Origin of the sequence: Acetobacter sp. P1H12_c (assembly GCF_018811975.1) — a bacterium.
Lineage (GTDB): Bacteria > Pseudomonadota > Alphaproteobacteria > Acetobacterales > Acetobacteraceae > Acetobacter > Acetobacter persici.
The window spans coordinates 1-113,670 of the sequence record NZ_JACRVR010000002.1 but is presented as its reverse complement, the minus strand read 5'-3'; the positions used below and the strand labels follow the sequence as shown (position 1 = coordinate 113,670).

Here is a 113,670-nt window from a genome sequence, read left to right as displayed (position 1 = left end):
ATGCCGATGACGCTGCTTTATCAGCATCGCAGGCATTTCTCTCATCGGTTACAGGTCTTTGCGGACTGGTTGTGCGCATTACTGGAACCTTGCCTTCAGCAAACGAGGGCAGGGAAGCCTGCATAAAAAATACGGGAAAGGCCAGTCTGTGCTGGCTCGGGGCGTGACAAATCCAGCTCCGTATTGAAGAATATCCCGCATAATCAAACAGGAACCAGTCTTATGGCCTTTCAATTTTCCCGTCTGACTCAAGCCGCTCTGGCAGTCTGTACCATTGGCCTGCTGGCAGGCTGTGAGCATCAGACGCAGGACCAGAGCCGCAACAGCGTTCGTCCGCTGCGTATTCCTAATCCGGCAGCGCTCTACTGCACCAAAAAAGGTGGCACACTGAGCATGCAGCATGACGCCGCTAAAGGGCAGGTTGGCTACTGCCATCTGCCGGATGGCACGGTGATGGATGAATGGGATCTGTTCCGCCGGGATAATCCGCGTCCGGCAAAATAAGCACGAGAGCCGCGAGGGGAAGACCGCCGCGCGGTTCTGAATGGTCTGCTGTAAAGGCGGATAATGAAGAGCGGGCGGCGGCTTCTGGGCGAGTGTCTGACAGAAGATGTCTCGGCAGGGTGCGCTTGTATATTTCTGGCTACTGGTGGCTTTCACGGTCTTGCCAATGTGGTTTGGTCGGGTGGAGCTTCAGATCTCGGGTTGAACAGAACTGACCAGAAAGCTTGTTTGGATGAAGGAGGAGTTTTTAGAGACTGGCACGGCGATATTTGAGGGTGGTGAAGGTTCTGATTAGAGGCACGGAGCCAGTGAGGTTTCAGCCGTGTGACTTGCAGATATAAAGATTGCATAAGATATATTATGCCAACTAAATGAGATTGGCGGCTGAATTGGGAGGCTGTTCGGTTTTGGGAGCTGTGCGCTACGTGAATCGTGTTGCTCCACTGGTTATGACCTGTCTCTGACTACGCTTCACATGCTCATTTGGGCGATGTGACTGACATAATGATTTGTTTTGGAAAGATTTTCACAAGGCGAGCCTCAAATGCATCTCAGATGCTCCCAGAGGTCCGGAGAGTGCTTTCTGGCGTTTTTTGCGATGAATAGTCTGAGAGACGCCGAGGCCCTCTCTCCGGGCCTGTGACGAAAATTTACGTCTGGCACTTTTTTGTGTTTTTCACGCACCTTCTGGCCTGACGTGCCTCTCCCGATGTGGTGCGCATAAATTACCGGACAATATTTAAGTTACAGCGCCGTTCCGTCGCATCTGATGGCCATTTCTGTTTCAAAAATGACAAATAACGCCGGGCTGAAAGACATACGTCTGCTTTCCGGCTACAAAGCCCATGTGTGTGTGTGGAATAGCTTCCCTGCAAAATACGAAATTCTTCTGTGGAGAATGACCTTGAATGGTTATGGGTTTAGGTGCAATATCTGATAAATACTATTTCATGTAGTTGTTATTGGAATTCCAGAATGTCAGTCGGCCGGTCAGTTCTGGCACTGTTGCACTCTCAGGCTCAGGACCCTGTCAAACTTCTCAGAGCGGCATCTGCCCAGCTTGGCAACAAGGTGGGCGTTATGTCGTCTTTCGGTGCGGAATCCGCTCTTCTGCTGGCGTTTGTGGCGGAAGCTGATCCGGAGATGCCGGTGCTGTTTCTGGAAACCGGGAAACATTTCCCCGAAACGCTGGCGTACCGGGCTGAACTGGCACGCTTTCTTGGGTTGCGGAACGTGATTGATATCCATCCGGAGGCGCATGAGGTGCAGGAGCGTGATCCGACAGGCGAGTTATGGGCGTTTGATCCGGACGCGTGTTGCCGTCTGCGCAAAGTCGAGCCGCTGGATGCAGCAACTCTGCCCTATGAGGCTCTGGTGACCGGGCGCAAACGCTCTCAGGCTTCTACACGTGCGGCTTTGCCGGTTGTGGAGGAAAAACCCGACGGCCAGCTTCGCCTGAACCCTCTGGCGCTGTGGCAGGCAGAAGACATTACGCGGGAAATGGCGCGCCGTGGCCTGCCCCCGCACCCGCTTGTGGCAGAAGGCTACCTCTCTATTGGCTGTGCTCCCTGCACGCGCCCGGCTGGCCAGACTGCGGACCCGCGCGCCGGACGCTGGGCCGGGCTGGCCAAGACAGAATGCGGCATACACACGGCCTCCTGATGTTCAGGGCCTTTTCCTTCTTTTTCTCAGAACAGGTTTGACCAGACAAATGGACCATCTTGACCAACTCGAGGCACAGAGTGTCTTCATCCTCCGGGAAGCCTATCGCAAGCTTAAGCCCCTCGCCATGCTGTGGTCTCTGGGGAAAGATTCGAACGTCATGGTCTGGCTGGCCAAGAAGGCTTTTCTGGGCCGCGTTCCCTTCCCTGTTATGCATGTTGATACCGGCAAGAAATTCCCGGAAATGTATAAATTCCGCGATGAATACGCCAAAAAATGGGATCTGGACCTGCTTCTTGGCACCTGCCCGCCTGTCGAGGAAATGGACCCTTCTCTGCCGCCCGCAGCGCGTTCAGCCGCCCGTAAAACGGCAGGCCTCGCGGCCATGATTGAGAAACATAAATTACAGGGCGTGATTGCCGGTATCCGGCGGGATGAACAGGGTACCCGCGCCAAGGAACGTGTGTTCAGCCCGCGTGGGGCCAGCCATAAATGGGATATCCGCAACCAGCCTCCGGAATTCTGGGACCAGTATGCCACCCCACATGAAGAAGGCATGCATATCCGTGTGCATCCTCTGCTGTCATGGCGGGAGATTGATATCTGGCGCTATATTGAGCGCGAGGGGATCGCGCTGGTGGACCTGTATTTTGCCAAAAATGGCAAGCGCTATCGTTCTCTGGGCGATCAGGACATTACCAACCCGGTGGACAGCAATGCCAGCACGCTGGCCGAAGTCATTGCTGAGCTGGAAACCACCCGGACGTCCGAACGATCTGGCCGGGCCATGGATCATGAATCCGAAGATGCCTTCGAGCGGCTGCGTGTCGCCGGTTATCTCTGAGCCTTAGCGGACTGGAACCAGAATTATGACGACTTCTCTTCCCTCTTCTCTGGCTCTGTCTCAGGAGCCAGCAACGCCGATCGTGATTGTCGGGCATGTTGACCACGGTAAGTCCACACTGATTGGCCGCCTGTTGCATGACACGGATAATCTGCAGGACGGTAAGGTCGCGCAGATTATTGAATCGTCCAAAAAGCGCGGTCTGAAGATCGAGTGGAGCTTTCTGCTCGACTCTCTCCAGATCGAGCGTGATCAGGGTGTTACGGTTGACTCCACCCGTATCCCGTTCCTGCTGGGTAAGCGGGAATATGTGATTGTGGATGCTCCCGGCCATCGCCAGTTTCTGCGCAACATGATTACCGGTGCAGCGGATGCGGAAGCTGCTGTGCTGGTGGTGGATGCGGCGGAAGGTGCGCGTGAGCAGACCCGCCGCCATGCCATGCTGCTGCATCTGATTGGTATCCGGCATGTGCTTGTTCTGCTGAACAAGGTTGATCTGCTGGATTTCGATCAGGCTAAAGTTGAAGCCGTAGAAAAATCCGTCTCTGAACTGCTGAAAAAGCTGGATCTGGAAGCTGCACTCTTTATTCCGGCCTCCGCGCGGGATGGCGATAACATTGCCAGCCGGTCTGACCGCATGCCCTGGTATAAAGGGCCGACGCTGACGGAAGCGCTGGCACAGGTCCCCTCGCCTGCCTCCCGCGCGGAACTGCCTCTGCGCCTGCCCGTGCAGGATGTTTATCGCTTTGATGATAAACGCTACGTGGCGGGCCGCATTGAACGTGGCCGGGTGCGTGTGGGCGATACGGTGATTATCGGCACCCAGAAGACGCCCGCAAAAATCGCCTCCATTGCAAGCTGGCATACGGCTCCGCAGATTTCTGCGGCGGCAGGTCAGTCAGTTGCTGTGACGCTGGAGCCGGATGTGATCCCGGATCGTGGTGACCTGCTCCATTTGCAGGAGACACCGCCGGTTGCGGCATCGCGTATCCGCACCCGCCTGTTCTGGCTGCGTCAGGAGCCGTTGCGCGTGGGTGAGAGCTTCCATCTGCGTCTGGCGACGGCAGAACATGCTGTGACGGTGACCTCCATTGAATCCGTCGTGAATCTCGATGATCTGACGGAATATGCTGGTGAGGAAGTTCCGGCAGAAGGCTTTGCGGAAATTACGCTTTCAGCCGCTGAAACAATCCTGTTTGACCCCTTCACGCCCGGCACGGCCGACGGCCGTGGCGTTCTGGTGGACCGGCAGCAGCGGATTGTGGGCGGCGCACCCCTGCTGGGCCCGGCGGACATCGCGCAGGGTGAAAAGCTTATTCACCCGACGGGAAGTGACGTCACGGTGCAGGACCGTACCCGGGCCAAGGGGCATCGTGGGGGCGTGTTCTGGCTGACCGGCCTTTCGGGTTCAGGCAAAAGCACTCTGGCCCGCGCGACGGAATCTGCTCTGTTTGCGGATGGTGTGGACGTGACCGTGCTGGATGGAGACACACTGCGCGCCGGCCTGTGCAAGGACCTCGGCTTCTCTGAGGCTGACCGGACTGAAAACGTGCGCCGCGCTGCGGAAGTCGCCCGTATTCTGCGGGACGCCGGGCAGGTTGTGCTGGTGGCACTTATCTCCCCCCTCCTCTCTGACCGTGCCCTTGCGCGGCAGATTCTGGGTGAAGATTTTGCGGAAGTTTTTGTGGATGCGGACCTTGCGACGTGTGAGCAGCGGGACCCTAAAGGGCTGTATGCTGCGGCACGCTCAGGTAAAATCAGTGGCTTTACAGGCATTGATGCACCCTATGAGGCTCCGGTCAGCCCGGCCCTGCATCTGAAAACCAGCGCCGGAAGTGTTGAGTCCGAAACAAAAACACTTGCATCCTTCATCAAAGAAACCGTCAGATTATCAGGCGCGTTAAAAGCCCGCTCTTAAAAGCAGGGTAAATTACGGGTCAGAATGGAGTGCTGCATACGCAGCCTGTGTTCTGGCCCGTGGTGTTTCAGGATGATCAGATGAACATGGCGGCAGGAGAAGGACGGCTATGAGTTTCAGTCAGGCTTTGCGTGCAGCATGAAGCAGGCTGTTCTGTCCTTTTTGCGCGGTGGAGGCTCTGCCCTGCCCGGTTATCGGCTTGCGCTGGGGGCGACCCTTCTCTGGACCGGGTTTTTTATCCTCCTGCCCCTCTGCGCGCTGATGATTCGCCCCTGGCAGGATGGCGTGGGGGCCATGGTGGCGGCGCTGCATGATGCGCGGATGTTTGCGGCTCTGTGGACCAGCTTTTCCTGTGCGTTCCTTGCGGCTCTGCTGAATCTTCCTCTGGGTCTGCTGCTGGCATGGGCGCTGGTGCGAGGGGATCTGCCGGGCCGCCGTATTGCGGACGCGCTGATTGACCTGCCTCTGGCCCTGCCAACAGCCGTATCCGGGATTACTCTGGCGACATTATATGGCCCGCAGGGCTGGCTTGGGGCGCCGCTGGCAAAGCTGGGAGTAGTGCTGGCGTATAGCCGCACAGGCATTGTTGTTGCGCTCATGTTTGTCGGCCTGCCGTTTGTGGTGCGCACGGTCGAGCCAGTTCTGAAAAATCTGCCTCGCGATATGGAAGACGCAGCGGTTCTGCTTGGCGCAAAGCCCTGGCAGGTAGTGACGCGCGTTGTGATTGCTCCGTTGCTGCCCGCTCTGGTGACGGGCTTCGGGCTGGCTCTGGCACGGGGTGTTGGAGAATACGGGTCCGTTATTTTCATAGCAGGCAATCAGCCCTTCCGGAGTGAGATTGCTCCCTTGCTGATCGTTGTGCGGCTTCAGGAGTTTGACTATGGCGGGGCAACAGCCATCGCACTGGTTCTGCTGCTGATCTCGCTGCTCGCTCTGGTGCTGGTCAGCCTCGTGCGCAGGCGGCTTTCTGTGTGGGGTGAACAGGGATGATGCGTTATGCTCTCTGGATCGTCACCTGGGCGCTGATTGTGCTGGTGCTGCTGATGCCTCCTGCCGTGGTCGTCGTCGAGGCGCTGAAAACGGGGCTGGCCCCGGCTCTTGCCTCCCTGTCCGACCCGGATGCGCAGGCGGCTATCTGGCTGACGCTGGAAGTCACGGTAGTTTCCGTGCTGGTCAATACGGTCTTTGGTATTCTTGCCGCGTGGGTGCTGACAAAATACCGCTTTCCCGGCCGCTCTGCCTTGCTGGTGCTGGTGGAGCTGCCGCTGAGCATTTCTCCTGTTGTTTCCGGTCTGGTCTGGCTCTTGCTGTTTGGGGCTCAGGGCTGGTGGGGGCCTGCGCTGGAACAGGCCAGTATTCACATTGCCTTTGCGGTGCCCGGCATCATGCTGGCCACCATTTTCGTGACGCTGCCTTATGTGGTGCGGACCCTCGTCCCGCTGATGGAACAACAGGGGCGGGACGCGGAGGAAGCCGCCATGCTGGCAGGGGCTGGATTCTGGAATATTCTCTGGCGCGTTACGCTGCCCGGTGCACGGGTTGCCTTGTTTTCCGGTGTGTTGCTGACGACAGCGCGCGCGATGGGGGAGTTCGGGGCGGTTTCCGTCGTGTCCGGCCATATCCCCGGCATGACCGAGACAATGCCGCTGCATATTGAAAGTCTTTATAATGGATATCAGACGGTTGCGGCCTTCAGTATGGCCACGTTGCTGGCCGGGATGGCGATGATGGCTGTCCTGCTGCGCTCCGCGCCGGACTGGCTGGCCCGCAGGAAGGAGACGCAGGCATGAGTGTGCAGGTTGAGCATCTGGTGCGCTATGCGCCGGGCAGCACGCGGCGTCTGTTGAATGATGTGTCTCTGGATGTGCCTGCGGGTGCCTTCGTGGCGCTCGTCGGGCCGTCCGGCGCGGGCAAGACAACGCTGCTCCGGGCCATTGCCGGGCTGGATACGTTTGATCAGGGCACCCTTCTGCTGGATGGGCAGGCTGTGGGCTCCATGAGGGACCGTGCCCGCAAAATTGGGTTTGTCTTCCAGAACTACGCGCTGTTTCCGCATATGACGGTAGCAAAAAATATAGCCTTCGGGCTTGATGTTCTCCCCCGGTCAGAGCGGCCGTCCCGCTCCGCCATTACGGCACGGGTGCAGGATTTGCTGGACCTGATGCAGATTCCAGAGGCAGGAGCATCTTATCCGGGGCGTCTGTCTGGTGGTCAGCGGCAGCGTGTGGCTCTGGCGCGTGCGCTGGCGACCGGCCCTAAACTTCTGCTGCTGGACGAGCCGTTTGGAGCGCTTGACCCGATTGTGCGGCGTTCAATCCGCACATGGCTGAAAGGCCTGCATGAACGGCTTGGGCTGACGACCATTCTGGTCACGCATGATCAGGATGAGGCTGTGGAAATAGCCGACCGTATTGTGGTCATGCAGCACGGGCAGATTGTGCAGGATGCAACTCCGGAGGAACTGAACCGGAACCCGCAGACGACGTTTGTCATGGAGTTTCTGGGGGAAGCCCCGTCTTTTAACGGCGTTGTGCGGGAGGGGCTGGTGGTCCCTGATGAAGCCGGGGTTCTGCCTTTCCCCGCGCCTGAAACGGTTTCTCCCGGCCCGGTAACAGCCATCTTACGGCCGTATGAAATTCAGGTGCGCAGAGGGGATGAAAGTCCGGAGGCTGTTTCCCTTGTGGCGGAGGGAGCGCGCAATGGATATCGGCATTACCGGGCCCATCTTGCCGAGCGTTTTGTGCCGCTTTGGACGCCTGATCATACGCAAAATGACGTGGAATTGCAGGGAGGTGCGCTGCTGGATATCAGCCGGGCCAGATTGTTCCGTGACGGACAGCGCTGCGGATAGTTTTTCTGAGCCTGATGAGTAAGAGTATTTATCGGGCCCCTTCGTGCTTCTTTCACGATCACTCAAAATCAGGCGTGGTATATTGATAATATATCACGCCTGATGTAATTTTCCTCAGGGATTGTTCCGGAAAGGGATATGCTGTGGACCGCAGAAACAGTCGTCGGGATGCTGAAGGCAACAGTGTCATCACGGCCAATCGTCTTCTTGATGGCCGCATTGTCTGGCTGGCCGCCAATGGGCAGTGGAAGACTTTGATTCAGGACGCAAAGCTCTATCCTAACAGCACGGTGGAAGAGGCTTTAAAGGCCCGGACCGCGCACGCGCAGGAAGACGGTCTGGTTGGTATTTATGGCGTGCAGGTGACGCAGACGGTATCAGGCCCGCTGCCTGTTACCAGCCGTGAGAGAATCCGTGCCGCCGGGCCCACTGTGCATCCTGATTTCACGCCGGACTGGCACGCCCCCCACCCCGCGCCGCACGCCTGAACAGACGATCAAGATTGGCTTTACCAATGTCTCACGCTCCCTCTGCCGCGCTGCCTGTCGGGCATTATGCTTATGATGCTGTTGACCGCACGTTCCTGAAGCAACGCGTTGCCCAGTTTCAGGATCAGGTAGAACGCCGCCTGTCCGGTGCCCTGACAGAAGAAGAATTCAAGCCGCTCCGCCTGATGAATGGGCTGTATCTCCAGCTTCACGCCTATATGCTGCGGGTTGCCATTCCGTATGGCGTGCTTGATGCGGCGCAGATGCGCACACTGGCGCACATTGCCCGGACGTATGACCGGGATTACGGACATTTCACCACCCGGCAGAATATCCAGTTCAACTGGATCCGGCTGGAAGACACTCCGGAAATCCTGAATGTTCTGGCTGATGCGGACATGCATGCCATTCAGACCAGCGGAAACTGCATCCGGAATGTTACGGCGGATCAGTTTGCCGGTGCCGCGAAGGATGAGGTGCTGGACCCGCGTGTCTATGCGGAAATTCTGCGGCAGTGGTCCACACTGCATCCGGAATTCACGTTCCTGCCCCGTAAATTCAAGATTGCGATTTCTGGTAGCCAACAGGACCGTGTGGCCGCCCGCTTCCATGATATCGGGCTGATTGCGCGTGAGGGCGCTAATGGCCGCCCGGTGTTTGAGGTTTTTGTCGGCGGAGGACTGGGGAGAACCCCTATTGTCGGCATCAGGCTGCGCGATGATCTGCCGGAAGAAGATCTGATTGCTTATCTGGAAGCCATTCTGCGCGTTTATAACGCACACGGGCGGCGCGATAATATCTACAAGGCCCGGATCAAAATTCTGGTGCAGGCCTTGGGGGCGGAAGAATTCCTCAGTCAGGTCGATGCGGAATTTTCTGCGATGGACCGGTCTCGCTATCGCTTGCCGGAGGCTACGGTTGAAGCCATTCGTGCACGCTTCGGCGCTCCCAATTTTGCTCCGGCGGGAGATGCTGCTGAAAAACTGGTGGCCCAGCGTAAAAGTGATCGTGCGTTTGATGCGTGGGTCAGAACTAATACGCATGCTCACAAACAGCCTGGTTATGCGTCCGTCACCGTGTCGTGCAAACCGGCCGGTGGGATTCCGGGGGATGTGACCTCAGCGCAGATGGATCTGCTGGCGGATCTCGCTGACCGCTACAGTTTTGGGGAATTGCGGATCACGCATCTGCAAAACGTGGTGCTGGGGCATGTGCGGCAGGATGCCCTGTATGACGTCTGGCAGGCTCTGGAGAAAAACGGGCTTGGGGAAGCCAATATCGGCTTTATTACCGATATCGTTGCCTGCCCAGGGTTGGATTATTGCGCGCTTGCCAACGCACGGTCCATCCCGATTGCGCAAAAGCTGAGCTCCCGCTTTGCCAATGCGGATCTCCAGCGGGAAATCGGGCCGTTAAGGCTGAATATTTCCGGCTGTATCAATGCCTGCGGGCATCACCATGCCGGGCATATTGGTATTCTGGGCGTTGATAAACGGGGGGAAGAAGCGTTCCAGATTACGCTTGGCGGGTCTGCCGGAGGGGAGGATGCCTCGGTCGGACAAATTCTGGGGTCGGCTATGTCGGAAGATGAAACGGTTGATGCAATCGCCCGGATCATTGATACGTATCTTTCCAGACGGACGGCGGGTGAACGGTTTATTGAAACATGCCGCCGTCTCGGCACAGCACCATTCAAGGACGCCGCATATGCCCCTGCTTGAAAACGGCCAGATTATTCAGGACACTTGGAAGACTGCCGTTGAGGGTGAGCCTCTCCCGGCAGGCAATGTTCTGGTGCCGCTGGCCCGTCTTTCTGAAGGGCTTGGCCGTAATGATGATGCGCGGCTGGGTGTGGTGCTGAGTTCCGCCGATGAGGTTGAGACTCTGCGCGATGCCCTGCCCCGGCTGGATGTTGTTGTGCTGACCTTTCCGGTTTTTCGGGATGGTCGGCCTTTCACGCAGGCGCGCGTATTGCGGGAGCATCTTGGTTTTAAAGGTGAAATCCGCGCTGCCGGGCATATTCTGCCGGACCAGTATGAATTTCTGCTCCGTTGTGGGGTAACGACGGTTGTCCTGCCGGATGAGGCTGATCCTGCTGTCTGGCGGAAGGCGCATGAGGCATTTACGGTGGCGTATCAGCCATCTGTTCTGGATGAGCAGCCAGAAGGCTTTGCTCTCAGGCGGAGGCTGGCATAGCGCGGGAGAACGGGTGCTGTGCCGCGTCTTTCGTTCTCCGCCGGACCGTTTTTTCGAAAATTCCTTATCAGCACAATCCGGGGTTATCTGGGTTTCACCCTGCGCACAACGCGCTGGACCTTCAGTATCGACCCGGAGGCGCGCAAGTTTCTCACGTGTGAGGATGGCCGCACAGCTGTTGTGGCTTTTTGGCATGAGGTCCTGCCTCTCACACCTGCTCTGTGGTGGTGGGCGGAGCCACAAAACCCGTCCATGCGCCTGCATGTGCTGATCAGCCGGAACCGGGATGGGCGGCTGATTGCGGATATCGTCGGGAAATGGCGGATCTGGTCTATCGCCGGATCATCGGACACACGCGGTAAAAACAAAGGTGGAGCAGCGGCTTTACGGGGCTTGCGGTCCAGATTGCGGCATGGTGGCATTGTCGCCATTACGCCAGATGGCCCCAGAGGCCCGCGCAGAGAGGCCCAGCAAGGTGCTACGGCACTGGCTGCCCTTGTTAAAAAACCGATTATACCCGTCGGGGCGACGTGCCGGGGGCTCCGTCTGAACTCATGGGACAAGATGATTTTACCGTTGCCCTTCGGGCGCGGGCATTTTGTCTGCGGTGCCCCTCTTACCCTTTCGCGGGATAAAGAGCTTCAGGCAGAGCATAGTGCGGATCGTCTTCTTGCCCAGGCTATCACGCGGGTCATGGCTGAAGCTGAGCAGCCATGGGTGGATCGTCCCGGACGCCAGAAAGAGAAAATCTGGCTTGCGCCTCTGTCTCTCCAGCCATCCCGGGTCTGGCACTGGGTTGCGACGGGTCTGGCCCCTGCCCTGCCTTTTCTGCTGCGCTGGCGGCAGGTGCGCGGGAAGGAACTGCCAGACAGGGTGCGGGAAAAAATGGGCTTTGCCTCACACGCTCGCCCAACAGGTCCGCTCATCTGGTTCCATGCGGCCAGTGTGGGGGAACTTGTTTCTATTCTGCCTCTGGTGCAGCGGTGTCTGGAGAAAAAAATAAACGTCACGGCGTTGCTGACAACCGGAACGGTGACAGCCGCCCGCCTGTTGCAGCACCGTCTGACGCATCCTCGGCTTGTGCATCAGTTTGTGCCGCTTGACGTGCCGCGCTGGGCGCGACGGTTTCTGGCGAACTGGCAACCGCAGGCCGTGGTTTTCACGGAAAGTGAACTCTGGCCGAATCTGATTGGCCTGTGTCACCAGCAGAATATTCCTGTGGCGCTTGTTAATGGACGGATGTCAGAGCGCTCTTTTAAAAACTGGCGCAGGTTCCGTCCTGTCGCGCGGCGGATGCTGGAGCGGTTTGCGTGGATTGCCGCGCGATCTGACGCGGATGCTCAGCATTTCCAGCAGCTTGGAGCAAGATCTCTGGCCATAACTGGCGACCTTAAAACAGCAGCCCCGCCCTTGCCTGTGGATCAGGTGGCGCTGCAATCCGTGCAGCAGCAGCTTGCTGGACGCCCCGTTTTTCTGGCGGCGTCCACCCATGAGGGTGAAGAGGATGCGCTGCGGCCCGTCCTCCAGATTTTACAGGCACGTTTTCCATCCCTTCTGACCATTATTGTCCCGCGCCATCCGGAGCGGGGTGCGGCAATCAGTGCGCTTTTTGGAGGCGCTCCGCGCAGGGCACAGGGGCAGGTTCCGGCCCGAACGGACTCAGTCTGGGTGTGTGATACGCTCGGTGAACTTGGGCTGTTTTACCGGCTGGCGGATTTTGCTTTCATCGGGAACAGTCTGCCGGATGTCAGGACAGGCGGCGGCGGACATAATCCTTTTGAACCCGCCCGGCTGGGCTGTGCGCTGGCAACCGGCCCCCGTATTCAGAATTTTCAGGAGGCATTTGCCATTCTGGGTGAGAGCGTTGTGACCGTTTCTACGGCAGCAGACCTTGTGAACTGGGTGAGCGCTATGCTGGAAAATCCGGCCCGCCGGAAGGCCTGTGCAGAGCAGGCACAGGCTGTTGCGACTGCTAATATGGCTCTGCCAGAGCAACTGGCGGATAAAATTCTGGCACTTCTGCCCGCATGATACGTCCTCCCCGCTTCTGGTCAGACCCTCAGGCGAGACTATTGCCCTTTCTGCTTGCGCCCTGTGCTGCGCTAGTGGCCGCCTGTGCGGCAAACCGGCATAAAAAAACAGGGTGGAAAGCCGCTGTCCCTGTTCTGTGTTGCGGGAACCTTACGACGGGTGGCACTGGCAAGACAACTGTAGTGCTGGACCTCGTCGCCCGGTTAAAGGCGCGGCAGGTGGCCGTTCATGCGCTCACCCGGGGGTATGGCGGCTGCATTAAAACAACGACGCAGGTTGATCTTGCGCGCCATTCTGCGCGGGATGTGGGGGATGAAGCACTGCTTCTCGCCCAGCAATGTCCGACATGGGTTGGCGGGGACCGTGCGACGTCTGCCCGTGCGGCTGTTGCCGCAGGAGCGTCCTGCCTGATTATGGATGATGGTTTCCAGAATCCGTGCCTGTACAAAGATCTCTCATTACTGATTGTGGATGGCGCGGTGGGGCTGGGCAATGGGCATGTTCTGCCTGCCGGGCCTTTGAGGGAGGCTCCTGCTGCGGCTCTGGCACGAGCATCTGCTGCTCTGCTGATCGGCACAGATCAGACTGGTTTTCTCACGCAGTATGCGGAGCAGTTACCGGACGTTTTGCGGGCTGACCTGCAAACCGGGCAGGATGTGCTGAGCCTTAAAGACAAGCGCTGTCTGGCATTTGCCGGGCTTGGGCGGCCCTCCAAATTTTTTGAAGGCTTGCGGCGGGCTGGAGTTGAGCCCGTGCAGTGCCTCGCTTTTCCTGATCATTATTTTTATAAAGAGCGAGATATGACGCATCTCGCTACACTTGCCCGGCAGGCTGACGCACAGCTTGTCACGACGCCCAAGGACACTGTCCGGTTCCCGCTGGCCTTCAGAAAAGAACTCATGACAGTGGGTGTCGGGCTGAACTGGTCAGACCCGCAAGCCCCTGAAGCGTTGCTGGATCAGCTTTTGGGTCAGAGGGCGCTATGAGTGCGGCTCCTATAACGCGGCTGATGCGTCTGGAAGCATGGGCGGCACAGACGTTGCTTGATCTGTTTTTACGGATGGGGCCTGCGCGGGCATCCAGTTTTGCCGGGGGGCTTTGCCGGGTTCTGGGGCCTCTTCTGCCGGTTTCAAAAATAGCCGATAAAAATCTGCAACTGGCCATGCCTGAGCTTGATGCGGTGCAGCGGGCGCGTATCGTAAAAGGCGTGTGGGAAAATCTGGGGCGCACGGTCGGGGAGCTTCCGCATTTATCCAGCCTGAAGGAAAACACGCCAAGCGGACCGGGGTTTGAAGTTCAGGGGGCCGACTATCTGGAAGAACAGGCAAAGCGTGGCGGCGCTGTCCTGTTTGTCTCTGGCCATATTGGCAACTGGGAGATGCTGCCACCGGGTGTTGCCCGGCATGGCACGCCCTTTGCCTCCTTTTACCGCGCCGCCGGAAACCCTCTGATTGACGATATGATCCGTGACTTGCGGGACGCGGCTATGGCCCCTACCCCTATGCCTCTTTTTGCCAAGGGCGCCCGTGGCGCACGGGAGGCGCTGGCTTACGTCTCCAAAGGGGGGCGTCTAGGGATGCTGGTAGACCAGAAAATGAATGACGGCGTTGAAGCCACATTTTTCGGACGCCCTGCCATGACGGCCCCGGCTCTCGCGGCGATGGCGCTGCGCTACCGGTGCGCAGTCATTCCCGGCTATGTGGAACGGCTTGGACCGGCGCGTTTACGGATTGTGGTGGAGCCACCGATGGCGTTGCCGGATACCGGCGATAAAAAAGAGGATCTGCGCCTGCTGGTGCAGCAGGTAAATGACCGGCTTGAAAGCTGGATCCGGCGTAAACCGGAAAGCTGGCTGTGGCTGCATCGGCGCTGGCCGAAAGAGCTTTATAAAAAACACACCTGAGCCGATATGGGCGGCGGCCCAGTGCTGTTTTGAGGAGAAAGATGGTCGCCTCCACCCGGACTTCAGGATATGCTCCTGTTTTATAAAATGATCTGAAACTGGAGCCGTTTCCGTATGCCTTCACCCAGCCCCGCCCTTGCCTGCCGTCTGGAAGCCGCCCGTGCTGTGGTGCAGGATGCCGCGCGTCTTGCCATGTCCATGCGGCCTGCTCCGGGTGGCCCGGAGGGAAAGCAGAAATCCGCGCAGGACTGGCTGACGGAAGCTGATGGCGCTGTTGAAAACTTTATTGCCCAGAGGATGCAGGCACTCTTTCCGGATGATGGCTTTCAGGGGGAAGAAGGAGGCGTTGCCCGTGCGGGGAGCCTGCGGTGGGTTGTTGACCCGATTGATGGAACCTCCAACTATGCCCGGGGCCGGAACCGCTGGTGTGTCTCTCTGGGCCTGCTGGACGGGGATGAGCCGGTAGCAGGTGTGATTGAGGCCCCCGCGCTTGGCGAGGTTTACACGGCTCTGCGTGGCCACGGTGCGTTTCTTAACGGGAAGCGGATCAGGGCTTCACCGGTGACGGACCCTGCCAGTGCCATGATTGAGATGGGCTGGAGCAACCGGGTTCCAAAACCTGTTTTTATGGAAAAAATTGACGCCATTATGGATCTGGGCGCCATGCCGCGGTCTGGTGGTTCCGGTGCGCTGGCGCTGGCTGACGTCGCATGTGGGCGTCTTGATGGCTATATCGAAATTGTCATTAATCTCTGGGATGTTGCGGCAGCACTCCCCCTGCTGGCGGAAGCCGGGGCGTGTGTTTCCCCGTTTCTGCGGGACGGTGGGCTGACAGGCCCGGCAACAATTCTTGCGGCAAACCCGCATATTGCGCAGGCTCTGTCCTCTGCCGTAGGAATTTCTCTCGATTAAGCTGTGGAGAGGGATGGTATTCGGGCCATTCTGCCGCCACAAACGAGACGTAAGGCTTGGCCACTCATTCAGGCCCATAATGGAGACGACCAGAATGCGGTCATTTCACCGTTTTTCCTCCTTTTCTCTTGCTTTGGGGATGGCGACTGCCCTGAGTTGCGCACCCGTTCTGGCTCATGCAGCCGATAGCGGACAAACGCTGGTCGATAAGGCTGCGCTGACGGTGCAGGACATTTTTGTGGGGGCGACGGCGCAAAGCAATGTCGCCATCAATCTGGGCAAAGCCCGTGCCGTGATGGTGTGTCCTTCCATTTTCCGGATGTCTATCGCTTTTGGCGGGGCTGGTGGTGGCTGCCTGCTGCTGGCGCGTGATGCGCGTGGGTCATGGTCTGATCCGGCATTTTATACGCTCAGCACGGCATCCTTTGGTATTCAGCTCGGCGTGCAGAATTCTCAGGCCATGTTTTTTGTCATGACGGACCGTGGGTTGCAGGCGTTGCTGGATAGCCAGTTTCAGTTTGGTGCCAATGCGGGCGTTTCCTTCGCGACCCTCAGCAGTAATGTTGAGCGGGGTAATGCAGGGGCCAGCAATACGGATATTCTCGTTGCGCAGAAATCTCAGGGGCTTTTTGCTGGCGCGGCGTTGGGTGGCACAAAGCTGACAGTTAACAGTGATGCCAACCGGTCTTATTACAGCCAGAGCGTGGGGCCGGAAGATATCGTCGTGTCCATGCGCGTCAACAATCCGGGAGCTGACCCGCTGCGCAGTGTGCTGACCCGTTATGGCAAAATGGCTCCTTCTACAGGGACCACGGGGAAAACGGCCACTTCAGCACGGCGGAGTGCTGCAACCGACACGGACACAATCGGCAGCGATTCCGTCAGCACAACTGGCTCGGGCAGTATGGGCAGCGTAAAGCATGAAAATCTGGCTCCGATAAAATGAGCCTGAGGGCGCGAAGCTATCGCGCCTTCTATAACGTTACCTCGTGCCCCTATTGCCGGGGCGTGAGGACGTGATCCGCCTGTTTTTTTGCCGAAAAATCTGCACATTTTTATTATGTTCAGCGAGGCTGGCCGCAAAATTATGGCCTCCCTGCCCGTTCGCCACAAAATACAACATGGTTCCGCTTGCCGGGTGCGCCACGGCCTCCAGCGAGGAGAGGCCGGGTGAGCAGATTGGCCCCGGTGGGAGGCCTGCGTTGGCGTAGGTGTTGTACGGACTGGTGATCTGAAGGTCCGAATGTGTCAGCGGCCTGCCCAGGGGAGAGGCCCCGTTCGTCAGGGCATAAATCACTGTCGGGTCCGTTTGCAGCTTCATCCCCTGTTGCAGGCGGTTGATGAAGACCCGTGCCACAAGTGACCGCTCAGCAGGAAGAGCGGTTTCTTTTTCCACCAGAGAAGCCAGCGTCACAAATGCCTGTTCATCAGGAATTTCCGGCACCGGAGTGCGTTTCTCCCACAGTGTCTGAACTGCTTTTGTCATGGCGGTCTGCATGCGTCCCAGCATCTTCTGCCTGCTGGTATTCCGCAAATAACTATAGGTTTCTGGCATGATGCTGCCTTCAGGCGGCAACGGGGCATCGTCTGTCAGAAAAGGGGCGGATTGAAGCAAGGCCTGAATCTGATGCGCTGTCAGCCCTTCCGGAATGGTCAGCCTGTGCAGAACCGGACGGCCGTGGCGCAGAATACGCAAAGCCTCTTGCATGGAGACAAAGGCCGGGAAATGCAGTTCCGCGGCATGCAACTGGCCGTCTTTGCGGGTCAGCAGCACAGCGGCTAGAGAAAGGCGTTCTGTCCAGAACCCGGAGTGAAGAACTCCAGCCTGCTGTAAGGTATGAATTGTGCTGAGATAGTCGCCATGCGGAATGACAACATCGGTTTCCTGAGCGAGTGGCCCCGGATTTTTATAATCAAACCATGCTTTAAGGGTGGTTCCCCCTGCTCCCAGAAGGAGCAGAAGGAACACGACCGATAAGAACCTGCGCATATCGTCCTGTATCAGACGCCGCGCACAACCAGACTGGCATTTGTGCCGCCAAAGCCGAAGCTGTTGGACAGAGCAACATTAATCTGCCGCTGCTGCGCTGTATGCGCGACCCGGTCAATCACGCTTTCGCGTGACGGGTTATCAAGGTTAAGCGTGGGAGGTGCCACGTTGTCACGGATGGCAAGCATGCAGAAAATGGCTTCAATCGCCCCCGCAGCACCCAGCAGATGTCCGGTGGCGGATTTGGTAGAAGACATTGCCAGCGTGCGGGCATCATCCCCAAACAGACGCTCGACAGCTTCAAGCTCAAGGTCGTCCGCCATTGTGGAAGTGCCGTGGGCGTTGACGTAGCCGATATCTGCCGGTGTAACGCCAGCGCTTTTCAAAGCTGAGCGCATGGCGCGAAATGCCCCGTAATGCCCTTCTGCCGGTGCCGTAATGTGGTAGGCATCCCCGGACATGCCATACCCTACGATTTCCGCGTAGATCTTGGCGCCACGGGCCTTGGCATGTTCGTACTCTTCGAGCACGACCACACCGGAGCCTTCCCCCATGACAAAACCGTCACGGTCTTTGTCCCACGGGCGAGAGGCTTTTTCCGGTGTTGCATTAAACCCGGTTGAAAGCGCTCTGGCGGAGCAGAACCCGGCAATTCCCAGCGGGCAGACAGTAGCTTCTGCGCCACCTGCCACCATTACATCGGCATCCCCGAACATGATGAGCCGTGCGGCGTCACCAATGGCATGCACACCGGTTGCACAGGCTGTCACCACAGAATGGTTAGGCCCCTGAAAACCGTATTTGATGGACACATGCCCGGAGACAAGATTGATGAGGGCTGATGGAATGAAGAAGGGGGAGAGACGTTTTGCACGCCCTTCATGCACCGTGATGGAGGCGTCATAAATGGTCTGGAGACCACCAATGCCCGAGCCAATCATCACACCTGTGGCGCATTTTTCTTCTTCAGTCTGAGGTTTCCAGCCGGAATCCTCCACAGCTTCAGTCGCTGCGACCAGTCCCATATGAATGAAACGGTCCATCTTGCGCTGGTCTTTGACCGAGACCCAGTCAGAAAGCGTCAGCTTTCCTTCAGAAGTCGGTCCTTCCGGCACCTGTCCGGCAACCTGCGCAGGCAGATCGCTGGGGTCAAAATGCGTGATTCGACCAATCCCGCTTTCCCCTGCGATCAGACGTGACCATACGTTTTCGACACCGAGGCCCAGAGGACCCACCATGCCCATACCGGTGACGACGACGCGTCTCCGGCCCGAATTTGCTCCGGCCGACTGCAACAAACCAGCCCGCTCCCCGCTTGAATCTGTATGGCCCCTCAAGGAGTGAGGGACCTTCTGTTAGTCCGCAAAAATAACGGCCTGAATCAGGCGGTTTTCTGCTTCTCGATGTAGTCAATCGCGTCTTTAACCGTGGCGATCTTCTCAGCAGCGTCTTCCGGAATCTCGACGTTGAAAGCTTCTTCAAAAGCCATCACGAGTTCAACGGTATCAAGGCTGTCTGCGCCCAGATCGTCGATGAACGACGCTTCCGGCGTAACCTTGCTTTCTTCAACGCCGAGATGCTCGACCACAATTTTCTTAACCTTGTCAGCGATTTCGCTCATCTGTCTCTGCTTCCTATGTGCCCTGTAAAGCGGGCAAGTTATCTAGGCGCTTAAGTCTGCCAGTTTGCCTGTTGCGGGTCAGGTTGAGCATGTCGCTCTCTCCTCTCCTGTGCAACAGGGTTGCGGGCGCTTAGCACGTTTTTCCGGCTCACGCCAACATGAACCGTTCTGGTGTGTTCCGGATACCTGCATCCGGCTCATTTGCCGAGCCTGTCTGCCACATCCGGAAACAATTTGCACGACCTGTTGAAGCAATAGCGTCCCGGCCGTGTTTATACCATAGCCATGCCGCCATTAACATGCAGCGTTGAGCCTGTAACCCACCCGGCCTCTTCCGAACACAGATACAGAACGGCCGAGGCGACATCTTCCGGTTTGCCAAGGCGGCCAAGCGGAATGGCGCTGGTCAGTTTATCTTTCTGTGCGTCCGGCAGAACATCCGTCATGGGTGTCACAATAAAGCCGGGGGCGACGACGTTGACTGTCACGCCGCGGGAACCGGCTTCCTGCGCCAGAGATTTGCTCATGCCGACCATTCCGGCCTTGGCTGCGGAATAGTTGGCCTGTCCGGCGTTGCCAGTCGTGCCGACAACGGATGCAATGTTCACAATGCGGCCAGCACGCCGGCGGAGCATGCCTTTCAGGGCGGCGCGGCACAGACGGAAGGGGGAAGACAGGTCGACATTCAGAACCTGATCCCAGTCCTGATCCTTCATGCGCAGCGCCAGTGTGTCCCGCGTCAGGCCTGCGTTGTTGATCAGAATATCCAGTGGTGCGCCTGCTGCTTCTTCTGCCTTGCCAACAAGAGCATCGGCTTCCGCGGCGTCGGAGAGGTTGGCGGTGACGTAAAACGCCCGCTCTCCGCCGAGTTCTACAACCTGCTCCTGCAGCACGGCTTCCCGCGTGCCGGACAGAACGACTGTCGCACCCTGAGCATGCAGGGCAGCGGCAATTGCACGCCCAATACCGCCGGACGCACCCGTCACAAGGGCGGTTTTTCCATCAAGCCTGAACATAATTTCTTATTCCGTTGTTTTAAAAGGATTTCAGAAGAGTTTCGATCTCTGCGGGCGTTCCGACAGAGCTGGTGGAAACTTCCGGATCAATGCGGCGCACAAGGCCTGAAAGCACTTTTCCTGCACCAATTTCAATAAACGTATCGACACCCATGCCTGTCATGGCTTCCACGCTTTCGCGCCAGCGGACACGGCCTGTCACCTGTTTTGTCAGGGCCTGACGAATCGCATCCGGATCGCTCACCTTGTCGGCAGTAACATTGGCAATCACGGGGATGATCGGGGCTGCGATATCTGCTTTTGCTAGAGCTTCAGCCATAACGTCTTCTGCCGGACGCATCAGGGAGCAATGGAACGGCGCTGAGACGGGCAGTTTCACGGCGCGTTTGATCTTCATCTCTTTAGCGAGCGTGATTGCGTTATCAATCGCGGCCATCGTGCCGGAAATAACAATCTGGCCACCGCCGTTATCATTGGCGATTTCCAGCACACCGCCCTGCCCGGCTTTTTCACAGATTTCCTGTGTCTGGGCCAGAGTGGCACCGATCAGAGCCGCCATACCGCCCTCACCTGCCGGCACGGCTTTCTGCATGGCAAGGCCACGGGTGCGCAGCAAACGCGCGGCGTCAGCAACGCCAAATGCACGACCGGCAGCAAGAGCTGCATACTCACCCAGTGAGTGCCCGGCCAGCAGCGTGACTTTTCCAGCCAGATCCAGACCGCCCTGTTCTTCAAGAACGCGGAGAACGGCCATGGACACAGCCATCAGAGCCGGTTGCGCGTTTTCCGTAATGGTCAGAGCCTCCATCGGCCCTTCAAAAATAGTTTGGGAGAGTTTTTCACCCAGCGCATCATCCACTTCTTCAAACACGGCGCGTGCTGAAGGAAAGGCGGCGGCAAGCTCTGCCCCCATACCGACGGACTGGCTTCCCTGCCCCGGAAAGATAAAAGCGTAAACAGCCATAATACCTACTGTTTCAAGAGGTTCTTCAAGCCTGTCAGGCTGAAATCAGATCAAACGCAGTTCATCGAGTGCTGTTTGAAAGGAGAGGCCGTCAGGATACGCCGCCCGTGCTCAGCGCACAATACGCCAGCATATGACCAGAAAAGCATCCCACATGGAGGCTATCAGTTCATGCCCGATGCGCAGGAGTGTGCGGAGTTTTGTGTTCCGGCCGGTTACGGGGAATGGGAAAGGCACAGCCTGTACCGTCCAGCCCGCCAGACGCATGAGTAAAAGGCAGCGCGGCCGGTGATAGGTGCTGGTGCTGAGGGCGATAGTAGCACCGGAAAATCCCTGTTTTTCCAGAATTTTTGTGCAGTTGATAGCTGAATCGAACGTATCCGTTGCGGCAGGGTCTTCAATAATGTTTTCTGAGGAAACGCCGGCCGCCAGAAGCAGATCTCGCATGACTGCGGCTTCCGTCACGCCGTTACGCGGAACGCCACCTGTTACAAGGTAAAGCGGTCTGTGCTGCCTTGCTCCAAATCGCACAGCGGCCTGCACCCTGTGCCGCAAGGCGGGAGACGGCGTTCCGTCTGCACGAAGAGCCGCTCCGAAAATAATAATTGGAAGAGTTGGCTGTTCCTCTCTCCTGCCTGAAGGCGCGCCCCGCCTCATGCAGGCGGCAGAAGCAGCACGCGGTTCAGGGGTTCCAGTGTCTGAAAAGTCTCCTGCCAGACGGTGCGGAACTTGTTTTCCGGAACGCCGCGCGTTGCGAGGACGGCCGCCAGATCGCCCACCGTGCGTTCCCCGTCAATAAGAGGCAGAAGCCCCCGAGCCTGTGGTGGTAACGGGATAGGCACAACCAGCGTCCCGAATGCGAAAGGCAGTGTGTGGTCGGCACGCATTTGTTTTGCCAGTTCAATGCCGGGGATTTCACGCATGACCGGAACGGCATCAAATGAGGAGGCATCTGGGGGCGTAATGCGCGCGCCTTTGCGGACAACATAGGCAACGTGCGTCGCCATGTTTCCTGTTAGAGATTCCGCAATCGTGGCCTGTTGCCGAGCCGGGAGTTGTGCAATGCGGGCCCGGATTCTGGGATCAGGAAGGAAAAGAGCCGGATCATACCGGGCGGGTTCCATCAGGCTGGAGGCTTCCAGCCCTGCCCCGTCCAGCAGGTCCAGAAACGCGCCAACGGTATAAGCGCGGTCTCTTGGGTTCAGGAGCAGATCATACAGCCCGGCATCTCCGCCGCTCAGATGGTCTCCAAAATTCCCATTTTGCCTGAGCCATGCTGTGGCAGGCAGATGGCGCATCACGCGTCTGGCCATGTCGAGCCGTGTTGCGGGTGCTTCCTCATAGGGAGCCAGTTCCCCCAGAGCGTCTTGCAGCATATAGACGCCGGTGCGGCCATACGGCGCATAGACCATCAGCCCCATGCCGCCGCCGGGAGCAAGAGCGGTTTCCAGCCCCGCCAGCGCGGTGTCAGGGTCCGGAAGGTGGTGCAGCACGCCGCAGCAATCGATGTAATCAAACAGACCGAGATCAAGGTTCGGCAGGTCTGTCAGCGACCCTTCCACAAACCGGATATTGCTGAGATCCCGAACTTTGGCGCGCTCCTGCGCGATGGACAGCGCATGGCGGGAGCGATCCACACAGACGACTTCCCCCGGCCTGCCCGCGCGCGCCATCTGGGTCGCCAGCATGATTGCACCATCCCCGGTGCCGCACCCGGCAATCAGGGCACGGAGCGGCTGATTGCGGGGGCGACGTGCGCCAAAAACCCAATAGTCAATTTCACGCAGATGGCTGGGGCTGCCAATCAGCAACCGTGTGGCTTCATCCTGCGGATTACGCTCTGGGTAGGGATAGGCTTCATACTGTGCCGCCAGTTCAGTATCCCGTGCGTCGGAGCCGTTCTGGTTTGTCATGCGCAGTGTCTCCTTTAGCGAGGCAGCAGTTTGCCCCGCTGCCAGGATTCTGCGGCTTCATCCGCCGTCAGACCTTCTGTGCGCATGGCAAAGTCCATGGCGCTGATCACTTTGGTGCTCAGCATCAGTTCATCCAGTTCGTCCTGTAAGTCCTGATCCATGTCATCTGTCAGGCCGGGGCGCATCAGCATACAGGCTTCCTGCTCTTTGCCCATGCTGCCCTTGGGGTCAGACAGAATACGAAAGCCTCCCTGATGGAACAGGAAGCAGGGCTGAACAAGCGGCATAAGGATGCAGTCTTTACTGTTCAGGGCTGCCGTTATGGACGCAAGAGCTTCTTCATCCGGCAGGACCTTAAGGGTAAAGCCTGCGTCTGCCAGTGCGTAATCCGTGAGCATCTGTTCAACATGCTTGCGGAGTGACGCCGGGGTGATGATGGTCCGGGACAGTTCCGGCCCTGCCTGTGCAACGTCTGTCAGAGAGACAACCGCGCCGTCCTCGCGTGAAATGCAGCAGCATGCGCTGGGCTGAAACAGCTTGCCGAGGGGGGTGACGCCGGGGGCGAGCAGATCGGAATCATCATCAGGCAACCATGCGGAAACATAGAGATCAATCTCACCGTTTTTAAGCATGTCGGCCAGAGCCGATTTCGGCCCAATGACAATCTCCGGCTCTACATCATTGGCTTCAAGAACCCGGATGATAGCCGCCGCTGTCGCCTCATGCACTGTTGAGTCGGGGTGGGCGAGAGTTATCGTCGTCATATCATCATCCTTAACGTCAGGCTTACAGGTCTTATTGAGACCTTGCAGCAGGAGAAGCGCAGATGTGCAATCCCTGAAATCGCTTTACTGCTCTTCTTGTGGCACGCGGCGTCTTTCTCACGGACGGGCGGAACCGGAAAAACGCCAATAAAAAACACTCTGACGCCGCGCATCAGAGTGTTGCAGAAGAAGACCGTGTCTGAAGAGAAAATGCGGCGCGGTAACGCCACAATGCATCTTATGCGGCGACTATTTTCTCGGGGCGCGGCAGGACCGGACGCACCATGTGCAGTGCGTCTGCAAAAGAGCGGAACTGGCCCAGAACATTTTCCCGGATAGCGTCCATCACAACCCAGCTATTGCCGCGGGAATAGACTTTGTAGGCCGGGTCTGGTGTTTCCCGAACCCAGATCAGAACGTAGCCCGAAGAAACCCCTGCCTGCCGCTGCTCAACGGAAAAAATGTCGGCATCACAGACGCCCATGGGCTGTCCGGCATGCAGCCAGCGGGAGAGATATTCCCGGTGGCCAGACAGAATTTCCATCTGGAACGGGACGACATTGCTGACAGACGGGGCATCATTCTTACGCGGCATCAGAAGTTCCATTTCCATCGAACACCAGAGGTCTTTCTGAGGTCAAATGTAAAATGGCGATTTCCTTAACGCCAAGACAAAACGTGGTTCTGCGCCTCAGAATGAGGCAGAAACTTCATAAAGTTGCGCAAAAACCACAAAAAAAGAACAATTACGGAAAGTTAACGCCTATTTATTGGGCATATGCCTGTTTTTATGTCGGCGGGATCAGAACTTGGCTGAAACCATGAGCGACCCGTAATTGAACAGGCCTGATTTGGCACCATCAAACTGCTGAGTCTGCCAGACCTGGCTGTAAGAGACGCGAAGCCCGTAGAACATCACGGCAAGACCTGCGTGAATTTCACCCACGTCCCACTTCTTGTTCACATGCAGGGAGTTGCTGCGCATGGTGTTGCCTTCAAGAGAGGCATCATACGCCACGGCCTCACCCGTCACGCCGCCAAAAAAGTACCATGCGACGGGTCGGGTTGCTTTATAGGCGTCCGTTCCGTCCGTTCCCGCAGCCTGAATGGTGGGTGTGCCAAAGTCACTGTCCAGCCCCTGCCCGAAGCGGATCATATCGCTGATTTTGCCGTAAATCTGGTAGTCGCCAATGGCGGCAGCGGCTGAGGGCAGCGTATCAAACTGAATGGGGCCAAGATCCACAATCGGCAAACGCCATGTCCGCCCACCCTGCACCTGAAAAATAGGCTGATTCTGCAACTGGTGTTGCCAACCCTGATTTTTGGTATCCCCGATCGCACCATGGAAGCCGTTCTGAAGCTGGCGGCCAAGGCCCGCAGGCCCCATGACGCCTGCCTGAATACCAAACACGCTTCGCGTTGTGTCTGTATCATTAATCAGGTTGATGGTGCCCAGCAGAAGGCTGGAATAAGGCCGGTCACGCAGCAGGCTTGACTGCTGCTGGCCAGCCCCCCACGGGCTGGAAGACTGGGTGTCACGCGGGGTGAAGATCATCTGCTGGAGACCCATGCTGATGCGCTGCACCCCATTGCCCCAGATGGCCTTGTTAATGGCAGCTATGGGGGTGGGAAGCGTATCGGTGCCAGAGGTCCAGTTCAGCCGCAGGCCACTGGTATAGTACTGGTCAGATGTGCCTTTCAGAGTCGAAACGGCATCGTTCTCACCTTGCAGAGTCCATGTGCCCTGCTTGTCCTGCAAAGGCGTTGCATGCGCAACGGAGCGAGGGGCCAGAGCAGTGCCAGCCAGCATAAGGGTTGCGGCAGCAATATACCTCACGTGGGGTAATTTCATGACGGCGGACATAGCTTTCCTCTCGTTCTGCCAATGCAGAGTCAGTTTTATTTTCTTTAGTTGATTGCGCGGCAACAAGAAACCCTGATTTCCGGCCATCCGCCCTGCGGGAGAGGGGGTGAGGTCCGTATTTCCGGTCTGGGTGTCACAAAAATGTTATAGTCCGGAAAAGAGATGAAACCCGGATCAGTTCCATGCTTTTCTATAGCGACGACAATGCCGGTATGGTAAGTCATCACTGGGTGTGGTTGCAGACCACCTTACCCGTTTTTCAATATCTGGAGAAGCAAATGCCTTCTCCATGCTCCAGGATCAAGACCGTTGAGAAGTAACAGGACCGACCGCAGCTCTCGTTCTCCGCGCCGCGGCGGATTTGACGATGATTTTATGTCAACGCCTTCCTATGGCGAACGTCCCGCTTTTGGCGGCGGCGGTGGTGACCGTGGCGGATATGCTCCGCGCAGACCCGCAGGAGGTGGTGGCCCGCAGGTTATCGCTTCCGGTCCGGAAATCGGAGCGACTGTCAAATGGTTCAACAGCGAAAAAGGCTTCGGCTTTGTTGAACTGTCCGATGGTTCTGGCGATGTATTCCTGCATGCCAATGCCCTGTCTCAGGCTGGCCACGATGGCGTAAGCCCCGGTGCTACCCTGTCCGTGCGCATCGGTCAGGGTCCGAAGGGCCGTCAGGTTGCTGAAGTCATTTCCGTTGATGAAAGCACGGCTCAGCCGGAACGTCCCCGCTCTGGTGGTTTTGGTGGCGCACCGCGCGCTGCTGGTGGCTTTGGTGGCCGCGCCCCCCGTCCGGCTCCGGATCTGTCCTCTGCTGAAGAAGTTCGTGGTACCGTAAAATGGTACAACGCGACCAAAGGCTTTGGCTTCATCACGCCTGATGGCGGCGGCAAAGACATCTTTGTTCACGCTTCTGCTCTTGAGCGGTCTGGTCTTGCCAGCCTCAACGAAGGTCAGGTGACGAATGTGCGCGTTGTTCAGGGCCAGAAAGGTCCGGAAGCCGCTGCAATCGACGCAGACTAAGTTTTATACTCACCGTATAAAACAGGAAAACCCCGCCTTGTGCGGGGTTTTTTTATGCCTGCAATCTTGCTTGGCAAATACTGAAATAATCGGAACATGGCGGGCTGAGAAAGGCTGGAGGTTAGTAGTCTCCGCGGCCTTTGTTGCGAAGCAGCCTCGCCTTGTCGCGCTGCCAGTCACGGTCGGCTATGGCATGACGTTTATCAACGCTTTTTTTGCCCTCACCCAACCCCAGTGTGACTTTTGCGCAGCCACGGGCGTTGAAATGAATATCGAGAGGCACCAGAGTCGCCCCTTCCCGCGCCACCGCGCCAAGAAATTTCTCAATCTGCTTCTTGTGGAGCAGGAGTTTACGCGGGGCGCGTGTATCAAAACGGGACAGAACGCCCCCCTGATATTCAGGGATATAGCTGTTGAGCAGCCAAAGTTCTCCGTCGCGCTCTGCGGCGAAGGCTTCCGCAATTGTCGCCCTTCCCAGACGCAGGCTTTTGACTTCAGCCCCTTTCAGGACAATCCCCGCCTCAATGGTTTCCGTAATCGTGTAGTTAAAGCGTGCCTTGCGGTTTTGTGCGGCAATACCATGAGAAATCATGGTCGCCTTTGCGGGTTTCTTCGCCATGACTTAGTTCAGCAGTCCGGCATCAACCAGCGCGGCCTTAACAAGCTGGCGTGAAGACTCCGTAAGGGGCGCGAGCGGAAGGCGGCATGTTTCTCCGGCCAAGCCCAGAAGGCTTGCAGCGTATTTGACCGGCGCCGGATTGCTTTCACAAAACAGTGCATCATGCAGCGGCAGGAGTTTGTCCTGCACGGCAATGGCGTCAGCCACACGGCCTGTCTGCCAGTCAGCCTGCACGCGCGCACACAGCGCAGGGGCGATGTTGGAGGTGACGCTGATGCAGCCATCTCCACCGGCAGCGAGGAATGCGACCGCCGTACCATCTTCACCAGACAACTGATTGAATGGCTTGCTGACGGCCCGACGCACCTGGAGCGGACGCAGGAGATTGGCTGTGGCATCCTTCACGCCAATAATATTGGCGTGGCGGGCCAGACGTGCGGTCGTTTCTACGCTGATTTCAACAACCGACCGGCCCGGAATATTATAGAGCACGACCGGAATGGAAATGGCATCCGCAACCGCCATAAAGTGCCGGTAGAGGCCTTCCTGCGTTGGCTTGTTGTAATAGGGTGTCACGACTAGAACCGCAGAGGCTCCGGCTTTTTCAGCGTGGCGGGCCAGATCAACAGCTTCTGCGGTGCTGTTGGAGCCCGCGCCTGCGATTACGGGTGCGCGGCCAGCAGAGACCTTGATGGCGCGTTCAATAACCTCGTGATGTTCCTGATGTGACAGGGTCGGGCTTTCCCCCGTTGTTCCCATGGCGCAGAGGGCGGACGTTCCTTCTTCAATCTGCCAGTTCACCAGATGTTCAAAAGATGTGAAGTCCAGACTGCCATCCCGGTTCATGGGGGTAATCAGAGCGGTGATGGAGCCTGTAAAGCGTGTGTCTGACATGAGCTGTCGTCTATCCCGAAATGGCGTCTGCAATCCCTGAAGTCTGGTCTTCAGAGGATGTGCTGGTCATGTGCCGCCGGAACGGCGACTGCGTGTATACGCCCAGAATTTCGGCGTTCTCGGCAAAAAATTCAAGTTCTGACAACGCTTTGCCAAGCCGGTCTTCTTCCGGATGGCCTTCTACGTCCATCAGAAAGCGGGTTGCAGCAAAACTTCCGCCTGTCATGTAGCTTTCCAGCCGGGTCATGTTCAGACCGTTGGTCGCAAAGCCTCCCAGCACTTTATAAAGTGCACCGGGAATGTTTTTGACGTTGAAAATCAGCGTCGTCATCACATGCGGGGTACCGCAGGGTGGCCGCTCAGCCGTCCGGGATGCAATATAGAAGCGCGTTGTGTTGTGTTTCGCATCTTCCACATTTTTCAGCAGAACTTCCAGCCCGTTGAGCTCCGCTGCCAGTTCGGACGCGACGGCGGCTTCTTCTTTTTTCCCCCACAGCGCGACCAGTTCCGCAGCGCCTGCGGTGTCAAACTCCGTCACAGGTGTCAGACCGCGATCACGCAGCAGGTTGCAGATCTGCCCCATGGCTACGGGGTGCGTGTGGACCCGCTTTATGTCTGCAAGCGTTGCTCCGGGGACACCCAGCAGGCAATGCTCAATCCGCTGGAAATGCTCCCCGACAATGTGGAGGCCGGACGCTGGCAATAGCGTATGAATGTCCGGCACACGCCCCGCTAGACTGTTTTCACACGCCAGCATGGCGAGGTCTGCGCGCCCCGTATGGACGGCCTCTATAGCTCCGGCAAAGGTCTTGCAGGGCAGTGTGCGCCAGCCGGGTTTGACGGTGCGGCACGCAAGGTCGGAATAAGCTCCCAGAGAGCCCTGAAAGGCGATGATCTTGTCGGTCATTGCGTGTGTCATGCCTTAAAATACTGCCGGGCCCGGTCCAGATCCGCCGGGGTGTCCACGCCGAAGGGGGCGGTCTCAATACGGGTGCAGCCAATGCGCATTCCGGCTTCCAGAGCGCGAAGCTGTTCCAGTTTTTCCCGTCGCTCAAGGCCGGATTCCGGCAGGGAGACAAACTGTTTCAGAGCGCCCCGTCGCCAGCCGTAGACCCCTACATGATGCCATAAAGCTCCCTCACCCCAGGGAAACGCGGATCGGGAAAAATACAGAGCCGGCGCGCAGATGGTGTCAGTTTCAAAATGGCAGGCAACCTTCACGACGGAAGAGGCGTCTTTTTCCTCGTCAGACAGCACAGGCGCGACCAGCGTGCCAATATCATAGGTCGGGTCAGGCATAATCCGCATCACGGCACGCAGATCATCCGGTGCAAAGGTAGGCAGATCACCCTGCATGTTGATAATCACGTCGTGCACGCCGTCAGGGTCCAGAGCTTGTGCTGCCTGCCAGACTCTGTCGGACCCAGACGGAAGGTCCGGGTCTGTCAGCACCGCACGGCCACCTGCCTGTGTGACGACATCACAAATTTCCTGATCCGCCGCAGCAACCGCAACAGGCCCCACATCCGCAGCAATTGCCGCATCCAGCACGCGCAGAATCATGGCGCGCCCCGCGATATCGGCCAGCGGTTTGCCGGGCAGGCGTGTGGAGGCAAGCCGGGCGGGAATGATGACAAGCGGGGAAATCATCAGCTTGCTCTGGAATACGGCACGGAATATAGCCTTGGAAACAGTGTGAAAACGCTGCCGAAACCGGCACGGTGCCCTTTGTTATCAGGAAGCGGCGCGCAGTGTAGGAAAGGCGTGAGCCAAACGCAACCGGAGGACCCGGCTTCTCGTATGGACAGCATGTTTCTTAATCGGCTCGGGGTGGCCTTTCTGCTTTCCGGAGTTGGCGTCTGGGTCTGTTATGCTGCGGGCGCAGCCTTTGTGCCGCACACCGCTCCCGCAAAACCTGCATTTTCTCTTCCCGGTCTGGAGAATAAACCGATCGCCCCCTTCATGGCGCATGCGGATGTAGAGAGAGGGGATGCTCTTGTGCATCAGGTCTGCACCAGTTGCCATGCGGTGAATGACGGAGCCTCTGACGGTGTGGGGCCTAATCTGGCGGGTGTTGCCGGGCGACAGATTGCCGGGCTCTCAGGCTATTCGTATTCTCAGTCCCTTAAAGGGCAGCATGGGCATGTCTGGTCAGATCAGGCGCTGTCAGACTGGCTGACCTCCCCTTCCCGCTTTGCGCCCGGCACCCGGATGTCTCTGGTTGGTTTGCAGGACCCGGCCCAGCGGGCGGATATTATCGCGTATCTGCACACACTGGGGGATGCTGACGCCCCCGCTCCTGCCCCTGAGCCAAAGGTAACGCCATGAGTGATGATGATCTGACACCGTTTCTGGAAGTCGCCACCATGATGGCTGAGGCAGCCCGCTGCGTGGTGCGGCCGTGGTTCCGGCGTGGCATCAGTGTGTCAGACAAGGCGGATGAAAGCCCGGTTACGATTGCGGATCGGACGGCTGAGCGCGTCATGCGCGCTATTCTGGCTGAACGCGTGCCTGAGCATGGCGTATTTGGGGAAGAATTCGGGCTTGCGAATGACGCAGCCCGGTATCGGTGGTTGCTGGACCCGGTAGATGGTACACGCGCCTTTGTGACAGGACGCCCCCTGTTTGGCACGCTGATTGCGTTGTTGCGGGACGGCCAGCCTGTGCTGGGCGTGATTGACCAGCCTGTTCTGCAGGAACGCTGGATTGGTGTGGCCGGACAGCCCACCCGTTTTATCTCGCCTCTTGGTGGGGCACCTGTCACGCGCTCCTGCCCACGTTTGGCAGATGCGGAACTCTCCTGCACATCGCCTGAAATACTGGAGAGTGCTCCGCATGAGCGGTGGAAAACCCTGAAAGCCCGTGCCAGACGCATGACATGGGGCGGAGACTGCTATGCCTATGGGTTGCTGGCGCTGGGTCAGGTCGATCTGATTGCAGAATGCGATATGAACCCGTGGGACTGGGCGGCTCTGGTGCCGGTTATTGAAGGCGCTGGCGGGAAAATCACAGCGTGGGACGGCAGCCCCCTGAGGCTGGATGGAGACCGGACGGTGCTGGCTGCGGGCGATGCAGCACTCCATGCCGAAGCCGTGCGTACGCTTGCCGGGCATGACTGACAGGCACACTGATTTTAACGATTCACTGCGTCAGACCTATGAATTTACCGCATTTTGCGATAGGCCTGCGCTTCGGCACAACAGGTATGGTCATTCCTCATGAGCACGCAACTGTCCCTCCCCAAGGATAAGATCCGCATTCTCCTGCTTGAAGGCGTTCACGACAGTGCTGTCGCGCTGCTGAAAGCCAGCGGCTATGAGAACGTGGTGCGCCACAAGGGAGCGCTGGAAGGCGATGCCCTGAAAAAAGCTCTGGAAGGCGTGCATGTTGTGGGGATCCGCTCCCGCACGCAGCTTACAAAAGAGGTTCTTGAAGGTGCAGACCGCCTGATTGCCATCGGCTGCTTCTGCATCGGCACCAATCAGGTTGATCTGGAAGCTGCCCGGATGAACGGTATTCCGGTGTTCAACGCTCCCTACAGCAACACGCGCTCCGTGGCGGAACTGGTCATGGGCGAGATTGTGATGCTCATGCGCCGTATTTTCCCCGGCTCCATTGGCTGCCATCAGGGGCTGTGGAACAAATCTGCCGCTAATAGCTGGGAAGTGCGCGGCAAGACGCTGGGAATTGTGGGGTACGGCTCCATTGGCTCGCAGCTTTCCGTTCTGGCGGAAGCCTTTGGGATGCGCGTGATTTATTATGATGTTGTCGATAAACTCGGCCACGGCAATGCGACACCAGTGGATACGCTGGAAGATCTGCTGAGCCAGAGTGACGTTGTCAGCCTCCATGTGCCGCAACTCGCCAGCACCGCTAATCTGATGGGCGCAGAACAGATCCGGGCCATGAAAAAAGGCTCATTCCTGATCAATAACGCACGCGGCAATGTGGTTGATCTGGAGGCTCTGGCGGAAGCCCTGAAAGACAAGCACCTTCTGGGGGCGGCAGTGGATGTGTTCCCCAAGGAGCCCAAAGGCCCGAATGATCGGCTGGCAACGCCGCTGATGGAACTGGATAACGTGATCCTGACCCCGCATATCGGTGGTTCTACCGCGGAAGCGCAGGAACGTATTGGTGTGGAAGTGGCGCGCAAGCTGGTTGAATATTCCGATGTGGGCTCAACCTTCGGGGCGGTCAATTTCCCCGGCGTGCAGCTCCCGCAGAGCCCGCGCGGCACACGCTTCATGCACGTTCACCACAACGTGCCGGGCATGATGATGCGCCTGAACGAGATTTTTCTGAAGCAGACCTGCAACGTCACCGCACAGTTTCTCCAGACGGATGGTGAAATCGGGTATGTGGTTGTGGAAGCGGATACGGGCGGAAACAAGGACACAGACGATACCATTCTGCATGCTCTGCGTGATCTTGAAGGCACCATTCGTGCGCGCCTGATTTATCAGGGGCACTGATTTTTATGACCATCGGGGGTGGGAATGATTAATTCCCGCATCCGGAGTTTTGCTTTTGCCGGGATAGAGGCGCGGTCAGTCTGGGTTGAAGTCCAGATTTCATCCGGCCTCCCGGCATTTCTGATTGTCGGCCTGCCCGACAAAGCAGTGGCCGAGGCACGGGAGCGCGTGCGTGCATCCCTGACGTCTATGGGGATGGCGCTTCCCGCTAAGCGGATTGTTATCAATCTTGTGCCAGCGGATATCCCCAAAGAGGGATCGCATTTCGATCTTCCCATCGCTCTGGCTCTGCTCTGTGCCATGGAAGTGCTGCCTTACGAAGAGGTGGCACGTTTTGCGGCGCTGGGTGAGTTATCTCTGGATGGCCGGCTGAATCCGGTAGCGGGTGTGCTTTCCGCGTCGATTGAAGCCTCCGCGCTCTCTCTGGGGCTGATCTGCCCGGCCATGCAGGCGCAGGAAGCTCTGTGCGGCGGCGATATTGCCATTCTGGGCGCGCCAACGCTTCTGGCACTGATCAATCATTTCACAGGTCTTCAGACACTCACTCCGCCCGTGTTTTCGGAGATGGAGCCTGCCTCAGCAGACCAGCCGTTGCCGGACCTTTCCGAGATTAAGGGGATGGAAACCGGGCGCAGGGCGCTGGAAATTGCGGCGGCAGGCGGCCATTCCATTCTGCTTTCAGGGCCGCCGGGAGCCGGAAAATCTATGCTGGCGGCGCGTCTTCCCAGCCTGTTGCCGGATCTTACGCAGCGGGAAAGTCTGGATGTGTCACGCATTTACAGTGCTGCCGGGCTGCTGAAAGACGGCCGCCCCGTCAGGCGGCCACCGTTCAGAGACCCGCATCATTCTGCCACGCTGCCCGCCCTTGTGGGGGGCGGAAACAAAGCACGCCCCGGTGAAATCAGTCTGGCAGACCACGGGGTTCTGTTTCTGGATGAATTGCCGGAGTTTTCCCGCTCCGCACTGGAAGCTCTGCGCCAGCCTCTGGAAACTGGCAGGGTCAGTATTGCCCGGGCTGCCCTGCATGTGACGTACCCTGCCCGCTTCCAGCTGATTGCCGCGATGAACCCATGTCGCTGCGGCTATCTGGGGGATGCCAGTAAGGAGTGCCGCAAAGCTCCGCGTTGTGGAGAAGACTATATGGCGCGGCTGTCCGGCCCGTTGCTGGACCGCATTGATATCCATGTCGCCATGCAGCCTTTTGTGCCGCTGGATTATCTGTCTGGTCCGTCAGGAGAGTCCAGTGCCCCGGTCGCGCAACGGGTGGCACTTGCCCGGCAACGGCAATATGCCCGGCAGGACGGCGTGAAAAACGCACAGGCAACTCTTGAGCAGATGCCAGTCACGGACGCCGCTCAGACACTGGCGCAAAAAGTGGCAACACGGTTCCGTTTTTCAGCACGAGGCTATACCCGTATGCTGCGTGTTGCCCGCACTATTGCCGATCTGGCCGGGGAGACTGAGATTCAGTCCCTCCACATTGCCGAAGCTGCGACCTTTCGTCTCCGCTCCGGGCAGGATTAGGGCGTCTCAGTTCTGAGCTTTCAGAACACTCAGCCCCTGCTCCAGATCAGCGATGAGATCTTCCGGTGCTTCCAGCCCAATTTGCAGGCGCATTGCAGGCCCTTCGGTCTCAACAGAGGGAAAGTTACGGGTAATGTTTTTGCTGGTCGGCAGCACAAGACTTTCATACCCACCCCATGATGCGCCGATGCCAAACATCCTGAGTGAGTCAATCATGGCTTCCATAGCCTTCTGGCTGAACGTGTTTTTCAACACAAATCCGAACAGGCTGCCTGCTCCCGTAAAATCCCGTTTCCAGATTTCATGACCCGGACAGTCCGGGAAGGCCGGATGCAGAATACGGGCCACTTCGGGCCGGTTTTTCAGCCATTGCGCAATTTGCAAAGCGGAGCGCGCCTGATGAGACAGGCGCACACCCATAGTACGCAGGCCACGCAGGGTCAGCCAGCAATCATCCGGTCCGGCAAGCTGGCCCAGTTGAATGGCCGTGTCCCGCAACAGGTGCCAGTCTTCTGTTTTCGCCACGGTGACAGCGCCCGCGATCACATCGGAATGACCGGAGGGGTATTTGGTGAGCGCCTGAATGGAAATATCGACGCCGTGCGCAAACGGCGCAAAAATCCCAAAGCCCCACGTATTGTCCAGCATCAGTCTGGCATCATGCGCATGCGCGATCCGGGCCAGCATGGGGATATCCTGCACTTCAAATGTATGGCTGCCGGGGCTTTCCGCAAACAGGACACGCGTATTGGGCTGCATCAGGCTGCCAAGCTCTTCTGCTGAGGCGCGGGGGGAATAATAGGATATTTCCACGCTGAAGCGTTTGAGCACATTTTCGGCAAAGCGACGGGTCGGGCTGTAGACGGAATCTGGCAGCAGGCAATGCTCCCCGGCGTTCAGAAACGCAAGGAGGGGCGTGGTACAGGCCGCGAGGCCAGAAGAGACCACCTGACAGTCCGTGCCGCCTTCAATCACCGCGATCGCTTTTTCCAGTTCATGCTGAACCGGGGTGCCCATAGCGCCGTAGATATACTCATGGTCAAAGCGCTTCTGGCCCTGCTTCTGCATGTCTTTCAATGTGGGAAACAGCACTGTGGAGCCGCGCGTCATAGGCATATTGACGGGCAAACCTTCGGGCAGAATTTCGGGTCTGGCCAGCCGGGTGAGCCTAGAGGAAAGCTTGTCCCATCCTTGGGTTACGGTGGTTTCAGAAGTCATTCTTCAGCGTCCTTTCGTCACAGGTGCGTCTGGCGTTGCGCCCCATTCTGCCCATGATCCGTCATAGAGTGCTCCTGCGTCAAAACCAGCCAGAGCAAGGCCGACGTTCAGAACAGAGGCGGTCATACCGGACCCGCAGGTTGTCACGGCAGGCGTTGTTTGCGACAGGCCTAGCTCCAGAAAAATGTCCCGGATGCGCTCTGCTGGGAGAAAATGTCCATTCTCTGTGAGCAGCGTTTTATAAGGCAGGTTGAAAGCACCCGGCATATGGCCAGAGGCCAGACCGGGACGAGGCTCAGGTAACTCTCCGTAAAATCGTGCGGCGGATCGGGCATCCAGAATGGGTTGAACGCTGCCTGAAACAATGTCCAGCATATCCCCCAGTCCCTTCACACGAGAAAAATGGGTCCGGGCTGTGTAAGGCTGGGCTGTCGGCTGGTGCGCGGGCCCTGTCGCTGTGGGGTGATGGTCACGTTGCCAGGCGGGCAAACCGCCATCCAGCACAAAAACCTGCTCATGGCCGAACAGTCTGGCCAGCCACCAGCCCCGGCATGCAGAAGCCGTGTTGCCCTGATCATACAAAACGACTGGTGTTGCGTGGCTGATGCCTAGCGCACCGAATAACCGCGCAAAGCGGGCCGCAGAAGGGACAGTGTGAGGCTGTGTGCTTTCCGGATCAGAAAAAAGGTCAATATCAAACCGCAGACTGCCCCGAATATGCGCTTTCAGAAAAGCTTCATCCGGGTTGCTGGTTTCTCCGGGGAGAAGTGCCGTTGCATCCAGAATGCAAAACGTGCGCTTTTCCAGCCCAGCGGCAAGAGTCTGGGCAGAGATAAGAGGAGACATGGCTTTCAATCCCGGAACAACAAGTTTTCTTGGGACGGTAAAGCAAGTCTGCCCGAAAAGGTATGAGCCAGACTGTTAAAAAGCGGCGTTTTCAGACGGCTCCGTGATGGGCGACCAGACTTTTCAGGCACTCAATGGCGTCCTGCCCTTTGAGAGAGGCCTGCCAGACTGATTCAAGCATGGTCTGGTGCGTTGTAACTGCTTCGGGAGACGACGTAATCATGGCAACGCCAGCAGAATTTTCTACGGCGCAATCACACAGAAACGGGTTAATGGCGACTGCCGCCAGTTCGCTCCTGCGCATGAAGATGCAGGACGTTATCGTGATATTTTTAGGAATGACGCTAAATTGAAGCCCCATCGGGACGGAATCAATTAAGGTAATAATATTCCGTATTTCCTGTACAGCAACCTGCCGCGCTTTATGCCGTAATGTTTCGGACATAGGGATCCCCGCACCAACCCCATGCGTCAGAAAATTTATAACCTGATTTTCGGGAAGCATAGAGGTAATGGAGGGCTTACGCTGGCTATACAAAGCACGCCGTTTTGACAGCGCTAGAATGACCGGTTGCGCCGAGGCAGAACGGAGTTCTTTTTCAGAATGGCTGGCATGTGCTTCCAGCAGGATGGCATCATACGCAGGCGATGTAACCTGATAGCAGACAGGGTCTGACACCTGAAGAATCTGCTCGATATCGCCTTCAATTTGTGTAATTTTTTGGAAAAAATTGTTTGGAGAACTATAATATTCGAATCCGACCCCCAGCAGGGTCAGGGGAGAAATGTTCAGGAGTTCAGCAAGTCTCTGGACAGTGTCCAGTTTAATCACTTCGCCTTTTTCGTAGCGATAAAGTGCTGCGCGGGAGACCCCAAGACGTGACGCAATTTCGTCAGCCCGCATCCCCGATTCAAGGCGAAAAGCTCTTAACTGCTGACCAATCTCACCAAGATGCATTGTGACGGCAGTCATGATCTCACCTTATGAATCAGTGTGTTATAAACAAAATTCTTTATCGAATAGTATCGTTAATAATGCGTTAATTAACATATTGTAAAACCCCGTCAATGCTACGGCCTGACAATCCCAGATACCAGCCCCCGGTATGTTTCTGCCGTAAGGCTGAAAAGGCTTTAACAGACCAGACAAAGCCCCAAATCCGTGGTTTACTGCTGTCATGATGGATGGGCTGACACTGACAACAGAACGGATCATGCTGGCTCTGCTCCTCGGGGGGATAGCCTACGGATGCGTCATCGTCCTCGCTCCGTTTTCCTCCGCTATTTTATGGGCCGGCGTGCTGACATACGCGACATGGCCCGTCTTCCAGCATCTCAGACGCCGGATGAGCGCTCTGGCCGCAAGCCTGGTCATGACGTTTCTGTGTGCTGTTGGCTTTGTTATTCCGCTTGCTTTTCTGGCGTCCACAACTATAGCCGCCAGTCCCCGCTGGGCCTCCCGCCTCAATGCTCTTTTCAGCTTTTCTCACCAGATTCCCCCTCCTCCCGTCTGGCTCACGTCCCTGCCCATGGTGGGGCAGGATTTTGCCAGCCAGTGGCAGCACTGGAGCCATGATTTTGATCATCTGGGGGCCAGTCTTCGGCCTTACGCGGGTGATATTATCCAGTCTCTTCTGGTGCTTTTCATGCAGGTTGCCAACGGAGCCCTGCATCTGGTGATGGCGCTGTTTATTGCGTTCTTTTTCTGGCTGAGTGGTTCTTCTCTTGGCGATACACTCAAGGCCGTCATCACCCGCATTGCGGGGCCACATGCCGGGCGGCACCTCCATATTATTGGCGGGACCGTGCGCGGGACAGTCTACGGCATTCTGGGGACAGCAATTATTCAGGGTATTCTGACCGGCGTCGGGTTCTGGCTGACGGGGCTTTCAGAGCCGGTTATGTTTGGTGTACTCGCAGCCTTTCTGGCAGTGTTGCCGATTGGCGCGCCACTGGTCTGGGTGCCTGCCTCCCTGTGGCTGATGGCGGACCATCACGTCGGGAAAGGGGTTCTGCTGCTGCTGTATGGTATCCTGCTGATTTCTGGCGCTGACCACATTATTCGCCCGCTTTTCATTGCGCGGGGGAGCAAGCTGCCTTACCTGCTGACCGTACTGGGCGTGATTGGAGGCGTTATGGCGTTTGGCGGTCTGGGAATTTTTCTGGGTCCAATCCTGCTTGCGGTGGGTTTCACGTTAACTGTTGAATTTGCCGCACAGCAACCATCGTCACATTCTTCAGATGATCAAAGGAGACTGCCTTCATGAGGCGTCATTTTCTCCGTCTCATGGATGCGCATCGCCGCAAAAAGCAGATCCGGCCCCTGAGTGCTGGAGAGCAGGACAGCACCAGAATTATAAGCTGGAACCTGCTGCGCAGAACCGGGGCGACGGTCCATGATGTTGTGGCGCTGATCGAAGCCGAAAACCCGGATATTCTGCTTATGCAGGAAGCCACGGCTGAAATTGACGTTCTCCCAGACATTCTTGGTGGGTACTACGCCCGTGCTCCCCTGCCCGGCCGTATTCACGGGCCTGCATGCTGGAGCCGGACACCCTTTGCACGCACACCTCGCGCCTGCACCATTCCTTCCGGCGCAGTTGTGAAGCGTCATGCCCAGATTATTGATTATGGTCCCTTCTCACTCGCCAATGTGCATCTCTCACACGGGCAGGTGCTGAACCGGCGGCAGCTTCGGCGTATTGCGTCGCTGCTTCCCGCACCCTGCGCTATTCTGGGGGACTTCAATCTTGTCGGGCCGACGATGGTGCCGGGCTTTAGTGACGTAGGGCCAAAAGCGCCGACGCATCGTATGGCCGATCTCCTTCCTATCCGTATCGACCGGTGCCTTGTAGAAGGTATGACCTGCCTGAATGCCCGCGTTCTGCCGGTTTTTGCCTCAGACCATCGGCCGATCGCGGTTCAGTTACGGCCTGATATCAAGGTTCTGGCGTCTGTTGCCTCATAGATACGGCATGAACAGACGGGCTGCCGCATCCCGGATCTGGATTAGTTTATTGCGTTTATCCAGATCATGATGCGTCAGGCGGCGGTTGCGAAGGTGGCAGATGAAATCATCCAGCATTTCTGCCATCAGCACATCGTAGGTTTCCATATTGATCTCGAAGTTCAGACGCAGGCTACGGATATCGAGATTGGAACTGCCAACAAAAGACCATGCCCGGTCAACCACTAACAGTTTGGAATGATTAAAAGGCGGATTGACGCGCCAGACGCGCACTCCAGCATCCAGCAAAGGGGAGATATTGGCAGCACAGGCCCAGTCAAGCGGTGGGTGATTGCTCTGGAGGGGGATAACAACATCCACCTGCACTCCCCGCAGAGCCGCAAGAGCCAGTTCCGACATAACGCGCGATCCCGGCAGGAAATAGGGCGTCATAAGCCGGACCTGCCGCCGGGCCAGCGTAATGGCCTGCAGCATGGTATATTCAATTTTTTCAAGGTCTGTATCGGGACCGGCCGTGACAATACGGGCGACAGATTCCCCGGAGCTGGTGTGCTCCTTGAAGTAAATGTCTCCGGCAAGAACTTCCTGCGTTACAAAATACCAGTCCCAGGCAATGGCTTCTGCCAGTTGTCTGACGACCGGCCCTTCAAGCTGAAAGTGGGTATCCGAAACCGGTTTGGGTGGCTTCTGGGATACGAGATTTTCATCCGCAATGTTCAGGCCGCCCATAAAGCCAGTCCGGCCATCAATCACCAGAATTTTTCGATGGTCGCGCAGGTTCAGGAACGGCATCCGCCAGGGCAACATGGAATGCATAAACCGTGCGCAGGGCACCCCTGCCCGCCTTAACCGGCGGTAGACAGGTGACAGAAAATAACCGCTTCCAATGCCATCGACCAGAACACGCACTTCAACACCGCGCTGCCGGGCAGCAATCAGTTTTTCGATGAAGACACCGCCAATCCGGTCATTCCGGAAAATGTAGGAACACAGCAGAATGCTATGGTCTGCCTTTTCAATTGCGTTCAGCATGAGTGGATAAGCACCATCGCCATCATGCAGGAGAACGATTTTGTTGCCCCCTACAAGCGGACGGCTGGTCAGTTTACCAACCATCGTGGCAAGGGGAGCAAACTGCCCGTTTAGTTCCCTGTTCCATGATGAACTGTGAGAGTCGTCAAATTTATGAGAGGAACGGCCGCTGACCAGCTTTTTGGCCAGACGGCGTACACGATTGATTCCAAACATGATGTAGAGCACCGTTCCCAGAGCTGGCATGAGAACACAAATGCCGATCCAGCCTATGGCCGAGGAGGTGTTTCTTTTTGTCAGCAGGATATGCAACGCAACACTTGTCACCAGCACAAAACGAATGATCGTGACTGTCACCAGAGAAAAACGCGGCAGAATATCAAACGTCATGGGGCACAATGCATCCAGAGAGGAATCAAACGGTGACAGGCAGATCTGATGCTATCGGACCGGAACCGACAAGACAAAGACTTGCGCGGCAGATACGTGGCGCACAGGCTTATCAGGACGGGCTGAGCGCGGAAGAGGCCGTCTGTTCCGCTTGTATAAAAGAAGGCTGGTCTATTCTATTAAAAAGAGCCCGCACACGCCGTGGCGAGATTGATATTGTCATGCGCAAAGGCAGTTTGATTTGTTTTGTGGAAGTAAAAAAGCGCAAAACATTACGCGGCGCCGCAGAATGTCTGACGATTGCACAGCAAAGGCGTCTTTATCGGGCAGCGGAATGTTTGCTGGCAGCGTATCCGCACTGGTCTTACGAAGAGTTACGGTTTGACCTGATTGCTGTGGATGAGCAGAACGCGCTGCACTGGGTAAGGGATATTATACGCCAGATGTAGAAAAAGCGCGATGCCAGAAGCAGACCGCGCTTTTTCAAAGACGTTAGAGGCCGAAGCGCATCAGGTACGATGGCGACGGGTTGCTGCATGGGACGCAGCATGTCTGGCAGGATGGTAGGAAACCAGATGCACCATGCTGTGAGACGCAGCGCCGTGAGACTGATGGCTTGCGACATGGACAACATGGCTGGCACGATGAACATGCACCACAGGTGCAGGCACTGCCGTAAGAGACGCGAAGGTCAGCTTGCTGGCTTCCAGATCAGAAATGACGCGTTCCGCGTGCGCTGAGGAGTTAACGGCAGAAACACCAGCGCTCAAACCAACAAAAGCGAAGGCACAGCGCATAAACGGAAAACGCATCATCAAAAAATCCCACCTCTGTTTGTCTGTTGCCAGACTACACAGCCCTCTGATTGCCTGACAACTTAAAAAATCAGGAAGCAGCCTTAAGAGGGATATTTTTTTCTTTCAGCAGCGTCTGCAGTTCCCCGGACTGGTACATTTCAGTCACGATGTCACACCCGCCGATGAACTCACCCTTAATGTAAAGCTGCGGAATGGTCGGCCAGTTTGAGAAGTCTTTAATGCCCTGACGGATGCTGGCATCGGCCAGAACATTCACGGATTTGAACGGAACACCCAGAAGCTCGAGAATCTGCACCACGCGCGCGGAAAAGCCGCACTGCGGGAAGTCAGCATCACCCTTCATAAACAGAATGACAGGGGTTGTCTCAATTTCGTTCTGGATCTGCTGTTTGACAGTTTCAGACATGAACCTGAATCCTTGCTAAAAAAGCGGAAAAATACGCCGTTCAGGGCGCAGACGTTTGCAGTGCAAGAGCATGGAGCTTGCCACCCATGTGGCCCTGCAGGGCCTGATAGACAAGCTGATGCTGCCTGACGCGGTTGAGGCCTTTGAAAGCCTCACTCACGATAGAACAGGAATAATGGTCACCGTCCCCGGCCAGATCATCAATTCTGATCTGCGCATCGGGGAAAGCCTGACGAAGATACGTCTCAAGTTCAGTGGCGGACATCGCCATGGCTTACAGATCCCTTTCAGTGACTCAATGGGCCATCAGGGCCGGAAAAAAGGCCTCATGTGCAGCAACAAGCCGTGCAGCAGATATTGTGACGCCACTGGGTAAAATCAAATCATTTCCGCCAGACTGGCCGATCAGACGTGCGGGAACGCCGGCCTGCTCTGCGCGGGCGCAGAACTCTGCGGCATTTTCCACACAAACCAGATAGCGGGCCTGATCTTCCCCAAACCAGAACGCTTCAGGCCGGATGCCGCTGTCGGGGCTTTCCAGTTCACAGCCAATGCCTGTGGCCATGATCATTTCCGCCGCAGCAACAAGCAGGCCGCCGTCAGACAGATCATGACATGCGGATACCGTGCCGCTGAGAATTTCCTGCCGCACGAAATCGCCGTTCCGCTTTTCAGCAGCCAGATCAACCGGCGGGGGCGCACCATCTTCTCGGCCCAGAATTTCACGCAGCCAGATGGACTGGCCCAGTTCTCCCCGGGTCTCCCCGATCAGAACAACGGCCTTGTTCTCGGGCATGCCCAGACCGACGGCTTTCTGCACATCATCCAGCACACCCAGTGCCCCAATGGCCGGGGTGGGCAGAATGGCCAGAGCAGAACCGTCCGGCTGGCGCGTCTCGTTATACAGAGAGACGTTGCCGCTCACGACCGGGAAGTCCAGTGCGCGGCAGGCATCGCCCATGCCTTCAATCGCCGCGACAAACTGCCCCATAATTTCCGGCTTTTCCGGGTTGCCGAAATTAAGGTTGTCCGTCACGGCCAGCGGGCGGGCGCCTGTTGCCGTCAGGTTACGCCATGCTTCCGCGACAGCCTGTGCGCCGCCGGTTTTCGGGTCGGCATGGCAATAGCGCGGCGTGCAGTCTGTTGTAATGGCCAGCGCCAGTGATGTGTCTTCAATTTTGACAATCGCCGCGTCAGCAGCACCCGGACGGCGGACCGTCTGACCGCCAACCGTGCTGTCATACTGGTTCCACACCCACGCGCGCGAGGCGAGATCTGGCGAGCCAACCATCTTGAGGAGGGCTGCATCCAGAGAAACTGGCGCATGCACCGGGCCAACCGGTTCCGGCACAACGGGTTTTGCGGCCGGACGATCGTAAATCGGAGCCTGATCCGCCAGCGGGTCCAGCGGAATATCGGCTTCCACCTGCCCTTTGTGCTTCACCACAATATGGCCTGTTTCCGTCAGATGCCCGATAATAGCGAAGTCCAGTTCCCATTTCTCGAAAATCTTGCGGGCGACTTCCGTGCGGTCCGGTTTGAGAACCATGAGCATACGCTCCTGACTCTCGGACAGCATCATTTCATAAGCCGTCATGTTCGGCTCACGCTGCGGCACGCCGTCCAGATCCAGTTCGATTCCGACCCCGCCCTTCCCTGCCATTTCCACGGCGGAAGAGGTCAGGCCGGCAGCCCCCATGTCCTGAATGGCGACGATGGCGTCCGTTGCCATCAGTTCCAGACAGGCTTCAATCAGCAGCTTCTCAATGAACGGATCGCCAACCTGCACGGTCGGACGCTTCGCCAGAGCATTTTCGTCGAACTCGGCGGAGGACATGGTGGCACCATGAATGCCGTCACGCCCCGTGCGGGAGCCAACATACACAACCGGATTCCCGACACCTGCAGCGGCAGAAAGGAAAATCCGGTCTTTCCGGGCGAGGCCAACCGTCATGGCGTTAACCAGCGGGTTACCGTCATACGCCGGGTGGAAATTGATTTCCCCACCAACCGTCGGCACGCCGACGCAGTTGCCGTAGCCGCCAATCCCGCGCACGACACCATCAATAATCTGGCGCGTGCGGGGCGTTTCCGGGTTACCAAAACGCAGAGCGTTCAGGTTGGCAATGGGGCGCGCACCCATGGTGAACACGTCACGCAGAATACCGCCCACACCTGTGGCGGCACCCTGATACGGTTCGATAAAGGACGGATGGTTATGGCTTTCCATCTTGAAGATGGCGGCATAACCCTGCCCGATATCCACCACACCGGCATTTTCACCCGGTCCATGAATAACCCAGGGGGCTGTGGTGGGCAGTGTGCGCAGCCATTTGCGGGAGGATTTGTAAGAACAGTGCTCGGACCACATGACCGAGAACACACCAAGCTCCGTCAGGCTGGGAGTGCGGCCCATAATGGTCACAACACGTGCATATTCTTCAGACGTCAGCCCGAATTCCCGGGCCAGAGAGTCATCAACGGTCTTTTTCACCGGACAAGAGCCTCCACAAGACCTTCAAACAGCGGCAGACCGTCCACGCCGCCCATCAGCGGGTCAACAAGATCTTCCGGGTGAGGCATCATGCCGCAGATACGAGTGTTTTCGCTCAGGATACCCGCAATGCTGTTTACGCTGCCATTGGGGTTGCTGGCATCATCATCTGCCTGCACCTGCCCTTTGGCGGTGGCATAGCGGAAAGCAATAAGGCCTTCGCCTTCCAGTCGGTCCAGCGTGCTCTGATCTGCCGTGTAATTGCCATCCCCATGGGCCAGAGGTGTGCGGAACACATCCCCTTTCTGCCACTTGTGGGTAAAGGGCGTGTCGGTGCGCTCCACCCGCAGATGGCAGTCCTGAGACAGGAAGCGCAGATTGGCGTTGCGGAGTAGCGCACCGGGCAGAAGGCCAGCTTCGGTCAGGATCTGAAAGCCGTTGCAGACGCCCAGAATATGGCCACCTTTTTGCGCAAAGCTGCGGATTTCCGTCATGATGGGAGAATGAGCCGCCATGGCGCCGCAGCGCAGGTAATCCCCGTAGCTGAAGCCGCCCGGCAGCACAACGAGGTCAATCCCGGTCAGGTCGGTATCGCGATGCCAGACCATACGGGGTTCCTGTCCGGTAACACGCCGCAGTGCGATAGCCATATCGCGCTCACGGTTAGTGCCCGGAAAGACAACAATCGCTGCTTTCATTTTGCGCCGTTACACGGGTAAGAGTCATGCAGAGCCTTGAAGACGCTTTCGCCCACAGGCTTGGAAAGCGCTTCAGAATGCGCCTTCAGCCATGTCAGAACTTTGACGCGCATGGCTGCGCCGTTTTCTGACGTCGGGACGCAGAAGCCAGCCGGAGCAGACGCATCGCCTTCATTCCGGTCGTTGATCTTGGAAAGAGCAACGGCATCTGCAACACCGGTGATATAGGCATCACAAACCGTGGTGCCAGCCGGACGGCTGCACACGCGGGCGAAGTTACCGGTCTGCATGGGGGAAATACGCTGGGCATGGGCCAGAGCAGGTGCCAGCAGCGTGCCGCCAAGGGCGATCAGAGCGAGGCGTTTCATCCCAGCACCTCTACCCTGAAGTCTTCAATGACCAGATTGGCCAGAAGATCCCGTGCCATGTCTTCGGCCTGCTTCTGGACGGCGGCACGATCTGTGCCGTCCACATCCAGATCAATAATTTTGCCAACCCGGACGTCATTCACGCCCGGAAAGCCCAGTGTGTGCAATGCGTGGCCGATGGCTTTCCCCTGCGGGTCAAGCACACCTTCCTTAAGCATGACGGTTACACGTACTTTCATGATGAAGCCCCCGTTCCTGTCGGCATAGTCACTGCATGGTCTCCGGACCCTTCATATCTCCGCCATTGCCTGCTTCGGGCAGAATGCCCAGTCTGCGGGCAACTTCCTGATAGGCTTCCCGGACGTTGCCCAGATCGCGGCGGAAACGGTCCTTATCAAGTTTTTCGTTGGTCTGGTTGTCCCACAGGCGGCAGTTGTCGGGCGAAATTTCATCCGCCAGAACAATCCGCATGTCATCGCCTTCCCAGGACCGGCCAAATTCGAGCTTGAAGTCGACAAGCTGAATGCCGATACCGCTGAACAGGCCGCACAGGAAGTCATTCACCCGCATGGCCATGGAGGTCATGTCCTCAAGATCATGAGGGCACGCCCATTCAAAAGCGATAATGTGATCTTCAGAGACCAGCGGATCATTCAGCGCGTCGTTTTTGTAGTAAAATTCCACAATGGTCCGCGGCAGACGTGTGCCTTCCTCAATCCCGAAGCGCTTGGCAATGCTCCCCGCGGCAATGTTACGGACAACAACTTCAAGCGGAATAATCTCGACTTCCTTGACGAGCTGCTCACGCATGTTGATGCGCCGGATGAAGTGCGTGGGAATGCCGATATCCTGCAGGAGCAGCATCAGATGCTCGCTGATGCGGTTGTTCAGCACACCCTTTCCGGTAATGACGCCGCTTTTCGCACCGTTGCCAGCCGTGGCGTCATCCTTGAAATACTGCACAAGAGTGCCGGGTTCCGGACCTTCAAAAAGGATTTTGGCTTTACCTTCGTAAAGCTGGCGGCGACGGGCCATGGTCATCCTTACCTGTCTTGAACGTTTAAAACCGATCCCTGCAACCGGTCCGGGGGAAGACTGTAAACAGCCTTCCCTTCTTCAGACGCGTCATAGCAGGCTTCGGCCGTGGAGGATATAGGGAGACCCCCGCTCACAGCGCCGGGCCGGGTTCCCCAAAGACTTTCTGATACAGGCCATCCAGCGCCTTCAGGTGCTGGCGGCTATCCATTGCGGCGTCCAGTGTTTCAGCCGGAATACGTCCGGAAATTTCCAGATCTGCGGCCAGATTTTCACGGAACGTGCGGCCTTCCGGTGTGCCGAGTTTGGTCCATGTTTCCATCGCGTTGCGCTGAACAATGCGATAGGCATCCTCACGGGAGAGACCTGCACGGGCCAGAGCCAGCAGAACCTCACCGGAATGGACAACACCGCCAAGGCTTTCAATATTGGCGGCCATCCGGTCCGGGTAGATCAGCAGCTTGCTCATCATGCCGGCCAGACGAGCCAGAGCGAAGTCCAGCCCGATTGTGGCATCAGGGCAGATGTTCCGTTCAACGGAAGAGTGGCTGATATCGCGCTCATGCCAGAGCGCCACGTTTTCCAGCGCGGGAATTACGGCGGAGCGGACAAGACGGGCAAGACCCGTCAGGTTTTCCGTCAGCACCGGGTTCCGCTTATGCGGCATGGCGGAGGAACCCTTCTGGCCTTTATGGAAGAACTCCTCTGCTTCACGCACTTCAGAGCGTTGCAGATGGCGCACTTCAATGGCCAGACGCTCAATGCCGCTGGCAATAACGCCGAGCGCACAGAAATAGGCCGCATGCCGGTCACGCGGGATAACCTGCGTGGAGACGGGTTCCGGCTTCAGGCCAAGACGTTCGGCTACATAGGACTCAACGCGCGGGTCCAGATGCGCAAACGTACCGACTGCACCAGAAATGGCGCAGGTGGCAATTTCCGCACGGGCGGTTTCAAGGCGCTCTTTGTTGCGGACAAACTCAGCATAGTGCCCGGCCAGTTTCAGACCAAAGGAGGTCGGCTCAGCATGGATGCCGTGGCTGCGGCCGATGGTCAGGGTATGTTTGTGCTCAAACGCACGGGTGCGCAGGGCATCCAGAACATCGTCCAAATCTTTCAGCAGCAGGTCAGTCGCCTGCGTCAGCTGCACAGCCAGACAGGTGTCCAGAATATCGGAAGACGTCATGCCCAGATGCACAAAACGGCTTTCCGGACCAACTTTCTCAGCAAGCCAGGTCAGGAAGGCAATGACATCGTGGCGGGTTTCAGCTTCGATCTCATCAATGCGCGCCAGATCGGCCCCGGAGAACGCGGCCATTGCGGCGTCGCCCTTTTCACGCACAACTTTTGCGGCGTCTTTTGGCACAGCGCCATATTCGGCCATGGCTTCACAGGCCAGTGCTTCAATCTCAAACCAGATGCGGTAGCGATTTTCAGGCGACCAGATAGCGGCCATAACGGGGCGAGTATAGCGCGGCACCATAACGCGGTGTTCCTCCTGAGAGCGGAATGATGCGCGCCTCTCTACCCGATTCCCGGCGCTACGTCTGCCCGTGAAACAAAAAACTTTGACAGTCGGGGCTATTTCAGGATGTTCAGCCCTTGATTTTCCCGGTCTCAGCTTCCCGAATCGGAGTTTTCGTGCACGGTTTTCTTGATGCTTTCAGCCTGAAAGCCCTTCTCGCATTCCTTCAGGTTGTGATGATTGATGTCACGCTGGCGGGAGATAACGCCGTTGTGATCGGTCTGGTCGTGCGTTCCCTGCCTGTCAGTGAACGACGGAAAGCGATTTTTGCCGGGATCGCGCTTGCGGCTGTTATCCGTATTCTCATGGCCCTTGTGGCCGTGCAGCTGCTTCAGATTATCGGCCTGACACTGGCTGGCGGGTTGCTGCTGGCATGGGTGTGCTGGCGTATGTATTGCGAGATGCGCGCAGGCCAGCATAACGATGCCGAGGGTGATCCCCCGCCCGGCAGCTTTGGCAAGGCCGTGTTCCGCATTCTCCTCGCTGACCTTTCCATGAGTCTGGATAATGTGCTTGCCGTGGCCGGAGCAGCGGCGGAACATCCGGCTGTGCTGGTCGTCGGTCTTGTGCTGTCAGTCTTGCTGATGGGGGTTGCTGCATCCTTTATTGCCCGTCTGCTGGACCGGTATAAGTGGATTTCCTGGGTTGGTCTGCTGATTGTTCTGGCAGTTGCCATCGAACTGATTGTGAAAGGCGGCGGTGAAGTCTGGACGCATCTGCCGCTCTCTCACTAAAGGGCAGACGCCGTTCTTTTCGCCCGGCAGATCATGACTTGCCAGCGCATGCGGGATCGCTGATCTTCCGGGGATGTCAGTTTTACATTTTTCCGCATGGCGTCGGCAGGCATCTCTGCCGCTGGCTTTTCTGCTTCTCAGCGCATGCTCAGCGCCTGCTAAGACGGGGCCTTCTGCCGCCGGACCGGCATCTCAGGTCACGGAACCGCAGTCCGTGGCTGTTCCTGCCTCCCAGACATATGCAACAGGTTCCGTGTCCGACCGCCTGACCGTCTGGCTGACTCTGGTCGGTTCATCACATGCAAGTGCTCAGGACTATGCGGATTTTCTAAAAACGCGCCCGGTGTGGCCACGCTGGCAGCTTTTGCAGACCCGGATGCAGCAGGCCTTATCCAAAGAGACTGATCCTGCTGTTCTGGCCCGTCTCTGCACACAGACGCTCACCTACGGTCCTGCTCTTGCGCAGTGCGTCTCCCAAGGGGGTAGTGCGACGTCCGGGCTTGCTGGCCATCTCGCAGCAGAGGCAAAGCAGGCTTGGATGAACGGGAATGATTCCGCCGCGGCGGCGACTGCTCTGTCCGGCACATTTCCGCAGGTTCTGACGCCTGAGGCCTCATGGCTTCGGTTTAACCGTGAAGAAAAAGCGGGCTCTCTGGCCGCTGCGCGTCAGACTCTTCCTTATCTGAGCGCATCCCGCCAGAAGCAGGCGCAAGCACGCCTCGCCTTTCGGGCGAACGACCCCGGTGCAGATGCTCTGGCAGCCGCCCTGCCCGCTTCTGAGGCAGATGATCCATATCTGATTCTGGACCATCTGCGCTGGCTGCGCACGCAGAAGCGTGACGCCGAGGCGGCAGCACTCTGGAAAACGACCGGGGTGCAGGCCGAAGCAAAAGCCCGCCATCCGGCTTTCTGGCGGGAGCGCGACGCGCTGGCGCGGGAACTGCTGCAGGACGGGCAGAATGACGATGCGTTGTCTCTGGCGAACGATACCCTCACCACCGGCACAAATCGTCTGGATGCACAGTTTCTCAGTGGCTGGATTGCTTTGCAGAAAATGCACAATCCCGCGCAGGCAGACATTTTTTTCAGGCCTCTGGCTGATTCTGCGTCGCTAATTAGTAAGAGTCGCGGATTTTACTGGCTCGGGCGGGCCCGCCACGCCGCGCAGGATGACGTATCCGCACAGGCCGACTGGCAGAAAGCAGCTGGGTATCCCGGTACGTTCTATGGCCAGATGGCTGCCGCACAACTGGAGGGAAATGAGGCGACACTCCTTGCCCCGGAGCATATTCCGCCGTCCGTCACAAAGGCACTGGCTGCGGAGCGTGAGCCATCAGCCTCTGCCAGCCGCCTTGCGGGGAGCGACCTTGTTCAGGCCGCGCAGTTGCTCGTGTCATGGGGGGATAAGCCGCATGCGCGGGATTTCCTGACCCTGCTTAGCCAGCAACTTGTTTCCGTCTCAGACAAGCTCGCCTTGTGTGATCTGGCCATGAAGCTCGGCTTGCCGGATGTGTCCGTCGCAGTTTCTCGTCAGGTGGGGCGTGACGGGCTTTTTCTGCTCCATTCCGGCTGGCCTGCGCCGTATGCTTCTCCGGCGTCGGGGCTCCCGTCCGGACTGGTGCTGGGTCTGGCGCGTCAGGAAAGCAACTTTAATCCGGACGCTATCAGTTCCTCCAACGCTATTGGTCTGATGCAGCTTAAACCCTCGACTGCCGGGGATATGGTGCATCGGGCTGGTGTGTCTGCCTCGGCGGCAACAGCATCCGGCTTGCATGACCCGAACAATAATCTGGCGCTTGGCTCGGCCTATCTGTCTTATCTTCAGGACAAATTCGGCTCTGTCGTGCCCTACATGGCTGCGGCTTATAACGGGGGGCCGGGCCGGCTTTCCCGCTGGCTTGCTGCCTCGGGAGATCCGGGCCGCAGCGGAGCCTCTCAGGATGAGATGATCGACTGGATTGAATCCATTCCCTTCTCGGAAACCCGGAATTACGTTCAGCGCGTGTGGGAAAACATGACCATTTACGCAGCGATGGGGAAATAAGCATGACACCGTCCCGTTTGCTGGCAACATTCGGCGGATGTGGTCTGGCGCCTCGTGCGCCCGGTACCGTCGGGTCTCTGGCCGCGTTGGCGCTGGGGCTCCCGCTGCTCAGGCGGCCCAAAATCCTGCTCGGGGCGATTGGTGCTGTTTCCGTCGCGGGCTGGTGGGCGGCTGATCAGGCGGGAGATGGAGAAGATCACAGCTGGATTGTGATTGATGAGGTTGCTGGCATGTGGGTCAGTCTGCTGGCCTGCCTGCCAGAAAACCCGGAGGACCCTGCGTCAACCCGCAGAAGTCTCGGCCTTGCCGTGCTGGCGTTTGCCCTCTTTCGCCTGTTTGATATCAAAAAGCCGGGACCTGTCGGGTATATGGATCAAAAACATGGTGCCACAGGGATCATGGGGGATGATCTGATAGCAGGCGCTATGGCCGCTGCCTGCATTAAATCAGTCCGGTTAATGGCGCGTCACATGCCCTTTTCCCGAGGTTGAACGCAATGTCTTTTTCTCTTCTAGCCCCCGACTTCGCGTTGGAACTGATAGAGCAGTCAGGTCTGCTCCTTGAAGCCCTTCGGAAAGCAGACGCAAAACTGGTGACGGCAGAAAGCTGCACAGGCGGGCTGGTGGCGGCACTTCTGACGCATCATGCAGGCTCTTCTGATGTCACTGAGGGTGGCCTTGTAACCTATTCTAACAGCATGAAGCGCTCTGTGCTGGGGGTTGGCACCGCGACGTTACAGAAGTTTGGTGCGGTCAGTGCTGAGACGGTGCGAGAGATGGCTGCTGGTGCTCTGGGTGTCGCGCAGGATGCAACGCATTCTGTCTCTGTTTCCGGTATTGCCGGTCCGGGTGGGGGTTCAGCAGATAAACCTGTTGGGCTGGTCTGGTTCGGTACGGCCGTGCGAGACGGTGACGTGCAGGCAGACTTCCGGATTTTCAAAGGGGACCGCACAGCTATTCGCTCTCAGGCGGCCATGCATGCTCTTAATCTTGTTTTGCAGCGTGTTTGGCTAACGTCTTCGTATATAAAAAGAGCGTTAGAGGGATAGCCCTCTAACGCTCTTGATGATCAATCCTTTAATGCAGATTAAGCTGCAAATTCAGGACCTTATTGTTTTTTTTTACTGACCAGAAACCGGAGCATTAGCCGGGACCGTTGCGGTCGGCGCGGCAGGAGCCGTCACACTCGGCATAGCCGGGGCCGTGGGAGCTGCCGGAGCCGTAACGCCCGTGCCAGCAGCCGGGACGCCAACTGTCGTGCCCGGAACAACGGCGGTCGGAGCAGTCGGGGTCGCAGCAAAAGCAGGGGCATTTGCGCGCTGCGCGTCAGACAGGCTCTTGCTGTTCAGATCATCGGTGGAGGAATCACCGTTGGCTGCTTTTTTTGCAGCGGCTTCATGCGCAGCATGTTTATGGGCGTGGTGCGTAGCCGCAAAAACCGGGATTGCAGCCAGCGTGGCGGAAATGAGAGCCGTCGCAGCAAAGATTTTTTTCATAATCGTCTGTCCTTATTCAAAACGCCGGACTGCTTTTATAAAAAGCAATTTTCCAACAGATTGGTAATGTATAGAAAATTGCGTCCCGTAACAACAACCCTGCGTATTTTAGGGGGAGCAGCCTGCCCCGCCTATCGGTGAACTATTGGGCAACCGGATGTTCATCCGGTAAAGATGCCACTGTCTCCGGTGGTCCGTACACGTCCCGCGCCCGGCGCAGAAATGCGGAAACCATGAGACGAACAGCTTCTCCAAACACAACGCCAATAGCGGCCTGAAGGATGCGGGACCGGAATTCAAAATCGACAAAAAATTCCACAACACAGCCACGAGGGTCAGGTGTGAATTTCCACAGATTTTTAAGGTAGCGGAACGGCCCCTTTTCATACTGCACTGTAATGGTGTCGGGCCGGTTGAGCGTTACGCGAGAGGTAAAACTCTCCCGGAAGGGACCAAACCCAACTGTGAGATCAGCAACCAGCTCCGTTGCGGTGCGCGTGCGGACGCGCGCAGCAACGCACCAGGGTAGAAAATCCGGGTAGTGTTCAACATCTGCAACAAGATCAAAAATCTGGTCAGCCCTGTACGCGAGAACACGCTTTTCTGCGTGTTTAGGCATCAGTTCGCCCCCGCAAGGCGGGCATTGCGTGTCTGCCGCAATTCAGCAAAATCCGAGTCAGCATGGTAGGATGAACGGGTCAGCGGACTTGAACTGACCTGAAGAAAACCTTTGACGCGAGCCATTGCGCCATACTCCTCAAACTCAGTGGGGGTGACAAAACGGGCAACGGCCGCGTGCTTCACCGTAGGCTGCAAATACTGGCCCATTGTAATAAAATCTACATCCGCAATGCGCAGATCATCCATGACCTGAGCGATTTCCATTTTCTCTTCCCCCAACCCCAGCATCAGGCCGGACTTGGTGAAAATAGAGGCATCAAGCTGCTTTACACGGTCGAGCAGGCGCATGGACTGATAATAGCGCGCGCCGGGGCGGATGCTGGGGTAAAGACGTGGCACAGTTTCCAGATTGTGGTTGAAAACATCAGGGCGTGCCTCAACAACAACTTCCAGAGCTTTGTTTTTACGTAAAAAATCTGGCGTGAGAATTTCAATGGTCGTCTCGGGTGCTGCATCCCGGATTGATGTGATAACCCGTGCAAAATGCCGTGCCCCGCCATCTTCCAGATCGTCCCGGTCCACGGATGTAATCACCACATGGCGCAGCCCCAGCTTGGCGACAGCCTCGGCCACGCGGGCTGGTTCGTCCGCATCCAGCGCGTGCGGCAGGCCTGTGGTGACATTGCAGAAGGAACAGGCGCGCGTGCAGATCTCTCCCATGATCATCATGGTCGCATGGCGCTGAGACCAGCATTCCCCGATGTTGGGGCAGGCTGCTTCTTCACATACCGTCACCAGACGGTTGTCCCGCATCAGTTTACGTGTTTCGTGATACACGGGGTGCGTTGGCGCTTTAACGCGGATCCACTCGGGTTTGCGGGCAATCGGGTTGTCCGGCCGGTGTGCCTTTTCCGGGTGGCGGGCTTTACTGGCTCCGCCTTTCCGATGGTCAATCAAGACGCGTGTTGACATGGTATCACCCGCTCCCACAGCTCCGGGTTTAAAAAGAACTGGAACGCTCTTACTGCTGCGTCAAGGTAAGAACGTCCAGATTGGTGCGTCAGACGGCATCACACCCACGCGATGATGCCGTCTGCTCTGCAGACTAGAAATGCAGCGCGCCGTCATAAGCCGCGAGAACGGCTTCATGCATGGATTCAGAAATTGTCGGATGCGGGAAAATGGTTTCCGCCAGTTCAGCTTCCGTCAGTTCGCCTGTACGGGCAATCACATAGCCCTGAATCATTTCCGTGACTTCCGCGCCGATCATATGCGCCCCCAGAAGCTCTCCTGTCTGGGCGTCAAAAACGGTCTTTACCAGCCCGTCCGGTTCACCCATGGCAAGTGCTTTGCCGTTGGCCATCAGCGGAAACTTCCCGACACGGACTTTATAGCCCGCCTCCCGGGCACGGGCCTCTGTATAGCCAACGGATGCAACCTGGGGGCGGCAGTAAGTGCATCCGGGAATTTTTGTGATATCAATCGGATGTACTGCCTTGCCTGCAATGGCTTCAACACACAGTACAGCCTCATGGCTGGCCTTATGAGCCAGCCAGGGAGCCCCGGCGAGGTCACCAATAGCGTAAACGCCCGGCTCCCCTGTGCGGCACAGATTATCCGTCACCACATGGGTGCGGTCTGTTTTAATTTTTGTTCCTTCCAGTCCGATATTCTCGACATTGCCAACAATCCCGACGGCAGAAATCACACGGTCTACGGTGAACTCTTCTGTTTTGCCATTAACTTCAACAGGAACAGTTACGTCTGACGCTGATTTGCGCAGGGTGCCGAGTTTGGCGCTGGTCAGAACGCGAATACCCTGTTTTTCAAAGGCTTTACGGGCCAGTGCGCTGATTTCTTCGTCTTCCACCGGCAGGATACGTGGGGCGACTTCAACCAGCGTCACCTCTGACCCCATGTTGCGATAGAAAGAGGCAAATTCGCTGCCGATCGCACCAGATCCAATAACCAGCAGGCGGCGTGGCAGTTCATCAGGCACCAGAGCTTCACGGTAAGACCAGATCAGTTTTCCATCTGGTTCCAGTCCCGGCAGAATGCGGGCGCGAGCTCCGGTAGCAAGAATGACATGCTTTGCTGTGAGCGTAATAGGAGCGCCTTTGGCAGGCGTCACCAGAATTTTGCGCTTGCCCCCGGCAACACCGTCCAGCTTGCCATAGCCGTCAAAAACCGGAACTTTAGCTTTTTTCAGAAGATGCGCCACGCCGCCCGAGAGCTGTTTGGAGACGGCTCTTGAGCGGGCAATAATTTTAGAGAAATCGAAACTCACCTTTTCCGCACTGAACCCGTACGTGCCGAGCTCATGCAGAAGATGGTTAATTTCCGAAGCGCGCAGAAGAGCCTTGGTGGGGATGCAGCCCCAGTTCAGGCAGATTCCGCCCAGATGCTGTGCTTCCACCACCGCGGCAGAAAGACCAAGCTGTGCGGCCCGTAACGCCGCAACATAGCCACCCGGTCCGCCACCCACGACAATAATGTCAAAATCGGTTCCGCTCATGGTCGTTTCCTGCAAACGCGATGTTAAAGAACAAGTGTCAGAGGAGATTCGACCACCGACCGGAAAGCTGAAAGCCATTCCGCCGCAACCGCACCATCCACAACGCGATGATCAACGGAGAGAGTGACCGTCATCACGGTTGCAATCGCCAGTTCATTCCCCTTCACCACAGGCTGCTTTTTTGCGGCTGCAATGGCCAGAATAGCGGCCTGCGGTGGGTTGATGATGGCGGAGAAATCACGCACGCCGAACATCCCCATATTGGAGATCGAGAACGTGCCGCCCTGAAACTCTTCTGGCTTCAGTTTGCCAGCGCGGGCGCGCTTCACCAGATCTTTGGTTTCCTGACTGATCTGCTTCAGGCTTTTCTGCTCAACATGCGTCACAATGGGGGTAATCAGCCCGTCTGGAATGGAGACGGCGATAGAAATATCCACGTTGTCGTGCAGGATCATGGCCTGATCCGTGAATGACGCATTCACGTTTGGCACCCGTTTGAGCGCAATCGCTGAGGCTTTGACCAGCATGTCATTCACGGACAGCTTGAAAGCATCCGGCCCCTCTTCCGGAGAGGTTGCGTTCAGCTGAGAGCGCAGAGCAAGCAGCGCATCCAGTTCTACATCGACCGAGACGTAGAAATGCGGAATTGTGCTTTTTGCTTCAGTCAGGCGGCGCGCAATGACTTTCCGCATCCCGGAATGCGGCACAGAGCGACTGGAGGAAGACGGCGCGATGGCAGCCCCCTGCCCGGTGGCAGACGTGACCGGCTTGCCCTGAACCGTGGCGTTATCAACATCCCGGCGGACAATACGGCCATTCGGGCCGGAGCCTTTAATAGTTGAAAGATCCACCCCTTTCTGGCCCGCAATACGCTTTGCCAGAGGAGATGCAATAATCCGTTTCCCGGCAGCAGGCTGAACGGACGATGCCGTTTGGGCGGGAACAGCAGCGGACGCAGATTTCTGGTGAGTTGCAGCCGGTTGTTCCGCCTCCTGCGGGGCTGAGGCCGCCGGAGCCTGCGGCCTGACCGCTCCGGCTTCCGGCACAGCTTCGCCCTCAGCAATCAGCAGTGCGATGGGTGTATTCACCGCAATCTCCTGCGTGCCTTCCGGCACAAGAATACGGCCGAGAATCCCGTCTTCGACGGCTTCTACTTCCATGGTTGCCTTATCGGTTTCGATTTCGGCAATCACATCGCCTATCGTAACCTTATCGCCTTCCGCTTTAACCCAGCGGGCCAGCGCGCCTTCCGTCATGGTGGGGGAAAGGGCCGGCATCAGAACTTCAATAGCCATCTCTTTTTCCTCAGATCAGGCGACGCACGGCATCAACCACGTGCTCGGGCTGTGGCAGGGCCAGTTTTTCAAGATTGGCGGCAAACGGCATCGGCACATCCACGCCAGCAACGCGCACAGGCGGTGCGTCCAGCCAGTCAAAAGCATGTTCAATGACCTGCATCGCCACTTCGGCCCCGATCCCCGCGAACGGCCAGCCTTCCTCCAGCGTGACCAGACGACTGGTTTTTTTCACGCTTTCTACAATGGTTGCCGTATCCAGCGGGCGCAGGCTGCGCAGGTTGATGACTTCAGCTTCAATCCCCTGCTGAGCCAGAGCCTCTGCTGCTTCCAGTGCCGTTGTGACCATGATGGAGAATGTCACGATGGTCACATCGCGCCCTTCCCGCTCAATCTTGGCTTTGCCGATGGGAAGGATAAAGTCTTCATCAACCGGACATGGAAATTTGCGGCCATAGAGAATTTCGTTCTCAAGCACGACAACCGGGTTCGGGTCCCGAATGGCCGCGCGGAGAAGCCCTTTGGCATCCGCCGAGGACCACGGTGCCACGACTTTGAGGCCCGGAACGTGGGCATACCAGCTCCCGTAGCACTGAGAATGCTGTGCGCCGACGCGGGCCGCCGCGCCGTTTGGACCACGGAAGACGATGGGGCACCCCATCTGTCCACCAGACATATAGAGAGTTTTTGCGGCAGAATTAATAATATGATCAATGGCTTGCATTGAGAAGTTCATGGTCATGAACTCCACAATCGGCTTCAGGCCCGTCAGGGCTGCGCCAACCGCCATGCCTGTAAAACCATGCTCGGTAATTGGCATGTCAATAACACGCTTATCACCAAACTCAGCCAGAAGGCCCTGAGAGATTTTGTAAGCCCCCTGATATTCCGCGACTTCTTCGCCGATCAGAAAAACATCGGGGTCCCGGCGCAGTTCCGCCTGCATGGCGTCATGCAAGGCTTCACGCACGGTAATTTCAGCCGTCGGCCCCCAGTCTTTTTCCGGCTCAGGAGCATTCAGGAGAGTGCTGACAATGTGGGCGGGTGCAGAAGACGGCTGTTCAACCGGCGTTTGTGTGGCCAGTTCTGACTTTGCTTCTGATGTAGTTGTCGACCCGGATGCTGCATCGGGAACAGCTTCCCCTTCAGCCACCAGAATGGCAATCGGGGTGTTCACCGCGATATCCTGCGTCCCTTCGGGCACGAGAATACGGCCCAGAACGCCACTTTCGACGGCTTCCACTTCCATGGTTGCCTTGTCGGTTTCAATCTCAGCAAGCACATCGCCAATAGAAACCGCATCCCCTTCCGCTTTAACCCAGCGTGCCAGAGCGCCTTCCGTCATGGTCGGGGAAAGAGCCGGCATTAAAATATCTGTCGCCATAATCCGTTACGCCTCTAGCAGCACATCTGTATAAAGCTCGGCAGGATCAGGCTCGGGGCTTGTCTGCGCGAATTCAGCAGAATCATTCACTGTTGCTTTGATATCGTCTTCAATCTTGCGCAGATGATCTTCGCTGACCCCCGCATCCACCAAAATCCGCCGGACATGTTCAATGGGGTCACGCGTTTTGCGGACTTCATCCACTTCCTCACGCTTACGGTATTTGGCCGGGTCAGACATGGAATGACCACGATAACGATACGTCATCATCTCCAGCAGATACGGTCCTTTGCCAGCACGGCAATGGGCTACGGCCTCGGCTGCGGCTTCATGCACGGCGGCAACATCCATGCCGTCAACACGACGACCGGGGATGCCCCATGGCTCACCATTCCGCCAGAGTTCGTGCGAGGCAGAGGCGCGTTCCACACTTGTCCCCATGCCGTAGAGGTTATTTTCAATCACAAACAGGCAGGGCAGCTTATGGAGCGCAGCCAGGTTGAAGCTTTCATACACCTGCCCCTGATTGACGGCACCATCCCCGAAATATGCGACTGAGACTTCATCCGTTCCACGATATTTGTTGGCGAATGCCAGCCCGATGCCCAGTGCGACCTGCGCGCCCACGATACCGTGTCCGCCGTAGAAATTTTTCTCGCGGGAGAACATGTGCATGGACCCGCCTTTACCGCGGGAATATCCGGTGGCACGGCCGGTCAGTTCAGCCATAACGCCGCGCGGCGTCATTCCGGCAGCCAGCATCTGTCCGTGGTCACGGTAGGAGGTGATCAGCTTGTCACCGTCCTTCAGCGTCATCTGAATCCCGACGACGACGGCTTCCTGCCCGATATAGAGATGGCAGAAACCGCCAATCAGCCCCATGCCGTAAAGCTGGCCCGCTTTTTCTTCAAACCGGCGTATCAGCAACATCTCATGAAATGCATCAATAAACTGCTCACGGGTTAAGGAGGGGCCGTTGCCTCCCACGCGTGCTACGTTTTTTTGACCCGCCGTCATCGGCTCATCCTTATTGGCTTTAAAAGTTATACTGCGAACTCAGTCAGTTACGGGCACAGGGTGTATGTCGAGGCGAAGGAGCTCGTAAGCTTCTCTCAATTATTCCGCATTAAAGTCGCCTGATCGTCCCCCGCTTTTATGCAGGAGCCTGATGCCGTCAATCCTCATGCCCCGATCAACCGCCTTGCACATGTCATACAGGGTCAGCGCTGCGGCACTTACCGCAGTTAACGCTTCCATTTCGACCCCGGTTGCGCCTTTTGTTGTAACAGAAACGGTGATCTCGATTTTGTCATCTGCCGGGAGCAGATCAACCGAAACACGACTGAGGGCCAGCGGGTGACACAGCGGTATGATATCCGCCGTTTTCTTGGCCGCCATAATGCCTGCGATGCGGGCTGTTGCCAGAACGTCGCCCTTCGGCATGCTGCCTGAAACAATCATGTTCAGGGTTTCGGGCAGCATGGAAATAGAGCCTGTCGCAATTGCCTTCCGGTGCGTGTCAGATTTTTCTGAGATATCCACCATGTGCGCATGACCGGATGCATCAAGATGCGTCAGCGTCTTTTCAGGCACGTCAGGCAAATCCGAGCAGCGCACGGGCCGCCTTGCCGGGGTCAGGCTGACGCAGCAGAGACTCTCCTACAAGAAAACCAGTCACGCCAATTTCGGCCAGCGTCATGACGTCTCCATGCGTCTTGATGCCGCTTTCAGAGACAATAATCCGGTCTGGCGGCACCAGTGGCGTGAGGCGTTTTGTTGTCTCAATATCTGTCTGTAACGTCTTGAGATTACGGTTGTTAATGCCAATCAGAAAGGTGTCCAGCGCGAGCGCGCGGTTTAGCTCTTCCTCATCGTGCACTTCCACCAGAACATCCATGTCCAGCCCCTTGGCATGGTCGACCAGACTCAGGGCTTCTTCATCTGTCAGGATGCACATGATGATAAGAATGCAGTCCGCACCCATTGCCCGGCTTTCATAAACCTGCCAGGGGTCAAGAATGAAGTCCTTGCGCAGGACCGGCAGAGAGCAGGCCGCGCGCGCAATCTGGAGATCTTCGTTCTGGCCGTGAAAGCAGGAGCTTTCCGTCAGAACGGACAGGCAGGCAGCCCCTGCCTGTTCATAGCCAACAGCAATCTGGGCGGGGTCATACTCTTCACGCAGGATACCTGCTGAGGGGGAGGCTTTTTTGATTTCAGCAATCAGCCCGACTGTTCTGTCAGCAGCCTTTTCCTTCAGGGCGCGCCCAAAGCCGCGCGGCGCGTCTTTTACGTCCTGCGCTTTGGCCATCATCTCTTTCAGCGAGACGAGGGTTGAACGGTGCTCAACCTCAACTCTTGTCCGCGCACAGATCCGCGAGAGTACATCCGGCATGTGATCAGCCTGAATGCAGGCCTCTGTGTCGGGATTTCCAGCGGCGGACGAATTGGGTATTTCGTTCATAATCATCCTGTCTTGTCTTGAGCATACGTACCAGAAGATGATGTACGCAAACCGGTCAGCACCGCCAGCGCGGCGCCATTATCAAGCACGCGGCTGACATCGGCCACGGCCTCTCTGAAGGCCTGCGGGTTTACCTGCAAACCCGTCAGGATTGAACGTCGTCCGGCCACATGCAGGGCACAGGCGGCGTTCAGTAAAACAGTATCACGATAAGCCCCATGGGCACCACGGAGCAAGGCTTCCAGTGCTTCAGCATTATGCTGAGCATCGCCCCCCTGAATGGCGGAAACAGGCGCGTAAGACAGCCCCGCCATCTCGGCCTCTATAACAAGGGAATGGGTTGTGCTGTTTTCAAGCGCCACAACACGGGTGGGGCCAGCCAGCGTCAGTTCGTCAATTCCCTGCGTTTCTCCCACAGGCTGACCGCAGACAGCCCAGACTCTCTTCGAGCCAAGCTGATGCAACACGTCCACCACAAGCTGCAACCATTCCGGAGCAAACACACCAATGAGCTGATGCCTGACACCCGCCGGATTCACCATCGGCCCCAGCAGGTTGAACAGGGTGCGGATACCCAGTGTTTTTCTGATCGGGGCGGCATGCCGCATGGCCGGGTGATGATGGGGGGCTGCGAGAAAAACCAGCTTATGCTGGTTAAGCTGGTGAGAGAGTTGCCGAGGGTCTGCCAGCAAGGGCACGCCCAGAGCCTGCAGAACGTCTGATGCCCCGGCGCGTGACGAGACGGCCCGGTTGCCATGTTTGGCTACGGGCACGCCAAGGGCCGCCAGCACAAACGCCACGGCTGTAGAGACATTAAGGGTGCCGTAATTGTCACCGCCTGTCCCGCACACGTCGATTGTGTCTGCGGGTACGTGCGGCACAGAGACCATACGGTTTCTTAACGCCGTGACGGCCCCCTGCACTTCTCTGGCGTCTTCTCCCCGCACGCGCAGAGCCATCAGAAAAGCCGCGACGCGCTCTGCCGGGAGTGTGCCATCCATGATGATGCCAAAGGCGGCTTCAGCCTCTGCGCTGGTCAGTGTCTTCCCATGCGCGACGGTGTTGAGGATGGAAGTAAAAAAAACGTCCGGATCTGCTGAGGGAGAAAGAGTGATCTCCGCCATGTCAGGCCGCTGTTTTCTTCTTGTTCCAGGCCCGCGCGTCTTCAAGGAAATTCCTCAGAAGATCGTGCCCGTATTCTGATGCAATGCTTTCCGGGTGAAACTGAACACCAGAGATGGGATGCTGCTTATGGCATACCCCCATAATCACGCCATCTTCCGTCCACGCTGTGACCTCAAGGCTGTCAGGAATGCTTGACGGCTCAAGTGTGAGGCTATGATAGCGCGTGGCATTAAAGGGACTGGGGAGGCCCGCAAAAACGTCCTTTCCATTATGGAAGACCGGATTGATCTTGCCATGCATCGGCGTTGCGGCCCTCACAACCTTGGCCCCAAAGACCTGCCCGATTGCCTGATGCCCGAGGCACACCCCGAAAACCGGAATTTTTCCGGCGGCCGCTGCAATCAGATCACAGCAGATCCCGGCTTCATTCGGGGAGCACGGCCCCGGCGAGAGCACAATTGCTTCGGGCTGAAGCGCCAGAGCTTCTGTGACCGTCAGAGAATCGTTGCGGCGCACATCGCAGCTCTCCCCAAGCTCGCCCAGATAATGGACAAGGTTGAAGGTAAAGCTGTCATAATTATCGATCAGAAGGATCATGACTTTATGATGACCTTATGCGGCACACGGGTCAAATGATGGAAGAGCAAGAACTCAGCCCTTTGCCTGTGTAGCATAGTGAATGGCTTCTTCCGCAGCCCGGAAAACAGCACGCGCTTTGTGGCGGGTTTCCTCATATTCCAGTTCGGGCACGCTATCGGCCACAACGCCACATCCGGCCTGCACATGCATCATGCCGTCTTTAACAACGGCCATGCGCAGCCCGATGCAGGTGTCCATATCGCCCCCTGCCCCGAAATACCCGATGCACCCGGCATATGTCGCCCTGCGGCTCCGCTCAATTTCGTCAATAATTTCCATGGCGCGAATTTTGGGCGCACCCGTGAGAGTGCCCGCCGGGAACGCGGCAATCAGGGCATCCAGAGCGTCCAGATCGGGCCGGATTGTGCCCTCCACGTTGGAGGAGATGTGCATGACGTGACTGAAACGCTCGATCACAAACCGTTCCGTGACATGGACGGAACCCGGCTTGCAGACACGCCCCACGTCATTACGGCCGAGATCAATCAGCATCAGATGCTCGGCACGTTCTTTTTCATCCGCGAGCAGATCCTGCTCCAGCCACAGATCTTCGGCTTCATCCTTGCCGCGTGGGCGCGTGCCTGCTAGAGGCCTGACCGTCATGGTGCCGTCACGCAGCCGCACCAGAATTTCAGGGGACGATCCCACGAGCGAAAATGCCCCAAGATCCAGATGGAACAGGAACGGTGCCGGGTTGACGCGGCGCAGAGAGCGATACAGCGCCAGAGACGGCAGCGTAAACGGAGCAGAAAAACGCTGACTGGGGACAACCTGAAAGGCATCCCCTGCAGCGATGTAGTCCTGAATTTTTTTGACGGCGTTACAGAACTCTTCGCGCGAGAATGTGGAGTGCGGTGCTTCAAACGCCAACGGCGCCGCAGCGTCGGAGGCAGCGGGCAACGCCCCGGTCAGACAGGTACGTGCGCGGGAGAGAAGAGCCTGCGCTTTATCCCACGCTGCCCCGGCGTCTTCCCCTGCTGCCGGGCGGACCGGAGCCGCGAGAATAAGCTCATCACTGACCGTATCAAAAACCGCAAACAGACCGGGACGCATCATAACGGCTTCCGGCAGGTTGAGGTCATCCGGGGGGGCATCAGGCAGATATTCCATCTGCCGCACCATGTCATACCCCAGATAACCGAAGAGCCCGGCAATCATGGGGGGGAGTCCTGCTGGCAGATCAAGCTGCGTCTCGCGGATCAGGCTGCGCAGGGAGTTCAGAGCCGCGCCATCGACGGAACGGGTCTGCATATCAGGCTGTGCCGGATTTTCATCAACTGTGACCCGCCCGTTGTGGCAGGTCCACACCAGATCCGGTTTCAGGGCAATAACGGAATATCGACCACGTGACACCCCGCCTTCAACGCTTTCCAGCAGAAGTGTGTAACGGCCCGTGCCGCCATCAAACCCGGCAAGGCGCATGTAAGCGGAAACCGGGGTGAGCAGATCTGCCGGTTCTACAGAGAAGACAACGGACGGCTTTCCCGCCTTCCATGCGTCCTGACAGGCCTCGCGTGACGGAGAGGCCGCAATGCGTGCTGTAACGCTCATGGCGCGGCACTTCCGTCAAATCCAAGTGAAGACAACGCTGCCTGCACGGCCCGCTGGTTGATAACGGGCGGTGTGCGCTTGCTGAGTGCTTCAACATAGGACGCAACCAGATCGTCCCCGGTGGACTGTGCAAGAGCCGTTTTCAGGCGCTGGTAGCCCGCCAGATCTGCCATAGGGTTGGGTGTGGAGACAGAGGTTACCGTTGCCACCAGAAACTCCCCGGCATCTTCAGCCATCACGGACTGTCCTGCTTTCATGCGGGGCAGATAATCCATGAGTGCAGCCGGAATGGCTTTGTTGGGAACGGATCGTGAGAATGCGAGGCCTTTTACAACCGGTGCACCTGCGCCCGCGACGTTGGCGAGGCCGCCTTTTTCCTGCGCTGCGGTGTAGAGGGCTGTTGCCTGTTCATCCGCTGCATGTTTGCGGGCTTCCGCCTGCCATGCGGCCAGAACCTTTGCTCTGGACTGATCAAAAGAGAGTTGTGCGGCAGGGGTGATCGTATCGACCTCAACGGCATACCAGCTATTGTCAGGCCCTTCCGTCAGGTTCGGCTTTGCACCTTTCGCCTGTGTGAATATCTGCTGCACAATGGCGTCACGCAGTTTGCCAGACGCAGGCAGCGGTGCCGGTGTGCCGTCCTGCGTGTTGCCCTGAGTATCCAGCGTGCCTGCGGCTGCCGCAGCGCCGATATCCGTCGGGATGGCATCCAGACCGTTGCCTGCCATGGCATCCTGCAACTGGCGGCTCCGTTCGCCAACAACAGACGGGCCTTTCGCGTCACGATACTGCTGAAGGATTTCTTTTTTGGCGATGTCAAAAGGAGTATCTTTGGGCGGCGTTATTTTTGTAACGCGCAGCACAACCCAGCCGCCTTCTGATTTAAACGGCCCCTGAATCTCATTCAGAGGCGCAGCAAAGACAGCTTTGCTCAGACTTTCGGACGGAATGGCCGAGGGGCGTGCGCCGGGCATCTCGACAGACGCGCCGCCTTTGGCAGCCGCCTGCACAGCACTCCAGTCTCCTCCTTTTGTCCAGACATCAGCAACAGCACGAGCCTGTGCTTCATCCTGCATCGTCACAACCTGCACGTCGCGGGTTTCCGGCACGTGGTAACGGTCGCTCTCTTCGTCGTAGACGCGTTTCAGATCTTTTTCATCAATGCTGATCGTATCAGCCACTGAGGCAGGAGACAGCACAACAACGCGGGCATGGCGCAGTTCGGCGGTCCGGAAATCGTTCAGATGGTTCGCGTAATAGCGACGCAGAACCGCATCATCGGGAGCCGCAGGCGTTGGCTGCTCAGCAAAGGGAATACGGATCAGGTCAATCGTCCGGGTCTGAAGGCCGAAGTCAGACAGGCGTTTGGTGAGGGTGTCAGACACGCTCGCGGCCTGACCAATCGGCTGTAATTCGGTGCGACTGGTCAGATCATCGCGGATCATCGTCAGAAAGCGCTGCTCAGGAATGTCGCGCTCCCGCAGGCGCGCATTCAGAATATTTCTGTCGAACTGACCGTTGGCACCTTTGAAGTAAGGCAGAGAGAAAACTTCATCCCGCACGGCCGAATCTGGCACGGCCACTTTCAGTTTGCGGGCGGCTTCCTGCAGTTCTGCCTGCCCGATCAGCCGTTGCAGAACCTGATAGGCAATCTGCTGGCGCATGGCAGCAGGCACCTGTGCAGGGTCTGTCACGCCCATCTGTTTGGCGATGGTCGGCATTTCTCCCTGCAGGGACTGCGCAAGATCCGCCGAGGTAATGCGCTGCTGGCCCACCTTGGCCACGATATCTGTCTCCGTGCCCATGTAACCGAGCACATCCCCTACCCCCCAGCCGATAAAAGCGAGGAAAATGACGATGGCGCAGACACGCCCAAGCCAGGATTCAACAAAAACGCGACGCAGATAGGAGATCATGAACCGTGGGATCCGGGAGAAGACAAAGACCATGCCACGAGCAAACCCGGGCGCGGCACCATAAGCGGAGCAGCCGGACTTGACCAGCGGGAACAAACCGGGACGGCCCCAAACACGCACGCGGCATCTTGCCCGACAGGCCGAGTGTATGGTTTAGCCTGTTTTCTATGGCAGAGTGACGCAGTCAGGATGCGGACACCGGCAGCATGGAAGGACGAGGCGTATGACCAGACAGATTATCGTCGGCAACTGGAAGATGAACGGCACCAGCCGTGATTCGCAGGCGCTTGTTGAGGCTCTGCTGGCAGGGCTCCCGGCCACTCTGCCGGATATTGTCACCTGCCCGCCTTTCACGCAGCTGGCTCTTCTGGCCGATAAACTGAAGGCCTCTCCGATTGCTCTGGGCGCGCAGGATTGCCACAAAGCCACGTCCGGCGCGCATACGGGTGATATTTCTCCGGCCATGCTGACTGATCTTGGTGTGTCCTATGTTATTCTGGGACATTCCGAGCGTCGGCAGGAGCATGGTGAACTGGATGAAACCGTACGGGAAAAAGCGGTCGCTGCTGCAAAAGCTGGCCTGACCCCGATTGTCTGCATCGGTGAAACGGAAGATCAGCGCGAAAGCGGCGAACATTTCGATACGCTGGGCTGGCAGATCAAAGGATCCCTGCCTGACAATTTCTCCGGTATTCTGGCTTATGAGCCGATCTGGGCTATTGGCACCGGCCGTGCTGCGACGGAAGGCGAAATTGCCGAAACCATGAAATTCCTGCGTGAAGAGCTGGTGCGTCAGTTTGGTGAGGCTGGCAAAACGCTCAGGATTCTGTATGGTGGCTCCGTTAATGCCAAGAATGCGGCTTCCATTCTGTCCCTTACAGATGTAGCAGGTGCCCTTGTAGGGGGTGCCAGCCTGAATGCAGAGGCATTCCTATCCATTATCGGCGCGGCTTCTGCTGCCTGATTTCCGCACTTTATCTGGAACTCGACATGACTACAGCCCTGCTGATTCTGCATATTTGCGTGACCATAGCCCTGATTGGCACTGTGCTGATCCAGCGTAGTGAAGGCGGCGGCCTTGGGATTGGCAGCAGTCAGGGGATGGGGGCTTTCATGTCCGGGCGGGGTACAGCCAATCTGCTGACCCGCACTACTGCGGTACTTGCCGGGTTGTTCATGCTGCTTTCTCTGGTGCTTGCCATTCTGAATCGTGGGTCTTCCACGGGTGCCGGGCATGACATTCTGGCTCAGCCCCCGGCTCCCGCCGCTGTGACCGCACCTACCCAGCCCGCAGCACCGCCGGTTCCACCGGCTCCGTCCAAACAGTAACATGTTTCCTGCTCTCTCCCTCCTTCCCGGAGCCGGAGAGAGGAAGTGTCTTTGTTCCTCTGCGCTTGCACAAAGCTGCGGAGGAATTTCTATGTCCATCTTTACCCACCCGGCTTTGTCCGTGTAGGAAGTCTACTCATGACCCGTTTCGTATTTATCACCGGCGGTGTGGTGTCCTCTCTTGGGAAAGGCATCGCGTCAGCGGCTCTTGCAGCCCTTCTGCAGTCACGCGGCTATAAGGTCCGTCTGCGCAAGCTTGACCCCTACCTGAACGTCGATCCCGGCACCATGAGCCCCTACCAGCACGGGGAGGTGTTTGTGACCGATGACGGGGCTGAAACAGACCTCGACCTTGGTCATTATGAACGCTTCACGGGTGTGAATGCGACAAAAGAAGACAACACCACCACGGGCAAAATCTATTCCGACGTTATCGCGCGGGAGCGCCGTGGCGATTACCTTGGTGCAACAGTTCAGGTGATCCCGCACATTACCGATGCCATCAAGGATATTGTGGTGGCCAATACGGATGATGTGGATTTTGTGCTGGTCGAAATTGGTGGCACCGTCGGGGATATTGAAAGTCTTCCGTTCCTTGAGGCTATTCGTCAGCTTCGGAATGACCTCGGCCCGGCCCAGACCATGGTGGTGCACCTTACGCTGCTCCCCTGGATTCCGTCCGCTGGGGAACTGAAAACCAAGCCCACGCAGCATTCCGTTAAAGAATTGCAGAATGTCGGCATTCAGCCGCAGATCCTGCTCTGCCGCTGTGACCGCGCTATTCCGGATACTGAGCGGCGCAAGATTGCCAATTTCTGTAACGTTCGCCCGGAAGCCGTGATTGCGGCCCGCGATGTGGATACGATTTATTCCTGCCCCCTCGCCTATCATGCTGAAGGCATGGATACAGAAGTGCTGCGCTACTTCGGTCTTCCCCACACGGAAGAGCCGGATCTGTCTGGCTGGGAAAAAATTGTCGATGCCATCCGTCGTCCGGATGGCGATGTCCGTATTGCCGTGGTTGGGAAATATACGGCCCTGCTCGACAGCTATAAATCCCTGAACGAAGCCTTGCTCCATGGCGGCATTGCACACCGGGCAAAAGTCAAGCTGGACTGGGTGGAAGCTGAAGCTCTTGAAGAAGCTCCGGATGCTCTGGAGCGTCTCTCCACAGCGCACGGGATTCTGGTGCCGGGTGGCTTTGGGGAGCGTGGCTCCAAAGGCAAGATTGCCGCTGTGCGCTATGCGCGTGAACACGGCATTCCGTTCCTTGGTATTTGCTTCGGGATGCAGATGGCCGTGATCGAGTGTGCCCGCAACCTTGCGGATATGCCGAATGCCTCCTCCACCGAATTTGGTGAAGCGGATGAACCGCTAGTTGGTCTGATGACAGAATGGGCGCGTGGGGATGAACGGCTGCGCCGGAGCGAAGGGGGCGAACTCGGCGGCACGATGCGGCTCGGTGCCTATCAGGCAACGCTGGTGGAAGGCTCACGGGCGGCTGAAATTTATGGCACGACGCAAATTAGCGAACGGCATCGCCATCGTTATGAAGTGAATATTCACTACAAGGATCAGCTTGAAAAAGCCGGACTGAAATTCTCAGGTTTGTCTCCTGATGGCATCCTGCCGGAAGTGGTTGAGTATCCGGATCATCCGTGGTTTGTCGCGGTGCAGTATCATCCGGAACTCAAGTCACGTCCCTTCGCGCCGCATCCGCTGTTTTCCGGGTTTATCGGTGCAGCACTTGAAAAGGTCCGCCGCGCATGACGCATGCTGCTGCTCATAATTTTCAGCTTCAGTCTCTCAGCATCGGCAATGATCAGCCTTTTGTGCTGATCGCAGGCCCATGCCAGATTGAATCTGCGGCGCACGCCATGGAAACGGCTGTCGCGCTGAAAGAAGTATGTGCCGCGGCAAACATCGGGCTGATTTACAAAAGCTCTTTTGACAAAGCCAACCGTACCAGCCTCTCCAGCGCCAGAGGCGTTGGTATGGCGGATGGTCTGGCTATTCTTGCCGATATCCGGAACAGCCTGAATATTCCGGTGCTGACAGATGTTCATGCGCCGGAGCAATGTGCCCCGGTTGCTGAGGCTGTCGATATTCTGCAAATCCCGGCGTTTCTGTGCCGACAGACGGATCTTCTTCTGGCTGCAGGGCAGACCGGGGCTGCGGTAAATGTTAAAAAAGGTCAGTTTCTTGCGCCGTGGGACATGCAGCATGTCGCCGCCAAAATTGCATCTACCGGAAACCAGCGGATTATGCTGTGTGAACGCGGAACCAGCTTTGGTTACAATACGCTGGTGAATGACATGCGTGGACTGCCTATTATGGCGCAGACCGGGTATCCTGTTGTGTATGACGCGACGCATTCTGTGCAGCAACCTGGCGGTCTGGGTGGGTCTTCAGGCGGCCAGCGAGAATTCGCCCCTATTCTCTCCCGTGCGGCTCTGGCGATTGGTGTCGCTGCTCTGTTTATTGAAACGCATGAAGATCCGGACCGCGCTCCGAGCGACGGCCCTAATATGTTGCCCATTAAAGGGCTCCCTGCCCTGCTGAAGCAGTTCCGTGCCCTTGATCAGCTGATTAAAGCCACGGCCTGAAAATTCAGACTCTCTTCAGCTTAAGAAAATGTGGAAATCGGGAAGAGGTCTAAGGCCTTCTTCCCGATTTTTTTTGTGGAAGCCGCCTGTATTTTTATCTGTACTTGGTTTTACAATTATCGCACCGCCGAAGCCAGCAAACCAGCAAACCAGACTGATAGCCGCGCTGCTTAGCCCCCGTGTGCATTGCAAACCAAGTAATATTTAGCAGCCCAAAACAAAAAATGGGGAGCTATCTGGCTCCCCATTTTTTTGTCAGAGGTAGAACGCTTGCCGTTCTTACACGTCGAGATTGGCGACTTTCAGAGCATTGCCGACGATAAAGTCACGGCGTGGTTCCACAACATCCCCCATCAGAGTGGTGAAAACCTGTCCGGCTTCTTCCACATCACCAACCTTGACCTGAAGCAGGGTGCGCATGGACGGGTCCAGTGTGGTTTCCCACAGCTGTTCGTCGTTCATCTCGCCCAGACCTTTAAAGCGGTTGATGGCCAGACCACGCCGGCCCTGCGCAAGCAGCCGGGTATAAAGTTCAGACGGTCCTTTGAGCGGGAGATCCGTAGTTTCCAGCCGCAGGCTGACGCCTGTGCCAAACTCACGCACCAGACGGTCTAGCTGGCTGGTCAGCCAGCGGGCATCTCCCCCCGCCAGCATCATGGGGTCAATCCGATACACTTCGCCCACGCCCCGCACGCTACGGGCAAGTTCGAGACCATCCGTGCTGGCGACGGCTTTCCAGCCCCGTTCATTTTCAGAAGAGGCGGCATCCAGACGTTTCTGGAGCTCGGGGATGCGCTGCTGGAGTGTTTCCAGATCAGACGTCAGCGCACCAGCGAGTGCGGCCTGCTCAATAATCCAGTTCGGCACCCGGTTGGACAGACGGGAGACAGCCTGAGCTGCCTGCCGGATAAATGGCAGATCGGCTTCCAGTTCCGCGCCAGAAACAACCCGATTATCGGCATACACGAAGGCTGCATTATTCAGAGCTTTGTCCAGAAGGTACTGCTCAAGCGCGGCATCGTCCTTTAGATAGCGTTCTTCATTGCCGCGTTTGGCGCGATAAAGCGGCGGCTGAGCGATGTAGAGATAGCCCCGTTCAATCAGTTCCGGCATCTGACGGAAAAAGAAGGTCAGCAGCAGTGTACGGATATGAGAGCCGTCCACGTCAGCGTCAGTCATGATGACAATGCGATGATAGCGCAGTTTTTCGACGGAGAAGCCGCCCTGCTCCGCTTCACCCCGGCCAATGCCGGTACCGAGCGCGGTAATCAGTGTGCCGATTTCAGCCGAACCAAGCATCCGGTCAAAACGGGCGCGTTCCACGTTGAGGATTTTGCCTTTAAGCGGAAGAATTGCCTGAAAACGGCGGTCCCGGCCTTGCTTTGCGGTCCCCCCTGCGGAGTCACCCTCAACGATGAAAATTTCAGCTTTGGAGGGGTCGCGTTCCTGACAGTCCGCAAGCTTGCCCGGGAGCGAGGAAATGTCCAGCACCCCTTTGCGGCGGGTCAGTTCACGCGCCTTACGGGCGGCTTCACGCGCGGAGGCTGCATCCAGCACCTTGCCAACAACAAGCTTGGCTTCCTTGGGGTGCGTTTCAAACCAGTGGCCGATCATGTCAGCAGCCGCTGCATGCACGACAGGCTGGACTTCAGAAGAAACCAGTTTGTCTTTGGTCTGTGAAGAAAATTTCGGGTCAGGCACTTTGACGGACAGAACAGCCGTCAGGCCCTCTCGCATATCTTCTCCCACGAGAGACTGGGAATCTTTCTTTGCAATGCTTTCGGCATATTTGCCGACAATACGTGTCAGCGCCTGCCGGAACCCGGCCAGATGGGCACCGCCGTCTCGCTGCGGGATGTTATTGGTGAAACACAGCATCGTCTCGTGAAAGCTGTCATTCCAGCTCAGCGCGAATTCAACCTTGATGCCGTTATCCGGGTTTTCCATGCTGCCGGTAATGGGCGGGGTGACAATGGGGGTGCGGGAGCGGTCCAGCCATTCCACAAAGGCTTCAAGCCCGCCTTCATAATGGAAAATCTCTTCCCGCAATTCTTCCGTGCGCGCGTCGCGCAGAACAATTTCCAGCCCGGAGTTCAGAAACGCCAGTTCACGCAGGCGGCGCTCCAGAATGGCAAAGTCAAAAACCGTTTTCGGAAAGGTTTCGCCGCTCGGTTTGAAGGTGACCTGCGTGCCACGTTCGGCATCGGACGGGCCGACAACTTCCAGCGGCCCTTCGCGCTCACCATGCCGAAAGCGGATCATATGCTCCTGCCCGTTCCGCCAGATGCGCACTTCCATGCTTTCGGAGAGCGCGTTCACCACAGCGGCGCCCACGCCATGCAGGCCACCAGAAACCTTGTAGGAGTTCTGATTGAACTTGCCACCAGCATGCAGGCGCGTCAGCACGACTTCCGCTGCGCTGATCCCCTCTTCTGCATGCATGTCCGTCGGGATGCCGCGTCCATTATCCCGCACGGTCACGCTGCCATCAGCATTGAGCGTCAGAACGCAGCGGGTTGCAAAACCTGCCTGTGCTTCGTCAACAGCGTTATCAATAATTTCAAACGCCATATGGTGCAGGCCGGAGCCATCATCGGTATCCCCGATATACATGCCCGGCCGCTTACGGACGGCATCCAGCCCTTTCAGCACAGAGATCGACGCGGCGTCATACTCTTCCATTCCGGTGGATGGTGTGGGCTGAGAAAGGTCTGTCATAATGGTAACGGTACTCCGGAAAAGAAGAATAGGACCTGATGTTGTCTTATACTCCGGCCAGCGCAGTCCGACCAGATTGGAAGCTCTCTTTTATGGGATAGTCGCCCGATTTATCCGGGAAATTTACCCTGTTTTAGTGCAACAAAGCTTGCCTGTGCCCGCAAGTCCTCAAAAGGTGCTTCGTCTGTTCCCGTCAGGATCACCGTCGTGCGGAAATCTTTCACGATTTCAAGCAGAGAGCCGCGCCGGTTCTGGTCCAGATGCACCAGAGGTTCATCCAGAAGTAACACGGGCGGCGTGCCGCAATAATCTTCCACCAGTCGGGCATGGGCGAGCACTGTGCCCATAAGAAGCGCTTTCTGCTGCCCCGTGCTGGCTGTTGCCGCCGCTAAACCTGTCTGTAAATCAGAAAGCCTGAAATCTGTGCGATGCACCCCAAATGTTGCCCGCCCACGCTCCCTGTCCTGCTGGCGGTTTGCGGCAAACTGCTCCCGTAGCCAGTCTTCCACCGCGAGTGCCGGAGTATGGTCCAGCTGTTCTGCAATCTCACAGAGCAACGTCACATTCACGGCGGGAAAAGCACCGAGGCTGGACTGCGCGAACAGGCAGAGCTGTTGGACCATCTCACGCCGGGCCGCGGCGACCGCCGCGCCGTGGCGGGCCATGGAGGCTTCCAGCCCCCCCAGCCATGAGGCTTCGGAAAAGCGTGTCTGAAGCAGTCTGTTGCGCTGCGTCATTGCACGATCATAGGCCAGAAGTTCGCGGGCATGGTGGGGGGTTACCGCCATGACCAGCCGGTCCAGAAAGCGCCGTCTGCCCGATGCGCCCTCACTGAACAGCCGGTCCATTTGCGGTGTGATCCAGACGGCGGAGAGGGTTTCCTCCAGCGCATCGCGGTTACGGACCTGCTGGCCATTGAGCAGATAGACACGGCGGGCGGCGTCACCCGCTCCGGCCATGCCTGTGCCAAGCTCAAGCCTCTCCTCGCCAAAGGAAAATCGCGCGGAAATGCCCCAACTGGTCGCGTTGTCCCGGCCTAGCTGTGCCAGCGGCGCGCCCCGCAAGCCGCGGCCCGGCGTTAAAAGAGAGAGGGATTCCAGCAGGTTGGTCTTGCCGCTCCCATTTTCTCCGGTGATGACAACAAGAGACGCATCTGGTGACCACACCAGACGCTCATAATTACGAAATTCGGAAAGGGTCAGTTTAAGAAGCTGCGCCACATTTTATCCGATAAAACGCCCGGCCCATGAAGCATCATGCGCTGAGCCTGCCAGACGCATCCTTTCCTCCCCGGCGTAGTTGTCAGTTTGCACCGGGGGAGAAAGAGCCGGGGTTTTAAACGCGCATCGGCATCAGTACGTAGAGTGCCGAGGGACTATCGACGTCGCGAACGATGGTGGGTGCAGCGCTGTCAGAAAATGCAAATTCGACGTCTTTTTCCACCTGATCGGTAATATCGTTCAGGTAACGGGCCTGAAAGCCAATTTCCAGAGATTCCGCATCGTAGGAAATCCGGCTTTTATCCAGCTCTTCCGTCGCCATACCCTGCTCCGGGCTGCTGGCGGACAAGGTGAGCAGACCGGGCTCCAGCGCCAGTTTGACCGGACGGGACCGCTCTTGACTAATGGCCGCCACGCGGGCCACGGCATCGGAGAAATCCTTTTTACCAACCCGCAGAATACGCGTGTTGTTGAGCGGAATAACGCGGTCATATTCCGGGAATGTGCCGTCAATCAGCTTGGATGTCAGCATCACAGGGCCAGCTGTAAACTGCACGCGGGTTTCTGAGAGCGCGACTTCAATTTCTTCCGGCGCTTCATCAATCAGCTTACGCAGTTCTGCGACGGTTTTGCGCGGGATGATCACGCCCGGCATGCTTTCAGCCCCGGCAGGCAGTTCTGTTTCCACGCGGGCCAGACGATGCCCATCGGTTGCAACAGCACGCAGCAGCTTGCCGCTCTCGGTCTCGGCTGCGTGGAAGAAAATGCCGTTCAGATAGTAGCGGGTTTCCTCAGTGGAAATCGCGAAGCGTGTACGGTCGATCAGGGAGCGCAGAACGCCGGACCCGACCTTGAAGTGGCACGGCAGATCACCCGTGCCCATGGACGGGAAATCATCAACGCTCAGCACGTTCAGGCGAGTGGAATAGCGGTCAGCGCGGAGCAGCAGCGGGCCTTCGCTATCCGCCTGATCCAGTTCGACTTCCACGCTATCGGGCAGTTTACGGACAATTTCATACAGGACGGACGCCGGGACCGTGGTGGCACCGTCACGTTTGATCGTGGCCGGAATTTCTTCCACCACTTCAATTTCCATATCGGTTGCCTTCAGGCTGAGCTTGCCGCCTGCGGCCTGAATCAGAACGTTCGCAAGGATGGGGATTGTGTTACGCTTTTCAGCAACACTCTGGATGTGTGCCAAAGCTTTGAGCAGTATTGCGCGCTCAGCTGAAAACTTCATCTCTGCCTCTTTCCTGCATGACCGGCCCCACGCAGGAATTCAGGCGGGCCGGGTTCTATCCTGTTGAAAACTAACAGCCATGACGGTGCAGTCAATCTCTGAATGCCCGTATTCCTGCGGCGGAATACGGGCGGCTCCGGTCTAGCTTTCCAGCATCCGGCGCATCAGTTCGACATCCTCTGCAAACGCAGGGTCCCGTTCCATGAGTTCCGCCACGCGGGAGACGGCGTGCATCACGGTTGTATGGTCACGGTTCCCGAATTTCCGGCCGATTTCCGGCAGGGAGCGGCTGGTCAGTTGCTTGGCCAGATACATGGCGACCTGCCGGGGCCGTGCGACGGCTCTGGCGCGGCGGGCGGAAGACATATCCGTCAGGCGGATATTCCAGTGTTCCGCTACCCGCTTCTGAATTTCTTCAATCGTCACGCGCCGGTCGTGCGCCTTGAGGATGTCGTGCAGGACATCCTGTGTCGCTTCCAGCGTAACAGGCCGGCCAAACAGGTTGGCATGGGCGATCAGGCGGTTGAGAGCGCCTTCCAGTTCACGCACGTTGGATGTGATCTTATGCGCAAGAAATTCCAGTACCTTGGCGGGCACGACCACACCGGACGCAGCGGCTTTTGATTCCAGAATGGAAATCCGCAGTTCAAACGTGGTGGCGTGAATGTCAGCCACCATGCCGCAGCCCAGCCGTGTCCGCAGGCGATCTTCCAGCCCCGAGAGATCGGACGGGGATTTATCGGCTGACACCACAATCTGCCGGCCGGCATCAACCAGAGCGTTGAAGGTATGGAAGAATTCTTCCTGGGTGTTGTCTTTGCCGATCAGGAACTGGAGATCATCAATCATCAGCACATCAACGGACCGGAGCTGTTCCTTAAACTCCATGGTGGATTGAGAGCGGATGGCGGCAATAAAGCGATACATGAATTTTTCGGCAGACATATAGGCCACGGAGACGTTACCGCGCTGCACCAGTTCTGCCCCGATGGCATGCATCAGATGTGTTTTACCCAGACCCACACCGCCATACAGGAAGAGCGGGTTAAAGCCGACGCTGGAGGGTTTCTCGGCCACGCGCCGCGCGCAGGCATAAGCGAATTCGTTGGGTTTGCCGACGACAAACGTATCAAACGTGAAGCGGGTATCCAGTGCCGTCACAAGATCGCTACGAACTTCCGGCGCGCTCCGGGGAGCCTCTTCCGGTTCAGCGATGGATACCGCATCAGAGGGATCTTCGCTCAGCGCAAGCGGCGGAGCTACCGGGTCTCCGGGGCGCGCAACCTGAAGTTCCACCCGGCGAATGGCGGGCATCACCTGATTCCAGAGTTCGCTCAGACGGTCGCCATACTGACTCCGCACCCAGTCACGCAGGAAGCGGGTGGGCAGGAGGAGTGTAATCTCATCACCATCCACAGGCCCCAGCGCAATTTTGGTCAGCCAGGTGCGGTATTCAACCTCCCCGACTTCGCCCTTCAGCCTTGAACAGATCTGTAACCACGATTCCTCAAGTGCCTTGCCATCCTCAAGCTGAGGGAAGGCCCTTTCGTCATCGTCCACTCCGATTGTCATCTACGCTCCCGAGCGGTCATTAACGCGGCCAGCCGCGCGTAAATTTCGAATAAGGGACCGCTTGCGCGGCCACCAGAAAGCCGGGCTTCCGGCAGGCCTCGCTGCCGCAGGAAAAGCGGCGCAGGAGAGCGAAAAACGCTCCCCTGATGGTGTGGAGACTAGCGACCAGAATTAAAGCACGACCGAGGGAGGAGCAACGAAAATCTCTGTGCCCTTATCCTCATTTCTGCCATGCCATGCCGAGGGCTACACAAAAAATAAAGCCGAACCACCCCAGGATGATTCGGCTTTACAAAACGCATGCTTCAAAAGGCTGCTGAAACAGCCCGAAGGCCTCAGGCGGTTGCCAGAGACTTTACGCGAGCAGACAGGCGGGAGATTTTGCGTGCAACCGTGTTTGCATGCACAACGCCTTTAATCACGCCGCGCTGCAGTTCCGGCTGAGCAACGCGGAGAGCTTCACGTGCTTCTTCATGGTTGCCAGCAGCAATTGCAGTTTCAACCTTCTTGATGAAGGTGCGCATGCGAGACTTGCGGGCTGTGTTACGAGCAGTCCGCTTTGCGGTCTGCCGGATGCGCTTACGCGCTGAAGCGATATTCGCCATGAGTTTCTATTTTATCCAGCACAAAAGAAATGGTAGCAGCCCGGCAATGCCAGTGTGGCTGCAAAGATGTAGCGGTGCTGTAATCCACAGCGGTATCCACAGTCAAGCCGCTTCACCCCTTATCGGGGTAATTTTAGCTTAATTTCTGCCGCAGCGGGCAGAAAAAGCTGGAACGTCCGGCTTGTGTTATCTGCTCAACGCCCGCGCAGTCCGGCAGTCCAGGGCAGTCCGGGCAAGGTTGCCCCTTCCGCCCGTAAACACGCCATGCATGCTGGAAGTAGCCCAGCCCGCCTTCCGGACGCACGTAATCCTTCAGGCTGGAGCCACCGGCTGCGATGGCTTCGTTCAGAACATCCTTGATTGCCCGGACCAGCCGCTTTGTCTCTGGCAGCGTTAAAGTGCATGCAGGGGTCTGGGGGTGAATACCCGTCCGGTATAGCGCTTCGCACACATAAATATTGCCCAGCCCGGATACAATTTTCTGGTCTAGCAAGGCCGTTTTGATGGGAGATTTCCGGTCTTTCAGCGCGGCGTGGAGCACGGTGCTTGTAAAACTTGCGTCCAGCGGCTCCGGCCCCATGGTGGCCAGAAATTTATACTGCTCCTCCTGCCCTGTTGGCACGAGGTCGAGCATCCCGAAGCGGCGCGGGTCTACAAAGCCGCAGCGGCGGCCATCTGCTGTAATGAAGGTAACGTGCTCATGCAGCGCCGGGGCTTCTGGAGAATCGAGAAGAATGCGTCCGGACATGCCCAGGTGCAGCACGACAGAAAGATTATTCGACAGCCGCATAAGAATATATTTCCCGCGGCGCCGGAAGCCGGTGATGGTCTGCCCGGCGACAGAGGCACGAAAAGCCGCAGGAATCTGCCATCGCAGATCAGGGCGGCGGAGAATGACATCGCTGATTTCATGGCCTTGCAGAGCGATCTGCATACCACGCATCACGGTTTCGACTTCAGGGAGTTCCGGCATGAGTGCAAAGCAGGGTATAGGGTAACACCATGACCGACAATAGCTTTGCGCCCTCCCCCTCCTCTTCCGCTGCGCCGCAGGCGGAAGAAACCGATTTTGGCTTCCGCTCTGTCCGGAAGGAAGAGAAGAAACCCCTCGTCCGTGCTGTGTTTGACAGCGTTGCGGGCAAGTATGACGTCATGAACGATCTGATGTCTCTGGGGATTCACCGGATCTGGAAACGTATTTTTGTCACCGAGCTTGGGCCGCAGCCCGGCCTGTCCCTGCTGGATCTGGCAGGCGGCACGGGTGATATCAGCTTTGGCTGGCTTCAGGGTGGTGGTGGTCCCACAATCATGACCGATATCAACAGCAGCATGCTGTCTGTCGGGCGAGACCGTGCGCTGAGCCGGGGTTTTGTTTCTGACCTGTCTTTTGCCGTGGTGGATGCTGAGGCGATTCCGCTCAAAGATATGTCGGTTGATCGTGTTTCCATCGCATTCGGTCTGAGAAACTGCACCGACAAGATGGCCGTTATCCGTGAAGCCAGACGTGTGCTGCGTCCCGGCGGACGCTTCATGTGCCTGGAATTCTCCCGCGTGCAGGTCGCAGCGCTGGCGCCGGTTTATGACGCATGGTCTTTCAAGGTCCTGCCGACCATGGGCAGCATGGTGGCAGGTGACCGGGAGAGCTATCAGTATCTGGCGGAAAGTATCCGCACTTTCCCCGATCAGGAAACACTGGCCGAGATGTTCCGTGAGGCTGGCCTGTCTCACGTGCGCTATCAGTCCCTTTCCGGCGGGATTGCAGCCATTCACTCTGGCTGGCGTCTCTGATTTTTCATGACGTTTTCTCTCCCCCCTCGGTCTGTTCTGCTGATTATCAGCGGAAGTATTGCGGCGTTCAAAGCCCCTGAGCTTATCCGGTCTTTGCGGGCCGAGGGCATACAGGTGCGGTGCGTGCTGACGCGAGGTGGGAGCGAATTTGTAACACCGCTGACATTGCAGGCTCTCAGTGGTCAGCCGGTGCATACGGACTTATTTTCTCTGACGGCGGAGCAGGAAATGGGGCATATTGCACTGTCCCGCTCTGCTGATCTGATTGTTGTCTGCCCGGCGTCCGCCAATATGCTTGCTCGCATGGCAGCAGGGCTGTCGGATGATCTGGCCAGCACAGTCCTGCTGGCGACGGATACCCCGGTAATGGTCGCGCCCGGCATGAACGTGCGGATGTGGGACCATCCGGCAACCCAGTCCAACGTCCAAATTCTTAAAGGGCGCGGTGTGACCTTTCTGGGGCCTGTTTCCGGTGAGATGGCCTGTGGAGAATATGGGCCGGGCCGTATGGTTGAACCGCTTGACGTGCGGGATGCCATACTGGCGTTTTTCCGCACCCAGGCGCAGGAAAGCGGCCCACTGGCAGGCCGGGCCTGTCTGGTCACGGCAGGGCCGACGCATGAGCCGCTGGACCCTGTGCGCTATCTTGCAAACCGTTCTTCCGGCAAGCAGGGCTATGCTCTGGCCGAGGCACTGGCGGATCTGGGCGCGAAGGTCAGGCTTATCAGCGGCCCGACTGCCTTGCGCGCTCCGGCAGGTGTGAATACCTCTTTTTGTGAGACGGCCCGGCAGATGAACGCGCTCGTTGTGGAAGCCGCAGAGGCTACGTCATTTGATGTCGCCATCTGCACCGCAGCCGTTGCAGACTGGCGACCTGCGTCTGTTCAGGACCAGAAAATAAAAAAAGCGGGCAAGGACGACGTGCCTGCGCCGCTGGAACTGGTGCCTAACCCGGACATTCTGGCGGGTCTTTCTGCGCCCTCTCCGTTCCGGCCCCGTCTGGTGATCGGCTTTGCCGCCGAGACCGAGAGGGTTGAAGCACACGCACGCGCCAAACTTGCCCGTAAGGGATGTGACTGGATTGTTGCTAATAACGTCGGTGCTGGCTCTGAAGTCATGGGAGGCCCCGAAAACGAGGTCGTTCTCATGACACATGAGACAGTGGAGTCCTGGCCACGGCTGAGCAAGGAAGACGTGGCCCGCAGGCTTGCTATAACGGTTGCAGACTGGTTTTCTAAGTCGCACAATTCGTGACATACGCTATGAGATATGGAGTGCCTCATGCCCGCATCTGAATCCCGGAAAGCCGGCCTGACAGTGCGGGTGCAGCGCCTGCCACATGGGCAGGATCTGCCTTTGCCATCCTACGCCACAGCAGGGGCCGCGGGGATGGATCTACTGGCCGCAGTGGCGGAGCCCGTCACGCTCCAGCCCGGCGGGCGCACGGTTATTCCGACCGGGCTATGCATTGCCCTTCCCCCCGGATATGAGCTGCAGGTCCGGCCCCGGTCAGGTCTTGCCCTGAAACACGGTATTATCTTGCCCAATTCCCCGGGAACCATTGATGAAGATTATCGTGGTGAGGTGGGTGTCATTGTGCTGAATGCCGGTGAGACGCCTTTTACAGTAGAGCACGGGATGCGTATTGCGCAGGCTGTGATTGCTCCGGTCGAGCGCGTTTCCTGGGCTGAGTGCGAAAGTCTGGATGAAACCGCCCGCGGTGCCGGCGGCTTTGGCAGTACAGGAACCGGCCTGCCATGACGGCAGGACGACCGGATTTCTCTCGTTCCTCTCACGCTCCGTCAGCGGGCCTGCCGCTGCGGCATATGAATCTGGCGGATGCCGTTCTCCTGATCGGTGTTGTCGGGCTGGCCGTACTGGCCGGAAATAGTGTGCGCCACATGCTGGTGCCGCTTACGGCTCCAGCACAGGTGCCCATTCATCTCGATATCCTGAGCCTTCCCGGCTACGCCTTGCGAACAACCCTGAGGATGTTTGCGGCCCTCGGGATAGCGCTGGTTTTCACGTTTCTCTACGCCACGCTGGCCGCCAAAAGTCGCCGTGCCGCGCAGATTTTGCTGCCCTTGCTGGATATCCTCCAGTCTGTTCCCATTCTGGGCTTCCTGAGTTTTACGGTAACCTTTTTTCTGGGACTGTTTCCGGGGCAGGTTCTGGGGGCCGAACTGGCGGCGATTTTCACCATTTTTACGTCTCAGGCGTGGAATATGGCGTTCGGCATGTATCAGTCTCTACGCAGTGTTCCGACAGAGCTTGAAGAAGCAGCCCGATGCTTTGGTCTGACAGGCTGGCAAAAATTCTGGCGGCTGGAAGTGCCCTGTGCCGTGCCCTCTCTGGTCTGGAATTCCATGATGTCCATGGCCGGGGGCTGGTTCATGGTGGTGTATTCAGAGGCCATTACCGTAGGGCAAACCAGAATTCTCCTGCCGGGGATCGGCTCTTATGTCGGCGTGGCCATCAGCCAGAAAAATATAGGCGCTATACTGGCGGCCATTCTTGCCATGATGGCTGTAATTCTTGTGTACGATCAGGTGTTGTTTCGTCCTCTGACGGTCTGGGCGTCCCGCTTCCGGTTGGAGACGGCAGTGCAGGATGAAGCACTGGCAGAACCCTGGGTCTTGCGGTTGCTGCGCCGCACGCGTGTTCTGAGAAGCGGTATCAATCTGCTCCTTTCGTTTGTCCGTAAAATTGGCTCTCTTCCGCTCGGCCGCAGGCAGGGGCGGTTTCGGCCCAGTCAGACAGTTCTTTCACAGCGCCTTTCTGATGGTCTCTGGTGGAGCGTGGTGGGGCTGGTTTTTCTGTGTGCGCTTGAGCAGGCATGGGTTTACGGCAGAGCGTCTTACACGCTGGGGCAAATCGGGCACGTCGTCGTGCTGGGTTTTTATACGCTGCTGCGTGTTATCAGTATGCTCTGCCTAGCCTCACTGATCTGGGTGCCTGTCGGCGTCTGGCTGGGGCTGCGCCCGATGCGCGCTCAGCGGGCGCAGTTGATTGTGCAGTATTGTGCCGCTTTCCCAGCTAATCTGTTTTTCCCCATTTTTGTGGGGGGGATCGTTTATTTCCATCTCACGCCGGATATCTGGCTGACCCCTTTAATGATGCTTGGCGCCCAGTGGTATATTCTGTTCAATGTGATCAGCGGTGCATCCTCTTTTCCGCCGAATCTGCTGGAAGTCGGGCAGAATTTTGAGGTGAAAGGTTTGCTCTGGTGGAAAAAAATCATCCTGCCGGGTATCACGCCGTCCTATCTTGCGGGAGCCCTTGCGGCAGCGGGTGGCGCATGGAACGCCGCTATTGCCTCAGAAGTCGCGCAATGGGGAAATGAGACGGTGAGAGCGCATGGTCTTGGTGCCTATATTGCGCAGGCTACGAGTGAGGGAGATATTAGCGAGGTCGCACTGGGTGTTGTTGTGATGGCTTTGTTTGTGCTCATTCTCAACTGGCTGGTCTGGCGCCCGCTTTCTGACTACGCTTACCGCAGACTGAAACTGAGCTGACACAGGACCGAAGCATGACGTCCCCTTCCCTTGATGTTCCCTCCACGGCCAGACATGCCTCCGTTCTGGTTGAGGCGCGGCATGTCAGTCAGTCTTACCATAAAGACAGTGCGGTCGATCTGCTGGTGCTGGATGATGTCAATCTGACATTGAATGCCGGAGAAATCGTTGGTCTGCTGGGGCGCTCAGGCTCCGGAAAATCAACCCTTCTGCGTATTCTCGCCGGACTGCTGGCCCCTTCATCCGGTGAGGTATTCTGGAAAAATGAGCCGCTGACGGGACCTGCTGATGGCGTGGCTATGGTCTTTCAGTCCTTTGCCCTCTTCCCGTGGATGACGGTGGAGGAAAATGTTGCACTCGGACTGGAAGCCAAAGGCATCACAGGGGAAGAGCGCGACAGACTTGTGGAGAATGCCATCGAGCTGATTGGCCTTGGAGGGTATGAAAATGCCTGGCCAAAAGAGCTGTCCGGTGGAATGCAGCAGCGCGTAGGGCTTGCGCGGGCGCTGGTTGTGCAGCCGGATCTGCTGCTGATGGACGAGCCTTTTTCCGCTCTGGACGTTCTGACAGCCGAAAATCTGCGTACAGACCTCGTGGAACTCTGGTCAGAAAAAAAGCTGCCGGTGCAGGCCATGCTGGTGGTGACGCATAATATCGAAGAAGCCGTTCTGATCTGTGACCGGATTATGATTTTTTCCTCCAATCCGGGTCGTATCGCGCATGTGCTGGCTGTTCCTTTTGCCCACCCGCGAGACAGGGAAGATCCTGCGTTCCGTCAGTTTGTGGACCACATCTATGCCCTGATGACGCAACGGGCCCCGATTATCTCTGAGGCTGATCTGGCTGTTGGCGTAAAACAGACGGTACAGGCAGCCCCCTCTTTCATCGCATTACCGCTGGTCTCCATCACGATGATGATCGGGATGATGGAGGCTCTGGCGGCTCCGCCGCTCAATGGTCGCGCGGATCTGCCGATGCTTGCGGAAAAACTGCAACTGGAACTGGATGATCTGTTCCCGTTAGGCGAATCTCTGGAACTGCTCGGGCTTGCGGAACTTGAAGATGGCGACATTCTGCTAACCAATGAAGGTGTGCATTTTGTGCTGAGTGACCTTGAGGAGCGGAAAGCTATCATGAGTCATGCGCTGCTTCATCATGTGCCGCTGGTAAAAATGATCTGCACCGTGCTGGATGAACGTCCTTCTCACAGCACAAATGCAGACCGATTCCGCGATGCGCTGGAAGAAGCAATGTCCCCGGACTACGCGCGCCAGACGCTCCAGACCGTCGTGGGCTGGGCACGTTTTGCTGAGTTGTTTGATTTTGATGAAGAAGGAGACCGCTTCTATCTTGAAGAAGCGATCTCTGAATAAGCCTGTAGCTCAGGGGCCTGCGTTTTTAAAGCGCGCCGCATAGAGTTTGCGGGCCTTGGCGACTTTGGGGGCGATGACAGCCTGACAATAGCCTGTGTTCGGGTTGCGTTCATAATAATCGAAATGCATGGCTTCCGCAGGCCAGAACGTTTCCAGCGGCACGATCTCGGTCACAATCGGTGCATCCCAGAGATTGGCGTTTTCAATTTCTGCTTTGACAGACAGCGCCGCCTGTTTCTGGGGCTCATCCGCATAGAAAACGGCGGAGCGATATTGTGTGCCGATATCATCACCCTGCCGGTTCAGCGTGGTGGGGTTATGCAAGGTGAAGAAAATCCTCAGAACATCGTCATATCCGATGATTTCCGGATCAAACTCCAGCCTGATGACTTCTGCGTGCCCGGTACGACCGGTGCAGACTTCCTGATAGGTAGGGTTGGCGGAATGGCCCCCGGCATAGCCCGGCGTTATGGAAAGAATTCCCGCCATATCCCGGAAAACGGCTTCCATGCACCAGAAGCATCCACCACCAAGAACGATAGACTGAGACATGGTTTCTCCTTACGCGATTTTGTAGCACGAGGCCTGCGCAGACCTTTTCAGGACAGACAGCAGGCCTCGAAAACCATCAGATTCAGGCAATACGGGCGAGTGCAGCCTTCAGCCGAATACTTTCACCCTGCTGGGCTTCCAGACGCTCCCGCATTTCCTGAACGATTTCAGGTTTAGCGCGTGAGACGAAATTTTCGTTCCCGAGTTTTTTCTCGGTCTTGCCAATTTCATCTTCCACCTTGGCCAGTTCTTTTTTGAGGCGTTCCTGCTCGGCTGAGATGTCAATAAGCCCTTCAAGCGGGATGATCAGCGTTGCTTCATCCACAACCGCCTGCGCGGACCCCCGAGGCACATCCCCTTGCTGCGGCGCAACATGTGAGACCCGGGCCATACGCCCGATGGCTTCCTGCCACCGCTCAGCGCGCTGAACGGTTTCCGGGGTGGCACCCTGAAGGAAGACCGGTGCTTTTTGGGATGGCGGCACATTCATTTCTGCACGGACTGTCCGGATTTCAGAAATCAGGCGGATGATGTGGTCGCACTCTGCCTGCGCTGCCTCTGCGCCAGTCAGCACAACCGGTTCCGGCCATGCCTGAGAGATCAGGCTGCCCTGCTTACCAAAGCCGAATTCGGCCCAGAGTTCATCTGTGACAAACGGCATGACTGGCTGCAACAGACGCAGAATAGTCCCGAGAACATAAGCGGCAACGGCACGGATTTCGGCTGCTTCCGCGGCATCATCGGAAGCAAAAACGGGTTTGGCAAATTCAAGGAACCAGTCACAGAAACGGTTCCAGACAAAGCGGTAGCAACTCAGGGCGTATTCATCAAAGCGATAGGCTTCCAGAGCTTTTGTCGCGTCCTGAATGGCGAGAGAGGCTTCCGCGATAATCCATTTGCCAAGAGGAGACGTCACGCTGTGCGGGTCAAATCCGTCCTGTGCCCTGACGCCGTTCATTTCGCAGAAGCGAGCGGCATTCCAGATTTTGGTAACAAAAGCGCGGTAGTCCTCGACCTTTTTCCGGCCGAGTTTGACGTCGCGCCCAATACCCGTCAGCGCACAGATGGTAAAGCGCAGCGCATCTGCCCCGTAAGCATCAATCAGCTCAAGCGGATCAATCCCGTTGCCCTTGCTTTTGGACATTTTCTGCCCGCGTTCATCCCGGACCAGACCATGAATGAAAATATCGCGGAAGGGCACGTCATGCATAAAATGCTGCCCCATCATAATCATCCGGGCAACCCAGAAGAAAATAATATCAAAACCCGTGACCAGCACATCCGTCGGATAATAATGTGCCAGTTCCGGCGTCTTGTCCGGCCAGCCCAGAGTAGAAAACGGCCACAGTCCAGATGAGAACCATGTGTCCAGAACGTCCTCATCCTGCGTCAGAGCTTCGGTCTGGCCATAATGGGCATCAGCCTGCATCCGCGCATCGGCTTCATCGCGCGCCACAAAAACATGCCCGTCGGGGCCGTACCACGCCGGAATACGGTGCCCCCACCAGAGTTGCCGCGAAATGCACCATGGCTGAATATCGCGCATCCAGGCAAAAAATGTGTTTTCCCACTGTTTGGGGACAAAAGAGATTTTGCCACTGGTGACGGCATCAATCGCCGGACCAGCCAGCTTCCCGGCATCGCAGTACCATTGCGTTGTCAGGCGGGGCTCAATAACGGCCCCTCCCCGCTCCGCATGCGGCACCTGGTGACGGTGTGGCTCGATTTTTTCAAGCCACTCAAGTCTTTCCAGTTCTTCGACAATTGCTTTCCGTGCGTCTTCACGGGAGAGGCCCGAAAGGCTCTTCACAAAGGCCGGGTCCGCAAGACCATCGACAGTGGTAAGTTCCTCTTCAATCTCGTCCAGCACCACGCGGGCCTGATCATCAAGAACAGAAAGCATTGGCAGATTATGGCGACGACCGACTTCAAAATCGTTAAAGTCATGAGCCGGGGTGATTTTGACTGCACCCGTTCCCTTTTCCGGGTCAGAATGCAGATCAGCCACAATAGGGATCAGGCGGCCTGTCAGCGGCAGACGGACAGACTGACCGACCAGACCAGCATAGCGTTCATCATCCGGATGCACGGCAACGGCGGCATCCCCCAGCAGTGTTTCGGGGCGGGTGGTCGCAACGGTAATGGTTTCACCCGGTTTGCCTTCAACAGGATACCGGATGTACCAAAGCTTACCTGCAACATCCTTGCTTTCGACCTCAAGGTCAGAAATCGCGGAACGGAAGACGGGGTCCCAGTTGACCAGCCGTCTGTCACGGTAAATCAGTCCTTCGTTGTAAAGGGTGACAAAGACTTCTTTTACGGCACGGGAGAGGCCTTCATCCATCGTGAAGCGCTCACGCGGCCAGTCCAGAGAGGCTCCCAGCCGACGAAGCTGACGCGTAATCCCGCCGCCAGATTCCTCTTTCCATTTCCAGACGCGCTGCACAAAAGCCTCACGCCCCAATTCCTGACGCGTCGTCTTTTCAGCAGCCAGAGCCCGCTCCACAACCATCTGGGTCGCAATGCCGGCGTGGTCAGTACCGGGCTGCCATAGCGTGTCAAATCCCTGCATGCGTTTCCAGCGGATCAGGGTATCCTGCAACGTCATGGTCAGAGCGTGGCCCATATGCAGGGTGCCCGTCACATTTGGTGGTGGAATCATGATGGTGAATGACTTTTTTCCGCTTTGCGGGTCAGCCGAAAATGCCTTTTCGCTTTCCCACAGTTCGTAAAGTTTCTTCTCTGTCTCAGCAGGCTCAAAAGTCTTATTCAGCATGATATCCAACCAGAAAACGTAAAAAGGCGGAAGGCCTATGCAGCCCCCGCCTTTGACAAGTTATAGTCCCGGTGTCCGTTGTAGGAAACATCTTAGATTCCTGTTTTTACCGGGCGCGGAAAAAACAGCCATTCAGAGCAGATGCCAGCCTGATGAGGACTGGTTTTGCTAAAAAATAGATCTCAGCGGCTAACGCCCAGGCTGATTCACAGCATAGTCATTCAGCCCCCACAGCCGGTCTTTCACGGCTTTGTAGTAGGCTTTGTCGTCATAGAGCGGCACATTCAGTTGTAGATCTGCTGCAGTCAGGCGCCCAATGGCAGAGGCCACATTATAGGATGCAAGCACCATATTGCTCAGGCTTTGCACGAGTGCTACCTGTGCCTGGAGCAATGTTTCCTGCTGCTGTAAAACTTCCAGCGTTGTGCTGGTCCCCACAATAGCCTGCCGCTCGACACCATCGAGAGCAATCGTGCCCGCCTTAATGGCCGCGCGGTTGCTGGAAATCGCTGCCTGATAGGAAACAAGTTTCTGCCAGTTTGAAACAGCATCCTGCGCGACTGTCCTGCGCTGAATATCGACAGCACGATGTGCTACCTGCGCCTGCTGTTTTGCCTGCCGGACAGCGGCATATTCTGAGCCACCCTGATAGACAGGAATGCTAAAATTCAGCATGGCATACTTATTTTCATCAAGCTGATGGTTCAGACTCTGGTTAACCTGCCGGCTATATGCTGCGGTCGCTGAAATTTTTGGCATAATAGCTGCCATTGCGACGGCAACGGCATCTTTTTGGGAGGATTCAGTAAAAAGTGCATTAATGACGTCAGGGTTATTTTTGACGGCCATAGCTGCTGCTGTTTGCTCGTTTTTAACGGGAAGAACCAGCGGCTGGGGCGGGACGAGGTTAGGGGGCGGAGCCATACCTACGATCTGCATGTAGGTCGCCTGAGCAGTCTGAAGCGTCCCTTCAGACTGCTGTCTGGTTGCCTTGGCCGAAGCGTAAGCTGACTCAGCCTGTGCTACGTCGGTACGGGTAATTTCACCAACCTTGAATCGCTCATTTGTCGCGCGCAACTGCTGTTGCAGAACGCGTTCGTTATTGATGTTGAGTTGCAGAAGCTGCTCGTCTTCAATCACGCTAACATAAGCGTTCACGACATTTTTAAAAACCTGCTGTTCCACGGAAATCAGATTGGCACGGGCGGCCATAACCTTGTTAACAGCCTGATGCGTGGACGCGGTCGTTTTTCCGCCGCTATAAATTGGTTGTTGGATGGTGACTCCAGCCGTGTACCCTGGGGTATCATAGACACGCAGATAGCCTGGCTGGTCCGCCGTGCCTTGATAATCGTTTGCCCCCTTATAATAACTAAGCCCGACGGTGCCGGTCACGGTAGGACGCCAGCCAGCAAGAGCAGTTGGAACCTGCTCATCTGTTGCCCGTAATGTCGCTCGTGCCTGTTGCAGGGTAGGGTTTGTCAAATAGGCAGAGGCAAGAGCTTCCTGCAGCGTATGCGGGATGAAGGTAGGCGAACCACTCCCGTCATATTTCTGGGCCCAGGCAGTGGAACTGCAAAGCATGGCCGCCATGCCTATCCCAACCCCGTAAATACGCCGCATTTGTTTCTCCTGCCTGAATTTAGAGCACAAATAAGTAGTTGCCACTTCATGCCACGATGAAGGACGCATTCCTACTCTTTATATCAATTAAAAACTCGGTTCGCAGCGTCTGATGAACTTACTCTCTGAACGGGACCATGCACTGACAAAGATAAGTTTTTCTGGTTGCTTTCAAGGATTGTCTAATTTTAATTCAGACAATCTTTTTTATGAACACATAAAAATAAGTAGGAGAGCAATTTCTAAAAATCGATTCACCACAAATCTTATTGTCGCGTTATAAGATACGCTATTTTAATTTGATGGGATTAAATTGGAGGTCCGGGCGGGAATCGAACCCACGTACGCGGATTTGCAGTCCGCTACATCACCATTCTGCCACCGGACCCCGGTGTGGTGTGTGGGTCTTATCTCTCTTAACGCAGCTCTGGTCAAGTCGTTGTCTGCATGATTTTTAAAGATGTTTTACCAGCCGGTCTCTAATGTCGCGTTTTTCCGTTCCAGAAATAGTTGGAGGAAAAAATTGCTTCTGAAATCGCCTCTGGATGAAGCGTGTAACTGTGCGCTCAGCCCCGTTCGCCCGCATGTTTTTTTTGCCCAACATCCAGACTTTGCAGAATATATTGACGAAGGACGGATGGGAGCAGGCGTTCGGCAACCCGTAAAACGCGGAACTGCCACGGGAAAACAAGCTCTGCCTGACCCATCTTAACCGCTTTCATGATTGTGCGGGCAGCGCTCCCGGCTGAAACCAGAAACGGACGTGGTCCTTCCAATCTCTGGCTCATTGGGGTGTCAACAAAACCCGGCACCACAAGAGTTAACTGAATATTTTTGGGCCGCCAGGCCAGATTGGCCGCCTGAGCAAAACAGGCAAGTCCTGCCTTGGAACTGCTATAGGACGCCGCAAACGGCAGTTCATAAAACCCGGCCACCGATCCAATGAGCACAATCTTACCGTATCCCTGCATCACCATGCTCTGTGCGGCAGCCGTGGCAAGCGTTACCGGTGTTGCATAATTGACCAGCGCGAGCTTCAGAACAGCGGCAGGATCCTCTGTCTGCTGATCCGGGGATTTGATATCGGAAAGCCCTGCCCCAAGAATAATCAGGTCAAGACCATGTTTTGTCTGATCTTCACGCAGGGCGGCGAGAGCGGTCTCACCATCGGAAAGGTCAATCTGGCGCGGGGAAACCTGAGCGCCACGGGCGCAGCACAGCTTTGCAATCTCCTCCAGCCGTTCCCTGTTGCGCCCCCAGAGTATGAGCACTCGGCCCGGTCTGGCATAGCGTTTTGCGAGCTCCATCCCGATGCCGCCGGTCGCACCTGTAATCAGTACAGACCTTAGTTCCTGCCTGCTGGTTGAGACCTTGTTCACACTTCCCCCTTTTCCATTCCGTCGGAATGATGCATCACCTTGCGGTTTCCAAGGCCCAGTTTGATGGAGTACCGATGACTACCCCGAACCAGATCGTCGTTTCCGCCGTCTCGGGCGCTCGTCAGCTTTCGCTCTTTATCAAGCTTCCGCGCCTTCTTTACAACGACCAGCCCAGCTATGTTCCGCCGCTGGATATGGAGCAGAGAGATATGCTCCATCCGCGCCGGTCGCCGTTCTTCAGTCATGGGAGCGCATGTTACTTTCTGGCCTGGCGTGATGGGAAGCCCATCGGGCGAATATCCGCTCAGATTGATACACTTGCCCTTGAGCAACCAGGCCCCAGAACGGGTTTTTTCGGCGCGCTGGATGCTCTGGAGACAGACTGCGTCAAACCTCTGCTGGAGGCTGCCACCGCTTGGCTGAAGGCGCAGGGAATTGAACGGATAAGAGGGCCCTGGACTTTGAACCCTCATGGTGAGTCGGGCACCATGATCGAAGGGCAGATGGAGCCGCCCATGATTGGGACGGGCTGGCATCCGGCCACGCTGGGGCCAGCTATTGAAGAGGCTGGCTTTTCCAAAGCGATGGATCTGTTGTCTTACCGGATGGAAACCAGTCTGGCTGCGGAGCAGGCGAACCGGATTCCCACCAATCTGCGGGAAAGACTGGGCGGTATTACAGTCCGGGGGCTGCGCAAAGACCACCTTGATGAAGATACGGACATCCTGCGTTCGATTTATAACGACGCATGGGAAGGTACATGGGGCAATGTCCCCATCACGGAAATTGAAATGCGATCCTTGCTCAAGGCGCTCAAGCCCGTGCTGAGACCAGAGCAGTATGTTCTGGTTGAATTTAAGGATGAACCTGTCGCGATTGCATTGGTGATCCCGAATATTTTTGACCTGAATGGTGACCTTGGTGGCGCTCCCTCCCCGGTTGGCTGGGTTAAGCTGGCGTCGCGTCTGGTCATGCACGATTTTTATTCTGCCCGTGTGATTTTGCTGGGTGTGAAGAAAAAGCTGGCCGGCACTGCTCTGAGCGCCATTATCCCCGGTCTGCTGATTGATGAACTGATGAAGCGTGGCCGGGAACTTCCCTATCGTACGATTGAGCTCGGCTGGGTTCTGGAGACCAATATGGCCATCCGCAATCTGATTGAACGGATTGTGCCTGTCCCGTACAAGCGACATCGTATGTATGAAAAGCTGCTTTCCTGACACTCAGGCGCTTAAAGGTGGCTCCAGCCGCCTTTTGCGAATGACAGGCGTTCTCCCTGACCATCAATCACTGTAACGCCTGCATTGCCGTCCTCAAAGCGGCCAATCCGGGAGACCGGAACCGCGCCATGAGGCGTTTCGAGCATCCCGGACCGTTCCAGCGTCTCTTCATGGGCCGGCGGAACAGCAAACAAAATTTCGTAATCATCGCCGCCCGTGAGGCATGTTTCTAGCCATTCCGGCCCGCAGGCCAGCGCGGCATCAGAGCGTGGTACCATGCTGGCGGTGATTGTTACGGTCACCCCGTTCTCACGCGCAAGGTGCCCCGCATCCTGCAGGAGGCCGTCTGAGACATCCATGGCGGCAGAGGCAAGCCCGTAGAGAGGAAGCCCTATACGGGGCTGAGGAAGCCTGTAGCGGCTTGCCAGATAGCCTGACGGGTCGCTGAGTGTGCCTTGCAGGGCGCGCAGACCCAGCGCACCGTCACCAATTGTTCCTGTGACCCAGAGCCCGTCCCCTGCCCGCGCTCCGCTGCGCCTGATGGCCTGCCCCTGCATAACAGATCCAAGAATGGTCAGAGAGAGCACCAGAGGCCCGCAGGTGGAGGTTGTGTCTCCGCCTAGAAGACTGAGTCCAAAATATTCCTGATCAGCCTTCAGGCCGCCGCAAAAGGCTTCAAACCAGTCGTCATCAAGGCCCGGAGGGCGAGCCAGCGTGAGCAGCCATCCTTCAGGGGTTGCTCCCATGGCGGCAAGGTCGGACAGGTTGCAGCGCAGAAGCTTGCGCCCGATTGTTTCCGGGGGGTCGTCTGGCAGAAAATGGACGTTTTCCACCATGGCATCCGCGGCGACTACAAGCTCTTTGCCTGCCGGAGGCGTGAACACCGCCGCGTCATCCTTCAGCCCCAGCGCTGCCGGGCCTGCAAGCCCGGCAAAATGCCGATGGATGAAGCTGAATTCCTGCGGCAGGTCAGTCAGCGGTGCCACCTTCTTTTTCATCATTAGCCGGGGCGTTTGTAAGGCGCTTCATGATGGTATCCAGCACGCCGTTTACCAGCTTGGGTTCGTCGCCCGAGAAGAAACCGTGTGCGATATCCATATATTCGTTAATCAGGACACGTGCGGGCACTTCGGCTTCAAGCGCTTCGCCAAGCGCTGCGAGAAACAGCGCGCGCAGCACAGGGTCCAGACGCGCGACGGGCCATGTGGCCGGCAGCGTCTGCGTCAGCTGTTCGAGGATGGGGCCACGTTCTGCCACGGCCTGCCTGACAATAGCGCAGAACAGGCGCGTATCAGCCTCCGGGATGTAGCCTTCTTCATACGAGTCATTCTCCAGCGTGGTGCCAAAACGATGCACCAGAAACTGCTGAATAACGCTTTCTGACTTGTCTTCGTTCTGCTCAATCTGAAAAAGAGCCTGAATGGCTGCAACGCGCGCCGCCGTGCGTGGCCGTTGCGCGCCTTTAAGTTCTGAGTGATCCTGCAGCTCTGTCATCCCTATCTCCTGCCTGCCCGTATGAGGGAGCGGGGTTTCATGACTTTTTTATGCCACGAGGTCCAGTCTTTTCCTGCGAATCAGGCTCAGACGAATCCATGGACGTCAGAATTTCCGAAAAATCCCTCGCTTCCGTGAAGTCTCTGTAGACGCTGGCAAAGCGCACATAGCCCACAGTATCAACTTCCCGCAGCCCATCCATCGCCAGCTCTCCAATCCGCGCGGAGGGTACTTCCGTCTCTCCTGCGGCTTCAAGCTGACGCACCAGACCCGTGACAATCTGTTCGATTCTGCTTTCAGGCACGGGCCGTTTGCGCAGGGCAATCCGGATTGAGCGCGTAATCTTCTCGCGCTCAAACGGTGCGCGGCGTCCGTCAGCCTTTACAACAATCAGGTCGCGCAGCTGCACACGCTCAACGGTCGTAAAACGCTGGCCGCACGAGAGGCAGGCCCGACGGCGCCGGATGGCGGAGCCTTCCTCGTTGGGGCGGCTATCCTTGACCTGACTATCCGGGTTCCCACAAAAAGGGCAGCGCATCGTGACGTGAGCCTTTCTCGCTCTGGCACAGAAAGATCCGGGGCTTTCTTCAAGCTTGGCCTTCTGGTGCGATAATGCGGTATAGTGCCCGCAACGAAGTTCTTCTGTCTGGCCAGCTTATACCGGTCACGGGTTATTAAAAACTGGAGTTGCGATGAAAATGCGTTTTGGTGCCGGTTATGTCGCTGCCATGGTGGCTGGCCTGATGCTTGCAGGCCCTGCTGTTGCGGAAGACAGGGACCCTGACAAATCTCTGCCGGGGCAGGACGATGCCCAGAAAGACATCACCATTACAGACACCAGCATGCAACTCATTAACGCAGAAAACCGCATGGCCGGTGTTTATTTTACCATAAGAAACGATGGGGCCAACGCGCATCTGATTACCGATGTCCGCTCTTCTGCCTGTCGCACGCTGGTGGGGCACCATTCTGATCAGGAAAGCACCCCGGGCACTTTGTCCCTGTTTACGCATCTCTCCCTGCCCGCACGCACGACGCTGGTCTTTCCGTACGGCGGGTATCATCTTCTCTGTCTGGACCCGGACAGCTCACTTCAGCCGGGGCAGGACGTGTCTTTTACCTTCAGCTTTCTTGGTGGTTCGTCCAAAACCATAAAAATCAAGCTGTCTCAGCCGCAGGCAACGCACTGAGAAAAGGATTTTTCTTCCCGGCTGGCCTCCCGTTTTAGAAAGGCCAGACCGGGAGAGAAAAGCGCCCCGGTCTTTAGGCCGCGCTCGGGTTGGTTAGCGTCCGCTTCACGGCGTTGTGCCAGCCAGCAATCATTGTCTTGCGCTGCTCATTGGCCATGGAGGGCTTGAAGAGCGCGCCTCTGGCCCATTCGGATGCCAGCGTCTTCTCATTTTCCCAGACACCTGTTGCCAGCCCGGCGAGGAAGCCTGCGCCCAGAGCTGTTGTTTCAATGTTGCGGGGACGCTCAACATTAACCTGCAACATATCTGCCAGGAACTGACAAAACCAGTCATTAGCAGCCATCCCGCCATCAACGCGCAGGGCTTCTGTCGTCCCTGCCCCATCCTGCGTCATGGCTGTCACCAGATCCAGCGTCTGATAGGCAACGGATTCCAGAGCGGCGCGGGCGATATGCGCTGCTGTCGCGTCCAGAGTCAGGCCGCAGATCAGGCCGCGTGCATCCGGGTCCCAGTGCGGAGCGCCGAGCCCCACAAACCCCGGCACCATATACACGCCGTGGCTGTGCGGTACGCGGGTTGCCATATCATCAGTCTGAGAAGCATGCGTGATCAGGTGCAGTCCATCGCGCAGCCACTTGATGGCCGCACCCGCGACGAAGATGGAGCCTTCCAGCGCGTAAGAGGTTTTCCCGTTAATGCGATAGGCAATTGTCGTCAGCATCCGGTTTTTGGACGCAACCGGTTTTTCCCCGGTGTTCAGCAGCACGAAGCAGCCAGTGCCGTAGGTCGCTTTCGCCATGCCCTGAGAGAAACAGGCCTGCCCGACAACTGCTGCCTGCTGGTCCCCGGCCATACCGGCGATCGGGATGGCGCGACCAAACAGAGCCGGGTCCGTCTCACCAAAGATTGTGCTGTTATCTTTCACTTCAGGAAGCAGAGCCGCAGGGATACGGAACAGACGGAGCAGATCCTCGTCCCATTTCTGCTTATGGATATCAAACAGAAGCGTGCGGGCGGCATTGGTGATATCCGTCGCGTGCACTTTGCCGCCGGTCAGGCGCCAGAGCAGGAAGGAGTCAATCGTTCCGAATGCGAGTTCACCTTTTTCGGCCCGTGACCGTGCATCTGCAACATTATCCAGCAGCCAGGCCAGTTTCGTTGCGGAAAAATACGGGTCAAGCAGGAGGCCAGTACGCTCCCGCACAAGGGCTTCCGCGCCTTCTTCGCGCAGTTTCTGGCAGACAGAAGCCGTGCGACGATCCTGCCAGACAATTGCGCGGTGGATAGGCTTACCGGTCGCACGGTCCCAGACCACAATGGTTTCGCGCTGGTTTGTAATGCCAATGCCGGCAATGCGGCTGGTGCCACCGGCTTTTTCCAGTGCGGCCGTTGCGGTGGCCTTGGCGTCATTCCAGATATCTTCCGGACAATGTTCTACCCAGCCCGCCTGAGGGTAATGTTGAGCGAACTCCTGACGAGCGCTTGAAATTTCCTGAGCATTTCGATCGAACACAATACTGCGTGTAGAGGTTGTGCCCTGATCAATCGCCAATACGTAATCTTGCTTGCTCATCGCACGGAATCCTTATTGCTGGAGTAATTAATCTTGAGCAATGTCAGGCTGCCGTGCCCGGACGATCGCTGGCATGAAGGGTTTTACAACCCCCTGATAGAACCCGGCTCCTACAACACCGCCAACAAGCGGTCCGGCAACCGGCACCCACCAGTAATTTCCGGGAGACGGAAGGGCTGCTTCCCCCCACCCGGCAAGGAAACAGAACAGGCGAGGCCCGAAATCGCGCGCCGGATTGATGGCCCACGCCTCCAGATAACCGGCAGATGCGCCGATCGTTGCCACAAGCAGACCAATAATCAGAGCGCCTGAATTGGCCTGCGGGGCCTGCGTATTATATTCACACGTTATCGCAAAAATCCCGAGCAGCAGCATTGCTGTCAGAATAACTTCATCAACAAACGCATGCATCGGGGTTACAAAATCGCCCGGATGCGTGAAGAAGACGCCAGCGGCTGCGCCGTCATGCCGCCAGTCCAGATGATTGACGGCGGCATAATGTTCGATAACGGGTGAAAAAAGCGTGTAAACAATCACGGCCCCCAGAAAACCACCCAGAACCTGAGCGACCCAGTAAGGCACTACTTTTTTCCATGAAAATCCGCGGTAACAGGCCAGCGCCAGAGTGACTGCGGGGTTGGCGTGCGTGCCGGAGACAGCGCCGGTGACGTAAATCGCCACGGTGACGCCCAGCCCCCAGACAATGCACACGCCCCAGTATGCCATTTTATAGGGGCTGGGGTCGTAGAGCGAATACATCGCTGCTACGGAATCCCCGAAAACAATAATGATAAAGACCGCGATGCATTCAGCGATCAGCTCGCCAAGAAAGGCGCGTTGGGTGGTTGTCATACTTTCCTCTTTTTATTTTTTATTTGGAAAGAGTTGTCTGGTGGTTAGAAAATCAGCCTACCTTCTTCCTGACATAGTCGGCAACTGCACTTTTTTCGGCCTCGTTCAGATGCAGGCCGAGCTTGCTACGCCGCCACAAGACATCTTCTGGTGCGCGGGCCCATTCTCTGGTGATCAGGTAATCAACTTCACGCGTTGTCAGATCGCCTCCCAGAATTTCGCCCATGTCCTGCATGGAGCCGGATTCACCAAGAATCTCGTAAGCCCGACTGCCATAGTTGCGCATCAGGCGCCATGCAAGCTGTTCTGAAAGCCAGGGCGCTGCGCGACGCAGGCGTGCCAGTGCCCCTTCAAAACCACCCTCACCGATGTCACCACCGGGCAGAACTTCGCTGGCGGTCCAGCTTGCCCCTGCAACCGCGGGCAGCACGGGAGCTAGTTTCTCCAGAGCATGTTCTGCGAGCTTGCGGTACGTAGTGATCTTGCCGCCGAAGATGGAGAGCAGAGGTGCGCCGTCAGTGGTGTCCAGATCAAGCACATAATCACGGGTGACGGCCGAGGCGTTAGCCGACGCATCGTCATAAAGCGGACGGAGGCCAGCATAGCTCCAGACCACATCGCTTTCCCGCACCTGCGTCTGGAAGTAGCGGTTTACGCTTTCACACAGATAGCTCACCTCATCCGGGGCGATGCCAACGGTGCCGGGCGCTTCCTTCCACGGAATATCCGTGGTGCCGATCAGCGTGTAATTCTGTTCATACGGGATGGCGAACACAATACGTTTGTCGGGGTTCTGGAAGATATACGCCTGCGGCCCCTCAAACACGCGCGGGACAATAATGTGGCTGCCCTTCACCAGACGGACGGATTTGGAATTGGGAATATTCAGGGTTTCAGACAACAGTCTGGCTACCCACGGTCCGGCTGCGTTGACCAGCGCACGCGCACGCACCGAACTGGTTTTGCCGGTGACGCGGTCTTCCAGAACAGCCTCCCACAGGCCATTGACCCGGTTCGCTTTGATCAGGCGCGTCCGGGTGCGGATTTCAGCGCCCCGCTCCGCCGCATCAAGCGCATTCAGCACGACAAGGCGGCTATCCTGCACCCAGCCGTCTGAATAGACGAAGCCTTTCGTATATTCCGGTTTAAGCGGGCGACCGGAAGAATGGGTGCGGAAATCAACAGCGCGGGATTTGGGGAGCGTCATGTTGGAGGCAAGGTGGTCATACAGGAACAGGCCTGCGCGCAGCATCCATGCCGGACGCACCAGCTTGGAATGAGGCAGCACAAAACGCATGGGCCACATAATATGCGGCGCCATGGCCAGAAGGCGCTCCCGTTCCGTCAGCGCCTCGCGCACCAGCCGGAATTCATAATATTCCAGATAGCGCAACCCGCCGTGAATCAGCTTGGTGCTGGAAGAGGAGGTATAGCTTGCCAGATCATCCTGCTCGACAAGCAGAACGGACGCGCCCCGGCCAACCGCGTCACGCGCGATCCCTGCGCCGTTAACGCCACCACCGACGATCAGGAGATCATAGGGCTGTGCAGAAGAGGGAGCGGAATCTGACATTTTTTCTTCCAATGACACCAAGAAGGAATACTGACCTTATTCGTATCCGAAAACGTAAACCAAAAACAATGGCTTTAATGTGACGGAAACAGCCTCATAAGCTCTTTTTCGTTTTCCTTTCCGAAAATCCTGTTTCGTTTGCGATGTGCAAACTAACCCCTGCGTCTTTCAGAATAGTACGGATGCCTGAAGGAGGAGCCTGATCTGTATAGAACGCGCTGACTTCAGAAATATGCCCTACCCGCGCCATGGGTCTGCGCATAAATTTTGTATGATCAGCCAGCAGGAATACGGTGCGTGAGTTCCTGATAATCGCCTGCGCCGCGGCAATTTCATCCACATCAAAATCAAGCAATGTGCCGTCTTCATCAATGCCGCTGATGCCGATTACCCCAAAATCAGCGCGGTACTGCTCAATCATCGCGGCAGCGGCTGGCCCCACAATCCCGCCATCCCGCAGTCTGACGGTGCCGCCTGTAATCACAAGGCTACATTCCGGTGCCGGGGTCAGCAAAGTCGCGACGTGAATATTATTGGTAATGACCCGCAACGCTCTGTGCGTCCTCAGAGAGCGGGCAAAGGCTTCAGTCGTCGTGCCGATATTGATAAACAGAGATGCGCCATCCGGAATGGCCGCCGCAGCCCGTTCCCCAATGGCGTCTTTCTGGGAGAGGTTCAGAATCTGGCGGTCTGAATAGGCAATATTTTCTGCAAATGTGAGGGCACTGGCCCCCCCATGATGCCGTGCCACAATCCCTTCGGCCGCCATGCTGTTGACGTCGCGCCGCACGGTCTGCACGGTCACATGCAGGGTTTTGGCCAGATCCTCATTGGCGACATACCCTTGCTGCTGCACAAATTGCAGAATCAGGGCGCGTCTTTCCTCTACGGAGGCCATGTCAGACTCCCTGCGCGGTTTTCAGCACCGCCAGAACCGCTTCTCCATAACGTTCCAGCTTCGAGCGCCCAACGCCTTTTACTTCTCCGAGTTCCGCAAGAGATGCCGGTGTTTCCTGAGCGATGTCACGCAGGGCAGAATCATGGAAAATCACATAAGGCGGAATTTCCTGTTCCCGTGCTTCATCCAGTCGCCAGCGGCGCAGGGCTGCAAACAAAGCCTGCTTCTCTTCGGGTAAATCAGCCAGCGTTTCCGAGGGGCGTGCCCGGCCAGCCGCTTTTTCCAGCTCCTGCGTGGCATCCGCCCGCAGACTGACAGTCTCCTCTCCGCGCAGAATGGGCCGCGCGACGTCCTGATTAAGCGCAAGCCCGCTATACTGCCCTTCACTCCGCAAAGCGCCGTGCGCAATAAGCTGCCGCCCGACGCCACGCCAGAACTGTTCGCTCTTATCCTTCCCGATCCCCCAGACAGAGAGGGTCTCGTGATGATTGCGTTCAACGGCCTCGTTCGTTTTGCCACGCAAAACCGCAATGATATGCAGTGCACCGAATTTCTCTCCCGTGCGATAAACTGTGGAGAGAAATTTTCTGGCTGCATCCGTGCCATCAAACGTCACAACGGGATAACGGCAGTTATCGCAATGGCCACACGGGCCTTCCAGCGTTTCCCCAAAACAGTGCAGCAGAGCGCGTGTGCGGCAGCCAGTTGTCTCGGTTAGCGCGATCATTGCTTCCAGACGGCTACGCATAATACGTTTTTCGCTGTCCGGTGCGCAGGACTGATCAAGCCAGTAACGCGCCCGCGCCATATCTTCCCCGCCATACAGCAACACCGTTTCAGACGGCAGGCCATCACGCCCTGCCCGCCCGATCTGCTGATAATAGGCCTCTGGTGAGCCGGGCATATCAAGGTGAATGACCGCGCGAACGTCGGGGCGGTCAATCCCCATCCCGAACGCGACGGTAGCGACAATGACGATCGGCTCCCCGGACCGGAACCGCAGTAAAGCTGCTCGTTTTTCAATCGGGGAAAGCCCTGCGTGAAATGCCAGAGCGGTCCAGCCTTTATCCCGCAGCGCCGCAGCAATCCGCTCTGTCCGGGCGCGGCTACCACAATAGACAATGCAGGCTTCGTCTCTGTGCCGTTCAAGAACGGACGTGAGTTGCCGCATTTCCGAGGCTTTGGGCAAAGCCGCGATATTGAGGTTGGAACGGTGGAAGCTGGAGACCAGAACTTCAGCGTCCGGCATGTCCAGTGCGGTAAGAATATCTTCGCGGGTGCGCTCATCCGCTGTGGCGGTCAGAGCAATCCGGGGGACGTTCGGAAAGTGTTTGGGGAGAGACGCCAGCGCACGATATTCCGGGCGGAACTCATGGCCCCACGCAGAAATACAATGCGCTTCATCAATTGCAATAATAGAAACAGGCTGCCGTGTCAGCCGTTCCAGCGTGCCGGGGGAAAGCAGCCGCTCGGGGGACACATATAACAGATCAACGCGCCCGGCAGCCAGATCAGACCGGATTTTTGCGGCTTCATCGCCTTCCAGTTCAGAATGAAGGGCGGCGGCGTTGATGCCGACCTGCCGCAAGCCCGCGACCTGATCATCCATCAGGGCAATCAGCGGAGAAATGACCAGCCCCATCCCCTGTCGGCACAGAGCTGGCACCTGATAACAAATGCTTTTACCGCCGCCTGTGGGCATCAGGACCAGTGCGTCGCGGCCCTTCATGACGCACGCGACGGCCTGCCCCTGCAAGCTCCGAAAATCCGGAAAACCAAAAACGGCGTGCAGGACGTCTTTCGGGCTGGTTCCTACAAACCGGTCGCGTCCCCCGGTATCCCGCACCAGAGCAGAAGCCGGGGGTATTCTGTCGGTCTGCGTTTCACTCATAGAAAATCAGGGGCTGACCAGCTCAATTTCCACGCGACGCGCGCCCACGGTCATGCCTTCCCCGCTGCTTGGTGCGCGCGGAGTCTGACGAATGCGGTCACCAGAGACACCGTCTTCATGCAGGGTTTCCGCCACCAGCTTCGCGCGCTGGATAGCGATCAGAGCATCGGCGGACAGGTCCCCGCCAGCGGCCGCGTAGCCTTCAACCTGCACAATGCTGCCGGGATGGTTCTGGGCTTTGCGCGCGGCTTCCGCAATGACGTTGCGGGCTGTGTCATTCAGTTCTACGGACTGATTGGAAAAGAAGACAACATATTTGCGTGCAGGCTGGGACGCGCACGCAGCGAGGACGGAAAGGCCGAGAAGAGGCAGCAGACGGCGCATATATTTATCTCCAATAGAGCAAAAAAATGCTCACAGTAATTTTTCAAATCTGCCTGCAAAACAGTGCGGACGCCAACGTTTTTCGCGCCCCGCTCAGGCTTTGGCCTCATAATCTATGGCTCAGGCGGCAGCGGCCGTCGCGACACTGCCCGAAAGACGCCAGATCCGGTCCAGAGTTTCCACGCCGGTCAGCCGGTGCGCGATCAGAATGACTGTGCGGCCTTCTGTGACGGTATTGAGCGTACGAAGGAAGTCCTGCTCTGTCTGCGCATCCAGTCCGGTGGCTGGCTCGTCCAGAATCAGAATCGGAGCCTGTGTCAGAAGGGTACGGGCGAGTGCGATGCGTCGCCCCTGCCCGCCAGACAGTTTGATTCCGCCTTCACCAAGCCATGTGTCCAGCCCGTCCGGAAGCGTCTTCACCACGTCGGCTACAGCAGCGTCTTCAAGCGCTTTCCACAGATCGTCTTCTGTCGAGTCAGGGCGACCAAGAAGCAGATTGGCCCGGATGCTGTCGTCAAACAGATGCGTGGCCTGAGATAACCACGCCATGCGCCGCCGCAGGGAGTCCGCGCGGATATGGGAAATGTCTTCTCCGCCAAGCGTGATACTGCCTGCTTCCGGCGTGGCAGCCTTGAGCAGGAGAGCCGCAAGGCTGGATTTGCCAACCCCTGACGGGCCAAGGATGGCAATACGTGCGCCCGCGGGAATATCCAGTGTTAACCCATCAAACACGAGGGGACGATCGGGAGCCCAGCGGAACTTTACACCTTCAAGACGAATGTCGGTTCCGGCCGGAGCCTCAGTCTGCGCCTCGCTCTGCTTGCTGTCCGGGGTATGGGCTGCAACTTCCACGACGCGCTGCGCCGCAGCCCCCATCACGCCGGCCTGCAAGCCTGCCCGTGTCAGTGTTGCGGCACTCTCAAAAGACGCAACCGTCAGGAAGAGGCTGCCGACTACGGCCAGCGGGGAAAGATGGAGAGCAAACACACCGGCAGCAGCAAGAAGCACCAGAAAGATTGCTGCCTGCCCACACAGAAAAGAGGAGGCGTTGGCATACGCGGCCCGTCGCGCAAGCCGCATCTGGCCAGCGAGCAGAGCGGCGTCATCAGCCTGCACATGCGAGAGAATACGCCCTTCTGCACCAAAAGCGCGTATTTCCCGCAAACCACCAACCAGATCCAGCACGCCAATACGCAGGGCCGCGAGGTTTTTCCCCAGACGCTCCCCTTCTGCCCGGCCGGAGCGGGCAATCAGGTAAGGCACGCCAAACGCGGAACAGGCAAAGAGCAGCCCTACCGCCACGCCCAGCACAATGCTCTGGTGGCCCAGTTGAACGACCAGAATGGGCAGAGTCAGGCAGGCACAGACAAAGGGAACAAAAATACGCAGATACAGCCCATCCAGCGTACCAATGTCCGACACAAGGCGAGAGAGCATATCGCCCGCCCGCCGGAACCCTAAGCCCGCAGCCGCCCCCTGTGCCAGAGAATGGAAAAACCAGACACGCAGGTCCGCCAGCGCACGGAACATGGCATCATGCGCAAAAAGCCGTTCTGCATAGCGCAGAACAACCCGGCCACCGCCGACCCAGCGTAACAGAGCAGTAGTGATCACCACCTCACCCAGAATGCTGCTGGCCAGACGGAGCCCTGAAGCCTGCATCAGCACAAGGCCCAGACAAAGGGCAATCAGAGCCAGCATGACGCCGATAATCAGCCGTGGAGCCTGTCTGCGCCAGAGGCCCAGAATACGCAGAACGGCCTGACAATCAGTCAGAGCGGGCGTGCCGGCTTCTTTCTGGTCGGATATGTTCATCTCACGCGGCTCCCTGCCGTGTCACAACCCGCCCCAGATTAAGGTCCACACGCCGACCGTTAAACATATGCACAGCAGCGGAATGGGTGGCGAGTACAACAGTCCGGCGCAAGGCCAGACGTTGCAGGCTTTCAAAAACGCTTTTTTCTGTTGCGGGGTCCAGATGGGCCGTTGGTTCATCCAGCAGCAGGATGGGGGCGTTTTTCAGATAGGCGCGTGCAATTGCAATCCGCTGCGCCTGTCCACCGGACAGACCAAAGCCCCCTTCCCCAATCCGCGTTTCCAGACCATCCGGCAGAGACGGCAGGAACTGGTCAACTGCCGCGGCTTTGACCGCAGCGAGCAGGTCAGCGTCATCCGCATCAGGGCGGGCGAACAGAATGTTCTCTTTCAGCGTGCCTGCAAACAGAACAGGTTTCTGACCGATCCATGAAATCATCCGGGACAAGGCATCAGGAACAATGCTGTCTAGCGGCGCTCCGTTCAGGCGCACGCTTCCGCTGTCGGGCTGAATAAAGCCCAGCAGGAGTTCCATGATCGTCGATTTGCCGGAACCGGACGGACCAGCGAGAATAAGCGTTTCTCCGGCAGGCACGGAAAAGCTCACATGGTCCAGCGCAGGCCCGCGAGCCGGGTCCCAGGTGAAGCTGACGTCTTCGAGAGAAATCATGACGCCTGAGGCATTGACGGTCCGGGCACCCTCTGGTGACGGGCGCGGCAGAGCTTCAGGCAGATCCAGAATGGCCGTTGCAGCCCCCTGTGCATGCGCACGGTCCTGATACGCCAGAGCCAGCGCACGCAGAGGCGCAAAAAATTCCGGAATGAGTAGCAAAACAAACAGGCCGCTTGTCAGCGTGTAAGTCAGAGCAGAAGACGGACCGTTAGCAAGCAGCAGCATCGCCTGCCTGCCGTCCATGACAGCGACCAGAACCAGAGCGACGACCATGGCGCAGTCAATGGAGGCGGAGGACAGAAATGCCACGCGAAGAATTTTCATGGTGCGCTGCCGGAGTTCTTCTGCGGCCTGCCCCAGTCGTTGCGTTTCATCCTCGGCACGGCCTGCCAGAACAATGGTGGCAATGCCCTTCACGCGGTCCAGAAAGCGGGCCTGAAGGCGTGTCATGGCCAGAAACTGATTGCGGGATGCAACGGCGGCCCCAATGCCAAACACAGCCTGCCCAACCGGGACTGTTGCGCCACACAGCCCGAGCACTAGAGCGGCGCGCGGCTGAATAAACGCGACAGGCAGCAAAATCAGGATAGGCGCAGCAATCCAGAGGGCGGACGCCGGAACCCAGCGGGCAAAAAAACCATCCAGTGCTTCCACACGATCCACGGCGATCGTCGCCAGTTCTCCGCTATGAGTCTTACGGAGCAGCGCCGGACCTCCTGTCAGGATTGAGGTCAGAACCTCCCCGCGCAATCTGCGGCGGGCGTCTATTCCGGCTTTTGCGGCAGATGTGTCACTCAATGCCATAATAAGGGCACGAAGGAGCGCTAGCCCGGCAAAGGCGAAAACAGGCCATACAGGCAGGTTTGACGCAGGCACCCCCGGAACAAGACCCATGAGGGCGTGCCCGAGAACGGTTGCCACACACCATGCCTGCCCGACACCCAGCAGACTGGATAGCAGCCCAAAAATTATCACAGGCCGCGCTGCCTGACGCCCCAGACGCGACTGTGTCCGCGTCCAGCCGCGTATCGCTGCTTTGTCACCACTCATAGACAGGCATTTATACCGGACGGGCGATCACGCAAACACCTAACGACGCCGCTCCCTACTGCGGGCAGAGCATAGCGCCCATACCGGTGTGTAGGGACCTGATCTGTTTTTTCGTTGAAAATTGATTTTTTCACTCGCTGATCAACGGAAACACAAATCTATAGATGGTCCCGTTTTCCCCGTTTCTGAAGAGCTGGGCATTAAGCTGCCTTGCAAAGCCGCGGATCAGTTTCCTGCCAATCCCCTGCCGTTCGCCCGGTGTCTCATCCTCAAAATCACATCCGATTCCATTATCCGCGATTGTGAGGGTGACAATGCCGTCCACGAGGCGGAGTTCGACCGAAATGGTCCCGCGTCGCCCGTCCGGGAAAGCATATTTTATGGAGTTTGTGACAATTTCGGTCATGATCAGCGCCAGAGGCACGGCCTGATCCGGATTCATCCGGAAATCATCCGATTCAACTCTGAGGGTAATCCGGTCAGTCTCTCCCTCTCCGGCCACATGCAGCGTCTGTTCACACAGTTCTCTCAGAAAGCTGGCCATATCCAGACTATCAAGCCGGTCTTCCGCGTAGAGTGTTTTATGCAGGGTCGCCAAAGCCCGGACCCTGTCTCGCGCAAGAGCAAATTCCGCCCGCACTTCGGGGTGAGAAATGCGGCTGGCCTGCAAATTGAGCAACGAGGCCACAATCTGGAGGTTGTTTTTCACACGATGATGAATTTCGCGCATCAGAAGTTCCTGATGCGCCATGGCCTTGTTCAGGCGTGCTTCATGTCGGCTCAGTCTGCGTGTCGCGCGGGTAAAAGCCTGCCCGAGGCGTTGCAGTTCCAGCGGCATGGAGCGGGTAATGCGGGCATCAAAGACCCCTTCCATCTGCCATTTCTGCACGGAATAGGTCAGGCGGCGAAGGGGCATAACCAGAACAATATTTGCAGCCAGTGTGACCCCGATCAGCCCAGCCACCAGAAGAATCATTAGCGCCGAGATTTCCAGCACCATAGTCCGCAGGGCATCGGCCTCCCGCGGTGTCCGCTGCGTGACAACGAGTATATCCGCTCCGCCCGCAATGGCCCCTAAAGCATATCCCCCCTCAGACGTGGGCATGGAGACAATTGACCCTTCGCTGGCATCAAGTTTCCGTTGTAGCTGATGCACCATAGCCGGTGCCGGTGGGGCCCATCGGCAGTCCGTGCAGACAGAAGACAGCGATCCGTCCTGATTGATCAGCCAAGCCTGTAAGGGGTTGCTTTCATCAGAAAAAGCCTGCCACCCGGCACTGTTGGCCAGATAAGCGGCCTTTCGGGAAAGCTGTAATATGCCAACCAGATAGCCGCGGGTTTCGGGAATTGAAAGAAAGATGGCCGGAACGGTAATGCGGAGGAAGGACCCTTTGGAATCCGGGTTTCCATCTTCCTGCACAGCTTCCAGAAGCGTTCCCTGAAAAGAGGGAGGCGGCTCTGTAATACCCATATTCTGGCAACTGCTGCCCGGCGGTGTGATGGTCTGGATCACCCGTCCGTCGCTATCAAGCACACCCATAAAACAATAACGCTGGCCGCTCATGGTCTCCGCCAGTCGGAGAGCGTGACCAATTTGCTCAGGGGTCAGTCCCATCCCGCCGATTGTTTCAAGCGCGCTGCGCAGACGGTCCGTATCATGGCGAAACTGGAGATCAAGGCGTGCAATGGCTATAGCGGCGCGCTGTGCGCTGCCAACCATCAGTTCGTTATAATTATGAAGGGCCAGAATGGTGCTGACCGCCAGAACCGGGATACCCGAAAGGCAGATCAGTACGCGCATCCGCGCGCTGGTGGTTGCGAAAATATGGCCGAACCCGGAGAGCAGCGAGAGAAAGGCGTAACGGAGTGAATACCATCGTCGCCCTCCCCTGCGCTGCTGCTCAGAGTTATTCTCCGCGATCTTCTTCAATCAGCCTCAGCAATTCTTCAGGGATGGGCTCATTCGCCACGTCATCAAAAAGCTGATGCAGCCCGCGTTTCAACCAGAGATCAAACGCCTGATCAGACGTTTTCTCTGGTTTTTCTCGTGGCTTTTTATCCATGGTCTTGTCCATCTGGCGGCATTGTAACACCCGGCCGGATGGTAAGGTCACATCGTCCGCGTAAATCATCATCTGACATGCCCAAGCCCGCTCAGTCTCTTCCACTTCTCTCTGTGGGGTCAGGCCCACATTATCCTGTTGTCAGACAGCTCTGGAAGAGTCCTGGCTGTCCTGCTGGCTCAGCTTGCGGCACAATGTCGCAGCCTGCGCTTTAAGGCGTTCATTCCCCACATGCTCTTCACCCAGCATCCAGGCTTCAAGCTGGCGTCTTGCACGGAATACACGACTTTTGGCGGTCCCGACAGCGCATCCGGCAACCTCAGCCAGTTCCTGATAGCTCATTCCTTCGAGCACACCCAGAACAAGAGCTTCCCGCTGGTCGTCTGGCAGCCGTGCAAGGGCTGCGTCCAGATCTTTCAGAACAATCCGGTCCTCATGAGGCGCGTTGGTCGCCAGAAAGGATGCGGGCATATCATCAATATCTGTCGTGTCACGCTTTTTGCGGAGATCGGAAATAAAGCGGTTCCGCAGAATACGATGCATCCATGCGGCAAAATTAGTGCCCGGCGCAAAGCTGTTCTGGGCGGCCAGAGCGTTGCAAACGGCGTCCTGCACCAGATCTTCCGCTGCTGCGCGATTGCGCGTGAGAGCGAGAGCCTGAACGCGCAGTTTAGGGAGGATAGCGATAACCTGATCGTGGAATGACGGTGTCATGATCTTTGTCCCTGCCTTTTTGCTTATCTTGCAGGGTGAATGAACGGCGGCAGGAAAAGGTTACATGCTTTTTTGAAAAAAAAATTTCGTCGATCGTTTTTTAGCAGGTGGCGGAAGGCTCTTCTGGCGCATCCGGGGCTTCCAGCAGGACCTGAAGCTGTGCCCGTGCGCGGGAGACGCGTACCTTCATCGTGCCGACCGTCACGCCGCACACCATGGCCGCATCCTCGTAGGACATTTCCTGTGCGCCAATTAGTACCAGCGCTTCACGTAGCAGGGGGGAGAGCGTCCACAAAAAGTGATCCAGTTCCCGGATGGTCTCGCGTTCCTGCGTGGGGGAGCGGCTTTGTGTTACTCTGTCCGGGCTGGAGGCATAATCACTCAGGATTTCTTTTTCCCGCGTGTTCCGCCGTGTCTGCTCCAGAAAAAAGTTTCTCAGAATTGAGAAAAGCCACGCCCTTAGATTGGTGCCGGGTTCAAACTGCTCGGCCTTGCTAAGCGCACGCACGAGGGTTTCCTGCACCAGATCATCCGCCAGAGCGGTATCTCTTGCCAGAAAACGAGAAAATGCACGCAGCGACGGAACTAACGCTAACAGCTCTGTGCGAGAGAACGATGTCGTGGCAACATTGTCAGAATGTTGTCGGTTGCCAATCAGAACACTTCCCCTTTTCTGCAAACAATGACACATGTCATCGTTACGGTCGTGCTTTATCTAAGCCCTACTCCATGCGAAGGAGCCTTGTCATGCCAGAGTCGCTGCGCAGCGCTTTAATTCAGGCGTTACCCTACGGCAGGCGTTATGCCCGCGCACTGACAGGGAGCCAGCCCCGTGGAGATCTTCTTGTCGCGGAAAGTCTGCGGACGCTCACAACAAGCCGCCCCACAGATGACCTGCCTTCTCTTTGCAGGCTTTATCAGGCGATTTCTAGACATTTCGCGGCGCAGCCTGAGAATGATGGCCCGGAGCACGGACTTTCTGTAAAGCAGCGCCAGCTTCTTCTGCTGACGACGCTGGAAGAAGTCTCACTCGATATGGCGGCCAGAATTGTCGAACTCCCGGCTCAGGATGCCTCTGAAGAGCTTGAAAAGGCGCACGCCTACCTCAAGACCGGTATTCAGACATCCGTCCTGATTATTGAGGACGAGCCGATTATCGCCATGGATATTGAAGATCTTGTTCTGCAATGCGGGCACAGGATCGCCGGGGTGGCTCATACACAGGCTGATGCCATTCGCCTGGCGCAGGAAACACGCCCCGGTCTGATTCTGGCGGATATCAATCTTGGTGCGGGTGGGGATGGCATGCGCGCCGTGGCGGAAATCACCAAAACTCATTCCGCCCCGGTTATCTATGTTACGGCATATCCTGAGCGCCTGCTGACGGGAGAGACGTCCGAGCCGAGCTTCGTCATTACCAAGCCTTTTGAACCCCTCACACTCGCTGTTGCGACCTATCAGGCTGTCAGCAATCAGGCTCTTGCCCGCTCAAAGGGAACTGTCGCGTAAGATAGCCTCTTGCGCCCGCTCCCACTCTGCCACAGAAACAGGGAATGGCTCCCCCTCTCCTTCTCCTTCAGGACATTACTCTCACGCTTGGTGGAAATCCTCTGCTTGATAAGGCAGGTTTTTCCGTATCAGCCGGCGAGAGGCTTTGTCTGGTCGGCCGCAACGGGTCCGGCAAATCAACCCTTCTGAAAATTGCAGCAGGCGTTATTCAGCCTGATTCCGGGACACTGTTTCTACAGCCCGGAGCCAGTCTGCGTTATCTGCCGCAGGAGCCGGATCTTTCCGGCTACGCTACAACGGCGGACTATGTGCTGGCGCAGATTACGGACCCATCTTCAGAATGGCGCGCTGCGGCTATGCTGGATGCGCTGGGGCTGACCGGAAAAGAAAATCCGGCCACAGTGTCCGGCGGGGAAGCGCGGCGCTGTGCGATTGCCGGAGCACTGGCCTATGCGCCAGATATTCTGCTGCTGGATGAGCCGACCAACCATCTGGATATGCCCACCATTGAGTGGCTGGAGCAGGAACTTCTCAGCCTGAACTGTGCCATGGTTATTATCAGCCATGACAGGCGGCTGCTTTCCACCCTCTCCCGCTCCGTTGTCTGGCTGGATCGCGGGATGACGCGGCGCCTTGATCAGGGCTTCAGCCGTTTTGAAGCATGGCGTGAAGAAGTGCTCGAGCAGGAAGAGCGCGACGCCCATAAACTCGACCGCCAGATCGCGCGGGAAGAAGACTGGATGCGGTATGGCGTAACAGCCCGCCGGAAGCGGAATGTGCGCCGTGTAGGGGAACTGGCGGCGCTGCGGGCAGCCCGGCGGGACGCCGTGCGTGTGCAGGGGAGCGTCACGCTTACGGCACAGAGTGCCTCGACCTCCAGCCGGCTTGTTGCTGTTGCAGAAAATATCAGCAAATCATGGGGTGAGCGCTGCATTGTCCGGGATCTGGACCTGCGTGTGCTCCGGGGAGACAGGCTCGCTATTGTCGGTGCGAACGGCGCGGGCAAAACCACCTTGCTGCGTCTTCTGGTCGGGCAGGATCAGCCGGACAGTGGCACAATTGCTCTGGGTCCATCCCTTTCAATGGTTACCCTGGACCAGCAGCGCCGTACCCTGGACCCTGATAAAACGCTTGCCGACACCCTGACCGGCGGTGGTGGTGACATGGTGCAGGTTGGCACTGAGAAGCGCCATGTCATCGGCTATATGAAGGATTTCCTTTTCAAGCCTGAACAGGCTCGGACCCCTGTTGGCGTTCTCTCCGGTGGAGAGCGCGGGCGCTTAATGCTGGCCTGCGCACTGGCGCAGCCCTCCAATCTTCTGGTTCTGGATGAACCAACGAACGATCTGGATCTGGAAACGCTCGATCTGCTTCAGGAAATGCTGGCAAGCTATGATGGCACAGTGCTTCTGGTCAGCCATGATCGTGATTTTCTGGACCGTGTTGCGACCTCGGTCCTGACTACGGACGGCGACGGCATCTGGACCGATTATGCCGGTGGATACAGTGACATGCTGATCCAGAAGAACGGCACGGTGGAAGAAGCCCTGTCTTCCGAAAAGCCCGTTGTGCGTGTTTCACCGCCCAAAGAGACAGCGGGTACGAACCGCTCAAACACGAAAAAGCTGAGTTATAAAGACCAGTTCGCACTGGATAATCTTCCAAAAGAGATGGAAAAGCTGGAGCGTGAGGCTGAAACCCTGCGCACCAGACTGGCAGATTCCGGTCTCTACAGCCGCGATCCAAAACTGTTCCAGAAATACAGTGCTGACCTTCAGAAGATTGAGGAGAAACTCGTTGAATCTGAAGAAAAATGGCTTGAGCTGGAGATGAAGCGGGAAAGTCTGGCAGCCGGAGAAAATTAATTCTTTTCCCGGCTTGCCAAGCCCGCAGGGCTCGGCTAATAGGAACCCCACAAACCGGGTGCGTAGCTCAGCGGTAGAGCATCGCCTTCACACGGCGGGGGTCACAGGTTCAATCCCTGTCGCACCCACCACGATAAATGGCAGTTTTCTGCGGGTTTTACGTGGTTCCCGGTTATTCTCAAAATTCATATTGGTCCGATCCGGTACGCAGTAGTGCGCCTTGGCACATGTAAATCCGTGCCAAATCCGTGCCACTTTTCCCGATTCCTTTTTGCTTGTACCCCACCCCAACCCGTACTATGTTCACGGGGCTGCGGCGGCGTGGATGGACACGCCGGAACTTACCGGCTCAGTCTGTTATTCAGCGGCCTAGGAAAGCTCTCCGTTCGCAAAGAAAGCCGGTATCAAGCCCGGCCCGCAGCGTATCTTGTAGAGTGTCGTCTAAATGCGAGGACATGCGGCTGGAGGCTGCAAAATGCCGGTTAAAATCCGGTCACACTACATGCCACACCGCATCGCACTGTGAGGTGCGGAGACTGCGACAACTCAGGACGCAGGCAGACGGTGGAAGCCCGTCAACCATTGGATATTCCCCAACAGTTCATCCGCAGTTACGATGCCCCCGGCGCAATAACAATCCTCAGTGACGCTCAGTTATTGCGCCGCCTTCCGGCATGCCCTCACCTGATCCCGCAAAATCACATCCTGCCGGGCAATCTCCGGCAGCGCGACGAGGCCGGGATTGGCTCGTATCTCTGCCGCCGCCTGATGCTGAAACTCAGCGGACCACGGTACGATCTGGGGGCAGATCGGCTTGAGGGTTGGGGCTGAACAACTCACCATAAACAGGCAGAAAACTGCCAAATAAAGCATTTTCTGTCTCATTCGCGACTCACCCCGTCCCGTTATCCAGCCGCGCCAGAAGCTGGTCCTTATCCTGCGGCCCATCGGCCTGCGCCTTAGCCATATTGGCCTGCACGCCCGCTTCAATCGCGGCATCCTCTGCTGCGTGTTGGCTAGTCTGCACGCTCTGGGCATTGCGGCCTGCTTTGGTCGCGTAGGCCACAAGCCAGATGAGGGCGGCAATCGTACCGACTGCCAGCCCCCACCAGAGATAAGCCGTCACGCGCCGCCGGTGATGGCTGCGGTCTGAGCAACGTCCGGCTTGGCCTTGGCCGCGCTGATGGCGGTATTGAGGCCGGTCAGGACTTCCGTGGAGCCGGTCAGCACGCCGTCCAGATCGAAGCTCACTTTCTGAGCCAGCGCCGGGAACAGGCCGTCAAGCAGAGACGTGACGCCCGTGCTGATCTTGGTGGCGTTATCACTCAGCGGCTTGCCGCTTAGCGTGGCAAACAGATCCTCACCCGCGGTGACAAGCGGGGAGATGGCGTGGGAGTTTGTGGCAACTGTCGTCATGTTGGGTTCCAGTCAATTTTTGGGGGTGGTTTTCACTGCGGCATCATCGGCATTGACCGCATGCTTGCCGTTCAGGCCCAGCTTGTTGATGGCCTGATAAAGGGGGAGCCATTTGCTGCCGTCCTTGGGCCGGGGCCAGAAATACGCAGCCAGCGCACAGGTGCTGACCACGAATGAGCCAATCACGCTTGCCGCAGCCGCCCGCTGAGCCGGGAGCATGGGCAGAACGTAACTGAAAAGGGATGTGAGGAGCGTCGTAACGTCCATGTCAGGCCTCCATGGCCTCGCGGAAATACGGGACGGCCTCAGCCGCAATGCCCGCGCCGCTCTCGGTGTTGTAATTGCGCTTCCAAAACCCGGCCCACGCAACGGCATCATTTGCCGCGGGCAGTGCATCCTTGGAGCGGTAGATGTGGACCGCGCACATGGCAGCCGCATAGACCGGCATATCCACCAGACGGGCCGCATCTGGCTTGGCTCCATTCAGGATGCGCAAAAGTGCCGCCTGAATGTCGGGCCGATATCGGATAAAATTGCGCCACATATCGTCATGCGTGGCGGCCTCCATCTGCCAAAATCCTTTGGCGGTTTCAGCCGGGTTTGTCTGGGCCAGGTAGCGGTAACCGCTCTCCTTGTTGCCAATCCCCAGCACGCCCTGCATGCGGGGAAGCGTATTCAGCTCCTGGGGGAGTGCTGCCAGCGCTGGCCGGACCCATAGATCCCGGACGTGCGGGAGATAGAGGCCGCTCATTGGGTGATCCAGTGGAGGAAGTAAGCAACTCCAGCCGCCACTCCACCGCCGAGGCCGGACCCGCCAGCAATGAACATGGCGCGCACAGACTGGCCTTTGCGAACTTCCGCAAGGATTTCAGCCAGTGTCGTTTTCTGGCCCTGCTGCTCATGCTCAACAATGGCCAGACGCTCATTCGTGATCTGCTGCTGACGTCGAATTTCCGAACCTTCGGCTCGCGTCATATAACTGGGCATGAGGCCACCATCAGCCGCGACGTTTCCGCTGCTCTGTGTTTCTGTCATCAGTTTTTCCGGATTATGCGCTAATTTTTGCGCCAACAGTCAGCGGAAACCAGCCCGTGTTGACCGCAGAATAAACAACTGGCACGCCTAGATCGGAGCACATCACACAATCGCCATCCTCACCCGGTAGCACTAAAATTTCCGATTTGGTTAGTGACGGAAGCCCAAATAATTTTTCGATTTTGACGCGCTGCGAACCGTCCATGTCCATGGTCAGTGTCGCGCTGTTGGCATTGACATCTACAAACTGGATCTGATTGGCGGCAGTCCAGTTGCAGAGTAGGGCATTTTTCCCAATGCCATACCAATAAAACAGTGAGTTTTGTGTGGTTGATCCAAAGTTTCCCGTTACTGCGCCTCCGGGCAAAACATTGATAGCTACAGCAGCATTAAACCGCAGGCTGTATGCGTCAAATTTTGAAGCCGTGGCGAACAGAGACTGACCGACCACATGGAGGCTCGTCTTGGGATCAGGGCGGTTGATTCCAACGCGACCGGCTATTCGATCAAAGCTGAGGTAAGGGAGCTTGTAAATTATGCCGTCATACGCGTCTTGAAACCGATAGTAGTCCCAATTGCCACACGACTGCGACACCATGTTATCAGTCTGA

The 113,670-nt window shown here is 57.2% G+C and carries 115 protein-coding genes and 2 tRNA genes (1 of these 117 only partly in view); 42 read left to right on the top strand and 75 right to left on the bottom strand.

The annotated features are described in order from the left end of the window. From KP699_RS03170 to KP699_RS03095, 16 genes are all read left to right on the top strand, one after another. Positions 1-126 carry the 3' end of a LysR family transcriptional regulator gene (locus KP699_RS03170; RefSeq protein ID WP_215761605.1) on the top strand. 798 nt of this gene lie to the left of the window's left edge, so only the last 126 of its 924 coding nucleotides appear in the window; the start codon falls outside the window, past its left edge; its stop codon occupies positions 124-126. A 96-nt stretch (positions 127-222) separates the two neighbouring features. Then, the gene (locus tag KP699_RS03165; protein WP_077929978.1) at positions 223-504 is read left to right on the top strand and encodes a DUF333 domain-containing protein; all 282 of its coding nucleotides are present in this window, start codon (positions 223-225) and stop codon (positions 502-504) included. A 975-nt stretch (positions 505-1,479) separates the two neighbouring features. Next, positions 1,480-2,166 (top strand): phosphoadenylyl-sulfate reductase, encoded by a 687-nt coding sequence (locus KP699_RS03160; RefSeq protein ID WP_215761604.1) that lies wholly within the window; start codon positions 1,480-1,482, stop codon positions 2,164-2,166. Positions 2,167-2,215: 49 nt separating this feature from the next. Further along, entirely contained in the window at positions 2,216-3,010 is a 795-nt protein-coding gene (gene cysD / locus KP699_RS03155) for a sulfate adenylyltransferase subunit CysD (RefSeq protein ID WP_215761603.1), read from the top strand. A 25-nt stretch (positions 3,011-3,035) separates the two neighbouring features. Further along, positions 3,036-4,928 carry an adenylyl-sulfate kinase gene (gene cysC / locus KP699_RS03150; protein ID WP_215761602.1) on the top strand — a complete coding sequence of 631 codons (1,893 nt, stop codon included), beginning with the start codon at positions 3,036-3,038 and terminating at the stop codon, positions 4,926-4,928. Between the two features lie 138 nt (positions 4,929-5,066). Continuing rightward, positions 5,067-5,918: a sulfate ABC transporter permease subunit CysT gene (gene cysT, locus KP699_RS03145; protein WP_215761601.1), complete on the top strand. Its 852-nt coding sequence runs from the start codon at positions 5,067-5,069 to the stop codon at positions 5,916-5,918. Then, positions 5,915-6,718: a sulfate ABC transporter permease gene (locus tag KP699_RS03140; RefSeq protein WP_215761600.1), complete on the top strand. Its 804-nt coding sequence runs from the start codon at positions 5,915-5,917 to the stop codon at positions 6,716-6,718. The genes cysT and KP699_RS03140 overlap by 4 nt, the downstream gene beginning before the upstream one ends. Beyond that, complete coding sequence (locus tag KP699_RS03135; protein ID WP_215761599.1) at positions 6,715-7,779, top strand: sulfate/molybdate ABC transporter ATP-binding protein; 1,065 nt, start codon at positions 6,715-6,717, stop codon at positions 7,777-7,779. Before KP699_RS03140 ends, KP699_RS03135 begins: the two co-directional genes overlap by 4 nt. A gap of 143 nt (positions 7,780-7,922) precedes the next feature. After that, positions 7,923-8,267 carry a DUF2849 domain-containing protein gene (locus KP699_RS03130; protein WP_215761598.1) on the top strand — a complete coding sequence of 115 codons (345 nt, stop codon included), beginning with the start codon at positions 7,923-7,925 and terminating at the stop codon, positions 8,265-8,267. A gap of 26 nt (positions 8,268-8,293) precedes the next feature. Continuing rightward, positions 8,294-9,988, top strand: coding sequence for a nitrite/sulfite reductase (locus tag KP699_RS03125; RefSeq protein ID WP_215761597.1), 1,695 nt, complete (start codon positions 8,294-8,296; stop codon positions 9,986-9,988). After that, complete coding sequence (locus KP699_RS03120; RefSeq protein ID WP_215761596.1) at positions 9,975-10,463, top strand: DUF934 domain-containing protein; 489 nt, start codon at positions 9,975-9,977, stop codon at positions 10,461-10,463. The genes KP699_RS03125 and KP699_RS03120 overlap by 14 nt, the downstream gene beginning before the upstream one ends. An 18-nt stretch (positions 10,464-10,481) precedes the next feature. Beyond that, a complete protein-coding gene (locus KP699_RS03115; RefSeq protein ID WP_215761595.1) occupies positions 10,482-12,494 on the top strand; it encodes a glycosyltransferase N-terminal domain-containing protein in 2,013 nt (670 codons plus the stop codon). Beyond that, positions 12,494-13,480 (top strand): tetraacyldisaccharide 4'-kinase, encoded by a 987-nt coding sequence (lpxK, locus tag KP699_RS03110; protein WP_374196875.1) that lies wholly within the window; start codon positions 12,494-12,496, stop codon positions 13,478-13,480. The genes KP699_RS03115 and lpxK overlap by 1 nt, the downstream gene beginning before the upstream one ends. Beyond that, entirely contained in the window at positions 13,477-14,397 is a 921-nt protein-coding gene (locus KP699_RS03105; RefSeq protein WP_215761593.1) for a lysophospholipid acyltransferase family protein, read from the top strand. The genes lpxK and KP699_RS03105 overlap by 4 nt, the downstream gene beginning before the upstream one ends. Before the next feature lie 114 nt (positions 14,398-14,511). Continuing rightward, positions 14,512-15,309: an inositol monophosphatase gene (locus tag KP699_RS03100; RefSeq protein WP_215761592.1), complete on the top strand. Its 798-nt coding sequence runs from the start codon at positions 14,512-14,514 to the stop codon at positions 15,307-15,309. 94 nt (positions 15,310-15,403) lie between these two features. Then, positions 15,404-16,255 (top strand): lipid-binding SYLF domain-containing protein, encoded by an 852-nt coding sequence (locus tag KP699_RS03095; protein ID WP_374196869.1) that lies wholly within the window; start codon positions 15,404-15,406, stop codon positions 16,253-16,255. Between the two features lie 36 nt (positions 16,256-16,291). On the opposite strand, the gene mltG is transcribed toward KP699_RS03095, so the two are convergent. The 10 genes from mltG to KP699_RS03045 all read right to left on the bottom strand — a co-directional run bounded on the left by mltG (position 16,292) and on the right by KP699_RS03045 (position 25,441). Further along, entirely contained in the window at positions 16,292-17,299 is a 1,008-nt protein-coding gene (mltG, locus tag KP699_RS03090; RefSeq protein WP_215761590.1) for an endolytic transglycosylase MltG, read from the bottom strand. An 11-nt stretch (positions 17,300-17,310) separates the two neighbouring features. After that, the gene (gene fabF, locus KP699_RS03085) at positions 17,311-18,597 is read right to left on the bottom strand and encodes a beta-ketoacyl-ACP synthase II (protein WP_035373290.1); all 1,287 of its coding nucleotides are present in this window, start codon (positions 18,595-18,597) and stop codon (positions 17,311-17,313) included. Between the two features lie 83 nt (positions 18,598-18,680). Then, the gene (locus tag KP699_RS03080; RefSeq protein ID WP_215761589.1) at positions 18,681-18,920 is read right to left on the bottom strand and encodes an acyl carrier protein; all 240 of its coding nucleotides are present in this window, start codon (positions 18,918-18,920) and stop codon (positions 18,681-18,683) included. 272 nt (positions 18,921-19,192) lie between these two features. Next, positions 19,193-19,936 carry a 3-oxoacyl-[acyl-carrier-protein] reductase gene (gene fabG, locus KP699_RS03075; protein ID WP_215761588.1) on the bottom strand — a complete coding sequence of 248 codons (744 nt, stop codon included), beginning with the start codon at positions 19,934-19,936 and terminating at the stop codon, positions 19,193-19,195. 19 nt (positions 19,937-19,955) lie between these two features. Beyond that, a complete protein-coding gene (gene fabD, locus KP699_RS03070; RefSeq protein ID WP_215761587.1) occupies positions 19,956-20,900 on the bottom strand; it encodes an ACP S-malonyltransferase in 945 nt (314 codons plus the stop codon). A gap of 111 nt (positions 20,901-21,011) precedes the next feature. Beyond that, positions 21,012-21,557 carry a YdcF family protein gene (locus KP699_RS03065; protein WP_215761586.1) on the bottom strand — a complete coding sequence of 182 codons (546 nt, stop codon included), beginning with the start codon at positions 21,555-21,557 and terminating at the stop codon, positions 21,012-21,014. Next, complete coding sequence (locus KP699_RS03060; RefSeq protein ID WP_215761585.1) at positions 21,554-22,813, bottom strand: bifunctional 2-polyprenyl-6-hydroxyphenol methylase/3-demethylubiquinol 3-O-methyltransferase UbiG; 1,260 nt, start codon at positions 22,811-22,813, stop codon at positions 21,554-21,556. The genes KP699_RS03065 and KP699_RS03060 overlap by 4 nt, the downstream gene beginning before the upstream one ends. Positions 22,814-22,827: 14 nt before the next feature. Further along, entirely contained in the window at positions 22,828-23,577 is a 750-nt protein-coding gene (locus KP699_RS03055; protein ID WP_215761584.1) for a glycine betaine ABC transporter substrate-binding protein, read from the bottom strand. 238 nt (positions 23,578-23,815) lie between these two features. Then, entirely contained in the window at positions 23,816-24,172 is a 357-nt protein-coding gene (locus KP699_RS03050) for a hypothetical protein (RefSeq protein WP_025825125.1), read from the bottom strand. Between the two features lie 207 nt (positions 24,173-24,379). Beyond that, complete coding sequence (locus KP699_RS03045) at positions 24,380-25,441, bottom strand: lipid A deacylase LpxR family protein (RefSeq protein ID WP_025825122.1); 1,062 nt, start codon at positions 25,439-25,441, stop codon at positions 24,380-24,382. A 309-nt stretch (positions 25,442-25,750) separates the two neighbouring features. Between KP699_RS03045 and KP699_RS16685 the strand changes: the two genes are divergently transcribed. Continuing rightward, positions 25,751-26,461: a cold-shock protein gene (locus tag KP699_RS16685; RefSeq protein WP_025825120.1), complete on the top strand. Its 711-nt coding sequence runs from the start codon at positions 25,751-25,753 to the stop codon at positions 26,459-26,461. A 121-nt stretch (positions 26,462-26,582) separates the two neighbouring features. Here the strand turns inward: KP699_RS16685 and smpB are convergent, their stop codons facing one another. Genes smpB through KP699_RS03020 form a run of 4 tightly spaced genes read right to left on the bottom strand, consistent with a single transcriptional unit; the run spans position 26,583 to position 29,624 of the window. After that, entirely contained in the window at positions 26,583-27,080 is a 498-nt protein-coding gene (gene smpB / locus KP699_RS03035; protein WP_025825118.1) for an SsrA-binding protein SmpB, read from the bottom strand. A 3-nt stretch (positions 27,081-27,083) separates the two neighbouring features. Then, positions 27,084-27,974: a 4-hydroxy-tetrahydrodipicolinate synthase gene (gene dapA / locus KP699_RS03030; RefSeq protein WP_215761583.1), complete on the bottom strand. Its 891-nt coding sequence runs from the start codon at positions 27,972-27,974 to the stop codon at positions 27,084-27,086. A gap of 10 nt (positions 27,975-27,984) precedes the next feature. Next, positions 27,985-28,881 (bottom strand): prephenate dehydratase, encoded by an 897-nt coding sequence (locus KP699_RS03025; RefSeq protein WP_212374392.1) that lies wholly within the window; start codon positions 28,879-28,881, stop codon positions 27,985-27,987. An 8-nt stretch (positions 28,882-28,889) separates the two neighbouring features. Next, a complete protein-coding gene (locus KP699_RS03020) occupies positions 28,890-29,624 on the bottom strand; it encodes a 3-deoxy-manno-octulosonate cytidylyltransferase (protein WP_215761582.1) in 735 nt (244 codons plus the stop codon). A gap of 159 nt (positions 29,625-29,783) precedes the next feature. On the opposite strand from KP699_RS03020, the gene KP699_RS03015 reads away from it, so the two are divergent. From KP699_RS03015 to KP699_RS03000, 4 genes are all read left to right on the top strand, one after another. After that, positions 29,784-30,302 (top strand): cytochrome c family protein, encoded by a 519-nt coding sequence (locus KP699_RS03015; RefSeq protein WP_252346755.1) that lies wholly within the window; start codon positions 29,784-29,786, stop codon positions 30,300-30,302. Further along, on the top strand, positions 30,299-31,093 hold the full coding sequence (locus KP699_RS03010; RefSeq protein ID WP_215761581.1) for an inositol monophosphatase family protein: 795 nt from the start codon (positions 30,299-30,301) through the stop codon (positions 31,091-31,093). The genes KP699_RS03015 and KP699_RS03010 overlap by 4 nt, the downstream gene beginning before the upstream one ends. A gap of 99 nt (positions 31,094-31,192) precedes the next feature. After that, entirely contained in the window at positions 31,193-32,446 is a 1,254-nt protein-coding gene (gene serA, locus KP699_RS03005; protein ID WP_025825108.1) for a phosphoglycerate dehydrogenase, read from the top strand. Positions 32,447-32,470: 24 nt separating this feature from the next. Beyond that, entirely contained in the window at positions 32,471-33,970 is a 1,500-nt protein-coding gene (locus KP699_RS03000; protein WP_215761580.1) for a YifB family Mg chelatase-like AAA ATPase, read from the top strand. Positions 33,971-33,976: 6 nt separating this feature from the next. On the opposite strand, the gene metC is transcribed toward KP699_RS03000, so the two are convergent. From metC to KP699_RS02980, 4 genes are all read right to left on the bottom strand, one after another. Beyond that, a complete protein-coding gene (gene metC / locus KP699_RS02995; RefSeq protein ID WP_215761579.1) occupies positions 33,977-35,188 on the bottom strand; it encodes a cystathionine beta-lyase in 1,212 nt (403 codons plus the stop codon). Between the two features lie 3 nt (positions 35,189-35,191). Then, positions 35,192-36,034: a sulfurtransferase gene (locus tag KP699_RS02990; RefSeq protein ID WP_215761578.1), complete on the bottom strand. Its 843-nt coding sequence runs from the start codon at positions 36,032-36,034 to the stop codon at positions 35,192-35,194. Between the two features lie 91 nt (positions 36,035-36,125). After that, entirely contained in the window at positions 36,126-37,007 is an 882-nt protein-coding gene (locus tag KP699_RS02985) for a helix-turn-helix domain-containing protein (RefSeq protein ID WP_215761577.1), read from the bottom strand. A 24-nt stretch (positions 37,008-37,031) separates the two neighbouring features. After that, positions 37,032-37,250: a hypothetical protein gene (locus tag KP699_RS02980; RefSeq protein WP_167552520.1), complete on the bottom strand. Its 219-nt coding sequence runs from the start codon at positions 37,248-37,250 to the stop codon at positions 37,032-37,034. On the opposite strand from KP699_RS02980, the gene KP699_RS02975 reads away from it, so the two are divergent. Together KP699_RS02975 and KP699_RS02970 are read left to right on the top strand one after the other, a co-directional pair. Further along, positions 37,213-38,301, top strand: coding sequence for an AI-2E family transporter (locus KP699_RS02975; RefSeq protein ID WP_086655214.1), 1,089 nt, complete (start codon positions 37,213-37,215; stop codon positions 38,299-38,301). The genes KP699_RS02980 and KP699_RS02975 overlap by 38 nt on opposite strands. After that, positions 38,298-39,002 (top strand): endonuclease/exonuclease/phosphatase family protein, encoded by a 705-nt coding sequence (locus tag KP699_RS02970; protein ID WP_077929951.1) that lies wholly within the window; start codon positions 38,298-38,300, stop codon positions 39,000-39,002. Before KP699_RS02975 ends, KP699_RS02970 begins: the two co-directional genes overlap by 4 nt. Here the strand turns inward: KP699_RS02970 and cls are convergent. Further along, a complete protein-coding gene (gene cls, locus KP699_RS02965; protein WP_215761576.1) occupies positions 38,997-40,424 on the bottom strand; it encodes a cardiolipin synthase in 1,428 nt (475 codons plus the stop codon). The two genes, KP699_RS02970 and cls, sit on opposite strands and share 6 nt — an antisense overlap. Positions 40,425-40,456: 32 nt before the next feature. Here cls and KP699_RS02960 point away from each other — a divergent pair, with 32 nt between their 5' ends. Then, positions 40,457-40,873, top strand: coding sequence for a YraN family protein (locus KP699_RS02960; RefSeq protein ID WP_308164798.1), 417 nt, complete (start codon positions 40,457-40,459; stop codon positions 40,871-40,873). Positions 40,874-40,933: 60 nt separating this feature from the next. Here KP699_RS02960 and KP699_RS02955 read toward each other — a convergent pair whose 3' ends face one another. The 9 genes from KP699_RS02955 to purB form a co-directional block, all read right to left on the bottom strand. Next, complete coding sequence (locus KP699_RS02955) at positions 40,934-41,239, bottom strand: hypothetical protein (RefSeq protein WP_077929949.1); 306 nt, start codon at positions 41,237-41,239, stop codon at positions 40,934-40,936. Between the two features lie 70 nt (positions 41,240-41,309). After that, positions 41,310-41,648: a Grx4 family monothiol glutaredoxin gene (gene grxD / locus KP699_RS02950; RefSeq protein ID WP_215761574.1), complete on the bottom strand. Its 339-nt coding sequence runs from the start codon at positions 41,646-41,648 to the stop codon at positions 41,310-41,312. 40 nt (positions 41,649-41,688) lie between these two features. Then, the gene (locus KP699_RS02945; RefSeq protein WP_077929948.1) at positions 41,689-41,919 is read right to left on the bottom strand and encodes a BolA/IbaG family iron-sulfur metabolism protein; all 231 of its coding nucleotides are present in this window, start codon (positions 41,917-41,919) and stop codon (positions 41,689-41,691) included. Between the two features lie 24 nt (positions 41,920-41,943). Then, a complete protein-coding gene (gene purL / locus KP699_RS02940) occupies positions 41,944-44,142 on the bottom strand; it encodes a phosphoribosylformylglycinamidine synthase subunit PurL (protein ID WP_215761573.1) in 2,199 nt (732 codons plus the stop codon). Then, complete coding sequence (purQ, locus tag KP699_RS02935; protein ID WP_025825087.1) at positions 44,139-44,840, bottom strand: phosphoribosylformylglycinamidine synthase subunit PurQ; 702 nt, start codon at positions 44,838-44,840, stop codon at positions 44,139-44,141. Before purQ ends, purL begins: the two co-directional genes overlap by 4 nt. Further along, on the bottom strand, positions 44,837-45,208 hold the full coding sequence (locus KP699_RS02930; protein ID WP_215761572.1) for a Rap1a/Tai family immunity protein: 372 nt from the start codon (positions 45,206-45,208) through the stop codon (positions 44,837-44,839). Before KP699_RS02930 ends, purQ begins: the two co-directional genes overlap by 4 nt. Next, complete coding sequence (purS, locus tag KP699_RS02925) at positions 45,205-45,447, bottom strand: phosphoribosylformylglycinamidine synthase subunit PurS (RefSeq protein ID WP_086655209.1); 243 nt, start codon at positions 45,445-45,447, stop codon at positions 45,205-45,207. The genes KP699_RS02930 and purS overlap by 4 nt, the downstream gene beginning before the upstream one ends. A gap of 28 nt (positions 45,448-45,475) precedes the next feature. Further along, positions 45,476-46,243: a phosphoribosylaminoimidazolesuccinocarboxamide synthase gene (purC, locus tag KP699_RS02920; RefSeq protein ID WP_025825081.1), complete on the bottom strand. Its 768-nt coding sequence runs from the start codon at positions 46,241-46,243 to the stop codon at positions 45,476-45,478. A 133-nt stretch (positions 46,244-46,376) separates the two neighbouring features. Continuing rightward, positions 46,377-47,726 carry an adenylosuccinate lyase gene (gene purB, locus KP699_RS02915; protein ID WP_215761571.1) on the bottom strand — a complete coding sequence of 450 codons (1,350 nt, stop codon included), beginning with the start codon at positions 47,724-47,726 and terminating at the stop codon, positions 46,377-46,379. 158 nt (positions 47,727-47,884) lie between these two features. On the opposite strand from purB, the gene KP699_RS02910 reads away from it, so the two are divergent. From KP699_RS02910 to KP699_RS02895, 4 genes are all read left to right on the top strand, one after another. Continuing rightward, a complete protein-coding gene (locus tag KP699_RS02910; RefSeq protein WP_025825079.1) occupies positions 47,885-48,502 on the top strand; it encodes a YjbE family putative metal transport protein in 618 nt (205 codons plus the stop codon). A 214-nt stretch (positions 48,503-48,716) separates the two neighbouring features. Then, complete coding sequence (locus KP699_RS02905) at positions 48,717-50,546, top strand: lytic transglycosylase domain-containing protein (protein ID WP_308164797.1); 1,830 nt, start codon at positions 48,717-48,719, stop codon at positions 50,544-50,546. A 2-nt stretch (positions 50,547-50,548) separates the two neighbouring features. Beyond that, complete coding sequence (locus tag KP699_RS02900) at positions 50,549-51,037, top strand: phosphatidylglycerophosphatase A (protein WP_215761569.1); 489 nt, start codon at positions 50,549-50,551, stop codon at positions 51,035-51,037. A gap of 5 nt (positions 51,038-51,042) precedes the next feature. After that, a complete protein-coding gene (locus KP699_RS02895) occupies positions 51,043-51,594 on the top strand; it encodes a CinA family protein (protein WP_215761568.1) in 552 nt (183 codons plus the stop codon). A 72-nt stretch (positions 51,595-51,666) separates the two neighbouring features. Here KP699_RS02895 and KP699_RS02890 read toward each other — a convergent pair whose 3' ends face one another. From KP699_RS02890 to KP699_RS02830, 13 genes are all read right to left on the bottom strand, one after another. Then, complete coding sequence (locus KP699_RS02890) at positions 51,667-52,041, bottom strand: hypothetical protein (RefSeq protein ID WP_215761567.1); 375 nt, start codon at positions 52,039-52,041, stop codon at positions 51,667-51,669. 142 nt (positions 52,042-52,183) lie between these two features. Further along, positions 52,184-52,660, bottom strand: coding sequence for a type II toxin-antitoxin system RatA family toxin (locus KP699_RS02885; RefSeq protein WP_215761566.1), 477 nt, complete (start codon positions 52,658-52,660; stop codon positions 52,184-52,186). Further along, positions 52,660-53,634 carry a lipoyl synthase gene (gene lipA / locus KP699_RS02880; RefSeq protein ID WP_212353392.1) on the bottom strand — a complete coding sequence of 325 codons (975 nt, stop codon included), beginning with the start codon at positions 53,632-53,634 and terminating at the stop codon, positions 52,660-52,662. Before lipA ends, KP699_RS02885 begins: the two co-directional genes overlap by 1 nt. 133 nt (positions 53,635-53,767) lie before the next feature. Next, positions 53,768-55,177 carry a dihydrolipoyl dehydrogenase gene (gene lpdA, locus KP699_RS02875; RefSeq protein ID WP_215761565.1) on the bottom strand — a complete coding sequence of 470 codons (1,410 nt, stop codon included), beginning with the start codon at positions 55,175-55,177 and terminating at the stop codon, positions 53,768-53,770. 23 nt (positions 55,178-55,200) lie between these two features. Next, positions 55,201-56,472 (bottom strand): pyruvate dehydrogenase complex dihydrolipoamide acetyltransferase, encoded by a 1,272-nt coding sequence (locus KP699_RS02870; RefSeq protein ID WP_215761564.1) that lies wholly within the window; start codon positions 56,470-56,472, stop codon positions 55,201-55,203. 10 nt (positions 56,473-56,482) lie between these two features. Then, on the bottom strand, positions 56,483-57,856 hold the full coding sequence (locus tag KP699_RS02865) for a pyruvate dehydrogenase complex E1 component subunit beta (protein ID WP_215761563.1): 1,374 nt from the start codon (positions 57,854-57,856) through the stop codon (positions 56,483-56,485). A gap of 6 nt (positions 57,857-57,862) precedes the next feature. Continuing rightward, entirely contained in the window at positions 57,863-58,873 is a 1,011-nt protein-coding gene (gene pdhA, locus KP699_RS02860; RefSeq protein WP_215761562.1) for a pyruvate dehydrogenase (acetyl-transferring) E1 component subunit alpha, read from the bottom strand. Positions 58,874-58,972: 99 nt separating this feature from the next. Continuing rightward, on the bottom strand, positions 58,973-59,449 hold the full coding sequence (gene moaC / locus KP699_RS02855; protein ID WP_077929933.1) for a cyclic pyranopterin monophosphate synthase MoaC: 477 nt from the start codon (positions 59,447-59,449) through the stop codon (positions 58,973-58,975). A 1-nt stretch (position 59,450) separates the two neighbouring features. Further along, positions 59,451-60,248, bottom strand: coding sequence for an indole-3-glycerol phosphate synthase TrpC (trpC, locus tag KP699_RS02850; protein ID WP_374196873.1), 798 nt, complete (start codon positions 60,246-60,248; stop codon positions 59,451-59,453). Between the two features lie 71 nt (positions 60,249-60,319). Beyond that, a complete protein-coding gene (gene trpD / locus KP699_RS02845; protein WP_215761560.1) occupies positions 60,320-61,441 on the bottom strand; it encodes an anthranilate phosphoribosyltransferase in 1,122 nt (373 codons plus the stop codon). Between the two features lies 1 nt (position 61,442). After that, positions 61,443-62,039 carry an aminodeoxychorismate/anthranilate synthase component II gene (locus KP699_RS02840; RefSeq protein WP_086655196.1) on the bottom strand — a complete coding sequence of 199 codons (597 nt, stop codon included), beginning with the start codon at positions 62,037-62,039 and terminating at the stop codon, positions 61,443-61,445. A 54-nt stretch (positions 62,040-62,093) separates the two neighbouring features. After that, positions 62,094-63,632, bottom strand: coding sequence for an anthranilate synthase component I (trpE, locus tag KP699_RS02835; protein WP_215761559.1), 1,539 nt, complete (start codon positions 63,630-63,632; stop codon positions 62,094-62,096). Then, positions 63,629-65,548, bottom strand: a complete 1,920-nt coding sequence (locus tag KP699_RS02830) for a SurA N-terminal domain-containing protein (protein WP_215761558.1) — start codon at positions 65,546-65,548, stop codon at positions 63,629-63,631. The genes trpE and KP699_RS02830 overlap by 4 nt, the downstream gene beginning before the upstream one ends. 223 nt (positions 65,549-65,771) lie before the next feature. Between KP699_RS02830 and tpiA the strand changes: the two genes are divergently transcribed. From tpiA to kdsA, 4 genes are all read left to right on the top strand, one after another. Continuing rightward, complete coding sequence (tpiA, locus tag KP699_RS02825; RefSeq protein WP_215761557.1) at positions 65,772-66,512, top strand: triose-phosphate isomerase; 741 nt, start codon at positions 65,772-65,774, stop codon at positions 66,510-66,512. Positions 66,513-66,538: 26 nt separating this feature from the next. Beyond that, complete coding sequence (gene secG / locus KP699_RS02820) at positions 66,539-66,877, top strand: preprotein translocase subunit SecG (protein ID WP_215761556.1); 339 nt, start codon at positions 66,539-66,541, stop codon at positions 66,875-66,877. 138 nt (positions 66,878-67,015) lie between these two features. Next, entirely contained in the window at positions 67,016-68,647 is a 1,632-nt protein-coding gene (locus tag KP699_RS02815; RefSeq protein ID WP_215761555.1) for a CTP synthase, read from the top strand. Continuing rightward, on the top strand, positions 68,644-69,483 hold the full coding sequence (gene kdsA / locus KP699_RS02810) for a 3-deoxy-8-phosphooctulonate synthase (RefSeq protein ID WP_215761554.1): 840 nt from the start codon (positions 68,644-68,646) through the stop codon (positions 69,481-69,483). The genes KP699_RS02815 and kdsA overlap by 4 nt, the downstream gene beginning before the upstream one ends. Positions 69,484-69,762: 279 nt before the next feature. Here the strand turns inward: kdsA and gyrB are convergent, their stop codons facing one another. The 7 genes from gyrB to mutM form a co-directional block, all read right to left on the bottom strand. Beyond that, positions 69,763-72,201, bottom strand: coding sequence for a DNA topoisomerase (ATP-hydrolyzing) subunit B (gyrB, locus tag KP699_RS02805; protein WP_215761553.1), 2,439 nt, complete (start codon positions 72,199-72,201; stop codon positions 69,763-69,765). Between the two features lie 110 nt (positions 72,202-72,311). Continuing rightward, complete coding sequence (gene recF / locus KP699_RS02800; protein ID WP_215761552.1) at positions 72,312-73,421, bottom strand: DNA replication/repair protein RecF; 1,110 nt, start codon at positions 73,419-73,421, stop codon at positions 72,312-72,314. Between the two features lie 115 nt (positions 73,422-73,536). Then, entirely contained in the window at positions 73,537-74,661 is a 1,125-nt protein-coding gene (gene dnaN, locus KP699_RS02795; protein WP_025826902.1) for a DNA polymerase III subunit beta, read from the bottom strand. 141 nt (positions 74,662-74,802) lie between these two features. After that, positions 74,803-76,233: a chromosomal replication initiator protein DnaA gene (gene dnaA, locus KP699_RS02790; protein WP_077929927.1), complete on the bottom strand. Its 1,431-nt coding sequence runs from the start codon at positions 76,231-76,233 to the stop codon at positions 74,803-74,805. Positions 76,234-76,568: 335 nt separating this feature from the next. After that, positions 76,569-76,838 (bottom strand): 30S ribosomal protein S20, encoded by a 270-nt coding sequence (rpsT, locus tag KP699_RS02785; RefSeq protein ID WP_025826906.1) that lies wholly within the window; start codon positions 76,836-76,838, stop codon positions 76,569-76,571. After that, positions 76,813-76,944 (bottom strand): hypothetical protein, encoded by a 132-nt coding sequence (locus KP699_RS16600; RefSeq protein ID WP_256442287.1) that lies wholly within the window; start codon positions 76,942-76,944, stop codon positions 76,813-76,815. The genes rpsT and KP699_RS16600 overlap by 26 nt, the downstream gene beginning before the upstream one ends. A gap of 27 nt (positions 76,945-76,971) precedes the next feature. Beyond that, entirely contained in the window at positions 76,972-77,811 is an 840-nt protein-coding gene (gene mutM / locus KP699_RS02780) for a bifunctional DNA-formamidopyrimidine glycosylase/DNA-(apurinic or apyrimidinic site) lyase (protein WP_215761551.1), read from the bottom strand. A gap of 29 nt (positions 77,812-77,840) precedes the next feature. Between mutM and KP699_RS02775 the strand changes: the two genes are divergently transcribed. From KP699_RS02775 to KP699_RS02755, 5 genes are all read left to right on the top strand, one after another. After that, positions 77,841-78,626, top strand: coding sequence for a class I SAM-dependent methyltransferase (locus KP699_RS02775; protein ID WP_077929925.1), 786 nt, complete (start codon positions 77,841-77,843; stop codon positions 78,624-78,626). Between the two features lie 6 nt (positions 78,627-78,632). Then, positions 78,633-79,880, top strand: a complete 1,248-nt coding sequence (coaBC, locus tag KP699_RS02770; RefSeq protein ID WP_215761550.1) for a bifunctional phosphopantothenoylcysteine decarboxylase/phosphopantothenate--cysteine ligase CoaBC — start codon at positions 78,633-78,635, stop codon at positions 79,878-79,880. 27 nt (positions 79,881-79,907) lie between these two features. Then, positions 79,908-80,387 (top strand): dUTP diphosphatase, encoded by a 480-nt coding sequence (gene dut, locus KP699_RS02765; RefSeq protein ID WP_212353362.1) that lies wholly within the window; start codon positions 79,908-79,910, stop codon positions 80,385-80,387. A 65-nt stretch (positions 80,388-80,452) separates the two neighbouring features. After that, positions 80,453-82,141: an ABC transporter permease gene (locus KP699_RS02760; RefSeq protein ID WP_374196872.1), complete on the top strand. Its 1,689-nt coding sequence runs from the start codon at positions 80,453-80,455 to the stop codon at positions 82,139-82,141. A 14-nt stretch (positions 82,142-82,155) separates the two neighbouring features. Further along, positions 82,156-83,514: a nitrate/sulfonate/bicarbonate ABC transporter ATP-binding protein gene (locus KP699_RS02755; RefSeq protein ID WP_215761548.1), complete on the top strand. Its 1,359-nt coding sequence runs from the start codon at positions 82,156-82,158 to the stop codon at positions 83,512-83,514. 9 nt (positions 83,515-83,523) lie between these two features. Here the strand turns inward: KP699_RS02755 and msrA are convergent, their stop codons facing one another. The 5 genes from msrA to KP699_RS02730 form a co-directional block, all read right to left on the bottom strand. Next, the gene (gene msrA / locus KP699_RS02750) at positions 83,524-84,066 is read right to left on the bottom strand and encodes a peptide-methionine (S)-S-oxide reductase MsrA (protein ID WP_215761547.1); all 543 of its coding nucleotides are present in this window, start codon (positions 84,064-84,066) and stop codon (positions 83,524-83,526) included. 82 nt (positions 84,067-84,148) lie between these two features. Continuing rightward, a complete protein-coding gene (locus tag KP699_RS02745; RefSeq protein ID WP_215761546.1) occupies positions 84,149-86,842 on the bottom strand; it encodes a valine--tRNA ligase in 2,694 nt (897 codons plus the stop codon). A 189-nt stretch (positions 86,843-87,031) separates the two neighbouring features. Continuing rightward, positions 87,032-88,465: a TolC family outer membrane protein gene (locus KP699_RS02740; RefSeq protein WP_215761545.1), complete on the bottom strand. Its 1,434-nt coding sequence runs from the start codon at positions 88,463-88,465 to the stop codon at positions 87,032-87,034. Between the two features lie 314 nt (positions 88,466-88,779). Beyond that, positions 88,780-88,853: transfer RNA gene (locus KP699_RS02735), tRNA-Cys, on the bottom strand. 178 nt (positions 88,854-89,031) lie between these two features. After that, the gene (locus tag KP699_RS02730; RefSeq protein ID WP_215761544.1) at positions 89,032-89,844 is read right to left on the bottom strand and encodes an SDR family oxidoreductase; all 813 of its coding nucleotides are present in this window, start codon (positions 89,842-89,844) and stop codon (positions 89,032-89,034) included. Positions 89,845-89,918: 74 nt separating this feature from the next. On the opposite strand from KP699_RS02730, the gene KP699_RS02725 reads away from it, so the two are divergent. Further along, positions 89,919-91,064 (top strand): hypothetical protein, encoded by a 1,146-nt coding sequence (locus tag KP699_RS02725; protein ID WP_215761543.1) that lies wholly within the window; start codon positions 89,919-89,921, stop codon positions 91,062-91,064. A gap of 11 nt (positions 91,065-91,075) precedes the next feature. Here KP699_RS02725 and thiL read toward each other — a convergent pair whose 3' ends face one another. Genes thiL through nrdR form a run of 3 tightly spaced genes read right to left on the bottom strand, consistent with a single transcriptional unit; the run spans position 91,076 to position 93,096 of the window. Beyond that, entirely contained in the window at positions 91,076-92,062 is a 987-nt protein-coding gene (thiL, locus tag KP699_RS02720; RefSeq protein WP_374196871.1) for a thiamine-phosphate kinase, read from the bottom strand. Then, positions 92,034-92,558 carry a transcription antitermination factor NusB gene (gene nusB, locus KP699_RS02715; protein ID WP_215761541.1) on the bottom strand — a complete coding sequence of 175 codons (525 nt, stop codon included), beginning with the start codon at positions 92,556-92,558 and terminating at the stop codon, positions 92,034-92,036. The genes thiL and nusB overlap by 29 nt, the downstream gene beginning before the upstream one ends. Positions 92,559-92,595: 37 nt before the next feature. After that, a complete protein-coding gene (gene nrdR / locus KP699_RS02710; protein ID WP_025826919.1) occupies positions 92,596-93,096 on the bottom strand; it encodes a transcriptional regulator NrdR in 501 nt (166 codons plus the stop codon). A gap of 154 nt (positions 93,097-93,250) precedes the next feature. Between nrdR and KP699_RS02705 the strand changes: the two genes are divergently transcribed. Further along, positions 93,251-93,748: a copper chaperone PCu(A)C gene (locus tag KP699_RS02705; RefSeq protein ID WP_215761540.1), complete on the top strand. Its 498-nt coding sequence runs from the start codon at positions 93,251-93,253 to the stop codon at positions 93,746-93,748. Between the two features lie 73 nt (positions 93,749-93,821). Here the strand turns inward: KP699_RS02705 and glpK are convergent, their stop codons facing one another. From glpK to KP699_RS02645, 12 genes are all read right to left on the bottom strand, one after another. After that, positions 93,822-95,321 (bottom strand): glycerol kinase GlpK, encoded by a 1,500-nt coding sequence (gene glpK, locus KP699_RS02700; RefSeq protein WP_215761539.1) that lies wholly within the window; start codon positions 95,319-95,321, stop codon positions 93,822-93,824. 27 nt (positions 95,322-95,348) lie between these two features. Then, positions 95,349-96,173 carry an MIP/aquaporin family protein gene (locus tag KP699_RS02695; protein WP_077929912.1) on the bottom strand — a complete coding sequence of 275 codons (825 nt, stop codon included), beginning with the start codon at positions 96,171-96,173 and terminating at the stop codon, positions 95,349-95,351. A 52-nt stretch (positions 96,174-96,225) separates the two neighbouring features. After that, positions 96,226-97,746, bottom strand: coding sequence for a glycerol-3-phosphate dehydrogenase (gene glpD / locus KP699_RS02690; protein ID WP_086655176.1), 1,521 nt, complete (start codon positions 97,744-97,746; stop codon positions 96,226-96,228). A 94-nt stretch (positions 97,747-97,840) separates the two neighbouring features. Then, positions 97,841-98,644 carry a DeoR/GlpR family DNA-binding transcription regulator gene (locus KP699_RS02685; RefSeq protein ID WP_215761538.1) on the bottom strand — a complete coding sequence of 268 codons (804 nt, stop codon included), beginning with the start codon at positions 98,642-98,644 and terminating at the stop codon, positions 97,841-97,843. Between the two features lies 1 nt (position 98,645). Then, positions 98,646-100,535 carry a DNA helicase RecQ gene (gene recQ / locus KP699_RS02680; protein WP_215761537.1) on the bottom strand — a complete coding sequence of 630 codons (1,890 nt, stop codon included), beginning with the start codon at positions 100,533-100,535 and terminating at the stop codon, positions 98,646-98,648. A gap of 6 nt (positions 100,536-100,541) precedes the next feature. Further along, positions 100,542-100,919 (bottom strand): OmpA family protein, encoded by a 378-nt coding sequence (locus KP699_RS02675; protein WP_025826929.1) that lies wholly within the window; start codon positions 100,917-100,919, stop codon positions 100,542-100,544. A 120-nt stretch (positions 100,920-101,039) separates the two neighbouring features. After that, complete coding sequence (cydC, locus tag KP699_RS02670; RefSeq protein ID WP_215761536.1) at positions 101,040-102,734, bottom strand: thiol reductant ABC exporter subunit CydC; 1,695 nt, start codon at positions 102,732-102,734, stop codon at positions 101,040-101,042. Between the two features lies 1 nt (position 102,735). After that, entirely contained in the window at positions 102,736-104,457 is a 1,722-nt protein-coding gene (cydD, locus tag KP699_RS02665; protein WP_215761535.1) for a thiol reductant ABC exporter subunit CydD, read from the bottom strand. A 130-nt stretch (positions 104,458-104,587) separates the two neighbouring features. Continuing rightward, positions 104,588-106,258: a sensor histidine kinase gene (locus KP699_RS02660; protein ID WP_212353822.1), complete on the bottom strand. Its 1,671-nt coding sequence runs from the start codon at positions 106,256-106,258 to the stop codon at positions 104,588-104,590. 106 nt (positions 106,259-106,364) lie between these two features. Continuing rightward, positions 106,365-106,520 (bottom strand): NepR family anti-sigma factor, encoded by a 156-nt coding sequence (locus tag KP699_RS02655; RefSeq protein ID WP_256442288.1) that lies wholly within the window; start codon positions 106,518-106,520, stop codon positions 106,365-106,367. A gap of 141 nt (positions 106,521-106,661) precedes the next feature. Then, a complete protein-coding gene (locus tag KP699_RS02650) occupies positions 106,662-107,234 on the bottom strand; it encodes a sigma-70 family RNA polymerase sigma factor (protein ID WP_215761534.1) in 573 nt (190 codons plus the stop codon). Positions 107,235-107,334: 100 nt separating this feature from the next. After that, a complete protein-coding gene (locus tag KP699_RS02645; RefSeq protein WP_308164796.1) occupies positions 107,335-107,913 on the bottom strand; it encodes a sigma-70 family RNA polymerase sigma factor in 579 nt (192 codons plus the stop codon). 68 nt (positions 107,914-107,981) lie between these two features. Here KP699_RS02645 and KP699_RS02640 point away from each other — a divergent pair, with 68 nt between their 5' ends. The 3 genes from KP699_RS02640 to KP699_RS02630 all read left to right on the top strand — a co-directional run bounded on the left by KP699_RS02640 (position 107,982) and on the right by KP699_RS02630 (position 110,739). Further along, positions 107,982-108,743: a response regulator gene (locus KP699_RS02640; RefSeq protein ID WP_025826940.1), complete on the top strand. Its 762-nt coding sequence runs from the start codon at positions 107,982-107,984 to the stop codon at positions 108,741-108,743. A 44-nt stretch (positions 108,744-108,787) separates the two neighbouring features. After that, entirely contained in the window at positions 108,788-110,608 is a 1,821-nt protein-coding gene (locus KP699_RS02635; RefSeq protein ID WP_215761532.1) for an ABC-F family ATP-binding cassette domain-containing protein, read from the top strand. Positions 110,609-110,664: 56 nt separating this feature from the next. Continuing rightward, positions 110,665-110,739, top strand: a tRNA-Val gene (locus KP699_RS02630). A 523-nt stretch (positions 110,740-111,262) separates the two neighbouring features. Here the strand turns inward: KP699_RS02630 and KP699_RS02625 are convergent. From KP699_RS02625 to KP699_RS02595, 7 genes are all read right to left on the bottom strand, one after another. Continuing rightward, entirely contained in the window at positions 111,263-111,481 is a 219-nt protein-coding gene (locus tag KP699_RS02625) for a hypothetical protein (RefSeq protein WP_215761531.1), read from the bottom strand. A 19-nt stretch (positions 111,482-111,500) separates the two neighbouring features. Further along, complete coding sequence (locus KP699_RS02620) at positions 111,501-111,734, bottom strand: hypothetical protein (RefSeq protein ID WP_215761530.1); 234 nt, start codon at positions 111,732-111,734, stop codon at positions 111,501-111,503. Next, positions 111,731-112,024 carry a hypothetical protein gene (locus KP699_RS02615; protein ID WP_215761529.1) on the bottom strand — a complete coding sequence of 98 codons (294 nt, stop codon included), beginning with the start codon at positions 112,022-112,024 and terminating at the stop codon, positions 111,731-111,733. Before KP699_RS02615 ends, KP699_RS02620 begins: the two co-directional genes overlap by 4 nt. A 12-nt stretch (positions 112,025-112,036) precedes the next feature. Continuing rightward, entirely contained in the window at positions 112,037-112,291 is a 255-nt protein-coding gene (locus KP699_RS02610; protein WP_215761528.1) for a hypothetical protein, read from the bottom strand. A gap of 1 nt (position 112,292) precedes the next feature. Then, entirely contained in the window at positions 112,293-112,775 is a 483-nt protein-coding gene (locus KP699_RS02605; RefSeq protein WP_215761527.1) for a hypothetical protein, read from the bottom strand. Then, positions 112,772-113,059 (bottom strand): hypothetical protein, encoded by a 288-nt coding sequence (locus KP699_RS02600; protein WP_215761526.1) that lies wholly within the window; start codon positions 113,057-113,059, stop codon positions 112,772-112,774. The genes KP699_RS02605 and KP699_RS02600 overlap by 4 nt, the downstream gene beginning before the upstream one ends. A 13-nt stretch (positions 113,060-113,072) precedes the next feature. Further along, positions 113,073-113,670 (bottom strand): hypothetical protein (locus KP699_RS02595; RefSeq protein WP_215761525.1); only part of this gene is annotated, 598 nt, incomplete at its 5' end.

Coding starts and splice junctions, on each gene's coding strand:
- KP699_RS03165 (WP_077929978.1), top strand. CDS start 223: ATGGCCTTTCAATTTTCCCGTCTGACTCAAGCCGCTCTGGCAGTCTGT.
- KP699_RS03160 (WP_215761604.1), top strand. CDS start 1,480: ATGTCAGTCGGCCGGTCAGTTCTGGCACTGTTGCACTCTCAGGCTCAG.
- cysD (WP_215761603.1), top strand. CDS start 2,216: ATGGACCATCTTGACCAACTCGAGGCACAGAGTGTCTTCATCCTCCGG.
- cysC (WP_215761602.1), top strand. CDS start 3,036: ATGACGACTTCTCTTCCCTCTTCTCTGGCTCTGTCTCAGGAGCCAGCA.
- cysT (WP_215761601.1), top strand. CDS start 5,067: ATGAAGCAGGCTGTTCTGTCCTTTTTGCGCGGTGGAGGCTCTGCCCTG.
- KP699_RS03140 (WP_215761600.1), top strand. CDS start 5,915: ATGATGCGTTATGCTCTCTGGATCGTCACCTGGGCGCTGATTGTGCTG.
- KP699_RS03135 (WP_215761599.1), top strand. CDS start 6,715: ATGAGTGTGCAGGTTGAGCATCTGGTGCGCTATGCGCCGGGCAGCACG.
- KP699_RS03125 (WP_215761597.1), top strand. CDS start 8,294: ATGTCTCACGCTCCCTCTGCCGCGCTGCCTGTCGGGCATTATGCTTAT.
- KP699_RS03120 (WP_215761596.1), top strand. CDS start 9,975: ATGCCCCTGCTTGAAAACGGCCAGATTATTCAGGACACTTGGAAGACT.
- KP699_RS03105 (WP_215761593.1), top strand. CDS start 13,477: ATGAGTGCGGCTCCTATAACGCGGCTGATGCGTCTGGAAGCATGGGCG.
- KP699_RS03100 (WP_215761592.1), top strand. CDS start 14,512: ATGCCTTCACCCAGCCCCGCCCTTGCCTGCCGTCTGGAAGCCGCCCGT.
- KP699_RS03095 (WP_374196869.1), top strand. CDS start 15,404: ATGCGGTCATTTCACCGTTTTTCCTCCTTTTCTCTTGCTTTGGGGATG.
- mltG (WP_215761590.1), bottom strand. CDS start 17,299: ATGCGCAGGTTCTTATCGGTCGTGTTCCTTCTGCTCCTTCTGGGAGCA.
- KP699_RS03080 (WP_215761589.1), bottom strand. CDS start 18,920: ATGAGCGAAATCGCTGACAAGGTTAAGAAAATTGTGGTCGAGCATCTC.
- fabG (WP_215761588.1), bottom strand. CDS start 19,936: ATGTTCAGGCTTGATGGAAAAACCGCCCTTGTGACGGGTGCGTCCGGC.
- fabD (WP_215761587.1), bottom strand. CDS start 20,900: ATGGCTGTTTACGCTTTTATCTTTCCGGGGCAGGGAAGCCAGTCCGTC.
- KP699_RS03065 (WP_215761586.1), bottom strand. CDS start 21,557: ATGAGGCGGGGCGCGCCTTCAGGCAGGAGAGAGGAACAGCCAACTCTT.
- KP699_RS03060 (WP_215761585.1), bottom strand. CDS start 22,813: ATGACAAACCAGAACGGCTCCGACGCACGGGATACTGAACTGGCGGCA.
- KP699_RS03055 (WP_215761584.1), bottom strand. CDS start 23,577: ATGACGACGATAACTCTCGCCCACCCCGACTCAACAGTGCATGAGGCG.
- KP699_RS03050 (WP_025825125.1), bottom strand. CDS start 24,172: ATGCCGCGTAAGAATGATGCCCCGTCTGTCAGCAATGTCGTCCCGTTC.
- KP699_RS03045 (WP_025825122.1), bottom strand. CDS start 25,441: ATGTCCGCCGTCATGAAATTACCCCACGTGAGGTATATTGCTGCCGCA.
- smpB (WP_025825118.1), bottom strand. CDS start 27,080: ATGGCGAAGAAACCCGCAAAGGCGACCATGATTTCTCATGGTATTGCC.
- dapA (WP_215761583.1), bottom strand. CDS start 27,974: ATGTCAGACACACGCTTTACAGGCTCCATCACCGCTCTGATTACCCCC.
- KP699_RS03025 (WP_212374392.1), bottom strand. CDS start 28,881: ATGACCGACAAGATCATCGCCTTTCAGGGCTCTCTGGGAGCTTATTCC.
- KP699_RS03020 (WP_215761582.1), bottom strand. CDS start 29,624: ATGATTTCCCCGCTTGTCATCATTCCCGCCCGGCTTGCCTCCACACGC.
- KP699_RS03015 (WP_252346755.1), top strand. CDS start 29,784: ATGTTTCTTAATCGGCTCGGGGTGGCCTTTCTGCTTTCCGGAGTTGGC.
- KP699_RS03010 (WP_215761581.1), top strand. CDS start 30,299: ATGAGTGATGATGATCTGACACCGTTTCTGGAAGTCGCCACCATGATG.
- serA (WP_025825108.1), top strand. CDS start 31,193: ATGAGCACGCAACTGTCCCTCCCCAAGGATAAGATCCGCATTCTCCTG.
- KP699_RS03000 (WP_215761580.1), top strand. CDS start 32,471: ATGATTAATTCCCGCATCCGGAGTTTTGCTTTTGCCGGGATAGAGGCG.
- metC (WP_215761579.1), bottom strand. CDS start 35,188: ATGACTTCTGAAACCACCGTAACCCAAGGATGGGACAAGCTTTCCTCT.
- KP699_RS02990 (WP_215761578.1), bottom strand. CDS start 36,034: ATGTCTCCTCTTATCTCTGCCCAGACTCTTGCCGCTGGGCTGGAAAAG.
- KP699_RS02985 (WP_215761577.1), bottom strand. CDS start 37,007: ATGACTGCCGTCACAATGCATCTTGGTGAGATTGGTCAGCAGTTAAGA.
- KP699_RS02975 (WP_086655214.1), top strand. CDS start 37,213: ATGATGGATGGGCTGACACTGACAACAGAACGGATCATGCTGGCTCTG.
- KP699_RS02980 (WP_167552520.1), bottom strand. CDS start 37,250: ATGATCCGTTCTGTTGTCAGTGTCAGCCCATCCATCATGACAGCAGTA.
- KP699_RS02970 (WP_077929951.1), top strand. CDS start 38,298: ATGAGGCGTCATTTTCTCCGTCTCATGGATGCGCATCGCCGCAAAAAG.
- cls (WP_215761576.1), bottom strand. CDS start 40,424: ATGACGTTTGATATTCTGCCGCGTTTTTCTCTGGTGACAGTCACGATC.
- KP699_RS02955 (WP_077929949.1), bottom strand. CDS start 41,239: ATGATGCGTTTTCCGTTTATGCGCTGTGCCTTCGCTTTTGTTGGTTTG.
- grxD (WP_215761574.1), bottom strand. CDS start 41,648: ATGTCTGAAACTGTCAAACAGCAGATCCAGAACGAAATTGAGACAACC.
- KP699_RS02945 (WP_077929948.1), bottom strand. CDS start 41,919: ATGGCGATGTCCGCCACTGAACTTGAGACGTATCTTCGTCAGGCTTTC.
- purQ (WP_025825087.1), bottom strand. CDS start 44,840: ATGAAAGCAGCGATTGTTGTCTTTCCGGGCACTAACCGTGAGCGCGAT.
- KP699_RS02930 (WP_215761572.1), bottom strand. CDS start 45,208: ATGAAACGCCTCGCTCTGATCGCCCTTGGCGGCACGCTGCTGGCACCT.
- purS (WP_086655209.1), bottom strand. CDS start 45,447: ATGAAAGTACGTGTAACCGTCATGCTTAAGGAAGGTGTGCTTGACCCG.
- purC (WP_025825081.1), bottom strand. CDS start 46,243: ATGGCCCGTCGCCGCCAGCTTTACGAAGGTAAAGCCAAAATCCTTTTT.
- purB (WP_215761571.1), bottom strand. CDS start 47,726: ATGGTGCCGCGCTATACTCGCCCCGTTATGGCCGCTATCTGGTCGCCT.
- KP699_RS02900 (WP_215761569.1), top strand. CDS start 50,549: ATGACACCGTCCCGTTTGCTGGCAACATTCGGCGGATGTGGTCTGGCG.
- KP699_RS02895 (WP_215761568.1), top strand. CDS start 51,043: ATGTCTTTTTCTCTTCTAGCCCCCGACTTCGCGTTGGAACTGATAGAG.
- KP699_RS02890 (WP_215761567.1), bottom strand. CDS start 52,041: ATGAAAAAAATCTTTGCTGCGACGGCTCTCATTTCCGCCACGCTGGCT.
- KP699_RS02885 (WP_215761566.1), bottom strand. CDS start 52,660: ATGCCTAAACACGCAGAAAAGCGTGTTCTCGCGTACAGGGCTGACCAG.
- lipA (WP_212353392.1), bottom strand. CDS start 53,634: ATGTCAACACGCGTCTTGATTGACCATCGGAAAGGCGGAGCCAGTAAA.
- lpdA (WP_215761565.1), bottom strand. CDS start 55,177: ATGAGCGGAACCGATTTTGACATTATTGTCGTGGGTGGCGGACCGGGT.
- KP699_RS02870 (WP_215761564.1), bottom strand. CDS start 56,472: ATGGCTATTGAAGTTCTGATGCCGGCCCTTTCCCCCACCATGACGGAA.
- KP699_RS02865 (WP_215761563.1), bottom strand. CDS start 57,856: ATGGCGACAGATATTTTAATGCCGGCTCTTTCCCCGACCATGACGGAA.
- pdhA (WP_215761562.1), bottom strand. CDS start 58,873: ATGACGGCGGGTCAAAAAAACGTAGCACGCGTGGGAGGCAACGGCCCC.
- trpC (WP_374196873.1), bottom strand. CDS start 60,248: ATGCCGGATGTACTCTCGCGGATCTGTGCGCGGACAAGAGTTGAGGTT.
- trpD (WP_215761560.1), bottom strand. CDS start 61,441: ATGGCGGAGATCACTCTTTCTCCCTCAGCAGATCCGGACGTTTTTTTT.
- KP699_RS02840 (WP_086655196.1), bottom strand. CDS start 62,039: ATGATCCTTCTGATCGATAATTATGACAGCTTTACCTTCAACCTTGTC.
- trpE (WP_215761559.1), bottom strand. CDS start 63,632: ATGAGCGTTACAGCACGCATTGCGGCCTCTCCGTCACGCGAGGCCTGT.
- KP699_RS02830 (WP_215761558.1), bottom strand. CDS start 65,548: ATGATCTCCTATCTGCGTCGCGTTTTTGTTGAATCCTGGCTTGGGCGT.
- tpiA (WP_215761557.1), top strand. CDS start 65,772: ATGACCAGACAGATTATCGTCGGCAACTGGAAGATGAACGGCACCAGC.
- secG (WP_215761556.1), top strand. CDS start 66,539: ATGACTACAGCCCTGCTGATTCTGCATATTTGCGTGACCATAGCCCTG.
- KP699_RS02815 (WP_215761555.1), top strand. CDS start 67,016: ATGACCCGTTTCGTATTTATCACCGGCGGTGTGGTGTCCTCTCTTGGG.
- kdsA (WP_215761554.1), top strand. CDS start 68,644: ATGACGCATGCTGCTGCTCATAATTTTCAGCTTCAGTCTCTCAGCATC.
- gyrB (WP_215761553.1), bottom strand. CDS start 72,201: ATGACAGACCTTTCTCAGCCCACACCATCCACCGGAATGGAAGAGTAT.
- dnaN (WP_025826902.1), bottom strand. CDS start 74,661: ATGAAGTTTTCAGCTGAGCGCGCAATACTGCTCAAAGCTTTGGCACAC.
- dnaA (WP_077929927.1), bottom strand. CDS start 76,233: ATGACAATCGGAGTGGACGATGACGAAAGGGCCTTCCCTCAGCTTGAG.
- rpsT (WP_025826906.1), bottom strand. CDS start 76,838: ATGGCGAATATCGCTTCAGCGCGTAAGCGCATCCGGCAGACCGCAAAG.
- mutM (WP_215761551.1), bottom strand. CDS start 77,811: ATGCCGGAACTCCCTGAAGTCGAAACCGTGATGCGTGGTATGCAGATC.
- KP699_RS02775 (WP_077929925.1), top strand. CDS start 77,841: ATGACCGACAATAGCTTTGCGCCCTCCCCCTCCTCTTCCGCTGCGCCG.
- coaBC (WP_215761550.1), top strand. CDS start 78,633: ATGACGTTTTCTCTCCCCCCTCGGTCTGTTCTGCTGATTATCAGCGGA.
- dut (WP_212353362.1), top strand. CDS start 79,908: ATGCCCGCATCTGAATCCCGGAAAGCCGGCCTGACAGTGCGGGTGCAG.
- KP699_RS02760 (WP_374196872.1), top strand. CDS start 80,453: ATGAATCTGGCGGATGCCGTTCTCCTGATCGGTGTTGTCGGGCTGGCC.
- KP699_RS02755 (WP_215761548.1), top strand. CDS start 82,156: ATGACGTCCCCTTCCCTTGATGTTCCCTCCACGGCCAGACATGCCTCC.
- msrA (WP_215761547.1), bottom strand. CDS start 84,066: ATGTCTCAGTCTATCGTTCTTGGTGGTGGATGCTTCTGGTGCATGGAA.
- KP699_RS02745 (WP_215761546.1), bottom strand. CDS start 86,842: ATGCTGAATAAGACTTTTGAGCCTGCTGAGACAGAGAAGAAACTTTAC.
- KP699_RS02740 (WP_215761545.1), bottom strand. CDS start 88,465: ATGCGGCGTATTTACGGGGTTGGGATAGGCATGGCGGCCATGCTTTGC.
- KP699_RS02725 (WP_215761543.1), top strand. CDS start 89,919: ATGACTACCCCGAACCAGATCGTCGTTTCCGCCGTCTCGGGCGCTCGT.
- thiL (WP_374196871.1), bottom strand. CDS start 92,062: ATGAAAAAGAAGGTGGCACCGCTGACTGACCTGCCGCAGGAATTCAGC.
- nusB (WP_215761541.1), bottom strand. CDS start 92,558: ATGACAGAGCTGCAGGATCACTCAGAACTTAAAGGCGCGCAACGGCCA.
- nrdR (WP_025826919.1), bottom strand. CDS start 93,096: ATGCGCTGCCCTTTTTGTGGGAACCCGGATAGTCAGGTCAAGGATAGC.
- KP699_RS02705 (WP_215761540.1), top strand. CDS start 93,251: ATGAAAATGCGTTTTGGTGCCGGTTATGTCGCTGCCATGGTGGCTGGC.
- glpK (WP_215761539.1), bottom strand. CDS start 95,321: ATGAGCAAGCAAGATTACGTATTGGCGATTGATCAGGGCACAACCTCT.
- KP699_RS02695 (WP_077929912.1), bottom strand. CDS start 96,173: ATGACAACCACCCAACGCGCCTTTCTTGGCGAGCTGATCGCTGAATGC.
- glpD (WP_086655176.1), bottom strand. CDS start 97,746: ATGTCAGATTCCGCTCCCTCTTCTGCACAGCCCTATGATCTCCTGATC.
- KP699_RS02685 (WP_215761538.1), bottom strand. CDS start 98,644: ATGGCCTCCGTAGAGGAAAGACGCGCCCTGATTCTGCAATTTGTGCAG.
- recQ (WP_215761537.1), bottom strand. CDS start 100,535: ATGAGTGAAACGCAGACCGACAGAATACCCCCGGCTTCTGCTCTGGTG.
- KP699_RS02675 (WP_025826929.1), bottom strand. CDS start 100,919: ATGCGCCGTCTGCTGCCTCTTCTCGGCCTTTCCGTCCTCGCTGCGTGC.
- cydC (WP_215761536.1), bottom strand. CDS start 102,734: ATGAACATATCCGACCAGAAAGAAGCCGGCACGCCCGCTCTGACTGAT.
- cydD (WP_215761535.1), bottom strand. CDS start 104,457: ATGAGTGGTGACAAAGCAGCGATACGCGGCTGGACGCGGACACAGTCG.
- KP699_RS02660 (WP_212353822.1), bottom strand. CDS start 106,258: ATGCGCGTACTGATCTGCCTTTCGGGTATCCCGGTTCTGGCGGTCAGC.
- KP699_RS02655 (WP_256442288.1), bottom strand. CDS start 106,520: ATGGATAAAAAGCCACGAGAAAAACCAGAGAAAACGTCTGATCAGGCG.
- KP699_RS02650 (WP_215761534.1), bottom strand. CDS start 107,234: ATGACACCGTCATTCCACGATCAGGTTATCGCTATCCTCCCTAAACTG.
- KP699_RS02640 (WP_025826940.1), top strand. CDS start 107,982: ATGCCAGAGTCGCTGCGCAGCGCTTTAATTCAGGCGTTACCCTACGGC.
- KP699_RS02635 (WP_215761532.1), top strand. CDS start 108,788: ATGGCTCCCCCTCTCCTTCTCCTTCAGGACATTACTCTCACGCTTGGT.
- KP699_RS02625 (WP_215761531.1), bottom strand. CDS start 111,481: ATGCTTTATTTGGCAGTTTTCTGCCTGTTTATGGTGAGTTGTTCAGCC.
- KP699_RS02615 (WP_215761529.1), bottom strand. CDS start 112,024: ATGACGACAGTTGCCACAAACTCCCACGCCATCTCCCCGCTTGTCACC.
- KP699_RS02610 (WP_215761528.1), bottom strand. CDS start 112,291: ATGGACGTTACGACGCTCCTCACATCCCTTTTCAGTTACGTTCTGCCC.
- KP699_RS02605 (WP_215761527.1), bottom strand. CDS start 112,775: ATGAGCGGCCTCTATCTCCCGCACGTCCGGGATCTATGGGTCCGGCCA.
- KP699_RS02600 (WP_215761526.1), bottom strand. CDS start 113,059: ATGACAGAAACACAGAGCAGCGGAAACGTCGCGGCTGATGGTGGCCTC.